Origin of the sequence: Brucella pseudogrignonensis (genome assembly GCF_002252525.1) — a bacterium.
GTDB classification, from domain to species: domain Bacteria; phylum Pseudomonadota; class Alphaproteobacteria; order Rhizobiales; family Rhizobiaceae; genus Brucella; species Brucella pseudogrignonensis.
In genome coordinates, this window is record NZ_NNRM01000022.1 from 1 (window position 1) to 112,410 (window position 112,410).

The following is a 112,410-nucleotide window of genomic DNA, read 5'->3' on the forward strand; positions in this document are numbered from 1 at the left end:
GCAGGCCCGCGCCACACGATAACGCATCATCACGTCATCAAACGCAGCATCCATGTCGGCAAAGGTGGCGCGCTTCTGTTCGATGATCTCGCGACACCACAAGACATCGCCGATCTCTTCCCATACCCAGATCACATGAAGGTCATTGCGTCGGCCGATATCGCGCCCGACATAGCAGGCGTTGCCCTGATATCCGTCCGGGCTTCCTGCATTGTCGTCTTCGACCGATGAAATCAATTCGTAGGAGAGCCAGGCGCTCGCCTCATCGAGATACTGCAGCTCATATTCCTGCGCCCAGGCATCTTCGTCGGCAATACCGGCGCGCAGCTCCTCGATGTTGCGCGGCAAGCCGTCCCTGACCGCCTGATAGATATCGACAACATGCCGTGACCAAGTATCGTCATTGGCGGTGTCCAGCTCGAAGAATTTCCCGCTCTTGCCATTCGGTGTCGATGTGACGCGCAGCTTCCAGTTGGCCGAGATTACCGGAAAGAGCGCTTTCCAGATCGCGCTACTATCTTTGTGGAACGCGAACTCATCGAGAAATACGTTGGCAGAAAAGCCGCGCGCCGTATCGGGATTTGCTGGAAGGGCTGTAATACGGGTGCCGTACGGCAATGTCACTTCCAGCGCCTTGTAGCTGCCGGTATCGCCCTGCCAATCAAACTCGTTGGCGTCAAATGCCATGCCGTAAGCCTTGGCATGAGGGTATATACCTTCCAACATGGCTTCACGGGCTTGTCGCTCGCCACGGCTCAATATCACCCACCGTGTACGCTGGCTCTTTACGGCATGCTCAAAACTGTCATCAACACATTCCAGTGTCGTGGTGAACGTCTTGCCGGTTTGGCGTGCAAACTTGCCAAATTTAAAGCGGCTTTTATCGGTGAGCCAGCGGCGCTGATAGCCGTAAAGCAAAGGCTGTGTCATCAAGATGTCCCATAAGCTTCACGGATCATGCGCAGGATTTCTTCGCCATCCACCTTGCGGCCTGCTTTCTCAACAGCGTCGGTCGCATCACCGACAGCCTTCGCCAGCTTGGCTGTGGCTTCTTCCTCGGCCTTGCGGCGATGTTCGGCAGAATGGCGTTGCGCAACCACGGTTTCCTTATAGGCGCGTGCCAGTTCCATGGCGTTTTTGGAATTGAGGCCATCGCCGTCGAGCAGCTCATCAATAAGCGTTTTGAGGAACTCGCCGAGAACAATATCGGACTTGCTGATTTCTTCAGGCGTAAGCTTCTCCGCGATGCCAGCATAGATGTAACGGCGTTCCTCCAGCTGAGAGGCGCGGCGGGACAGGCGCATCGCTTTACGGTTGAAAGCCGACTTCGATATCGGTCCGATGCCCTTGACTTCCAGACGATCGTTCAGCTCAAAAAGAATGTCCGCCTGACTGCGGCGGCGTTCATTCAGCTGACTGATTGCCCAGACGACGTCGTCCTGGGCATCTTCCGGTAGCAACTCCAGACTGTCCAGCCTGGAACGGCCGCGCCTATCTTCTGTCATGGCTCATCACTCCACGTCGCCCGGTCGCTGGACACCTTCGAGAACGATGCGGCGCTCGACATGATCGCGGCCTGTCCTGGTCAAGGTGGCGATAAGAGCTGTGCCTGCGGTGCTGATGCGAACAGCGCCAGCTTCGGTTTCAAGCCAGCGCATCTGATTGCGCAGATATTCGCGGGTGCGTTTGTAGCCGAACACCTCCAGCTCGCGTTCAAGCAGGCTGTCGTTCAGACTGGCATTCGTCTCCATCGCGAGCGCCTTCAGGATGATGAGGCGTACATTCTGATCGACAAAATCCTTGTAACCCGCCGTCATTCCTAACGTCCTTTCTGCATCAAAAATTCTTCAACACGGCGTGTCGTCCGTTCGGTCGCCTCTGACGACTTTGCCATTATGCCCATCTGGCCCTTGATCTCGGTGATCGCGAGCTGGAGCTGATGGACGGTTTCAGTGTTCGGCATGTGCGACAGATCATTCTCGACCTTCGACAGTCGGTGCTCGTGATCCGAAACCTTGGCCGATATCTCCTTGGCGCCCTTACCGATGTAACCGCTGACCACGCCGAGGAAGGCCGCAGCCGCCAGCAAGAAATTGATGAGCTGCCCGATCTGGGCGAGTGAGATATTCTCCAGCATTAACGACGCCCCCTGGACTGCTCGCGTTCAAGTTTGCTCTGACAGTCCACACACCGGCGCGCCGATGGCAGGGCTGCAAGCCGCTCCGGCTCGATCTCTTCGCCGCAGCGGACGCAGATGTCCGATCCGTCGCCAATCAATGCAGCTGACGCGGCAGCGATTCCCGCATCCCGCTCTTGCTCGGCGCGCAGATCGGCCAGCTCATGTGCCTTGTTGCCCGCTTCCATCACTTCGGCCGCTCAGCAGGAACTGGCACCGCGTCGATCGCGGCAATGGCTGCACCGCGCCGCTGCTCGCAGACGGCAAGTGCGGCTCGATCCTTACCCCACAGCGGCGTCAGCTCTTTTGCCGACAATGCGCGATCAGGCAGAGTGACAGGCGGATCGCATGGCTTGCGCGCCTCAGACGGCACTTGCCCCCTGACGAATTCAGTACGGAGGATTGGCTTTCCCTCCGAGGAACTGGTTGTTGAGCAGCCGTGAGCGATCGACATCGATGCCACTGCCAGGAGTGTCAGAAAGTGCCGCATTGGCATCCTCCAGTTCTAGGACCTTGTTGTTGAGACGGTTGATTTCGGCCTGGGCTTTTTCCTGTGCGGCCTGGGAGGCTTTCATCTGCTCGATGATGTTCTTGGCGGCAGCTTCATTGGCCTCGGCGATCTGTTGGGACCAATACGCATCACGGGATTTTTCGGCGGTTGCAACCGCATCGCTGATCGTATCGCGGAGCGCGCGGGCAGCACCGAAAGCCAACGTCGCCGCCGCCAGCAATATGATGGCGGCGACAACAATCTGGGAGGTCCACTTGGCGAACCATGCCGAGAACCATGCGATCATGGCCGGTCCTCCCGCCGATCGGTGAATAGCGTTTTTGCCTGCGCCCAATAATCGACAGACCCGAAGCCGCGATGGACGCCGAGAACGCCGACGATCAGCGCGACCATGGAAGGCACCACGATCGGAGCAATCGCAACGGCCTGTTCGGAGCCGACAGATGCAGCGCCGACAAGAATGATGATGACAGTCCAGGCGAGATAGAAACTGCCCCAGAGATAGCGGCGGCTGGAAGTATAGCCCGGTTCCTTGATCGGCTCGCTCATGTCAGATCCTCCGGCATGAAACGCTGAAGGCTCTTCATCGTCTTCGGTCCGACCAGGCCATCGGCGACCAGACGATGATCACGCTGGAAGGCCTTCACGGCTTGCTCAGTTCCGGGTCCAAAAATCCCGTCGATCGACAGATGGTAAAAACCAGCAGCACGAAGGCCGCGCTGGAGATCAGCAACGGAAAGCCCCCGCATGCCACGACGCAACACAGTGTCTCCCGGCTCGAAGGCGATAGCGTCGGCGCTGATCTCCGCAACGATGTCCTTGGCCTTGGCAAGATATGCTGCGCGGTCGCTCAAACCATTCGTGCCACCGTTGATGCGCTTGGTGATGGCGACAAGATCATCTCGGTCGGCAAGGTCGTTGAGATTGCGGGTAGACCAGAAATAGAAGACAGCCCATGCAGCCCACGGCCACGTCGCCACCAGTTCGGGCTTTGCCTCGAAACCCGGCGCATCGGCGACATATTGGCGTATCCACTTGGTGAAGGCGCGATAATTGGCGCGGCCGGTCAACTGGATCGGGCCACGGCCCTTGAAGCGTTTACCGTCACCGGGCTGTGTATTGCCGAGATCGGCGCGACCTTCATAGGCGGCACCGCTGGCGTATTCTTCCATCGCGCAAAAGCCATCGCTCTCGTGGGCGAGCTGTGCGAGGAAATGAACGATGCGAAGTGAGGTCGTCACTTGAAACCGCTTCAGCAGTTCCGGCAACAAAGGCCCAAACGATGAAATGATGGATTGCTGTTGTGCGATCTTTTTGACCGCGACGCGCGGAGCGAGCGCGGCCAGCACCGTGTGATTGATCTGGGATGCAAGGTCGGTCACATCACGCCCTCCGCGAAACTGTCTTCTTTGGCTGTTGCCGTGGCCAAGATTGGCCGGTTCAAGACAGTTTTACGTGGGTGCGCGGACGCTAATCATGCCGCACATGTCCGTGGGGCAGACTTAGAATTTATTCAGAGGGAAACATTTCTATCTGACGGTCGTCAGTTTTCTTGGTGCGGTATTTGACCGGCGAGCGGTTGAAGAGTTTTTCAACACCGCTTTCAGTGATGCCTAACCTACGTGCAATTTGCGAATTCGACAAGCCATCCTGATCCCGGTATCGGCGCGCACGAAGATCGCGAACCATGGGCACGCTGATATAGTCTCCGCCATAGCGGCGTGAGAGCTTGTTTGCAATATCGATCCCGACAGTATCGATAAGTTGAGAGCGATCAATATTCGATGGCACGTAAAGGCGAATACCTGCATGCTCTTCGGCAAGGCGGATGAGGCCGTCCTCACCCAGCAAACCAAGCAGCTCTGCTACAAGACGATGATCCTTCAATGCTGCCTCCCGATCTCTGCGGAGAGCGCCAGTTGTTGCGCGGTAATGAGGCGCAAGCGGGCTTCCAGCTCGACACGCTTATGGCAGTGTGGCCGGAGCGCATGGATACGTCGCTGCAGGGTATTGCGCTCAGTCTGAAGCCGCTCGATCTCGGCCAGTTCAGGCGCTATGAACAGAGGCAGATTAACCAGAGGCGCGGATTGCTGAACCATGATCATGCCCTCACCATTGCCAAAACGCGCACGGCGCGCTTTATTGGAGGAAATTTCAGGGGGTTGATATGAAACTGGCACTGGCTGGATTGGCACTTTTGGCGAGCAGCGCGATTGCCTCGTCCGCAAATTTTGACGAACAGAAAGTCGCTAACGACCTCGGTACTGTTCTTGCCGCCGAAGAGGCCTGCGGTCTGAGTTACGACCAAGATGCGATACAAAAGTACGTCACCGAAATTGTTCCAAGTGACGTGACTAGTTTTCCCGGAACTTTGGGACTGTGGACGCGCACCCGAAAAGATCAGATGCAAACGATGACAGGCTCCGAGAAGACTGCGCAATGTGCGTCCATCAAGAGCATCGCAAAGACCTACGGCTTCATTAAATAGCCGCGCCGCCCGCCCGGATTTCTCCCGGCGAATTGATATCGTTTTTGATATGGCGCGGATCGTGAAAATCATGGCCGCGCCGTTTTTCTGATCTCTGCGCCAAGCGCATTCATGACCGGTTGCCAGTGCTGCGGCTTCAGCTCTTCAAAATCGAACTGGTCATCAAGGCTGAGAACTGCCCGGACGTATCGGGTGAAGCTACCCGGCTCCGGCAGTCTGCCTTGCTGAGAAAGCACACTCCATTGCGCTGCCGCAACTTTCGCGCCGTCTGCGCGCCTCCAGCCCTGCATGAACATATCTTCCTGCCAGACCGGACCGACTTCGCGTTCGATCCACTTCTTGATGCTCTCGATCGCTACGCGCGCATCGGCCCAATCATGAACAAAACGAACATGATCGATTTTCGTCTGGCGCTTTACGAAGGCCAGCAAAGCTTCATCGGCGGGGTTATCAAAAACCCCAAGGTTCCAGCCTGCGATCCACAGAGCTTGGAGCTTTCCGGCGAACTTGCCTTCAAGGCGCTTTCGAGACCCTTTTGAAGCGGGCTTGAAGCCCTGGCGACGAAACTCATCAATCAGCTTCAGGCGCTCGCCTTCAGTCATGGCCGCAGACGAATGCTTGCCGGTGACGCGAATGCAGATCGCGCGATAGGTATCGTCGTCAAGGTCTAGCTGCTTTTTCGCAACGTGTATGGCGGCGGTGGATTTCATATCAATTTTCCCTCGGCGCGATGGGAACTGGACCGGACCCGAACGGATTAAAGGTGTCCGCTTCCCGAATATGCTCTACGGCCTTCAATGGGTCCGCGTGTCTCCAATCCGGCCACCGGCGAATGAAGTTGCATGCCTGTTTCGCGACGATGATTTTGATGATCTGTTCGGGCGACAAATCGAGCCGCGCCATGCCGTTAAGTGCCAACAGGACAATGTCAGCCCATTCCTTCGGATCAGTTGGATTTGTCTCGATCTCGATCAGTTCTTTGCGGATATGATCGATTGTGCCTTCCGTCCGCCGCCCAGGGCCGAAGGTGGCAAAATTCCATTTGATGAACTCTTCTAGCCAGACGGCATTAATTACGGGAATAGTCATGCTGCACCTGCCTTCGTTGGACGCACGAAGACACGGCGATGATGATGCTCGCAGAAGCTGGAGCCGATTTTCACCGGATGGCCGCAAAACAAATGCTGTTCGCCTTTGGCGGCGTTGTTGACCGCGAACCGGCATTGGCGAAGGTTTAGGTCCGCTAACGGCAGGCCGAGCGGATCGATCGGCGTTTCGATCGAGGCAACGTCCTCGCAAATGAACACCGGTTCCGGCTTTATAGCTGCGGCGACCGGCGCGGGCTGTGACTGCCGGGCTGGAGATCGTCGGGCAGCAGTTTTCATGCGGCCGGATTTATAAGGTGACGATTCCGCCTTTGGCTTTCGTGCGCCACCGACACCGGCTCGAAGCCCGATTTCACTCAGCATCTTGTCGCGGTGAATGACGCTGATGATCGCATTGCGGCTGATACCGAGGCGCTTGCTCATCTGACCGGCAGAGAGACCTTCGCGCAGCAGCTCGGCTACGACCTGCTTGCGATCGTCAGTCCAGGTCTTTTGAGAATGGTTGCTCATTTAAGAATTACCTTTCGGCGGAACAATGCCGTCACAGCGGCATGGAGCGTCATCACGAAGCGTGAGAAATTGAATCGGGCCGATTTCGGTGTGGGCCGCTCTGCGGTGTGAGGGTGAGCGTATCGATCAACCATGTTGCGGCAGAAGGTCGGGCCGTCGATGCCTTCAGGCACGGCATAGAAATCCGTGCCTGAAGGGCTAAACACCACACAAACACCAGACAGCAGAACACCTGATACGCGACCTTGCTGATGGCGAGTACGAGATTTCTGGGTGGTGCTCATGCCGCACCTGCCTTGGCCCGCTGGCGCTCATGATGTTCTTCGGCCGCAGCTATTATCGCGTCGAAACCGGCATCAATCTCGTCCGCGTACACCCAGATCGTGGCCCGGTAGCCGGGGCCGCTGACAAAGGAGCTGTCACTCAAATACCGGCGAATCTCCCAATCGCCGTAAAAGAGGTAACCCTTTTCATCGCCATACTGGATGGCATCAAGAAACTCTTCATCTGTGGGAAGTTCATCTTGTGCGACCATTTTCCCCAAAACAGGGAGCGCCTGAAAAAGCGGGAAATCGGCCTTGCGATCGATGATGAATTGAATGAATTCTTCCAACCATTCGGGAACCCGTTCCGTGCTGAGGCCCTTCAATGGATGAATAGAAAGGACGTTTGCCTGAGCATTGAAAAGGCGGTTCTGGCGTTCTGTAACCAACATGTCAGCACCTCACGCCTTGGCGATGTCTACGGTAACAGCCGTCCACTCATCCTGAACGGAAGCCCGCTCGTAGAACCGGACGTACTGTTTGGAATATTGAACATCGATGGCGTCCTCGATGGCGCGCATAGCGTCCTTCCAACGCTGATCGGAAATATCGAGCTTGGTCAGCTTCTTGATTTCCTTCAGGTTGATCTTGCCTTCCTTGTCCGTGTCAAATGCACGTGTGATGATGGCGCGGATTTCGGCGCGCGCCCCATCAGTCCATTCATTCAGGCATTCATCAATGAGGCTTTTCGCGACCTGAAGTTCGGGACCAGCAACCTCGAAATCATTGATGCTGACCTTGACCATCTTCAAGCCGTCAATGGTCTGATAGGTCCGGTTTCCCTTCACGCCGCCTGGGCGGGCGTTGTATTCCTGCTCCAACACTTCATCCAGGCTGTCGAGGTCCGTCATGCTGTGCTTGCGGAACCGGCTGATCTGTGCCGAGATGTCCTTCGCGTACCCCATCACCTTGCGGACCGTCTCATCACGAAGCTTGTCGGCTGGCTTCACCAGTTCCAGCGGTACGAGTGCTCCCTTGGCATTAGCCATATAGGGTTTACCGTTCACCATGGTGATGCCCTGTTCTGGCTGTTCTTCCAGGATGCAGGCTGCAAGTGCTTCGGTCATTGTCGTTTCCTTATGTTCAGGTGGATCAGGCGCGGTCGGCGCGTAGGGTGAAATCGGGTTTGAAGAGGACGATGTTGGAATCAGGCCGGAAGAGTTCATCCAGGAGGGCCTGCCGTGTCTTGTCACCGGTGCGGCCCATGCCGTTCCAGCGATGTCGGCTGATTTCATGCTCGCGGTTCATTGCGAGCGCGGCGCAGCCATAAAGAGTGGCGGTAACAGCACGAACATCAGCCGGAGTGAGGAACACCCCCTGATTTTCGTAGCGGAGGAACTCGCGACGCCATGCGAAAAGGGTGTCGCTGAGTTCGTAAAGATCGGCATCCATGGTTATGCTCCTTCCTTGATAAGGCTGTGTGGGCATCCACTCCGGCATGCCTGAAACATGCGGATGCGATGGGCGTTGGTTGTTGCGAATGGCTTGCGCTGCCAAAGCACACAGGTGTTCCGTGGCAGATCGCCGAGGACCGGGCAGTCAACGGTCTCAGCCATCAGGGCTCCGCGAACAGCTTGTTCAACGCGGCCGATATCGCCGTTCTGGTAGCTGTTGGAGAGAACCTGACTGACGGCTGAAGCCGAATAGCCAACCTTGCGAGAAATCGCAGACTGGCTTTCACGATCACAGGCTTCCGCCAGAATGACGATCCAGTCCGGGATGATGTCTCCCCAGGCGGTGCGCGCCTTGTCGATGTTGGAAAGCTTGGCGGCGATCATGGTTGCACCTCTTCGGTGACAACCGGGCCGACAATCTCATGCCGGTTCTGATCAAAGACGCCCTTGGCGCGCAGGATAATCGGCGGCAGCGGCCCAGTGTTCATGTCCGGCGAAAGCCGATAAATACCGAGGTTACCGGATTTCCCCTTCTGCATCTCAATCAGGTAGCCTGCTTTGGCCAGAAACTTGATGTAAGATTTCGCCGCCTCGATGCCGATGCGTGTTTCATCGGTCGAAGCCCAGATGGAAATATCCTGCGCAGTGAAACCTTGTGCACCTGCACTCATGCGCATGTGGTTCCACATGGCTTTCTGTTTGCTGACGCCTTCGATCACGGTGCCGTCGCGACGTACTTTCGGGGTCATCGACTGGCGGATGGCGACTTTGAATGTCTCACCATCCCGGTCAGAAACAACTGGCTCGATAAAGCCTGCCTTCACCAGACGCCGCATGAAATCGTTGATGTCGGATTGTGTCGCGTCTGAACGATTGAACACGTCGCGAGCTGTAAAGCTGCGGTCGGCTACTGCGTAGTCCATCATGACAGTCCAGTAGTGATCGAAGCCACGCTTGGGGCTTTTGCCTTTGACGGCGGTGACCTTGAGAACGATGCCCATCAAGCGGCCCTCCGGTTGCGGGAGGGAACCGCGCCGGTGCAGAAATAACCCGCGCCATGCTCCTGATACTGCGCAAGGCTGATTTCCTTCAGGCCGAGTTCGTCGGCGGTGTTGGCGATGGAATGGAGGGTGTTACAGATGCGGCGGACGCGGCCGTCACCTTCAATGCGCGCCTGATCGAGAAGATCATCCCTGACATCGATGTGACGGCAGAACGTTCGGGCAAGCGTGCGCGTGTCGTCCAGGTCGCAAGGCTGCGCATAACCCCATTCCAGAACGAGGTCGCGGAACCGATCGACACGCTCCAGCTTCTTCGGGAACAGCTCTTCACCGATCAGCAGCACCGGAACGTTGCTCTTCTTGGCGATCATGCGCACCAGTTCGATCATGTTCCGATCGACCAGCTTGTCAGATTCATCAATGATGAGCGGACGCTTCGGATCACGGGCCAGGATGCCGATGATGTCGTCCTCCAGATCGGAAAGCGTACCGCGCGCATCCGGATGGCCAAGCTCCGACAGGATGGCGGTGAGCAGCTTCTTTTTCGTCCAAGTGTCGGAAACCTCGACATAGGCCGCAGCCGTCTTGTTCATGGCATAGAGCGCAGCCACGCTCTTGCCATAGCCGGAGAACCCGGCAAAAACGCCGAGGTTGGGCTGCAGCGGGTGGCGGTTCTGCAACGACCGGACCAGAGTGAGGCATGCAGCCACATTCTTGATCGGTGCAGTATCGCCGCCATTGACAATCGGTTCGTTAGCAGTCATTTTTTCCTCATTGTCTTGGAATTTGCATTTGAAACCCCGCTCCAACGGGGTTTTATTTTTTAGCGAGCGATCTTCAGCGCTTGCTCCAGTCCAAAATCCTTTGCTGTGTCTTTGATGGTTCGGTATGCGGCCGTGGCCTGGAAGCGGACGAGCTGCGCGGCAGTGTCTGCATCCAGTTCGACGCCAGCGGCGATCTTGGTTTCGAGGTCCATGGCCCATTTGAAGCGGCGCGCATTGGCGCTTAGGCCCGCATCGGGATCGAGGTGGACAACCGTCGATACCTTCCGATCCTCAGCTTCGCGTTTGATCGCTTCATGCAACTCTGCCGCCTTTTCGTTGAGCGGCTTCGGCTGGATACCTGCCTGCGGAAGTGTGGCGGCATCGATGGCGGCGACGATGGCCGGTGTGGTGTGCTGCTCTTCGCGCTTCGGCAACTGGATGACGTTGGCGGTCTGCCCGGCCTTCTCAGCAGCCTTGCGCTTTGCAAGCCGGATTGTGCGCTCGATGCCCGACGGGCCTTTTTTCAGCTCGCGTATATCGGCCTTGATCTCGCGTTCACGCTGACGAACGATATCGGCGGCAATGTCCTTCTGCGCCTTGACGTATTCCTGCGGATTGACGCCTGCCAGCTCTGGGCAGATCGCTACATCGAGGAACTCACCGCCTTCAGCGGAGAATACGTACATCTTGCCCATGTCGAGCGGATCGCGTCGGCAGAACACTTCGGTTCCAACCATGATCGTACCGGAGACGTAATGCAGGCCGTTGTCCTTGATGCCCTGTTTGGTCATCTTGCGCAGTCCGTTCTTTCCAGCGACTGGCATCAGCAGGGTATCGAGCGCACGTTCGTCTATGCGGCGGATCGGCGTGGTGGAAGCCTGGGCGACTTCGTTAGGTGTCCGTCCTTTCAGGCCGCTATGGGCGCTTTCGTGGTAGACGAACTCCAGCCAGTCATCAATGTGCTGCTGGAGCTGCGCGGCCGTAAGTGAAACTTCGAACAGTTCGTGTTCGTCAGCACCAAGGCGCTGTGCAAAGCTCTTCCGGCCCTCGATTGCCTTACGATCGGCGACAGAGTGCCCGATATAACCCGGCAACTGCGGGCAGACGTTGTGCTGGAATGTCTTGATAACGCGCTCAACATGGCCTTTCTGCTCAGGGCTGTAGGCATCCGAAATGTCGGCGGTGATGTCGAGATTGCTGAAAAGGCGCTTGGTCGCGATGGCTACGAAATCGGAGCCATTGTCCGTCTTGATGACGGTGGCGGCACCCATCTGCAGAATGGCTTTGCGGATCAGCAGGGCAACAGCCGATGCGCGCGGCGTCTTCGAAAGCGTTATGACCAGACGGCGGGTCGCGATATCAATGCAGGCATACATCGAATAGCGCCCATCCACGCACAAGGCATCAACGGGCGATGCGTCGATCATCCAGAGCGCGTTCGGCTCATCAACATGGCGATACGTGCCGGTGCCAGACAGCTTCATCGTGGAGCGGAACTTGTCTGGGTCCGTGATCTTGGTCAGGACCACCTTTTCAGCCGCCTTCAGGTTTGCAATAAAATGCTGGAAGGTACGAACTGGCGGCAAAGGCTTCACCTCGCCGTTGCGGTCGGTTAGCTCGGGTCCGAAATGGTCCTCGCAATATCCACGGATGATATCGGCGGACAGGTGCGGATTGGACGCAAGCCACGCGAGTATGAATGCTCGAACCTCGCCGTTATTGGCGGTCTCCAGCAAACCTTTGCCCTTGCGGGCCTCAGAACGATCAACGGCAAGCGCATCTTTCGCACCTTTTGCCTTGGTTGCTCGCCAACGGAAAACTGAACGTTGCGAAATGCGCGGCAGGGTTTCCTTGACCCATGGGTCCACCTGGATCATGCCAACATTGTAGCGGTCGCAGAATACGAACAAAGCGCCTTGAACGCTCAGATTAAGGCCCTTCAAGAACAGTTCAAAAGCCGCAACTACAGCAAGGCGCGCATCACGCTCACGTTGGGCGCGGTCGCTCAAGGGTGCTGTTGTGTGGCTGACTGGTTCGACCTGCGGCAGCGCCTCGACACGACCCGTGACCATGTAGCGTTGGACATATGTGATCTGGGCGAGCGTTGGAAACAGACGATAGTTGTACTCCAGTCCACCGCCCCGACCTTTTCGGCGGCGAACGCAACCCGGATAGTTGGTCCAACCTTCACGCTCTGCATATATTTGTATTCCACGCTCACTGTCCGGTAAATCTGGAAGAGCTTCGACCGCGATTTCGCGCGCAGTTAGCCACTCCTTGGGCCGGGCAATTTCGTTTGGTGTGATGCGTATTAGCTCGTTCATCGACGCGCCTTTCGCTTCGCTGACAGCATCTGCCGCCGCGCCTGCAATTCTTCGATGTGATCTTCAAGCAACCTGTCTTCGATCAGGTCTGCGTATTCGTTTTCGATAACCGTCAGGCCGAACATGCCAGGCACAAACCCGAGCAGTTCCTTGGCGTCGGTCGCATGCACAAGGGCGATGAAAGCGTCGAGCGGAATACGATGTTCACCGCTGGCTTCGGACGCCCATTTGTCGAGCATCGTCGTTGAGATTGACCGATCGAGAAACCGCGTCATTGAAGCGGCGATTTCCGACCGTCCCTTGTTATCGTCACGCGCATCGCGAAGAGCGCGAGCTACAAGGCGCGCAATCTGGTTATCGAGCGAGCCGCGACCGGTCACACCTTCTTCGTAGCGGATTGCCACCTGGGGAGGCGTCCACTCGAACAAGTCTTTGGTGAGAGGGTCGCGGCGCTTGGTCATTAAAGTGCAGCCTGCCGCTCTGCGAACCAGCGCAGCACCGCCGCTTCATGCAGCGCAAAGAAATGATCCTGCTCAGCAGGCTTCAGCCGTGCGAAACGATCAGCAATCTTTTCCCAACGGGCCGGTACGTTCGGCTTCGGCGTACCGTCGATCTGGATAATTGCTTCAGTTACGGTCTGCACCTTGCCATCAAGCATCAGCTCAATGATTGCTGATGCGCGCTCATATGGTTCGTTTGCAATAGACAGTAGCGCCTGCTGGTTGTCGCAGAGCGGCACGAAGATCGCCATGCGATCCCGCAGGTCCGCCGGAATGCCAGCAATCTTGATGGAGCGGAAAACTTCGTTGCGACCGATCTTCAGGAAGCGCTGCGCTGCCTCGGAAAAGCTCAGCGCAAACGTCTCGCTTTCTTCCATGATTTCAGCGTCGGTCGAATTAAGTACCAAGTTGGTACTAAACTCCGTTTCCGGTTTCGCCTGTGTTTTAGGCCCGCGCTTTACGGGGTGAGCAGCCCGCCAGATCGCGCACCAGTCGGCAACATCTACACTGCGTTCCAGAACAGTTAGGCTATGGCGATAGAAATTCTCCGCAATACCGGTGAGCCGAATTTCAGCCTGATCGGCAAATTCGTCCGGCTGGCGTATCGCCGCGATTACGGTTGTATTTAGCAGCGCGGCAGCTGCAAGACGCTTCGCGCCAAAAACCAGCTGGTAGCGTCCGTTCTTCTGTTCGATCACTTCGATTGGTTGGCGTTGGCCGCGAACCTTGAAGTCTTCGGCAATGGCAAAGGAAGCGTCTGGCGACACCTTCTTGTGTTCGGCGGAAACGTCCACGAGCGACGGGTTAATGTCAGCAATAATCATGTTGGATGCTTTCGATTGTCAGGATGATGGAAAATGGCTGACGGATTAGTCAGGCAGCCGTCTGTGCACCGTCAGCATTCGCGTGACGTTTTGGCCTTCCGCCGCCAGACTTGTTGCTGCTACTATCCACCCCGTCATGACGACCGCGCGTGTACATGTCGGGAAACATCTCGCGGAACGGAACGCCAAGGGCAGCGGCAATCGCTTCCGCTCCAGGCCGACTGGCTCCAATGATCCCGGCCCGGCAAGCTGCGGGATACATGCCAGCATCGCGGGCTATTCCGGTCAGAGTTTTATTCTGCCGCAGTAGCTCGTCCTTGATCGCTGCACGGTCCCACTTTTTTGGGTTCGTCATGGTTGCTCCCTGTTTTCTGACCTGTGCAAGAGGTCGGTTGGCTTGGGTGTAGGTGTTGAAACAGTGTCGCAACGGATATTCGCAATATAGTGCTCATTAGTCAAGCCCTATACGGCGAATTTCGAGTTCGGAGTTGACTGATCAGGCACTATGGTGCGAAATGCAGTATTATTGTTGAATAACAATAATTTAGCGCCTTTACTGCCGTGACTTGTTAACTCCGAACCAATTTCGGAGTTCGTACTTTGGTGAACGATACGTTCGCAGAGCGCCTTAAAGTGCTTATCGGGAATCAGTCGGCAAATGCGTTCGCACGCGAGGTCGATATCGGTGAAAGCTTGATGCGCAAGTATTTGGCAGGCGCGACCCCTGGGATCGATAAGGTGGCGCAAATCGCCAAGGTGAAAGGCGTGGCGCTAGACTGGCTCATCAATGGCGAAGGCGAAATGAGCACCGTCGAACTCCCTCAGCTTCCGCAGAGGGTCCAAGCTACTGAACTGGAAGCGAAATCAGAGTTTACACTCGTCCCTCGGCTCGACGTTCAGGCTTCGGCTGGAGCGGGTCGGGTGACGATCGGTGAAGACCCATTGGAATATCTTGCGTTCCAGTCAACCTGGCTGCGCAGCCGTAATATCAATCCAGCTTTTGCACGGATTTTGACTGCGCGCGGCGACAGTATGGAGGAAACGATTCGAGACGGTGACGTCTTATTGGTCGACACCTCAGTCAATCGCATCAGAGACAATACTATCTACGTTATTGTTTATGGAGATATGGTTCTCGTTAAGCGCGTCCACGGGCGATTAAATGGCTCTTTACAGCTGATAAGTGACAATCCGCGATATCCGGCCGAAGAAGTTTCGGCTGGCGAGATCGAGCAATTGCATGTTGCCGGTCGTGTAATGTGGTTCGGGCGGTCGATTTAAATTTGATGTCAAAGGCTCGCCCTGCCATTTGATCTTGCGCAGCCGTTTTGCGATAGGCGGTTCGTCGATTTCTCGAAAGTCCCGGATTTTCGGGGTTTTTCCGTTATAAATCGCGAAATCCCACCTATTCCCGGATAATCCCGGTCACTGCCATATGATATTGCGGGTTACAGCACGCAAACTACCGGCGCAGGCCGCTTCGCACACTCGACGAACTTTGAGAGAAAAACTTTTTAGAGGATTGTTGGTCTACAGGGCCAGGCGAGGTTTATTGAACCTAAAGTAAACTTCATACTTTCGATCTAAGTGATTGGAAAATATGGTGGGCGATGAGAGACTCGAACTCCCGACATCTTCGGTGTAAACGAAGCGCTCTACCAACTGAGCTAATCGCCCGACTGACTTGTCAGCCGCTGTGAGAGCCGTTTAGGCTGTTCGTTTGGAGAGTGCAAGCGGAAAAATTAGAAAAATGCATTTTTTTAGTTCTCCGGCTAAAATCGATAGGCCCGCTGGGGATAACTCAAATCGGCGCTCTTATAAGAACTACGTGTGAGAGCCTGATTCATGCACTTGATCATGCAACGCGATTCTATTTTCCATTTAATTTGAATGCGTTCGGGCGATACATGCAGAGATGTGGATAAAAGCTCCCCTATAAGAAAGCCCGCAAAATGGGGGCTTTTAAAATAAAATCGAATTTCTTCTTTTTTCTTCAGACCACTCGCTTGACACTCGTGAGAGAACCCCTTAAACGACCGCTCACACCGAACGGAAACGCCGGTGACTACCCAGCCAAACGGCTGAAAATGAAATGCGCGGGTGTAGCTCAGTTGGTTAGAGTGCCGGCCTGTCACGCCGGAGGTCGCGGGTTCGAGCCCCGTCACTCGCGCCATTTTCTTTCAAGAATTCGATCATAAAATCTTGAAGAAAATGGCGCTTCTCGCGTTTTTATTCCCCATGATGAAACATTCAAATCTTATGCTCAGTCATGCCTGATAGAGAGCTTTATCTCGCCGCGTGCTTAGCCGCGCAAGCGAATTAGCGTCATCATTCATATTGTCAGGGTGGGGCTATTTCGCTTTACGCTTCCAGGAGAGATAGGCGACAGACAAAATCCCGGCCAGAATGACCAGAACGTCGCCACTTGTGAGCAGGTATGTGCTCAAATCTCTCTCCTTTTATTAAGCTCAGACTTTGATGTCGAAGCGATGAGGTGTTCGTACCTGCAGTTTCGTCAGCATTTGATTCTTATGCCAATGCGAAAGCGCTACGATCCTGAGGGGCAATTCTAAAAAATAGTGGCTGATTGCTGAAGGCACGCGAAACCACTCATTGAATCGCTGGCGCTAATTCATTTCAAGAATCGTGGACATGACGATGAGAATTTTCCGCCGGTAGCGACAGGTCGGCAGAAGTGAGGAGAGGGCTGTTTTGCACTTTATATATAAGTGTGATTTTCACTCTCTATATATAAAGAGTGCTCAGCGACTTTCCTGAAGCGAAGCTGCGCCTCAATTTATTCCGCATTCGAAAGCAAGCGAGTGAATCGCATCCCGGTTTGCGCTTCGCAATGAATGTGAGCAATAGAAATGAATCGGAGGCATTTGCGGTGAATGACAGGTGCGAACTTGATTGAAAATCCGCCGTCAGTTTTGTCGCTCGCATCTAAATCGATTGATTCTATTCGCCTCAAAATGGCGAAAGACGGTTTGTCTCTAAATACTCACGAAATTATGATGTTTTCGTGCTATACGAAAATAGGGTGGCATATATGGGCTTGATGTTGCCTCTTATTAAGCATCTTGACCGGACTATACCCGCCTGATCGCGTTGGAGGGCTTGCGCTTGCGCGCATGCTGCGCTAACCGTCCCCGCGAAATGAACTAAGTTCGCACGGCATGCCTTTTGAAGCTGCTTGAGGCGACGAGGTCGCAATAGATGCAATGTGTCGCATGGTGGTAAGCTTCAAAAAGCTTATGACAGGCGGCGCAGCCTCGTATTCAAGCCGGATAAGGATCATGAACGAGCTTTTAAGTTCCTATTTGCCGATTGTCATCTTTCTCGGCATCGCAATGGTAATCGGTGTAGCCCTTCTGGTTGCGCCGTTTCTAGTCGCGTACAGACAGCCCGACCCGGAAAAGCTTTCAGCTTACGAGTGCGGCTTCAATGCCTTTGATGACGCCCGTATGAAATTCGACATCCGTTTCTATCTGGTGTCGATTCTCTTTATCATCTTCGATCTCGAAGTCGCCTTCCTGTTCCCGTGGGCAGTGTCCTTCGGTGCAATCGGCTGGTTTGGTTTCCTGTCGATGATGTTGTTCCTTGGTGTTCTGACCATCGGCTTCATCTATGAATGGAAGAAGGGAGCGCTGGAATGGGATTGACCGGCACAAATCAGTCGTCGGGTTCGACGCTCATTGCTCCGCAGCCAAAGGGTATTCTCGACCCTCGCACGGGCAAGCCTGTTGGCTCCGACGATGCGTTTTTCAACGATCTGAACAGCGAACTGTCTGACAAGGGTTTCATCGTCACATCTGCTGACGCTCTGATCACCTGGGCACGTACTGGCTCGCTGATGTGGATGACCTTCGGTCTCGCATGTTGCGCTGTGGAAATGATGCACATTTCCATGCCGCGCTATGACGCCGAGCGTTTCGGTATCGCGCCGCGCGCATCTCCACGCCAGTCCGATGTTATGATCGTAGCAGGTACGCTGACCAACAAGATGGCTCCGGCTCTCCGCAAGGTCTACGACCAGATGCCTGAGCCACGTTACGTCATTTCGATGGGTTCATGCGCCAACGGCGGCGGCTATTACCACTACTCTTATTCTGTAGTGCGTGGCTGCGACCGCGTTGTTCCGGTCGATATTTATGTTCCAGGCTGCCCGCCAACGGCGGAAGCTCTGCTCTACGGCATTCTGATGCTGCAGAAGAAAATACGTCGTACAGGTACGATCGAGCGTTAATAGGGCTTTCGCAGTCCCGTTGGTGCAAGAGGGTTTATTAGAGTTCGATCCGTTTTCCCAAGGATGGGTCGAAATCTAAAAGAGGAAGTTAGAGATATGAGCGAAGAAGCTCTTGGTGAACTTTCCGGCTATGTAAAAGAACGTCTCGGCGATGCGATCGAAGAGGCGAAGCTGGCCTATGGCGAGCTTACTCTTAATGTTCCGGTTACGAGCCTGATCAGCGTTCTGACGTTTCTGCGCGATGACGTGCAGTGCCAGTTCGTGAACCTGACGGATATTTCCGGCGTAGACTATCCGCAGCGCGTTCAGCGCTTCGATGTTGTCTATCAGCTCATGTCTCCACGCCAGAACCTCCGCATTCGTGTGAAGGTTAAGGCCGATGAAGATACGCTGGTTCCTTCAGCTGTCGGCGTTTACGTCGGTGCTGAGTGGTTTGAACGTGAAACATACGACATGTATGGCGTTCTGTTCTCTGGCCACCCGGATCTGCGTCGCATTCTGACCGATTACGGTTTTGAAGGTCATCCGCTGCGCAAAGACTTCCCAACGACTGGTTTTGTTGAAGTTCGCTATAGCGATGAAGCAAAGCGTGTCGTTTATGAGCCTGTCATGCTGCGACAGGAATTCCGCAATTTTGATTTTCTCTCGCCATGGGAAGGGACGGATTACGTCCTGCCGGGCGATGAGAAAGCCAAGACGAACTGAGCGACAGGAAGCTGAACATGGCTGAGACTCAGGTCCGCAACTTTAATATCAACTTTGGTCCGCAGCATCCTGCTGCGCACGGCGTTTTGCGTCTTGTTCTTGAACTCGACGGCGAAGTCGTGGAACGCGTCGATCCGCATATCGGTCTGCTGCATCGCGGCACTGAAAAGCTGATGGAAACGAAGACCTATCTTCAGGCACTTCCTTATCTCGACCGCCTCGATTACGTAGCGCCGATGAACCAGGAACACGCCTACGCTTTGGCTGTTGAGCGTCTGCTCGGCATCACAGTGCCGAAACGTGGCCAGCTGATCCGCGTTCTTTTTTCGGAAATCGGCCGTATCCTGAACCACATTCTGAACGTGACCACGCAGGCCATGGACGTCGGCGCACTGACGCCGCCGCTCTGGGGCTTCGAAGAGCGTGAAAAGCTGATGGTGTTCTACGAGCGCGCTTGTGGCGCCCGTATGCACGCAGCTTACTTCCGTCCAGGTGGCGTTCATCAGGATCTGCCTGATCAGCTCATTGAAGATATCGGCAAATGGATTGATCCATTTTTGTCGACGACGCTTACGAACCTCGATGATCTGATTACGCCAAACCGCATTTTCAAGCAGCGTAACGTCGATATTGGCGTTGTTTCGCTCGAAGATGCATGGGCATGGGGCTTCTCGGGCGTCATGGTTCGCGGTTCGGGTGCAGCATGGGATCTGCGTAAGTCGCAGCCTTATGAATGCTACAACGAAATGGAATTCGATATTCCTATCGGCAAGAACGGTGACTGCTATGACCGTTACCTGATCCGTATGGAAGAAATGCGCCAGTCGGCTCGCATCATGCGCCAGTGCGTAGATCTTCTGCTTGGCAAGGAACGCGTCGGTCCTGTTTCGAACACCGACAACAAGATCGTGCCGCCGAAGCGCGGCGAGATGAAGCGCTCGATGGAAGCGCTCATCCATCACTTCAAACTTTACACGGAAGGCTACCATGTGCCTGCAGGTGAAGTTTACGCAGCAGTTGAAGCACCAAAGGGTGAATTTGGCGTCTTCCTCGTATCGGATGGCTCCAACAAGCCTTACCGCTGCAAGCTGCGCGCACCGGGCTTTGCCCATCTTCAGGCTATGGATTTCCTGTGCCGCGGCCACATGTTGGCTGACGTGTCGGCAATTCTTGGCTCGCTCGATATCGTGTTTGGTGAGGTTGACCGCTGATGTCCGTTCGCCGTCTCGCAGATGATGCCGTCCAGCCGGCTGGTTTCGCTTTCAACGCGGAAAACCAGGCCTGGGCGCACAAGACGATCGCAAAATATCCGGAAGGCCGTCAGCAGTCGGCTGTTATTCCGCTGCTCATGCGTGCGCAGGAACAGGATGGCTGGGTCACGAAAGCCGCTATTGAACATGTCGCTGATATGCTCGATATGCCGCTGATCCGCGTTCTAGAAGTTGCGACTTTCTATACGCAGTTCCAGCTCAAGCCAGTTGGCACTCGCGCGCACATTCAGGTTTGCGGCACCACGCCATGCATGTTGCGTGGTTCGGAAGCCCTGATGGATGTTTGCCGTCATAAAATCCACCACGATCCTTTCGAGCTTAATGCCGAAGGCACGCTGTCGTGGGAAGAAGTCGAATGCCAGGGCGCTTGCGTCAATGCACCGATGGTCATGATCTTCAAGGACGCTTATGAAGATCTGACGCCAGAACGCCTGGCTGAAATCATCGATACGTTCGAAGCAGGCAAGGGCGACACTGTTAAGCCAGGTCCACAGGATGGCCGCATCACGTCTGAGCCTATGGGCGGACTGACGGCTTTGACCGAAGATCTGGACTACAGAAAAGTTGGTCTGGAAACCCGTAAGGCATCGGATGCCGCAGTTGCCAAAGCCAAGGCGGAAGCCGAAGCAAAGGCAAAGGCGGAAGCTGAAGCCGCAACCAAAGACGGAAGCAGGTGAGACATGCTGGCTGATAAAGATCGCATCTTCACCAATATTTATGGCTTTAAAGACCAGTCGCTGAAAGGCGCTATGTCGCGTGGCCATTGGGATAACACCAAGGGCTTCATCGAAAAGGGCCGCGACTGGATCATCAACGAAATGAAGGCTTCCAACCTTCGTGGACGTGGTGGTGCAGGCTTCCCGACTGGCCTCAAATGGTCATTCATGCCGAAGGAAGTGACGGATCGTCCGCATTACCTCGTCGTGAATGCCGATGAATCAGAGCCGGGCACTTGTAAGGACCGCGAAATTCTGCGCCACGATCCGCATACGCTGATCGAAGGCTGCGTGATCGCCGGTTGTGCCATGAGCGCCCATACCGCTTACATCTATCTGCGCGGCGAATTCATGCGTGAGCGTGAAGCGCTGCAGGCAGCAATTGATGAGTGCTATGACGCTGGCCTTCTGGGCAAGAACAATAAGTGCGGCTGGGATATGGATATTTTCCTCCATCACGGCGCTGGCGCTTATATCTGCGGTGAAGAAACAGCTCTTCTCGAAAGCCTTGAAGGCAAGAAGGGCCAGCCACGTCTGAAGCCTCCGTTCCCTGCGAACATGGGCCTTTATGGCTGCCCAACGACTGTTAACAACGTTGAATCGATTGCTGTTGCTCCGACAATCTTGCGTCGCGGCGGTGCATGGTTCTCGTCTATTGGTCGTCCGAACAACGTCGGCACCAAGCTGTTCCAGATTTCTGGTCATGTGAACACGCCTTGCACCGTTGAAGAAAGCCTCGGCATTACTTTCCGCGAGCTGATCGAAAAGCACGCTGGCGGTATCCGTGGTGGCTGGGACAATCTGCTCGGTGTTATTCCTGGCGGTGCTTCCTGCCCGATTATCAAGGGCGAAGACATGATGGATGCCATCATGGACTTTGACGGTATGCGCGAAAAGAAATCTTCGTTCGGTACGGGCGGCGTGATCGTCATGGACAAGTCCACTGACGTGATTAAGGCAATTGCCCGTCTTTCAGCTTTCTTCAAGCATGAAAGCTGCGGCCAGTGCACGCCTTGCCGTGAAGGCACGGGCTGGATGTGGCGCGTCATGGAACGCATGGTCAAGGGTAACGCGCAGAAGCGCGAAATCGACATGCTTCTCGACGTAACCAAGCAGATTGAAGGTCACACGATCTGCGCGCTTGGTGATGCTGCTGCATGGCCTATTCAGGGCTTGATCCGCAATTTCCGTCCGGAAATTGAAAAGCGCATTGACGATTATACACGCAACGCTGTTCAGAGCCGCAACATCCGCCTCGAAGCGGCTGAGTAAGCGGAAGAATACGTTGTATGTCCGCCCGGGAAGGGCGGACTTTAGAGTTTGACATCTGGAAGATGCGGCAAGAGCCGCAGGTTTGGATAAGCGATGGCAAATATTAAGGTTGACGGCACAGAGATCGAAGTACCCGATCACTATACGCTCCTTCAGGCTGCCGAAGCCGCGGGGGCTGAAGTCCCGCGTTTTTGTTTCCACGAACGGCTTTCCATCGCTGGAAACTGCCGCATGTGCCTTGTTGAAGTGAAGGGTGGACCGCCAAAGCCGGCAGCATCCTGCGCTATGGGTGTTCGCGATCTGCGTCCTGGCCCGAACGGCGAAGCACCTGAAATTTTCACCAACACGCCTATGGTCAAGAAGGCCCGCGAAGGCGTGATGGAATTCCTGCTCATCAACCATCCGCTCGATTGCCCGATTTGCGATCAGGCAGGTGAGTGCGATCTGCAGGATCAGGCAATGGCATTTGGTACCGATGGCTCGCGCTATCGTGAAAACAAGCGTGCTGTTGAGAACAAGTATATTGGTCCACTCGTCAAGACCGTGATGACACGCTGCATTCACTGCACGCGCTGCGTCCGCTTCACGACTGAAGTGGCTGGCATTTCTGAGCTCGGCCTTATCGGTCGCGGTGAAGATGCTGAAATCACCACCTATCTTGAACGCGCAATGACCTCGGAACTGCAGGGCAATGTTATCGACCTTTGCCCGGTTGGTGCTCTGACTTCGCGTCCATATGAATTCCAGGCTCGTCCGTGGGAACTGAACAAGACTGAAACCATCGACGTGATGGATGCTGTCGGTTCGAACATCCGCGTTGATACCCGTGGCCGTGAAGTGATGCGCATCATGCCGCGCGTCAATGAAGCGGTGAACGAAGAGTGGATTTCCGACAAGACCCGCTTCATCTGGGATGGTCTGCGCACCCAGCGCCTTGATCGCCCATATGTTCGCAAGGATGGTCGTCTTGTTGCAGCATCGTGGCCAGAAGCTTTCGCAGCAATCGCTGCCAAGGTTTCCGCTACTTCCGCTGACAAGATTGGTGCAGTCGCTGGCGATCTGGCTTCGGTTGAAGAACTCTATGCTCTGAAAAGCCTCATTGCATCGCTCGGCTCGAAGAATATCGATAGCCGTCAGGATGGCGTAGCACTTGATCCAGCTTTGGGTCGTTCAAGCTATCTCTTTAACACAACGATCGAAGGCATTGAAAATGCTGACGCTCTTCTGATCATCGGCTCCAACCCACGCGTTGAAGCCGCTGTTCTGAACGCTCGTATTCGCAAGCGTCAGCGCATGGGCCATTTCCCGATCGCTCTGATCGGCGAACAGGCTGAACTGCGTTACGACTACGAATATCTGGGTGCAGGCGCAGACACACTCGCAGCAGTTGCTTCGGGTAAGAACGCATTCCGCGACGTGCTGGCAAAGGCTGAACGCCCACTGATCATCATTGGTCAGGGCGCACTCACCGGCGAAAACGGTGCAGCAGTTCTCGCATCCGCTGCAAAACTTGCTCAGGATGTTGGTGCAATCAACGGTGAGTGGAACGGTTTCTCGGTTCTTCACACAGCTGCTTCCCGGGTCGGTGCTCTTGATCTCGGCGTTGTTCCGGGTGAGGGCGGCAAGGCTGCTCGCGATATGTTGGGCAATCTCGATGTTGTGTTCCTGCTCGGTGCAGACGAACTCGACATGACGACCAAGGGTTCGAGCTTTGTTGTTTATATCGGTACGCATGGCGATGCCGGTGCACATGCCGCTGACGTTATCCTCCCAGGTGCAGCTTATACCGAAAAGTCGGGTACATGGCTCAACACTGAAGGTCGCGTACAGCTCGGCAACCGTGCTGGTTTCGCACCGGGCGAAGCAAAGGAAGATTGGGCAATCCTGCGCGCTCTTTCCGACACGCTCGGCAAGCGTCTGCCATTTGACAGCCTCGCACAGCTTCGCGCCAAGCTCTATGCAGACTTCCCGCATATGATGGCGATCGACACTATTGCGCCTGCTTCGGCCGACGACATCGTCGCGCTGGCTGCAAAGGCATCCAACATTTCCGGCGGCGCTGCGTTCGTTTCGCCGGTCAAGGATTTCTACCTGACGAACCCAATCGCGCGTGCTTCCGCTGTCATGGCCGAGTGCTCGGCGCTTGCGGCCGGCAGCTTCCAACAGGCAGCTGAGTAAGCGAGAGAGAGACGGAATAATGGACGGAATTTTTGCAGCTTACGTCTTGCCCGCGCTAATCATGGCGCTGAAGTCGGTCGTTCTGCTTGTCGTATTGCTGATCGTCGTGGCTTACCTGCTGTATGCGGATCGTAAGATCTGGGCAGCTGTTCAGCTTCGCCGCGGACCAAACGTTGTTGGTCCATGGGGTCTCTTTCAGGCTTTCGCCGATCTTTTGAAGTTCGTCTTCAAGGAACCAATCATTCCTTCGGGCGCAAACAAGGGCGTGTTCCTTCTTGCACCGTTTGTTTCAGCGGTTCTGGCAATGGCAACCTGGGCAGTCATCCCGGTCAATGAAGGCTGGGCGATTGCTAATATTAATGTCGGCATTCTCTATATCTTCGCCATTTCTTCGCTTGAAGTTTACGGCGTGATCATGGGCGGCTGGGCCTCGAACTCGAAGTACCCATTCCTCGGGGCACTTCGTTCGGCAGCACAGATGGTCTCTTATGAAGTGTCGATCGGTTTCGTGATTGTCACGGTTCTTCTGACGGTTGGCTCGCTCAACCTGACTGATATCGTGCTGTCGCAGAATACGGGTCTCGGTACATCGCTCGGCCTGCCTGCTTCGTTCCTCGACTGGAACTGGCTGGTACTGTTCCCGATGTTCGTGATCTTCTTCATTTCGGCGCTTGCTGAAACGAACCGTCCGCCATTCGATCTTGTCGAAGCTGAATCTGAACTCGTGGCCGGTCACATGATCGAATATTCGTCCACGCCGTTCCTTCTGTTCTTCCTCGGCGAGTATGTGGCGATCACGCTGATGTGCGCCCTGATGACCACACTCTTCCTTGGCGGCTGGTTGCCTCCGGTTGACGTATGGTTCCTCAACTGGGTTCCGGGCATCATCTGGTTCATGCTCAAGCTCTGCTTCTGCTTCTTCATGTTCGCCATGGTGAAGGCTTTCGTACCGCGTTACCGTTACGACCAGCTGATGCGTCTGGGTTGGAAAGTGTTCCTGCCGATTTCGCTGGCAATGGTTGTTCTGACCGCGACCGTCATCAAAGTCTTCGATCTGGTGTAAGGAGAAAGACAAATGGCTTCATTCGCACAAGCCGCGAAATCCCTCCTTCTCAAGGAATTCGTCGGTGCTTTCTTCCTCTCCATGCGTCAGTTCTTTGCGCCCAAGGCGACACTGAATTACCCGCATGAAAAAGGTCCCGTTTCGCCACGTTTCCGTGGCGAGCACGCGCTGCGCCGTTATCCCAACGGTGAAGAACGCTGCATTGCCTGCAAGCTCTGCGAAGCGATCTGCCCGGCGCAGGCAATCACCATTGAGGCGGGTCCACGCCGCAATGACGGCACGCGCCGCACTGTGCGTTACGACATCGATATGGTGAAGTGCATCTATTGCGGTTTCTGTCAGGAAGCCTGTCCGGTGGATGCAATCGTTGAAGGTCCGAACTTCGAGTTTGCGACCGAAACCCGCGAAGAGCTGTACTATGACAAGGACAAACTCCTTGCCAATGGCGATCGCTGGGAACGCGAAATTGCGCGCAACATCGCGATGGATGCGCCATATCGCTGATTGGTTTTGCTGAAACTTTGTTTCGGCATCCGGTTTGAAAAGCGGCAACAAGAAGGGGCGGCCCGTCTTGTTGCTGGAATTTAAGTTTCGCGATTATTCGCGGCAAACAAAGACTAAAGCGGATGAAGCAATCAGGCTTTGTCCACGGAAAGGTGTTGGGGGATCCCCATGCTGACAGGTATTGCGGCAGCGTTCTTCTATCTGTTCGCCTTTATCATGATCGCAAGCGCGTTCATGGTGATTGCGGCACGCAACCCCGTGCATTCGGTGCTGTTTCTGATCCTCGCTTTCTTCAATGCAGCGGCGCTGTTCCTGCTGACGGGGGCCGAGTTCCTCGCCATGATCCTGCTCGTCGTTTATGTCGGTGCTGTGGCGGTTCTCTTCCTCTTCGTTGTCATGATGCTGGATGTTGACTTCTCCGAATTGAAGCGCGGTGCGCTGCAATATGCGCCGGTTGGCGCTCTGGTCGGTCTCATTCTTTTGGGCGAGCTGATTGTTGTTTTTGCGGGTTCGATGTTCACGCCTAAGCTGGGGCAGGGCGCCGTTCCGATACCTGATCTTGCTGAACGCACCAACACCGCAGCCCTCGGTGATATTCTTTACACCGACTTCGTCTTCCACTTCCAGATTGCAGGATTGGTCCTTCTCGTAGCCATGATTGGCGCGATCGTTCTGACGCTGCGGCACAAGCCGAATGTTAAGCGCCAGTCGATCCCGGATCAGGTCGCTCGTACGCCTGAGACGGCGATCGAGATCAAGAAGGTCGAACCGGGCAAGGGCATCTGAGGATAAGAATATGGAAATCGGTATTTCTCATTATCTGACCGTTTCGGCCATCCTGTTCACCCTTGGCGTTTTCGGTATCTTCTTAAACCGTAAGAACGTCATCGTTATCCTGATGTCTGTCGAATTGATCCTTCTCTCGGTCAATCTCAATTTCGTGGCGTTTTCTTCTGTGCTTGGCGATATGGTCGGACAGGTTTTCGCGCTCTTCGTTCTGACTGTTGCGGCTGCTGAAGCAGCTATCGGTCTGGCAATCCTCGTTGTTTTCTTCCGTAATCGCGGCTCCATCGCGGTGGAAGACGTCAATGTTATGAAAGGTTGACGGGCAAATGCTCTACTACGCGATCGTCTTCCTTCCGCTTATCGGCTTTCTTGTTGCTGGCCTGTTCGGCAACAAGATCGGAGCCAAAGCGAGTGAATACATCACTTCCGGCCTGATGGTGATCGTCGCGATCCTGTCATGGGTCGTGTTCTTCAAGATCCCACTTGGCCACGATGCCGAAACAATTCGTATCCCTGTTCTTCACTGGGTTACGTCCGGTTCGCTGTCGTTTGATTGGGCTCTGCGTGTTGATACGCTGACTGGCGTTATGCTCGTCGTGATCAACTCGGTGTCGGCATTGGTGCATATTTATTCGATCGGATACATGCACCACGATCCACATCGTCCGCGCTTCTTTGCTTATCTTTCGCTCTTCACCTTTGCCATGCTCATGCTGGTAACGTCGGACAATCTGATCCAGATGTTCTTCGGCTGGGAAGGCGTTGGTCTCGCATCCTACCTTCTGATCGGTTTCTGGTTCCAGAAGCCATCGGCAAATGCTGCTGCAATGAAGGCATTCGTGGTCAACCGCGTTGGTGACTTCGGCTTCCTGCTCGGCATCTTCGGTCTGTTCGCGCTGTTCCAGTCGGTTGATTACAACACGATCTTCTCAGCTGCAGCGACCTATCTGCCAGCTGAAGGTGCGAGCGATGCCGGTTCGGTTGTTCTTAACTTCCTCGGCTATGAGCTGCACAAGGAAACCGCTCTGACGGTTGTCTGCCTTCTGCTCTTCATGGGTGCTATGGGTAAGTCCGCGCAGTTCCTGCTGCACACCTGGCTTCCTGACGCGATGGAAGGCCCGACACCTGTTTCCGCGCTTATTCACGCGGCAACGATGGTGACCGCGGGTGTGTTCATGGTTGCGCGCCTGTCGCCGATCTTCGAACTCTCGCACACTGCTCTGCTGATCGTGACGATCATCGGTGCAACAACAGCTTTCTTCGCTGCAACAGTTGCTCTGGTTCAGAACGACATCAAGCGCGTTATCGCTTACTCGACCTGTTCGCAGCTTGGTTACATGTTTGCGGCTCTGGGTGTTGGCGCTTACGGTGCTGCTGTATTCCACCTGTTCACGCACGCTTTCTTCAAGGCTCTTCTGTTCCTTTGCGCAGGCTCGGTTATCCATGCCGTGTCTGAAGAACAGGACATGCGTCGCATGGGTGGTCTGCGTAAGCTGATCCCGATCACCTACTGGATGATGATGATTGGTACTGTTGCGATTACGGGTCTGGGTGTACCAGGCACGATCATCGGTACCGCTGGCTTCTTCTCGAAGGATGCCATCATCGAGTCGGTCTTTGCATCGCACAGCCTCGCATCGGGCTACGCTTTCACGCTCCTCGTGATCGCGGCAATGTTCACCAGCTTCTACTCATGGCGTCTGATTTTCATGACCTTCTATGGCAAGCCACGCGCTTCCGCTGAAGTCATGCATCACGTCCATGAATCGCCTCCGGTGATGCTGGTACCGTTGCTGATCCTCGCTGTTGGCGCTCTGCTTGCAGGTGTCGTATTCAAGGAATTCTTCTTCGGTCACGAATATGCCGAGTTCTGGAAGGGTGCGCTCTTCACGTTGCCAAGCAACGAAATCCTGGAGCATTATCACCATGTTCCACTGTGGGTTAAGTTGTCGCCGTTCATCGCTATGCTGATCGGTCTGGTAACGGCTTGGATTTTCTATATCCGTGCGCCGCACATTCCAAAGGCACTCGCAGAACGTCATCGTGGTCTGTACCAGTTCCTTCTCAACAAGTGGTACTTCGACGAATTGTATGACTTTATCTTCGTGCGTCCTGCTCGTTTCCTCGGCCGCTTCTTCTGGAAGGTCGGTGATGGCAAGATTATCGATGGATACGGTCCTAATGGTGTCGCCGCACGCGTTCTTGATGTTACGGGTCGCGTTGTGAAGATGCAGTCGGGTTACCTTTATCACTACGCATTCGCGATGCTTATCGGCGTCGCCGCGCTCGTCACCTGGATGATGCTCGGGAGCTCTTTCTGATGACCGATTGGCCAATTCTTTCTACGGTCACATTCCTGCCGCTCGTCGGCGCCTTGTTGATCCTTCTCATCAAGGATGACAGCGAAGCCTCGCGTCGCAACATCAAGAATGTTGCGCTGCTGACCACGGTTTTCGTCTTCATTCTATCCCTGGTTATCTGGGCCGGATTTGATAATTCAAATCCAGGCTTCCAGATGGTCGAGCAGATTGACTGGCTCGGTGGTGGCATTTCCTACCACATGGGCGTTGACGGCATTTCCATGCTGTTTGTCGTGCTCTCCGCTTTCCTCATGCCGTTCTGCATCTTGGCAAGCTGGTTGGCTATCGACAAGCGCGTCAAGGAATACATGATCGCTTTCCTTATTCTGGAAACGCTCATGATCGGCGTGTTCTGCGCGCTCGATCTGTTCCTGTTCTACGTGTTCTTTGAAGCAAGCCTTATCCCGATGTTCATCATCATCGGTGTTTGGGGTGGCAAGCGCCGCGTTTATGCAAGCTTCAAGTTCTTCCTCTACACGTTGCTCGGCTCCGTGCTGATGCTGATCGCGATCATGGCAATGTACTGGCAGGCCGGTACGCTCAATATCGTCGAACTGCTGAAGTACGACTTCCCGGCAGGTATGCAGACGTGGCTGTGGCTGGCGTTCTTCGCGTCCTTCGCGGTCAAGATGCCAATGTGGCCGGTTCATACCTGGTTGCCTGATGCGCACGTTGAAGCGCCGACGGCAGGCTCGGTCATTCTGGCTGGTATTCTTCTGAAGCTCGGCGGCTACGGCTTCCTGCGCTTCTCGCTGCCGATGTTCCCGCTTGCATCTGCCGATTTTGCACCATTCGTCTTTGCATTATCTGCAATTGCTATCGTCTACACCTCGCTCGTGGCGTTGGTGCAGGAAGATATCAAGAAGTTGATTGCTTACTCGTCGGTTGCGCACATGGGATATGTGACCATGGGTATCTTTGCCGCCAACGAGCAGGGCGTGCAGGGTGCAATCTTCCAGATGCTCTCGCATGGTATTGTTTCGGGCGCGCTCTTCCTTTGCGTAGGCGTCATCTATGACCGTATGCATACCCGTGAGATTTCGGCCTTTGGCGGTCTCGTCAACAACATGCCGAAATATGCGGTTGCCTTCCTCATCTTGACAATGGCGAATGTGGGTCTTCCGGGTACTTCGGGCTTTGTGGGTGAATTCCTCACGCTGTTCGGTGTCTTCCGCGTCAATACGTGGGTTGCACTGTTCGCGACATCGGGTGTGATCCTGTCGGCAGCTTATGCGCTGTGGCTCTATCGCAACGTGGTGTTTGGTGCGCTGACCAAGGAAAGCCTCAAGGGCCTTCTCGACCTCAGCCCGCGTGAAAAGCTGATCCTGTATCCGCTTGTGATCCTCACTATCTTCTTCGGTGTGTATCCGGTTCCGGTCTTTGATGCGACCGCAAGCGCCGTGCATGCACTGGTTACTAATTACGACGCAGCGCTGGCAAATGCCGCTAGCGCTACGCTGGCGCAGTAAGTAAAGGCGTAGGCTTGATGCAAACCGACCTGATTGCTTCCCTGTCTCTCGCAGCTCCCGAGGTTCTCCTCGCGCTGAGCGGACTGGCATTGCTCATGATCGGCGTGTTCTCCGGAGAGCGCGCCTCAACCCTCGTCAATGGACTTGCAGTCGCTGTTTTGATTGCAGCACTGGCTCTTGTCGTGATCTTCCCGCACAACGGCACTGCTTTCGGCGGTGGCTTTGTAAGCGATGGCTTCGCACGTTTCATGAAGGCGCTGACACTGATTGGCTCCATCGTGACACTCGTTATGTCCGTTGGCTTTGCGCGTGAAGAGAAGTTCGACAAGTTCGAATTCCCAGTGCTGATCGTGCTTTCGACGCTCGGCATGCTCATCATGGTGTCGGCATCGAACATGCTGACGCTTTATATGGGGCTCGAACTGCAGTCGCTTGCACTCTATGTGCTTGCTGCCTTCAACCGTGACAGCGTTCGTTCGACAGAAGCTGGCCTCAAGTACTTCGTACTGGGTGCGCTTTCGTCGGGTATGCTGCTCTACGGTATCAGCCTTGTTTACGGTTACACCGGCCATATCGGCTTTGCCGAAATCGCAACCGCAATCAGCGGCGGCGAGCGTCAGCTTGGTCTGGTCTTCGGTCTGGTGTTCATTCTGGCAGGTCTCTGCTTCAAGATTTCCGCTGTTCCATTCCATATGTGGACGCCGGACGTTTATGAAGGTTCGCCAACGCCTGTAACCGCATTCTTTGCAGCCGCTCCAAAGATGGCAGCGATGGCTCTGATCGTTCGTGTTGTTGAAGGCGCATTTGCTCCTGTGACTCACGACTGGCAGCAGGTTATCACTTTCGTCGCGATCGCTTCGATGGTGCTGGGTGCTTTTGCCGCTATCGGTCAGCGCAACATCAAGCGCCTGATGGCCTACTCGTCGATCAGCCACATGGGCTATGCTCTCGTTGGTCTGGCTGCCGGTACGGTTGTTGGTGTTAAGGGTGTCGCTCTTTACATGGCGATCTATCTCGTCATGACGCTGGGTAGCTTTGCCTTCATCCTGTCCATGCGGACCAAGGACGGCAATGTTGAGCAGATCGAAGATCTTGCTGGTCTGTCGCGCACCAATCCGGTGATGGCAACCATCATGACCATGATGCTGTTCTCGCTTGCTGGTATTCCGCCGCTCGCTGGCTTCTTCGGTAAGTGGTACACCTTCGTTGCGGCCGTTGAAGTGGGTCTTTATCCGCTGGCAATCATCGGTATCGTCGCTTCGGTTGTTGGTGCATTCTACTACCTGCGCATGATCAAGATCATGTGGTTCGATGAGCCAACAACGACTTTCGTTCCAGCAGCAATTGAGCTGCGTCTGGTACTGCTCGTTTCGGGTGCTTTCGTTCTGTTCTATGGACTGATCGGTGGCTGGCTCGGCGGCTTGGCTGAAACTGCAGCGAAGACGTTCTTCTGAGCATGACAATGAATAAGGCCGCAGGTGATGGCATGGGTTTCACGCTGGCACCTGCGGCTTTAGCAGACGAATACCGACTGGAGTTTTTTCCGGTCGTTGGTTCTACCAATGCAGAGGCGCTTGCACAGGCTAATGCCGGGGATGCTGGGCGCCTCTGGTTCGTTTCTCCCAAACAGGAGAGCGGACGAGGGCGTCGTGGCCGTACGTGGACCGCGCCCGAAGGCAATCTTGCCGCCACTCTGCTTCTCGTTGAACGTTTTGATCCCAAAACTGCCGCCACACTCGGTTTTGTCGCAGGTCTCGCCTTGGCGGATGCTGTTGACGCCGTTTTGCCAGAAGCTGTAGCTGCCCGCGTCAATGTCGCGCTCAAATGGCCGAATGATGTGCTGGTTGATGGCGCAAAGCTTTCCGGGATTCTGCTTGAATCAACCATGCTCTCGGATGGACGTTTCGGAATAGCGATTGGCATGGGCACGAATGTCGTTGCAGCGCCTGAGGGCTTGCCTTACGCCGCAACCTCGATCAACGGATTGGGCGGCAATACGGATGCTGCTACGCTGTTTCTGGCACTTTCCGATGCATGGTGCCAATATTACCGCATCTGGGATCAAGGGCGGGGATTGAACAATATTCGCGAACTTTGGCTCAAGCGCGCGCATGGTCTCGGCCAGCCTGTTGCTATGCAGCTCAATGGCCGGATTGTTGAAGGCGTTTTTGAAACTATCGATTCGGAGTGTCGGCTGGTCATCCGTGAGGACGATGGAACACGCGTGCCTGTGACCGCTGGCGATGTCTATTTTGGAACGGCAGCATCTGTTAAAGCCGTTTCCTGAAGCAATATATGTGCACAATAGGCCTCAGTTTGCGCCGTTCCGGGCTTGCAAACTATCGGTAGTCGGTTCAACAGAGGCATAATCAGAGCATCTTCGGTGAAGAATTGTTTTCTCTTCCGGAACAGGATGCGCATTATATCAAAAAGTTAGAGTGTTAAGCTGAATCAATTTGCTAAGAAGACACTCTAAAACGAAGTTAGAACAGGGAGGCATTATGCCCCGCTCACCATCGACGCAATTTGTCTTCCTGCCGCTCGGCGGTGTCGGCGAAATCGGCATGAACCTCGCCATGTATGGCTTTGGTCCTGAAGACAATCGTGAATGGATCGTGGTTGACATGGGCGTAAGCTTTGCCGGACCGGAACATCCGGGCGCGGACCTTATTCTCCCTGACATTCGTTTTCTCGAAGCTGAAAAGCACAATCTGCGCGGCATCGTCATCACGCATGCGCACGAAGACCACTACGGCGCATTGCTTGATCTGTGGCCGCGCCTGAAGGCACCCGTCTATGCAACGCCATTCACGGCTGGCCTGCTCGAAGCCAAGCGCCAGTCTGAATTCGGTGCGCCGGAAATCCCGATGAATATTTTCAAGGCGGGTGAAAGCTTTGAAATCGGCCCGTTCAAGTTGGAAGCGATTGCAGTTACGCACTCGATCCCTGAACCTGTTTCGCTGGCGATTACCACGCCACTTGGCACGGTCGTTCATACCGGCGACTGGAAGATGGATCCGGACCCTTCAATGGGGCCGTTGATTGATGAAGCACGTTTCCGTGCGCTTGGTGATCAGGGTGTTCTGGCGCTCGTCTGCGACTCCACCAATGCGATGCGCGAAGGGGAATCTCCATCCGAGCGTCAAGTCGGCGAAAGCCTGCGCGAACTCATTGAAAACGCGCGTGGACGCGTTGCCATTACGACTTTCTCGTCGAATGTTGGGCGTATTCGCTCGATCACCGAAGCCGCACGCGATGCGGGTCGTCAGGTGCTGGTGGTTGGTCGTTCCATGAAACGCACAATCGCTGTGGCGACCGAGCTTGGCTATATGGAAGGCCTGCCTGAGTTCCTCAGCGAAGACGATTATGGCTATATCCCGCGTGAAAACGTCGTGATGATCCTCACGGGCAGTCAGGGCGAGCCGCGTGCAGCGCTTGCGAAGCTGGCACGTGATGAAATGCGCAGCATTGCGCTTTCGGCTGGCGATACAGTTATTTTCTCGTCGCGTCCAATTCCGGGCAATGAAAAGGCCATTCTAGACATCAAGAACAAGCTTATCGATCAGGGTATCAAGCTGATCAGCGATGATGATGCGCTTGTGCATGTTTCAGGCCATCCGCGAAGAGCTGAGTTGAAGCGCATGTATTCATGGGTGCGCCCGAAGATTCTTGTGCCTGTTCATGGAGAAGCCGCGCATCTGGTTGCTCAGGGTTCGCTTGGTGCAATGGAAGGCATCGAAGAGATTGCGCAGGTGCGCGACGGCGATATGCTGCGCCTTGCTCCCGGCAAGGCTGAAATCATCGATGAAGCCCCGATTGGTCGTATATACAAGGACGGCAAGCTGATCGGTGACGAAGACGAAATCGGTATGGTTGAGCGTCGCAAGCTTGCCTATGTCGGTCATGTTGCTGTTTCCGTGCTGCTTGATCGCGATTTCAAGATCATGGACGAGCCTGATCTCGTGGCTTTCGGTCTGCCGGAAGAAGATGCGCAGGGCGATCTGATGGAAGATATTCTGCTCGATTCCGCAATCGAAGCTATCGACAGCATTCCGCGCGCCCGCCGCAAGGATCTGGAAGTCGTCCGTGAATCTGTTCGCCGCGCTGTTCGCGCTGCGACAAATGAGGCATGGGGCAAAAAGCCGGTAGTGACGGTGTTTATCAACCGGATAAAGTAGGCTTCAGTTTTCGGGAGGAGGACACTGATGCTTGAACGCCTGAACCATGTCGCAATCGCGGTTCCGGATATAAAGACCGCGTCTGCGCTCTATAGCGGGCAGCTGGGCGCGAAAGTTACCGCGCCACAGGCTTTGCCTGAACATGGTGTGACTGTGGTTTTCATCGACGTCGGCAATACCAAGATCGAGTTGCTTGAGCCTTTGGGCGAGAGATCGCCCATCGCAAGCTTCTTGGAAAAGAACCCTTCCGGCGGTATGCATCATCTTTGCTATGAAGTTGCAGATATTATCGCCGCTCGTGACCATCTTAAAGCGGAAGGCGCACGCATTCTCGGTAACGGCGAGCCAAAGATCGGTGCTCACGGAAAGCCCGTACTATTTTTGCATCCCAAGGACTTCAATGGGACACTGATCGAGCTTGAGGAGGCATGAAATGACCATCGTTTCCGGCGTCGCAATGTATTTTATCTTCTGGTGGATAACGTTGTTTGCCCTTCTACCAGTTGGTTTGCGCACACAGGCTGAAGAAAAAGAAGTCACATTGGGCACCGTTGCCAGTGCTCCTGCAAAGCCACGCATCGGTCTCGCCTTTCTGCGTACGACATTTGTCGCGACCGCTATCTTCTGCCTCTATTATTACATGACGCAGGTCCAGGGTTTTGGGCTTGATGATATTCCGCACTTCTTTCCCGATCTGAAGTAAAAGCGGACACTCTATTTTCAGAGATTTGTAAGATGAAAAAACCAAATGCCTATTTTTTAGGCATTTGGTTCACGCTAGGCATTTTCGCGGCTGTTGCTGCCTACAGGCTATGAATCTAAAACTCATCAATTCTTTATAACTGTTTGAATCGATAGAAAATTAGCGCTTAGAGAAACTCGCTCTACGATGAAAATCGGCTGTCGATATCATGGTGTTCAAGTCAATAAAAAAGAGCACCCGACGCTGCGTTTTGCAGTCAGAGAAATAATAAAACTATCAATGGGTTAATTCTGCGGGAGTTGGCTTTTTGTATTGTGAGTTAAGTAAAGCCAAAAAAAAAGCAAGGCTTTCGCCTTGCTAGTCGAATACGCGTTCGACCCGTTTCCATTTTACTGGCGGCAGCGAGTAATCGCGCCTGGATCCATCCTCCCAAGACTTTGACCGCGTGAACCAACGGTTAATTCCGTTGTTAGGCTTATTGATGAAAAAAATAGCGGACTGCACAGCTTTTGTCACCAAAAATCTTTCACAATGTCATATTTCGTTCGTAATTTTTCCCAGAAGGATGTGCAGTTTAATTAATGTATTGAAATTGAATATAAATCTCGCTGTGTATAGTTTCTTGCGATCTACTTTCATGTTTAGGTGATGTTTGTGGATGGCAAAAACCCATATCAGCAAAGCGGAGGCGGGCGGGTTTTCAACAGCGGCATAACCCGTTATGAAACCGGCAAGTTTGCTTAATTTTTGCCTGATTCTACACGCACTCAGTTGATATTCAGGCAATCTCTCTCTTGATCGGTGGTCACGATGCGTCTGTCGCAGTATTTTTTGCCCATTCTGAAGGAAAACCCAAAAGAGGCAGAAATTGTCTCTCATAGGTTGATGCTGCGCGCGGGTATGATCCGTCAGCAGTCGGCAGGCATTTATTCATGGCTTCCGCTTGGTCTGAAAGTGCTCAACAAGGTTTGCAACATCATTCGTGAAGAGCAGAACCGTGCTGGCGCGAATGAAATTCTTATGCCGACGATCCAGTCCGCCGACCTTTGGCGTGAAAGCGGTCGTTATGATGCATACGGCAAAGAAATGCTGCGCATTCAGGACCGTCAGGAGCGTGAAATGCTCTTCGGACCGACGAATGAGGAAATGGTCACGGATATTTTCCGTTCCTACGTGCGTTCCTATAAGGATCTGCCGCTTAACCTCTACCACATTCAGTGGAAATTCCGCGACGAAGTGCGCCCGCGTTTCGGCGTGATGCGCTCGCGTGAGTTCCTTATGAAAGACGCCTATTCGTTCGACCTCGATTATGAGGGCGCGAAGATGGCTTACTACCGCATGTTCGTCTCATATCTGCGCACCTTTGCTCGCGTTGGTCTGCAGGCAATTCCGATGCGTGCCGATACCGGCCCGATCGGTGGTGATCTCAGCCACGAATTCATCATTCTGGCTGAAACCGGCGAAAGCCAGGTTTATTGCGATAAAGCCTATCTCGATCTCGCCGTTCCGGGCGCAGATACGGATTTCCGAAATGACGAACAGCTGACGGATATCGTCACTCGCTGGACGACGCCTTACGCGGCAACTGACGAAATGCATGATGAAGCGGAATGGTCAGCGGTGAAAGCCGGCGATCAGGTTTCCGCGCGTGGCATTGAAGTCGGCCATATCTTCCATTTTGGCACCAAGTATTCCGAGCCAATGGGCGCAAAAGTGCAGGGCCCAGATGGCAAGGAACACCTTGTTTCGATGGGCTCTTACGGTATCGGTCCTTCGCGTCTGGTGGCGGCTGCTATTGAAGCGTCCCACGACGAAGCAGGCATCATCTGGCCAAAGGCGATTGCGCCTTTCGGTGTTGGCATTGTCAACATGAAGCCGGGCGATGAAGGCTGCGATGGCGTGAGCGAAAAGCTTTATGAAGCATTCACCAATGCTGGGATCGATCCGCTTCTCGACGACACGGATAACCGTCCGGGTTCCAAGTTTGCGACAATGGATCTGATCGGCTTGCCTTATCAGGTTATCGTCGGCCCGCGTGGCGTTGCGGCTGGCGAAGTCGAGGTCAAGGACCGTAAGACCGGTGAGCGTCAGAATCTCACCGTCGAAGCAGCAATCAACCTTTTGACGGCTTAAACATGAGCAGTGCGGCGGCAGCAAAATCTGATGGTAAGCAGAAGGCGTCTGATAAGGCACCTTCTTCTGGCCCATTCTCAGCCTTTGAGCGGATGATCGCATGGCGCTATCTGCGAGCGCGCCGCCGCGAAACGTTTATTTCGGTGATTGCCGGTTTCTCGTTCACCGGTATCATGCTCGGCGTCGCTACACTCATCATCGTTATGGCGGTGATGAATGGTTTCCGCGCTGAGCTTCTGAATAGAATTCTGGGCATCAACGGACATCTCATCATGCAGCCGATAGATCGGCCACTTGATGATTATGCCAGCCTGATTACCCGCATTGACGGCATTTCCGGTGTGAAATTTGCTATTCCTGTCGTCGAAGGACAGGCTTTGGTGCAGGGCAATATCGGCGCAGGCACTGGTGCTCTGGTTCGTGGTCTTCGTGAGGAAGATCTTGCCAAGCTCAAGCTCGTTTCTGACAATATCAAGCAAGGCACTTTGCAGGGCTTTGATCAGGGCGGCGGCGTGGCAATTGGCACACGTATGGCTGAAAACCTTGGCCTTTCTATTGGCGATACGCTGCGCGTTATCTCACCCGATGGCGATGTGACGCCATTTGGCGTCAACCCGCGCGTCAAAGCCTACCCGATTGTCGCGATTTTTGAGATCGGTATGTCGGAATATGATGCGTCCATCGTCATGATGCCGCTATCGGAAGCGCAGCTTTTCTTCAATCAGGAAGGCAAAGTTCAGTCGCTGGAAATCTTTGTCGATAATCCTGATAAAGTAGACGCCATGCGCGCACCTGTTGAGGAAGTTGCAGCGCGTCAAATCTCCATGGTCGATTGGCGTCAGCGCAACCAGACGTTCTTCTCTGCCTTGCAGGTTGAGCGTAACGTCATGTTCATGATCCTGACGCTGATCGTGCTTGTGGCCGCACTCAATATCATTTCCGGCCTTATCATGCTGGTGAAGGATAAAGGGCGCGACATTGCTATCCTTCGAACCATGGGGGCAACGCGTGGCGCGGTCATGCGAATATTCCTGATGACGGGTGCCGCGATTGGCGTGACGGGTACGCTTGCAGGCGTGGTTCTCGGTGTCGTCGTATGTCTCAATGTAGAGCGGATTCGCCAGTTTTTCTCGTGGCTTTCGGGCACGACCCTGTTTAATCCGGAGCTTTATTTCCTGAGCACGCTGCCCGCGAAGATGGATGTTGGTGAAACATTCTCCGTTATAGCAATGGCTTTGGTCCTTTCTTTTATTGCCACCATTTTGCCGGCATGGCGCGCTGCCAAGCTCGATCCGGTCGAAGCCCTGAGGTATGAATAATGGCGGCTGAAGTCATTCTGCGTCTGGAAAATGTCAGCCGTGCCTATAAGGAAGCTGATCGCGAACTCGTTATTCTGAAGGACGCGAACTTTACACTGCGTCGCGGAGAGATGGTGGCACTTGTTGCGCCGTCTGGCGCTGGCAAGTCGACCCTGCTGCACACGGCGGGTCTGCTTGAGCGTCCGGATGCAGGCGACGTCATTCTTGATGGCCGTTCATGTGGCGGCCTGTCGGAAGACGAGCGAACTGCTGTTCGTCGCAACGATGTCGGCTTTGTTTATCAGTTTCATCACCTGCTGCCGGAGTTCTCGGCTCTGGAAAACGTGATGATGCCACAGATGATCCGCGGCCTTCCACCGAAGGCTGCAACTGTGCGTGCGCAACAGTTGCTCGACTATATGAAGATCGGCAAACGTGCGTCGCATCGTCCTGCCGAGCTTTCTGGTGGTGAGCAGCAACGTGTTGCAATTGCGCGTGCGGTGGCTAACGCACCGCTGGTTCTGCTGGCGGATGAACCGACAGGCAACCTTGACCCGACCACGTCGTCCTACGTCTTTGGGGCGCTTGAGGCGCTCGTGCGGCAGTCGGGACTGGCAGCTCTGATCGCGACCCATAACCATGAGCTCGCTCGTCGTATGGATCGTCGCGTCACCCTTAAAGAGGGCAAGGTCGTCGATGTCTGATGTCCAAAGGGAAGTTTAAAAGTATTTCCAGCAAAAGTGCGAAGCGCCTCTGCATGGAAATCAGTTCGTCGGACTGATTTCTTTTCCTGCTGCGATGCGTCGGATAATACATAAAGCCAAATAGTTGCAGCGGTTCCAACGTTCATTCTCAACTGGAACCGCTGTAAAAGCAGCTATAGATCGCATTTCCAATGGTTCAGTTTAAACCGTGGATGCTTTAGCATTCTGCGTCAGCTGTTCTCCGCATGACATCTCATATTGTTGATCATTGAACGCCGGTGGCCATGCTGCCGGCGATTGCATGTTTATTTTTCATAAACCTTAAATACATGACTGCAGCAGAACGGGTGTTGACTTTAGAACAAAAATGGAACAAAAAATAAACATACGTGAACAAAGAGGAGTTATTCCAATGACCGATCTCGTCTACGACGTTTTGTCTTTCGTCTCCGTCAGCCTGTTCGTTGCTACCTTTGCTATCTGGGTAAGCGTAATCTGAAAGCGTAATGCGGGTTCTTCTGTGAACCCCGATGATAGTAGCGACCGTCACGCTGGACATCGTTGCGGTATTCCCCGAAACTGCCTAAATGGGCGATAAGAGTCGCCCGTTAGAGTGTGCAAATCCATATAGTGATTGGCACGCGGATGGCGCTGAAGGCATGATGTCGTTGTCATGATATTGCAGTGCGTTTAGCTCTGCAAAGATCGGGGAAATAGTATGAATGATAAAGCAAGCATTTTAGCGGGCGGGGGCAAGTCGTCACCTCGTTTCGTTCATCTGCGAGTTCATTCTGCTTACTCCTTGTTGGAAGGCGCGCTGCCTGTCGGCAAGATCATCAAACAGGCGATTGCCGATCAAGCACCGGCCATCGCGATAACTGACAGCAACAACCTTTTCGGCGCTCTCGAGTTTGCACAAAAGGCGTCAAAGGATGGTTTGCAGCCAATCATAGGCTGCCAGCTGGATGTTGCTTTTGGCGATCACAACGATAACAGCCGCAGTGCAAACCGGCGATTGGTTCTCGATCTTGCACCTCTGGTTTTCCTCGCTTCGACTGAGGAAGGTTATGCGAACGTTGTAAGGCTCGTCAGCCGTGCGTTTCTTGATACGCAATCGGGAGACCCAGTGCATGTCGATGCAAGCTGGTTATCTGATCTGTCAGAAGACGTGATTGTTCTTTCAGGCGGCCCTCTGGGGCCAATCGGACGCGCATTTGCTGCTGATCGTCCCGATCGCGCTGAAAGCCGTTTGGCCTTTTTGAAAGAAGCATTCGGTGATCGGCTTTATGTCGAGTTGCAGCGGCAGGCGGGCTATGATCGCGCGCTTGAGGCAAAGACCGTCGAGTTAGCATATGCGATGGAACTGCCGCTCGTCGCGACCAATGAAGCTTTCTTTTTGAAAGCCGAGGATTTTGAAGCGCACGACGCGCTTCTTGCCATCGCTGAAGGTCAAATTCTATCCAATGATGATCGGCGTCGTTTGACGCCGGATCATCATTTGAAAAGCCGTTCGGAAATGGCTGCCCTGTTTGCAGACCTGCCCGAAGCGCTCGAAAACACGATTGAAATCGCCGAGCGGTGCAGCTGGTTCACGCAGACACGTCAGCCGATCCTACCGCGTTTCACCGGCGAATCTGACGATCCTGAAGCAGCCATTCAGGCGGAAGCTGACGAGCTGGCACGTCAGGCGCGTGAAGGCCTGCAGATGCGGTTGGAAACAGCAGGTCTTGCTGAAGGCTATACAGAAGAACAATATGCCGAACGTCTCGATTACGAGATCGGCATTATTACCCGCATGAAATTCCCGGGTTACTTCCTGATCGTTGCGGACTTTATCAAATGGGCCAAACAACAGGGTATTCCTGTAGGACCGGGGCGTGGTTCTGGTGCGGGTTCGCTCGTCGCTTATGCTTTGACGATTACAGACGTTGATCCGCTGCGCTTCTCGCTTCTGTTCGAACGCTTCCTCAATCCAGATCGCGTATCGATGCCCGACTTCGATATCGACTTCTGTCAGGATCGCCGCGAAGAAGTTATTCGCTACGTTCAGGAGAAATACGGGCGCGATCAGGTCGCGCAGATCATCACCTTCGGTACTTTGCAGGCGCGTGCTGTGCTACGCGACGTGGGCCGTGTTCTCGAAATGCCATACGGTCAGGTTGATCGTCTCTGTAAGCTTGTACCGCAGAACCCGGCCAATCCGGTGTCTCTGGCACAAGCCATCGAGACTGAGCCAAAGATCAATGAAGAGCGCGAGAAGGAGCCCGTTGTTGGCCGTCTTCTTGATATGGCGCTGAAGCTTGAAGGACTGTATCGCCACGCCTCGACCCACGCCGCCGGTATCGTCATCGGCGATCGTCCGCTTTCTGAACTCGTGCCGATGTATCGCGATCCACGTTCCGATATGCCGGTCACTCAGTTCAATATGAAATGGGTCGAGCAAGCCGGGTTGGTCAAGTTCGACTTTCTGGGTCTGAAAACACTGACGGTTCTCGAAACAGCCGTAAAGCTCGTTGCACGCAAGGGCATCGATATAGACCTGTCGCGCCTGCCGCTCGATGATGAACTCACCTATGAAATGCTGTCGCGCGGCGAAACGGTCGGCGTGTTCCAGGTGGAAAGTGCCGGTATGCGTAAGGCGTTGCTTGGTATGCGTCCCGACCGTATCGAAGATATTATTGCGCTTGTTGCGCTTTATCGCCCTGGTCCGATGGAAAACATCCCGACCTATAATGCGCGCAAGAACGGTGAGGAGGAAATCGCCTCCATTCATCCAAAAATCGACGACCTGATCAAGGAAACGCAAGGCGTTATCGTTTATCAGGAACAGGTGATGCAGATCGCACAGGTGCTTTCCGGCTATTCGCTCGGTGAAGCTGATCTTCTGCGCCGCGCGATGGGTAAAAAAATCCGCGAAGAAATGGACAAGCAGCGTGTCCGTTTTGTTGATGGTGCGATCGAAGGTGGTGTTGATAAGGCTCAGGCGAATATGATTTTCGACCTGTTGGCTAAGTTCGCTGACTACGGCTTCAACAAGTCGCACGCTGCCGCCTATGCGATTGTCTCCTACCAAACTGCCTATATGAAGGCGCATTATCCAGTTGAGTTTCTAGCGGCATCGATGACCTATGATATGTCGAACGCAGATAAGCTCAATGATTTCCGTCGTGATGCAAATCGTTTGGCAATCGATGTTGTGACACCTTCCGTCATGACATCGTTCCGTCCTTTCGAGGTGGGCGAGAAGAAGATTTTCTATTCTTTGGCAGCAATCAAGGGCGTGGGCGAAGCTGCCGTTGATCATATCGTCAGTGTGCGGTCCGAAAAGCCGTTTGAAAGCCTTGAGGATTTCTGTGAGCGGATCGATCCGAAAATCGTCAATCGCCGCGTAACGGAAAGCCTGATCAATGCAGGCGCACTTGATTGCTTTGGTCGCGACCGTGCTGCAATGAGCGCGGGTATGGACCGCATTATGGGCTTCGCGCAGCGCACGCAGGAAAATGCGGCCAGCGGCCAGTCCGATATTTTTGGGCTTTCAGGCGCTCCGAAAGAAACACTGATTCTTCCGCAGGCAGCGCCATGGCTCCCTTCGGAAAAGTTGCATCGCGAGTTTCAGGCAGTTGGCTTTTATTTGTCCGCCCATCCGCTCGATGAATATCGTCAGGTCCTTGACCGGATGCGTGTGCAGAGCTGGGCCGATTTCTCGGCGGCGGTGAAGCGTGGTGCAAATGCAGGTCGTCTTGCCGGAACAATAACCACCAGACAGGAGCGTAAGACGCGCACAGGCAACAAAATGGGCATTGTGCAGCTGTCGGATGCCACCGGCCAGTTTGAAGCGGTACTTTTCTCGGAAGGTCTCGCGCAGTACCGCGATCTGCTTGAAAGCGGTAAATCGGTGGTGATCACAGTTGCCGCGGAAAACCGTCCAGAAGGGATTGGCCTCAGAATTCAGACGGTGCAGTCGCTCGAGGACGAAGCCTGCCGGATGCAGAAGGCACTCCGGCTCTATCTTCGTTCAGCGGAAGCGGTGAAGCATATTGTTCCGCATTTCAACACGCGCGGCGACGGTCAGGTGAGCCTGATTGTCATTAAGGAAGAAGGTCAGCGCGAAGTCGAGATTGAGCTTCCCCATCGCTATCGTGTCAGTCCGCAAATTGCGAGCGCGATGAAGGCAATTCCAGGTGTCGTTGAAGTTGAACTGGTCTAATAAAAAAAAGCCGGCTGGGAATATCCCGCCGGCTTTTGTTTTAAGCGGGTGTTCGCATGCTCAAGGCCTTGCGGACTTCCGGCGCAACCTTGGTCCCGAACAGCTCAATTGATTTCATCGTATTTTTGTGCGGCAGATTGCCGAGGGCTGTCTGCAGCAAGAACCGGTCATGCTTGAAATAGCTATGCTGGCTCAAGATTTTGTCGACGATCTGTTGCGGGCTTCCGACGAGCAATGATCCTCGTGGTTGGCACATTGCATCAAATTGCTCACGGGTGGTCGGCGGCCAGCCACGCTCACGCCCGAGTTTGCTCATGACATAGGCGTATGAACTGTAGAATTCGTCGCCAGCTTGTTGAGAGTTTTCCGCAATATAGCCGTGAGAGTTGATTCCAACTTTGAGCTTTTCTGGTGCGTGTCCGGCTTTAAGACCTGCTTCGCGATAGAAATCGGTCAATTGTGCGAAACGCTCCGGATACCCTCCGATAATCGCGATGGCGAGAGGCAGGCCAAGAAGTGCTGCTCGCCCCACTGAGGCGGGCGTACCACCCACTGCGAGCCAGATGGGTAAGGAATCCGGTAGTGCGCGCGGATAGACACCACGTCCGTCAATTGCTGCGCGCATGGTGCCAGTCCAACTAACCCGCTCATTCTCGCGAATATTAAGCAACAGGTCGAGTTTTTCGGCAAAAAGCGTGTCGTAATCGTCGAGATTATAACCAAAAAGGGGGAAGGACTCGATGAACGAGCCGCGACCTGCCATGATTTCAGCACGCCCGTTGGAGATGAGATCAAGCGTTGAAAATTGCTGATACACCCGCACCGGATCGTCAGACGAAAGAACCGTCACCGCACTGGTCAGCTTAATGTTTTTCGTGCGTGATGCTGCCGCTGCCAGCACGACAGGCGGTGCAGAAATCGCGTAATCCGGGCGATGATGCTCGCCTACGCCGAATACATCGAGGCCGACCTGATCGGCGAGTTCAATCTCTTCTATGAGATTGCTGAGCCGTTGTTGCGGCGAAAGGGGGCGACTGGTTTCGGGATCAGGCCCGATATCGCCGAAAGTATAAATACCGAGTTCCATGGCGTTCCATCGATCTGTTGGCTGTTGCGCTTTAATTAAGGCGCTTCATGCCGCTTGTTAAGAACGCACTGAAAGGTGATCGGATTACCTTGAGGAAACCGGGCGGTTGCCCGCCCGGCAATCGATTGCCTTAGTATGCAGCGGTGAAACGCTTGCCGATGTGCTTGCCCTGTTCTGCTTCATCAACAATCGCAACAGCCAAATCTTCGACGGAGATTTTGCTTTCGCCATTGTCATCAAACACAGGCTCGTCAGCACCAAGACGATATTTTCCGGTGCGTTCGCCCGGCTGAAGAATGATCGCAGGCGAAACGAACGTCCAATCGAGGTCTTTTTCATCACGCAATTCGTGCAATGCCTGACGTGCGCCAAGTGCGCCTTCTTTCCACTCGGCCGGAAATTCGGGTGAATCCACCAGCTGATGGCCATTGATAGCAAGGCTGCCTGCACCGCCGACTGCGATGAGACGCTTAACGCCAGCCTTTTTGGCAGCTTCGTTGATGGAGCGGCTGCCCTTGATATGGTTTTCGCGAATGTTGGCATCGGTCCAGCCGGGGTTGAAGGCTGAAATAACGATGTCGTGGCCTGCAAGTTGTTTGGCGAGCGCGTCAGTGTCGAATACGTCTGTCTTCACTGCTGTAACATTATCAAGTTTCTCAACCTTGTCCGTGTTGCGGACGAGGGCCGTTACGGTATGGCCGCGAGATACGGCTTCCTTGAGGACAGCTGCGCCTACAAAGCCGGTAGCGCCGATCAGTGCAATTTTAGCCATGACATTTTCCTTTTCAGTTAAACCTAGAGAAGTGATGTTTAATAATCAGGTTCTTTATGGTAACTAGGTAGTCGAGATGAGAAGCCTTGTGAAGAACGCACTTTTTCATGTTTAAGGTACATGGAAGTAACCGCGTTGCTGGCAAGAGCAGAAATCGCCGATAAAAACTGTAGGCTTTGGCGCGCGTACGACTTCCCCAAGTGCAAAACGTCTTTGGGGAAAGAGGTGTCTGGAAGCGATGATTTAAAGCGTGCCGCCTGAACTCGATTAAGCGCGATGCGCTTTAAGGAGTAAGAATGAAAAATACGACCGAGCCAAATGCGAGCTCGCCCTTATTGTCTTCAACACCCGCTTTTCAGGCCGATCCCGAAGGTGAGGGCTCATGCCCTATTCGCGAGGTGCTGGATCGCGTCGGTGATACCTGGAGCATTCTCGTGGTTTTCAATCTGCAAACGGGTTCATTGCGTTTCAACGCTTTACGTCGCGCGATTGAGGGCATTTCCCAGCGAATGCTGACCGTTACCCTGCGATCTCTCGAACGCGATGGATTGGTCGCGCGTCATGTACGTCCAACATCTCCACCGGAAGTGACTTATTCACTTACCGAGCTTGGTCATTCGCTGGCCGTGCCGATTGATGTGTTGGGCCAGTGGGCGGTTAAAAATCGCGAGGAAATGCGTAGCGCCCGTTCACGCTTTGATGCAGCTACGGAAGATTAAGGAACCTGATATCGGCGCGCTCGTTGTTCTCTTGAAAAAGGGAGTAAGGATCATGCCAGCAAAATCACAGGCGCAGCAAAAAGCTGCCGGTGCAGCACTCGCTGCCAAGCGCGGTGAAATCAAAAAGAGTGAGCTGATCGGTGCATCGAAAGAAATGTATGAGTCGATGACCGAGAAGGAACTGGAAGAATTTGCGGAAACCAAACGCAAGGGCTTGCCGGAGCATGTTTCAGACAAGAAGAGCAGCTGACTTTTAATCAGCTGCTCTCCAAGATTACAAAACTATAGCCTATTTTGCGCCTTTTCCGGGCGCAAGCTCAATAGCTTTCAGCTTGCCGCCGGTAATTCCACAGCGCAAAGTGATTGTATCCCACTGCGCACCGCTTCTATTGCGCGCTTCTCCCGGAACGGAAATCACCGCAGAAACCTTGCTTGCGTCTTTCGCGCTGAATTTCGATGATTTGTCATTCGTAGTGGCTGCTGCAATGTCCGCTTTGGTGAAGCCAAGGCGGTCGTATTTCTTGCTTTTCTTCACATAGTCATAGGCGCTTGCAATGCAGTCGGCCACCTGCGGCGATGCCTGCTGATCTTTTGCGAGCGTTTGGTAGTTTCCGGTAAAATCTTGCGAGCGCTTAGGTACCGCATCTGCATGGGCTGCGCCCGCAATTCCAAGTGTAAAAATTGCAGAAAGTATAAGTTGGGTCGATTTCATGGATCGCTTCCTTTGAACAGCTACCGCGCAAAGTGCGGTAAGCAAATCGATAATGACGATGCTATTAGAAACGCAGATTGGATTTTTTTGTGTTTTCCCCGTCACCTAGAGCGCATCCCGAAAAGTGCGAAGCGGTTTTCGGAAAAAGATGCGCGTAGAAACAAATGGATAGAGCATTTCCAATAATTCAATCAAAACAGGAAATGCTCTAGCAGAATATCTTACTGGCAGATTCGAGCAAGGCAGGATTTGCCGTGACAGCCCTGATCCAGATGCATGTTTGTGCGATGCGCAGCATCGCCGTCGGGCCCGATCACAGTCATGAAAAGCTTGCAGCTCGCACCATGCACCGCGCGCCAGAAAGTTTTCTCTTTTTCAGACCCATTCCAACCGCTTTCGAGCTCCGTCTTCGAGCCATCTGAAAACTTAAATGACATGATATCAAGCGCATTGGCGAAAGCGTGTTCTGACACTCGCCCCGTCGAAGCACCATTGACCTTGCGGCACTGGTAATCCGAACCGGTGCCGATTTCAGTGATCTTGATGCTGTCGCCGTACACTTTCTTCGCGGCGTCACTGACATCTTTCGACCACTCAGCAAGCGTCACAGCCATGGCGCAATTTGTCGTGACTGCGGTGGCGAATTTCAGCGGCTCGGTTTTTCCTATAGCTGTGAGCGATAGAGGCGAACGAGCGCTGCATTGCGGGCCGTCTTCAATCGGTGACAACAGTTTGCCCTCTACGTCTCCAGCCATCAGCGCAGGACATGACACTTGATAGACACGTTCGGGCTTTGCAGGGGGTGCTGGTGCGGGGGGTGGTTCAGCGCTTTCTACCGGTTGTTCTGGTTTTTTATCGGGAAGTGGAGCCTTTTCAGTAGGAGGTGTTTGAGTGGGCTCCGATTGTTCAGGCTGCTTTGCTGTTTCCTCTTCGCGGCGAGGTGATGGCGTCGGTAACGGAATAACCACGGGTGCGGGGGTAGCTGATGGGCTAGGCGCAGCAGGCAATGCTTTTGATTGCTTTTGTTTGGCTATACGCTTTTTCTTCGGTCGCTTGTGGGAAGATGTGTGTCTGGCGTTACCGTTTAACATCCTTTCGATAAGGTTCTGCGCGTTAGCGCTCGAAAGACTGCCCCAGTTCTCTTGCGGAAACACCACAATCGCGAAAGTAGCGAAGGCGATAATCATCGGCCTTTGAAGGAAAGCGAAGGAAACGGCCATATTCACCTCTTTTGATATCGGGCGCTAACGAGTAATGTTGAAAGGTGATATGTCGTTCCTTCACGCTTGATGGCAGAACGTTGCAATTGGCCTCGATCAGACCCAGTTCGACGTGCTTCTTCTATAAATGATGCCTTGTGCCATTTAAGATCCGCTTTGAACTAGCCAAATGGCTTAAAATCAGGGCTTCAGCCTTGACAAGATGACACTCCAATGACTAAAAGCCGCCATCGCTGGAGCCTAAACGCTCCGGCGTTTCATTTGACGTGTCCCGTGGATGAGGATCGCAGCTGCGCGCTTCATTCTGTCAGTCCTTGAAACCCAAGGGCAGAGGAGGGCGCGTTTCCTGTCTGCGCCGTAAGGTGCACTAACTTTTTAAAGGAAATGCGATGAGCAAGCGCGAATCCGCTAAGTACAAAATTGATCGCCGCCTTGGCGAAAACATCTGGGGCCGTCCGAAGTCCCCTGTAAACCGTCGTGAATATGGCCCAGGCCAGCACGGTCAGCGCCGTAAGGGCAAGCTGTCCGACTTCGGTGTACAGCTCCGCGCAAAGCAGAAGCTCAAGGGCTTCTACGGCGATATCTCGGAAAAGCAGTTCCGCAAGACCTATGACGAAGCAGCTCGCCGCAAGGGCGATACCGGTGAAAACCTCATCGGCCTGCTCGAATCGCGTCTGGACGCTGTTGTGTACCGCGCAAAGTTCGTTCCAACGATCTTCGCTGCACGCCAGTTCATCAACCACGGTCACGTCAACGTAAACGGCCGCCGCGTCAACATTCAGTCCTACCGCCTGAAGGCTGGTGACGTTGTTGAAGTTCGCGAAAAGTCGAAGCAGCTCGTTGTTGTTCTCGAAGCTGTTGCGCTCGCAGAACGCGATGTTCCTGACTACGTTGAAGTCGATCACAACAAGATGGTTGCGACCTTCGCACGCGTTCCAGTTCTCGGCGACGTTCCATACGCCGTTCAGATGGAACCAAACCTCGTCGTCGAATTCTATTCGCGTTAATTTTGAGCCTCTGGCTCATTTAGCTGAAATAAATGGCCGCCCTCGGTTTTCCCGAGGGCGGCTTTTCTGTATGTAAACATAATCTCTCTTATTCGCAGGAAGCATCATGAACGCTTTTGATCCTAACATCGGGTCAGATATCGCAGACGAAAACGGAGGCGATGGCTGCCACCCACTTTTCCGCGATGTGCCAGCCTCGGTTGAGTTCAACAAGCTGCGTAAACGTCTCCTGCGTCATACGCGCCAGGCTATCGAAGACTTTGCCATGGTAAAGCCCGGTGAGCGTTGGATGGTTTGCCTTTCCGGAGGTAAGGATTCCTACGGTCTGTTGGCGCTTCTGCTCGATCTCAAATGGCGCGGTGTGCTGCCGGTGGAATTGCTGGCGGTCAATCTCGATCAGGGCCAGCCAAATTTTCCGAAGCACATTCTGCCGGATTTCCTGAACAGCTACGGTATTAAGCATCGCATCGAGTATCAGGACACCTATTCCATTGTTACTGAAAAGCTGCCTGAAAACAGCACCTATTGCTCCCTTTGCTCGCGTTTGCGCCGCGGCAATCTATATCGCATAGCGCGAGAAGAAGGCTGCTCGGCCGTTGTTCTCGGCCATCATCGCGAAGACATTCTCGAAACCTTCTTCATGAATCTTTTCCATGGTGGCCGTCTTGCCGCCATGCCGCCGAAGCTTCTCAATGACGAAGGTGATCTCATGGTTTTCCGTCCGCTCGCCTATGCGGCGGAAGAGGATATGGAAAAGTTTGCGACTGCGATGCAGTTTCCGATCATTCCTTGCGATCTCTGCGGTAGCCAGGAAGGTCTGCAGCGCAATGCAATGAAGGCGATGCTGACCGATATCGAAAAGCGTATGCCGGGCCGTAAGGACACGATGATCCGCGCCATGACCAATGTGCGCCCGAGCCATCTTCTCGACCGCAAACTGTTCGATTTCGCAGGCCTGATGGCAAATTCCGACGTGGAGAATGATAGTGCAGTTTGATGAAAAGCAGATTGATTGGCTGGCCGATCTTCTGGCAGACGCAGCCAACGAAGAAATCATGCCTCGCTTTCGCCAGCTGGGGCAGGGCGATATTCGCCAAAAGACCTCTGCTGCCGATCTCGTCACAGAAGCCGATGTGAATGCCGAGCGCTATATCACGGCGCGCCTCAATGAACGCTTTCCCAACGCGCTGATCGTGGGGGAAGAGGCTTGTTCTGATGATGAGGCTTTGCTTGATGGGCTCGGTGATGCGGATCTTGCATTCACGATCGATCCAGTCGATGGCACCTTCAATTTTGCTTCAGGTGTTCCCCTTTTCGGCGTAATGCTGGCGGTTGTTGCCAAAGGCGAGACAGTTGCCGGCATTATCTACGACCCAGTCGGCAAGGACTGGATTCTTGCTTCAAAGGGTAGTGGCGCGCATATTCGCCATGCCAATGGTTCAACGAGCCGCGTGAGTGTGGCTGAGCCTGTTGATATTTCGCAGATGACCGGTGCGGTTTCCTGGCAATATACTGTCGATCCGATCCGTTCGCGCCTTGCACGCAACCAGACGAAGTTTCTCTCCAAGATCGGCTATCGCTGTGCGGCACATGAATATCGTATTATCGCGACGGGTGGCGCGCATTTCGCAGTCTATAACAAGCTGATGCCGTGGGATCATTTGCCCGGTGCGCTTATCCATCAGGAAGCGGGTGGGTATCTCGCACGCTGGGATGAAAGCGACTATCTGCCGTCGCACACCGGCGGTGGGCTGCTGATTGCACCTGACAAGGAAAGCTGGAAAGCCATTCAGGCCGCTCTTTGGGAAGAATAAGAAAAGCCCGCCATTTGGCGGGCTTTTCAGTTTCTACTCAGATTGGCTTGTTGTGCGGCTTGAACATCTTGCCGCGCTCTGCAATCAAAACGCAGATGAATGCGATGAAGCCCAGCACACAATAGCCTGCGGCGACCGGTGTTGTCGTTCCATCGAATGCCTGACCGATGACTGCGCCGAGTGCTGCGCCGATGACTGTCTGTGCAAAGCCCAAAACGGAAGATGCCGTACCGGCGACTTCGCCCAGAGGCTCCATAGCCAGCGCATTGAAGTTAGCCGTTACAAGGCTGAACGAGAACATGATGGTCATATAGATCGTCATCAGCATCCAGAATGGCACGGGACCGCTGAACGTCACAGAAAGCACGACCCAAAGCAGGCTGAAGCCGACAAATACCAGCAGCATCGTCTGTGAAATGCGGCGCATACCGTAGCGACCGACAAGGCGGGAGTTGAGGAACGATGCGAGAGCAAGCGTCATGGCGACGGCAGCAAAGGCCAGCGGAAACAGCGATCCAAGCTTGTAGATATCAACAAAGATCTGCTGCGCCGAGTTGATGTAGCCGAACAGCGCTCCAAGAATGAACGAGGTGCCGAGCATGTAGAAGAGCGCCACGCGGTTGGACAGAACGATGCCAAAACCACCGATTACACTCTTGACTGTCAAAGGACGACGATGGCTGACGGGCAGCGTTTCGGGCAGGCGCAAATATGCCCATACACCGATTATAACAGCCATAAGCGCCATAGACAGAAAGATCAGATGCCATTCACCGAACAGCATAATCAGCTGACCGGTTGCTGGAGCGACCACTGGCAGGATCATGAAGACCATCATGACGAGCGACATGACTTCAGCCATCTGGCGCCCGGCAAACTTATCGCGAACAACTGAAACGGCAATTACACGCGTTGCTGCGGCACCCAGTCCCTGCAATACGCGCAGAACAATAAGTGTTGTGAAATCCGTTGCAACGGCTGCACCAAGTGCTGCGAGTATATAGATCAGCAAACCGCCAAAGAGAGGTAATCTTCTGCCGAAACGGTCGCTCAGCGGACCATAGAACAGTTGCGATACGCCAAAGCCGAGCAGATAGGCCGTAATGACAAACTGTGCGTGATTTTCTGAGAGCACGCCAAGGCTGGCACCAATTTGCGGCAGACCAGGCAGCATAATATCCACTGCCAACGCATTGATTGCCATGATCGCTGCAATGAGAGCGATGAACTCGCCGCGCCCGCGCATGGAAGTCTTCTGGTCCGGAGAACCATTTTGAATGTCGATTGGCATTTGGGTAGTCCTCGATAAACGGCACACCGGTCAGGGGAGTGCCGGTGTAGTAGTCAGAATTTAGAAAACAGCGGCCCGGCAGCAGATGCTGCCTATGATGGCTATGCATCGGGCAATAGAAAAGGCGCCATGAAACGGCGCCTTTTAGAAAAGGTGAGCTTTAAAAGCCGTATGAGGGGTAATTAATCCTCAAGCGGCCTTGGTTGCAATACCCTTATCGGTAAAAAGTGCCTGTAGTTCGCTGGACTGGAACATTTCGCGGATGATGTCGCAACCGCCAACAAATTCGCCCTTTACATAGAGCTGAGGAATGGTTGGCCAGTTGGAGTAATCCTTGATGCCCTGACGGATTTCGTCGGAAGCAAGAACGTTCACGCCCTTATAATCGACGCCGATATAGTCGAGAATCTGAACGACCTGACCGGAGAAACCGCACTGTGGGAAACCTGGTGTGCCCTTCATGAACAGCACGACGTCGTTGGTCTTCACTTCATTGTCGATGAAATCGTTGATTCCGGTCATTTTAGTTCCTTTCAGGATGCCGGTTCAAATCCCGGCCCGCGTAGGGAGAGGTTCTACCCCAATATAGTAAGCTGAGCTTTGGTAATCACCCTCTAAAGGTGAAAGCAAGTCAAATTAGCGCGAAATCAGGCTGTTTTGGGGGCAACATCTTGCCGCAGGAAGAAAATCACCGCCCGGATTGTCGTTTCCAAGTGCCAATGCGTGTATTTCAACACTTGGCTAAAGGCTGGAAAGCTCAACCGAGGGCGGTGTTGGATTAGTTTATTCTGGTACGCTGGTCTGGAGGGCAAGGGCGTGAAGCACGCCGCCCATGTTGCCCTTGAGGGCGTCATAGACCATCTGGTGCTGCTGCACGCGTGACTTGCCACGGAAACTTTCCGCAACAACTTCCGCCGCATAATGATCTCCGTCTCCGGCAAGGTCGCGGATCGTAACCTTTGCGCCGGGAATACCTTCGCGTATCAGTTTTTCGATCTCATGAGCGTCCATAGCCATGCAAAATCTCCTGCCTTTTAGGGCTTCTTCTTGTTCGTTTCGAATCGTAACGCATCATCGTGATACGTCAATATTCAACTGTCTAACGTTTAAATTGCCGACAAGCAAACGCCCGGCGCGGTGTTCCCGGCCGGGCGTCAATTGGTAACAGTTCTAACCAATAACGATTAGTTGTCGACTGCAGCTTCTCCACTCATGAAGCCTGGGAACCAGCCTTCAAAAGCATTGTTAAGCTCTGCAACTGCGACATCAACCGTTGCACCGAACTTCAGGCGGTCGCCGCCGACCGTGCCGAGTACACGGAACGGAACGCCAGCACCTTCTGCATTGAGCGCAATGAGTTTCGCCATTTCAGGTGTTGCTGCAACAACATAACGCGACTGATCTTCGCCAAACAGCGCGGCATGTGGCAGGCCGTCGCCCGCATCAAGAACCGCACCCTTGCCGGATTTGATTGCCATTTCAGCAACAGCAACGGCAAGACCACCATCGGAGAGGTCGTGACAGGCTGTCACCTGGCCATTGCGGATCGCCGAACGGACGAACTCGCCGTTACGCTTTTCAAGCGCAAGATCAACCGTTGGAGCAGGGCCATCAGCACGATCAAAAAGATCGCGCAGATAGACTGACTGACCCAAATGGGTGCCGTCGCCGCCCAGCAGAACCAGCGTGTCGCCATCCTGCATTCCGCCGATCTTGGCCATCTGCGACCAGTCAGGAATGAGGCCGACGCCGGCAATGGTCGGAGTTGGCAGGATCGCCTGACCGTTGGTTTCGTTGTAGAGCGATACGTTGCCCGAAACGATTGGGAAATCGAGCGCACGGCAAGCTTCGCCGATACCTTCAATTGCCTTGACCAGCTGGCCCATGATTTCCGGCTTTTCAGGATTGCCGAAGTTGAGGTTGTCGGTCGATGCAAGCGGCTCAGCACCGGTTGCGGTAATGTTGCGCCAGCATTCGGCAACAGCCTGCTTGCCGCCTTCAAACGGATCAGCTTCGCAATAGCGTGGCGTTACGTCAGACGAGAAAGCGAGTGCCTTGGTGGCGTGACCTTCAACGCGGATCACACCAGCATCGCCACCCGGGAGCTGCAGCGAGTTGCCCTGAATGAGTGTGTCATACTGTTCGTAAACCCAGCGGCGCGATGAACCATCCGGCGAGCCAACGAGCTTGAGCAGCGCATCCGAATAGTCTTCAACCTGTGGCACATTGCTGGCAGGCAGCGGTGCATGCTTGCCCGGTTCCATCCATGGACGATCATACTCAGGAGCTTCGTCACCGAGTTCCTTGATCGGAAGGTTTGCAACTTCTTCGCCCTGATGGATGACGCGGAAGCGCAGATCATCAGTAGTCTTGCCGACGATTGCGAAATCAAGACCCCACTTACGGAAGATCGCCTGTGCTTCTTCTTCCATTTCTGGCTTGAGAACCATGAGCATACGCTCCTGGCTTTCCGACAGCATCATTTCGTAAGCTGTCATGTTTACTTCGCGAACCGGAACATGGTCGAGAATGAGCTCGATACCGAGATCGCCCTTCGCACCCATTTCAACGGCAGAACAGGTGAGACCTGCAGCACCCATATCCTGAATGGCGATAACCGCACCCGAAGCCATCAGCTCAAGGCAGGCTTCCAGAAGGCACTTCTCAGTGAATGGATCGCCAACCTGAACGGTTGGGCGCTTTTCTTCAATCGATTCGTCAAATTCAGCCGATGCCATCGTTGCACCGCCAACGCCATCACGGCCCGTCTTGGCACCGAGATAGACAACCGGGAGGCCAACGCCCTTGGCTTCGGACAGGAAGATGCCGTCATGCTTGGCAAGGCCAGCCGCGAATGCATTGACGAGGATATTGCCGTTATAGCGCTTGTCGAAGTTCACTTCGCCGCCAACGGTCGGAACGCCGAAAGCATTGCCATAACCGCCAACGCCAGACACGACGCCCGATACGAGGTGGCGGGTCTTTGGATGGTCAGGCTCACCGAAACGCAGGGCATTCATGGCTGCAATTGGACGAGCACCCATTGTGAAAACGTCGCGCAGAATGCCACCAACGCCTGTCGCCGCGCCCTGATAAGGCTCGATATACGACGGGTGGTTATGGCTTTCCATCTTGAAGACGACGCAGTCGCCATCGCCAATGTCAACAACGCCAGCGTTTTCACCCGGACCCTGGATAACGCGTGAGCCGGTTGTCGGGAGAGTACGCAGCCACTTCTTCGACGATTTGTAGGAACAATGTTCATTCCACATGGCCGAGAAAATGCCGAGCTCCGTGAAGCTCGGTTCGCGTCCGATCAGATCGAGAATACGCTGATATTCGTCCGGCTTGAGGCCGTGAGCAGAGATAAGTTCCGGCGTGATGTCGCGCTTATTGGAAATAGTCATGGAGATGAGGGACCCCGTCGCAGGCTGCGGTACCCGGAAACTTCTGCCGAAGGGCGGACACCTAAGGTTTCAAGGGGCCTCTTTAACCTAACTCTGTTGGAAGCGCGACAGGAAAATGCCGATTTCCCGGCTCAAATGCTGCCTTCATAGCCTACTTGTTCATTTTCCAGCAATTGCCGCAAAGTTGCGAAGCCATTTTCGACCAGATTCCGATCCGTCGGTGAGGAAAAAGCAATGCGAACCCGGTGGTACGTTCGATCAATGCGACCGGCTTTGAACTCGTCTTCATCGTCGATCAGTAGTCCGTTTTCATAGGCGGCTGCTTTGAATGTACTGGCAAGCCATGGTTCCGGCAGTTTCAGCCAGAGGATCGGAACATGCGGTGAAGAAACAAAGTCGTAACCGGCGAAGACCTTGCGCGCCAATTGCTCGCGCCATTCGATTTCAGCCGAGCACTTGTCCAGCAGGGCATTCGCCTGACCTGAAAGTACCATCTGTGCGGTAGTTTCAGCGAGCAGAAACGAAACGCCGCCCGTCATCAGCTTGTGGGTCACGCGTAAACGTTGCGCGCAATGCGGCGGGCAGGCCACCCAACCGCAGCGCAGGCCAGCCGTTACGGCCTTTGAAAGACTGCCGAGAAGAAATGTGCGTTCCGGTGCAATATCGGCAATCTTCGGGATATTTGACCGGGTCATAACCCCGTATGTGTCATCTTCAATGAGCCAGACATTGTGTCGAGCCGCGATATTGGCAATCGCCACTCGGCGCTCATAGGGCATGGTCGCAAGCGTCGGATTGTGGATGCTTGGCATGAGAAACGCCATTGTCGGGTGCTGCTGGTTGCAGACCCGCTCGAATTCTTCCGGGATCATGCCATATTCATCGCTCGCGGCAATCGCGACGCGGCGTCCGGCAATTTTCACGGACCGGCTCACTTGTGTGTAAGTGAGATCTTCAAAAACAATCCTGTCGCCGGGCGAGGTGAAAGCCGTAATCGCCGCAATTGCACCAGCATGTGCGCCGTTGGTGATAACAATATTGCTCGCATCGGCAGGAGCGTTTTCCTGATTGAGCCATTGACGTCCGGCTTCAAGCCAGTGTTGCGGGAAATGTCGCGTGTAGTTGACAACTTCATGCGGGAAATTGCGTATGACAGACGCAATCAGAGGCTCAAGTATCGTATTTTGTCCGACGTCAGGAGCTGCCGTCGTATCGAAGCGTCCCTTGTCGAGTGGTGCGTCCTGAATACGTGTGCCAGCAATGCCATCGCTCGAATAGGCAGGTGGCGCATTCTTGCCGTCGGCCCTGCCAAGCACATAAGTTCCGCGACCAACTTCGCCGGTTACAAGTCCACGCTCATGCGCGAGAGCATAGGCGCGCCCGATTGTACCGATTGTCACCTTCAGATCATAAGCCAGATTGCGTTGCGGCGGTAGCTTCTGTCCCGCAGGCAAAGTTCCAAGGGCGATCGCTTCTTCAATTGCGTCAGCGAGTTGAAGATAGAGTGGGCCGGATTTTCCGGTGAGGTCGGGAAGCCAATTTGTCATGGTCACAATATAAGCATTGTACCGATATTTGAGTCAATTGTATTTACGTTTCACGCATCAGATTGATGCATAATATCGGCTAAGCCCAGTTTAAAAGGCTCTTTGCTATGACATATACGTCAGTTAAGCACGATGAGATAGATACAATTGATACAATCCAGACAAGGGAAAGCGATTTTTGTTACGCTTCTCGTTCTGTCTGGCAGCGTTTCATTGAATGGTGCTCTCTGCGTCTCATGCTGCGCCGCAGCCGCATTGAATTGATTGATCTGACGGACGAGCAGCTTCGCGATATAGGTATTACACGGAACGAGGCAGATGTGGAATCGCGCAAGGTCCGTTTCCACATCCGTTAAATTTGAACGTCAGCAGCCTTTTTGGCCCGATGCCCAACGATTAATGTCAGCACTTATACGGCTGCTATGACCCTGCTGCATCATCGGGCCAAAGGCTTCAATGCGTGCTGGATTGCCTTCTGCCTGCACAACCAGGAGCGGGCGTCCCGCCAGATTTCGAGCAGGAACCACCAACATACGTGGACGCCCTGAAAAAGAATTAAGTTCCGGCGCAAATGCATAGCCGCGAAAATCCTTATCATTGGATTTGAACCAACAGCTATTCGCTCCCACAGCGATCCGCTCCATGGTTGCCAAGGCTGCTTTGCTAACACTTGTGGGAGTAGGAGGCGTCGGTTTCGGCGTGCAGGCTGCAAAGAGTGCCAGAGCAGGCAGTGCAACGAGCGCAATGGTCTTGTTCTTCAAGGAAGGCTCCATAAGAACGTTTTCGGCAAGACCAACAAAAGAGTGGCTTGCCGATAAACGCATAGAAACAATGTGTTAAAGCGCATTTTCAGAAATGCGCTTTCTATTGGACGGGATAATTCAGGCAAGCTGCGGCATGAAAGCCTTTAACCCGTCACTCATCTCATTCCATATGAGTTCGAACGCAGGGTCCTGCTTTGCTTTCACCGCATATGTGTCGAATTTTGGGTAAGCAGCCAGCAAATCGTCTTTCCCCGAAAGCTTCTTGAGCGGCTCCATGAGGAAGCGTACTGGCAGCAGCCATGCATCAGCAAGTGTCGGCGCATCGTTGAGTGCAAAATCGTGATCGGTGAGACGTGATTCAACCACGCTCAAGCCTTTGTGGAGCTTGGTAAACAGCCGCTCGATAGTGGCCTCGTCCCTTTCAGGTTTGCTCTGAAGAATGAAGAGTTTCATCGCAGGGCCGAGAACTTCCAGCTCCGTCACACGCGCCAGAAGGCGGATCAGAGCACGCTCGCGCGGGCTGCCGGGCAGAACGGGAGTGTCCGGAAAATGGTCTTCCAGATATTCCGCAATGACAGCTGCTTCAAACAATGTCTCGCCAGAGCCGGTAATCAGCACCGGGACACGCTTTAAAGGTGTCACATGAATGAAGTCTTCGGGAAATGGATAGGGGAGGTTAATAGGTTTGAACGGCAGTTCCTTGAGATAAAGAACACCGCGCACAAAAGCGGAATAGGGGGAGAGTGGGCGTGAATATAACTGCATCGATATCGTTCCCCGATTCGGTTTACTCAGGAAGTATCTATCGATCAAGCTGCCACGATTTTGTGCGTGGCGCTAGAGCGCATTCCGAAAAGTGGGATCGGTTTTCGAAACCAGATGCGCGTAGAAACAAAAATATCGAGAGGTTTCAACGCTTCGATATCAACTGGAACTGCTCCAGAGTGTCGTGTGCCTTATTGGATCAGAAAGATCGCTCTAAAACTCTGTTTTTACAGCATAATTTATCTTAGATCGAGTCGATTTTAAGGAACTATGCTCTAGGTCCTGAAAGGACTGTTCTCTTTTGCGGCCCCAATTGTGCATCTCGTTTGTGCAATAAAAAATGGCCTCCGTTATTCAACGAAGGCCATTTAATCTGCTTGGTCGAGCTTTAAAGCTTTAAGCTGCGATACCCAATGCGCCTGCAAAAAGTGCACGGCCGTCATCGCCGCCATGTGCACCTTCGATCAGGTTTTCAGGATGTGGCATCATGCCGAGAACATTGCCGCGCGCATTGACGATGCCGGCAATGTCATTGACCGAACCGTTCGGATTGGTGCTGTCTGCATAACGGAACACAACTTGGCCTTCGCCTTCGACGCGCTTCAGTGTTTCTGCATCAGCAAAATAGTTGCCGTCATGATGGGCAACCGGGCAACGGATGATCTGGCCTGGCTGATAACCGCGTGTGAACGAGGTATTCGCATTGCTGACTTCGAGCTTCACTTCGCGGCAGACGAACTTCAGCGACGTGTTGCGCATCAGCGCACCTGGCAGCATTCCTGCTTCGACGAGAATCTGGAAGCCGTTGCAGACGCCAATAACCATGACACCCTTGTCGGCCTTCTCGCGAATGGCCTGCATTACCGGCATACGCGCTGCAATTGCACCGCAACGCAGGTAATCGCCATAAGAGAAACCGCCGGGAATCAGGATCAGATCAACATCATCGGGGATGCTCGTGTCTGTCTGCCATACGGTGATTGGTGCCTGACCGGAAATCTTAGTGATGGCCGCAATCATGTCGCGGTCACGGTTGAGGCCCGGAAGAAGAACGACTGCTGCTTTCATGGCGTTTTACGTCTCTTTGAATTTGAGTGCCCTTCAAACCCGCTGTGAAGCGGTGTGAAGGCGCGCAAAAAACTATACTTAAGCCGCAGCGCGTCAGGCGATGACGATTGCGTAATCTTCAATAACCGTGTTGGCGAGCAGCTTCTCGCACATGGCCTTGATTTCGGCTTCAGCTTTCGCCTTGTCCGAGCCTCCGAGTTCGAGATCGAAGACCTTGCCCTGACGGGCGGAATTGATGCCTTCGAAGCCCAGGCTGCCGAGCGCGCCGACAATAGCTTTGCCCTGCGGGTCGAGAACGCCGTTTTTCAGTGTAACGGTGACGCGTGCCTTGATCACTCTGTAGTTCCTGCTGATTTAATTTAACAACAATGAAAACAGCCCGGAACGCGAGTTACCGGGCTGTGCGGATCTTTACTTCACAAGCGTAGGGCCGGAAGGACGGGGCGTGTCGTTCTCGTTCATGATGCCGAGACGGCGCGCTACTTCCTGATAGGCCTCAACCAGCCCGCCCATATCGCGGCGGAAACGGTCCTTATCGAGCTTGTCATTTGTGTTGACATCCCAAAGGCGCGCCGAGTCTGGCGAAATTTCGTCGGCAACGACGATGCGCATCATGTCGCCTTCAAACAGACGTCCGCATTCCATCTTGAAATCAACAAGCTGGATGCCGATGCCCAGGAACAGACCGGTGAGGAAGTCGTTGACGCGGATGGCGAGAGCCATGATGTCGTCGATTTCCTGCGGGCTGGCCCAGCCGAAAGCGGTGATGTGTTCTTCGGTGACCATTGGGTCATCGAGGGCGTCTGCCTTGTAATAGAACTCGATGATCGAGCGGGGCAGAACCGTGCCTTCTTCGAGGCCCAGACGCTTGGACATCGAGCCTGCGGCGACGTTGCGAACAACGACTTCAAGCGGGATGATCTCAACTTCCTTGATCAGCTGCTCACGCATGTTGAGGCGGCGGATGAAGTGGGTTGGAATACCAATGCGGTTCAGCTGGGTGAAAATGTGCTCGGAGATGCGGTTGTTCAACACGCCTTTTCCGTCAACAACTTCATGCTTCTTCGCGTTGAACGCGGTTGCGTCATCTTTGAAGAACTGGACAAGAGTACCGGGTTCAGGGCCTTCATAAAGAATCTTGGCCTTGCCCTCGTAAATACGGCGGCGACGGTTCATGGCTTTTCTCGGATTTCCAAAAATGTGATGATCGGCTTTTGCCGCTATTCTCGCGGGCTACGTATAGCAATTGTGGGCTTTTAACAATCCTGCTTTGTACCCGTTCCCCCGTTTTAAGCGTTTCAGAGCCAGATAAATCAATAAAGTGACTTTTGGCTCTTGTATAATCTTGCGCCCCTTGCCAGCTTTAGGCAAGAGAACGGTTGACGATCTCACATAACTTAAAGTCTTGGGAGTTGTATGAATGGCCACTGGCATGGATGATCGCCGCAACGCATTTGAAAGCAAATTCGCACTGGATGCAGAACTTCGCTTCAAGGCAGAGGCCCGCCGTAACAAGATCCTCGGCCTCTGGGCTGCACAGCTTCTTGGCAAGCACGATGCAGACGCTGATGCCTATGCTCGTGAAGTTGTTGCTGCTGACTTTGAAGAAGCTGGCGATGAAGACGTTTTCCGCAAACTACGCGCCGATTTTGATGCGGCAGATGTGAAGGTAACGGACGAAACTATTCGCGAGAAAATGTTTGCTTTCCTTGAGGAAGCGATCCAGCAGGTTCAGAAAGACTAACTCGTAGTATAAAGGGCGGAAATGCAAAATGCGTTTCCGCCCTTAGTTTTTTGTAATGCAGGGGAATAAGCATGTCTTTGTCTTCGCGTCTTCGTGCCGGAGAAACAGTTCTTTCCGCGTGGTCATCTCTACCGGAAGCACTGACAGTTGAAGTTCTGGCGCACAGCTCCTTTGAAGCAGTTACGCTTGATATGCAGCATGGCGGCCATGATGAGCAGAGCGTGTTGCGCAGTCTCGGATTGATCCTCAATGCTGGTAAGCCGCCAGTCGTTCGTATTCCGGTTGGTCGCTTCGATATGGCAAGCCGCGCACTCGATTTTGGCGCGCAGGCCGTGATTGCGCCAATGATCAACTCGGTTGAAGACGCGCGTAAGTTTGCAGCCGCAATGAAGTACCCGCCGATTGGCGAGCGTTCATGGGGTGTTTTCCGCGCCAATGCTGATTACGGAGCGCCGGGCTCGAACGATTATCTCGTAACTGCCAATCAGGATACGCTGGCTTTCGCCATGATCGAAACACGCGATGCCTATGATGCGCTGGATGCGATTCTTGACGTGCGCGGTATCGATGGCGTTTTCGTGGGTCCTGCCGACTTCTCGATTGCCTGGAGCAATGGCCGTGAAGCCAATCCGGATTCCGAAGTGATCATCGAGCCAGTGAGCACCATCGCTCGTAAGGCCGCAGCTGCTGGAAAATTCGCTGGCATTTATTCGCCGTCAGCAGAGTTCGCACGGCGCTACATCCCGCTTGGCTTCCAGTTCCTGACACTTGGAAACGATAGCGGCTATCTGCGCCTCGGCGCAAAAACGCTCGTTGACGCTGTCCGGGCTTAAATAAATAAGCGGCAGATCATTCAATCTGCCGCTTTCAAAACTGTTCTGAATCTATTTAATCAGAAAATTAGATAACTCTTTGATTCAATGCATTTTTGGCGGCTGAAGATTGGTCATAAATTCAGCAAAAACCATAGAGCCTTCCGGCCACGGACCATGTCCGGATTCCGAATTGATATGCCCTGCATCGCCTGCATCGATGAGCAGCGCACCCCAGTCCTTCACGATATCTTCTGCGGCTTCAAAGCTTGAGAAGGGATCATTGCGGCTGACGACGGTAATCGTCGGAAATGGCAGGCGCTCACGCGGATAAGGGCCGAATGTCATCAGGTGCTTTGGCCGGATCTTTTCGTTCGACACATCGGGAGGCGCTACAAAGAAAGCACCGGCTACCTTGTGCTGAATTTGCGGAAGAGCGTGAAGCGCAGTTGCAACGCCAAGCGAATGAGCAACAAGCACGATCGGCTTCGTCGTCTCATTGGCTGCTTTGACCAGCTGTGCCACCCAATCGTCTTTGACTGGCTTCGACCATTCGGCCTGTTCGACACGTCGTGCCGTCGAGAGTTTATTCTCCCAGCGCGTCTGCCAATGATCAGGTCCGGAATTGGTGTAGCCGGGGATGATAAGAATATCTGCGTCTTTGACTTTCATGCCCCCTATTTAGAGCCGTTTCAACGCATCTTCAAGCTCAGCTATAGCGCGTCAAAAAGAACTTAGATGTCGCAAATGATGAACAGCTTGTTCGCTGATCGCTATCTTGTGAAACACTCGCTAAATTGTGATCTTTAGCGGGAAGATAATTACGGAGAGGATTTGACGGCCATGACGATAAGCAGAAGAACGATACTTGGTTCTGCAGGTGCTGCCGTCATGAGCAATATTCTTTCCGCGCGCGCAGAAATGCCGCCGAAGGAGAATGAAATGACTGAAACACTGAAGATGGCCGCTGCTGATAAGGGTGGTTCGACCGCTGCCACTGTAAAGAGCGCTCCTTTGCCTTTTGCTATGACGACACCGGTACGTGTGGCGCGCATTGGCTTAAAGGCGCGCGATGCAGAAACTCTGGCTGAGTATTATCGTGATGTCGTAGGCTTGCGTGAAATGACGCGTCGTGGCGCTTCCATTGTATTGGGTGCGGGCGACCGTGAACTGATGGAAATCGAGCAGTTTTCGGCTGCTAAGCCTGATGATCCACGCAGCGCTGGTCTCTACCACACGGCTTTCTTGCTGCCGACTCGTGGCGATCTCGCCCGCTGGTCGCGCCGCGCCATCGACAAGCAGCTGCCTGTTGCCGGTGCGTCGGATCATAATGTCAGCGAAGCGATCTACCTGACAGATCCTGAAGGCAACGGCATTGAGATCTATTCCGACCGTCCACACAATACGTGGCAGTGGAATGGTGATCGCGTGAAGATGGGCACCGAGGCGCTCGACGTGAAGAACCTTCTCGACCTTATTGATCGTGAAGGTGGTGAATGGAACGGCGCACCGCAAAACACGGTTGTTGGTCACGTTCACTTGCGCGTTGGCAACGCGAAGGATGCTGAATCCTTTTGGCATCAGCAGTTGGGCTTTGACACCGTTCAGACCTATGGCGACAAGGCCGTGTTTCTGTCCACTGGCGGCTATCACCACCACATTGGTGCTAATGCCTGGCAGAGTTCAGGTGCCGGCTTGCGCGATAAGGATCGCACAGGTCTTGCATGGGTCGAAATGGAAGATACGCGTGGCGGTAATAACCACGTCTTTGAAGACCCATGGGGCAATGTGATCAATACGATCAAAAAGAGCGCCTAATCCGAATTAATAAAAAGCCCCATGTTTACAGAAACATGGGGCTTTTTGCAGATTCAATTTATCAGCGTTAGTGATTTTGGTTATGGCGTCCGAAAATCGTGGCTTTCGAGAACCGGAGCGCAGCGTACTCAAGGTACGTGATCACCGGAGGCGCTCCGCATAATCCCGAAAAGTTGCAGACTTTTCGGAGAAAATTATGCGGTTTTAAAAAATTCACGCGATTTGCAGGCCGCCAGAGCCTAAATCTCAGCCGAAAACGCGCTTGAAGATCGTATCAACATGTTTGGTGTGATAGCCAAGATCGAACTTTTCGCGGATTTGTTCTTCGGAAAGTGCTGCACGCACTTCCGCGTCACCGAGCAGTTCTTCGAGGAAGTCCGCACCCTGTTCCCAGACCTTCATGGCATTGCGCTGCACGAGGCGGTAGGAATCTTCACGCGAAACGCCAGCCTGTGTGAGTGCGAGCAGAACGCGCTGCGAATGCACAAGACCACGGAACTTGTTCATGTTTTTCAGCATGTTTTCCGGGTAGATCACCAGCTTTTCGACAACGCCAGCCAGACGGTTCAGCGCAAAGTCGAGTGTGATGGTGGTGTCTGGGCCAATTGCGCGTTCAACGCTCGAATGCGAAATATCGCGTTCATGCCAGAGGGCAACATTTTCCATTGCAGGCACAACCGACATACGTACCAGACGGGCGAGGCCGGTCAGGTTTTCGGTCAGGACAGGGTTGCGCTTGTGCGGCATCGCCGACGAGCCTTTCTGGCCGGGCGAGAAGAACTCTTCCGCTTCCAGAACTTCCGTACGCTGCATGTGACGGATTTCGATGGCTACGTTCTCAATCGACGAAGCGATGACGCCGAGCGTTGCAAAGAACATGGCGTGACGGTCGCGCGGAATAACCTGCGTTGAAACTGGCTCTGCTTCGAGACCGAGCTTTTCGCAGACATATTCTTCAACGCGTGGATCGATATTGGCGAAGGTGCCAACAGCGCCCGATACGGCACCGGTCGCGATTTCTGCGCGTGCTGCAACGAGACGCGCGCGGTTCCGTTCCATTTCGGCGTAGAAACGTGCGAAAGTCAGACCCATTGTGGTTGGTTCGGCATGAATGCCATGGCTACGGCCGATACGAACGGTATCCTTGTGTTCAAATGCGCGCTTCTTAAGCGCTGCAAGCACACGATCCATGTCTGCGAGAAGCAGATCAGCTGCGCGAACGAGCTGCACATTGAGCGTGGTGTCGAGTACGTCCGACGAGGTCATGCCCTGATGCACGAAGCGGCTGTCTGGGCCGATGAATTCTGCCAGATGCGTGAGGAACGCGATGACGTCATGTTTGGTGACGGCTTCGATTTCGTCGATGCGCGCGACGTCGAACTTGGCGGCATCACCCTTTTCCCAGATGGTCTTTGCGGCTTCTTTAGGGATTACGCCGAGTTCGGCAAGCGCCTCACATGCATAGGCCTCAATTTCGAACCAGATGCGGAATTTGGTTTCGGGAGACCAGATGGCGACCATTTCTGGTCGGGAATAGCGCGGGATCATGGGCATATCCTGTTTTGGCGGCCCGTCTGCCGGGCTGCAGGTCTTGGGTAAAGGGAATGCGCGGTGTTTAGCAGAGCCTGATGCTCAGCTCAACGCACTCCCCCGGAAAAGTGGCTTCAGTTTATCGTCCAGCTTCTGCTGCTTCGCGAATGGCTTTGATGTTAGCGGCATAACTCTCAACTGAGTTGCCTTTGTAAACGGCAGAACCCGCAACGAGAATATTTGCACCGGCTGCAACAACCGATCCGGCAGTCTCAGGCGTGATACCGCCATCCACTTCGATATCGATCGGGCGGTCGCCAATCATCTCACGCACTTGGCTGATCTTGTCGAGCATCGGCGCAATGAACTTCTGGCCGCCGAAACCCGGATTGACCGTCATGACGAGAACGAGATCAACGTCATCAATGACGTTGGTCAATGCTTCAACAGGGGTTGCTGGATTGAGCGCCAGACCAGACTTTTTGCCCAAAGCGCGGATGCTCTGGAGCGAGCGGTGCGTATGTGCGCCAGCTTCTGCGTGGATTGTAATGAGATCGCAGCCCGCATCCGCAAATGGTTCAAGATATGGATCGCAAGGGGCGATCATCAGATGCGTGTCGAAGAAAGCCTTGGTGCGTGGACGAATTGCTTTCACCACCTGCGGACCGAACGTGATGTTCGGCACGAAATGACCATCCATGACATCGATGTGAATCCAGTCGGCACCGGCTTCAAGCACGGCATCAACTTCTTCTCCCAGACGCGCAAAGTCGGCCGAAAGGATGGATGGGGCGATAGCGATAGGACGCATGGTTGTCTCCCTTGCAGGATGTTTTCACATCATAAAATAAAAATGCGTCCGGCCAGTTTTGACCGAACGCAGATATTGAGTCTCTAGCCCCAGCGCTTGTGGAACCACATCCACTGGCCAGGATATTCGCGCACCCATTCCTCAACGGTATCGTTGAGAAGCTGCGCGGTCGCGGCGATATCGATTTCGCCTTTTTCGTCGCGTGGCAGCTCCATGCGCTCTTTCAGCTCAAGCCGGTATCGACCGCCAGGCAGGCGTATGCAGCGCGCCGGATAGACATCGCAATCATACTGTCGCGCGAGCTTTGCGAGCAACGGATTGGTTTTTACCGGGCGATCAAAGAAGGTGGAGGGAACGCCACGCTGGAACTTCTGGTCCACCAGCATCCCGACATTACCGCCAGCATCCAGAACACGCGCCAGCGACCATGCGGCACCGGCCTTTGATGGCACCAGATGACCCATATTGGTTTTGCGCGCTTTGAGAACGGTCTTCGCGATATAGGGATTGTTCGGTGGGCGGAAGAGGGCCGTCACATCAAGGCCGAACGTACCGGCACAGATCGGCAGAAGCTCGAAATTGCCGGTATGCGCGGTGAAGAAAATATGCGGCTTGGTCTCGTTGCGGAGACGTTCGAAAATCGGAATGCCGTCAACTTCGATAAGACCGGGTTCGGTCGCATTGGGATCAAAATCGAAGATCGCATCAAGGAAGATGTATTCCGCGAAAAGACGCGCCATAGAATCCCACATTTCGACGGCGATCTTTTCAATTTCAGCATCGCTCTTCTCAGGATAGGCAAGGCGCAGATTGTTGGTTGCAACCTTGTGCCGTGGCGTCAGCGGTCCCACCTTGCGCGCAAACCATGCGGAAAAGCGGATTGCGCTTTTCGCAGGCAGGAGACGGAGAAGTGCGAGCGCGATAAACACAGCCTGCGCCCAAAGCCAGTAGTTGAACTGCTTGAGCTTACGCGACCATTTAAAGAGAAGAAGCTTAATCTTGAACATAAAGGCTTAGTCGATCTGCAACACGATCTTGCCGAACACGTCGCGGCCTTCCATGCGCTTGAGAGCCGTACCGATGTCGTCAAAGCCGACAATGGTGTCGATCACTGGATGAACAACGCCCTGCGCCATTTTCTGCATCGCATCAGCCATGTTTTCCATGCGGCAACCGAACGAGCCGAGGATTTTAAGCTGCTGCTGGAAGAGCTGCATCAGGTTCATGTTCGTTGAAACACCAGAGGTCGAACCACAGGTGACGAGACGCGCGCCGCGCTTCATGCAGAGCATCGAGCCTGCCCATGTGTCGGCACCAACGTGTTCGAACACGACATCGACGCCCTTCTTCTTGGTGAGCTTGCGTACAACACCTTCAAAGCGATCGACACGGTAGTTGATGACGTGATCGGCACCGAGCGCCTTAGCCTTTTCGATCTTATCGTCAGAGCCAACCGTTGTGATGACGGTGCAGCCCATTTTCTTGGCAAGCTGGATCGCAGCCGAACCAATGCCGGAACCGCCAGCCTGAACCAGAACGGTTTCGCCCGGCTGGAGTTTCGCATTGTCAAACAGCATATGCTCGACCGTCCCAAAGGTAACAGGAGCGACCGCAGCACCGATTGCGTCAACGCCGGGAGGTGCTGGAACGAGCAGACGTGCTGGCAGATTAACGGCTTCACAGGCAAAGCCATCGAGATGGAAGCCATGAACGCCGCCAACGTGTTCACAGAGATTATCGCGACCTTCGCGGCAGGCCTTGCACAGACCACATGTGCGTGCGCCATAGATCGACACGAGCTGGCCTGGCAGAACATTTGATACGCCCGGGCCGATTGCATCGACAACGCCGGAAGCTTCCGCACCGATGACCAGTGGCATCTTACGCTTGGCAAATGCCATGCCGCGCCAGCCCCATACGTCGATATGGTTGAGTGCTACAGCCTTGATCCGGACTGTCACTTCGCCATTGCCGGGTGCCGGTGGCGGAGCGATATCGGTCATTTCGAGACGACGATCGTCGAGAAGCTGCAAGGCGCGCATGAATTTATCCTTTTCAAGACATAATCCCGGAAAGCATTTTGCTGACCGGGATTACCGAGAATATATAACTGCAGATCCGATTAATTCGGATTTGCCGTCAAAACAAGGCTCGTGTTCTGTCCACCAAAGCCAAATGAGTTGGAAAGCACGGCAGAAACCTGTCCATCACGCTTAACATTTGGCACGACATCCAGCGGAATTGCCGGATCTGGATTGTCGTAATTGATGGTCGGAGGCAATGTGCCGGTTTCAATCGTCAGCAGCGAGAATACGGCTTCAATCGCACCAGCGGCGGTCAGTGTGTGACCGATCATCGACTTGTTGGACGAAACAGGAATCGAAGAAAGCCGCTCACCAAACACGGTTGAAAGGGCAAGATATTCCATCTTGTCATTTTCAGGTGTCGAAGTGCCGTGAGCATTGACATAGGAAAGCTGATCTTCGGTCAGTCCCGCATCTGCAAGTGCTGCGCGTACCGTGCCGATTGCAGGTGAGGCATCCGGCTTGGAGCGGGTGCGATGGAAATCATCAGCCTTTTCACCGCAACCAGCGAGAATGCCGAGCACCTTTGCACCGCGTGCGATGGCGCTTTCAAGCGATTCCATAACCAGAGCGCCGGAGCCTTCAGCCATGGCAAAGCCGTCACGATCCTTGGAGAATGGCTTGGATGCCTTTTCCGGCTTGTCATTCTGCGTGGACAGCGCCGATAGCAGCGAGAAACGGATCAGAGCTTCAGCCGAGACCGATCCGTCGGTGCCGATTGAGAGAACACGATCACTTTCGCCGCGACGAATGGCTTCAACGCCAAGCTGAATCGCGGTTGCGCCCGAAGCACATGCGGTCGACAGCGTCACCGGCAGGCCGCGTGTTCCAAAAGCCTCAGACAGACGTTCGGCGATGTAGCCAAACTGCGTCGTATTGAAGAGGGCATCCTGACGGGCACGGCGGCAGGCTTCAAGCAGAAGCTGATAGCTTGCGGGGCCTTCATCCTTGATGCTGGCATCAAGTGCAAAGCGGCTTTTCCAGTCGAGTTCAACCGGAGGAGCTGCGAGGAAAAGCGGTCCGCCAAAATTGGTCACTGAAAGACCGGACTGGGCGAGGGCTTCTTCACCGGCAAGCCGTGCAAGCGCTTCCGAAAGAGGCGATGCACCAACTTCGCTTTCAGGCAGAAAATCAACAGTACCCGCAAAGCGCGTGTTGAGATTATCGGACGGGAAGCGTGTGATTTTATGAATTCCGGAACGCCCACCGGTCAGTGCAGCCCAGTTGTCTTCCTTGCCCTGTCCAAGGGAGGAAACAACGCCTGCACCGGTAATTGCAACAATGGGACGGCCGAGATGGTCTGTATATTTGGTCATCTTATGCTCTCACCAGCTTTGCAGCACCTTCGGCGCGTGTTGCGCCAATGGTGGTGACGATGGCTTCACTGACGGCTCCGTCTACGGCCTTCTCAGATGGGCCCGATGGAGCAAAGGCTTCGCCCTTCCAGACCGAAATGGCTGCAAGTGCCAAGGCCAGCGGGAACTGCGCTTCGCGCAGGTGGCCGGTCAGGCTAGCAACGCCGCGATATGCGGCTGAAACGCCTTCAAGAGCTGCTTTTTCAGCGGCCGTTGCTTCATGTGCGCCGGAAGCGCCGGAGACAACATAGCCAGGCTCTGCGCCGCCATTGGCTGCGAGCACCAGTTCATGCACGGTTTTGGCAAGATCAGCCGCATCACGGCGGATCTGCGCGCTTTCGATGCTGGCAATCTCTGCATAGGCGCGTGCGCCGCGTTTTTGCGCATGGTCTGCGCTTTCGAGCACGAGGAAAACACCCCCAGAGCCGGAAATCATGCCGCCACCGGCACTGCCTTCACGTTCCCAGAGCGATGCCCAGCCGTCGTGCTTGAGCAAGCCGCCAAGCTCGTGACCGAGAATCATGTCGAAATGTTCGGAATTGTAAGAGCCGCCGACCAGCGCATGGGTGCTCTGGCCTGAACGAATACGTGCAGCAGCTGTTTCAATCGCCGCGATGCCGGAACCTTCTTCGCCCATGAAGGTACGGGAAGAACCAGTCACTTTATGGACGATGGAAATGTTGCCTGCCAGCAGATTGGAAAGCTGGGCAAGAAACAGGGTAGGGCGCAGCTCCGTCGACAGCTTTTCATTGAGCATCACACCGCGATTGTTGCTGGTGCGACCTTCTTCGAGGATCTGCATATCGACAGTAATGTCGCGCTCGCCGCCACCGGCACCCACGATCATATCCATGCTTGCGCAAAGCGCTTCGTCGTCCTTGATACCTGCATCGTCAAGCGCCAGGCCTGCCGCATAGGTTCCAAGTCGCTGCCATGTCTCCATCTGGCGCTGGTCGCCACGCTTGGGGATTTGCAAACCCCAGTCGACTTCGCCAAGGGGATGAACTGTGTAAGGCGCAAAGTTTTCTCTTTCGAGGCGAGGTTCAGTACCTGCCTTGGAGAAAGCGTTCCAATGCGCATCCAGTCCTTCGCCTAGCGAGGAGATGATGCCAATGCCGGTTATGACGACTTTATTGCTCTGCATGGTTCGGTCTGCCCGTAAATGCTGTGCTCAAGAATGCTTGCTTGTTCCAGAAACGGAATCAGGGCGAACACGGATGTTCACCCTTCAATACCGTCAGCTTGCGTGGCTGTTCAGCCCTTCTTGGCTGCGACCAGCTCGTCAATCTTGGCGCAGAGGTTCTTCAGAACGAAGTATTCTTCGGTCGGAGCCTTGCCTTCGTTAACTTCCTGCGTCCACTGTTCCAGCGGAATCTTGATGCCGAAAGCTTTGTCGATAGCGAATACGATGTCGAGGAAGTCGAGGCTGTCAATGCCAAGATCGTCGATGGTATGGCTATCCGGCGTGATGGTGTCACGGTCGATTTCGCTGGTTTCGGCGATGATGTCGGCGACTTTGTCAAAAGTAGAGGACAAGTTTCGATTCCTTTATTCTTGGCGATGCCTCAACAGGCATGCGTCTGAGTATCTGCGCGTGTCTAGCGTGTTTCCGGCGATAGGGAAAGTCATATTGCTTTCACAATAGCCAGAGCGTTAATTGCGCATATAAGGTGCCTGCTAGGCTAAGCGCAACATAAAGCGAATTACAAATTTTTGAAATATTGTTGGAAAAGAGTTGTTCACGGTTCGCTTCTTACGCGCTTTATGAAGTACCAAAGCCCGACCGCAGTACAGGCAAGCATCACAATCGCGAGCGCATATTGTACCGGTCCATTGCCGGAAGCGATGGCTGCGAGACCTGATGCCGCACTTCCCAGAGTTCCCAGTGCTTCAGGGTGTTTAAGCACAGTCTTAACCGCCGTATCGCATTGCTTTGCTTTGGGTGAAGCATTGGCATTCGGTTTGGCAAGTTCTGTCACAGTTGGTTTCGCTGCCAGCATCAATGCGCGTGACCGAACCCGTTCAACCCGGGCCAGCCAGCCTGCGCCAAATGTCGAAGCTGTGGACAATCCTTTAAGCCAGGCGGCGCGAGCATCGCAAAGCGCATTGATAACCGCCTCGGGAGAGCGGCCGGAAAGGGCGGAAATCGTTTTGACGCCGATGACCCCATCCTGGGGCATGTTGAGGGTGGCCTGCAATGTTTTGGCAGCTCTTCCGGGGCCGGAGTTCACAGCAAAGTCGAACACAGCATAATCAATACCTGACGGAAGACTGTCACCGTCGATCTTGTTCCAGAATTGCTGTTGGTAGATTTTCGTTGCGGTTGAGCTTGAAAGGCTCTTCACGTCGGCAGCCGAAACTGTATGGCCTTCCCATGCGGAAAGTGTAGACAGAGTAATTCCCATATTCGTGGCGCCGCCGGGATCGCGAGGATTGTCAACATAGCCACCTTCTTCACTAAAAATATAGGGTATAACTTTTTGGAAATTTTCCTTCATTGCTAAAATTCCTAATTTATATTATGAAGATAAAGTAAGTATTGTTAATATGGTTAGTTTAAACTATCATGTGACGGAATAATATTTATTTGTTTCTGTATTACCGAATAAAATTGGATCCTAGTTTGGTTCGAGCTAAGCGGGTATCGATAAGATTATTCTTCAAATAGAGATGGTTAAGCCGGAGTGGCGATTGAATTTTTTCAAGGCGTGGATAGCGCCAGCATCTTGAGACGCCCTTGGTATAACGCGCTGATTTGATGCACTCAGATCAAAATGCATTCCAAGGGGCAGTGTTGCTGCGAATGCCTCTTGCGCAGGTTCAAATGATACGGCTTGATGCGGCTCTCATAAATGCATCAAAACGGGCGAACAAAGTGACATCGGAAATTTTCGGATATGCACCGGACGGGCAGGCGGTTCATCGGCTTACGATCGCAAACGGTCCACTTGAAGCAAAAATCATTACATGGGGCGCATCCATACAGGATCTCCGCATGGAAGGGCATGATGCTCCTTTGGTCATAGGTTATCGTGACTTTGCGGATTACCCGGCGCATTCGCCCCATTTAGGCTCGATTGCCGGCCGTTTTTCCAACCGCATCCGCAATGCGCGCTTTGTGCTCGACGGAAAGGTCTATGAGGTAGAGCCGAATTTTCAGGGAATCCACAATCTGCATGGCGGCAGCAAAGGTCTCGGAAATCGTGTCTGGAAAATCACCGGCTCAGGTGCTGATTTCGTGACACTTGCGACGCTTGCGGCCGATGGAGAGATGGGTTTTCCGGGTAATCTCAACGTGAGCTGCACTTATATGCTCAACGCAAAAGGCACATTGATTGTGCGTTTGGAAGCAGTGACCGATAAGCCAACAGTCTGCAATCTATTGCATCATAGCTATTTCAACCTCGACGACGGCGGCGAAGGCGATATTCTCGATCACCAGCTCAAGATTGAGGCTGATGCCTATATGCCGGTCGATGAGGCACTGATTCCTGATGGGCGTGTTTTGCCAGTCAAAGGAACGGCTTATGATTTCCGGGATTTCCGCCCTATCCGTTTCGAAGAGGACGGCAAACAGGTCGAGTATGACAGCAATTTCTGCATGACGGCTGCGCGCGGCCCGTTACGGCCATGCGCTTCCGTTAAAGGAGCTCGCTCAGGGATTAGGCTTGATATCGAGACGACAGAACCCGGTGTTCAGTTCTACGCGGGCAATACGATGGCGAATGATTGCATTGGCCTGACCGGAAAGCCTTACGGCAAACATGCAGGTTTTTGCCTTGAGCCGCAGGTCTGGCCCGGTTCTCTCGAATATCCATACGTGCCGCAGGCAATTCTCCGTCCGGGCGAAGTTTACGCCCAGACAAGCCATTTCACTTTTTCGCGGGATTAAATCACGCTGAATAAGCGGCGCGCGCTGTTTCCATGGGAGCAAGCGCGCCGCGGATTTCAACGACCCGAGCCGCAACTGCGTGGGCTTTGTGGGCAGCATCGACAGGTGACAGGCCTTCGAGGCGTGCAGCAAGATAACCGCCGTTAAAGCTGTCGCCAGCGCCTGTCGTATCAACGGCATTGGCTTTCACCGACGGAACAAGCGTTTGTCTGCCATCGGCAATGATGAGCGCAGGTTCGGTGCCGTCTTTGACCACGATTTCCTTCACACCCAATCCGATCAACCGATCAGCGCAGGCTTGAGCGGTTTCATCGCCAAATAGTGCCTGTTCGTCGGGGAAGGTCGGCAGGGCAATATCCGCGATCTTCATTGCTTCGCTGATGATCTTTTTTGCTTCTTCCCGATCCGGCCAAAGCTGGTGGCGGAAATTGGGATCGAAAGCAATAAGCGCGCCTTCCGCGCGGCATTCGCGCAGGGTCTCAAAAAGCGTTTCCCGGTGTTCTGCAAACACAATTGCTACCGAAATGCCGGAGAAATAAATCATGTCGCGCCCGGCAAGGCTGGCCTTCAGCGCCTGACGGTCGCTTGCAAGGCGCTTTGCAGCGGCATCGCTACGCCAATAGGTAAATGAGCGCTCCGCACCATTGAGTGTGATCGCATAAAGCCCGGGGTGTACGCCCTGAATGACCGGGCTTTGCGCAATGCCAATGCCATTGGAAGCAAGGAATGCCCGTTGCTTCTGCGAGAAATCGTCCTCACCGAAGGCACTGACTTAGTCCACGGGGTATGATTGCTCGGTCAGAGCGCGCATGTACCAGGCCGTATTCAGCGTGTCGCCGGCATATCCCATGCGCCATTGATCGCCATCATTGCCTGAAAGCTCGATCATGCACTCACCGATCGACGCAAAACCACCCATAGTCATCTCCTCATTTTTAACCGGACGTAGGCCTATACCAATTTGCCGTGATGTAAAATCCCGATGTCATCTACCCTTTATCGACTTGCCACATTCCGCGTGTAAGCATCGCGCCAAAAGAGGAATCACTATGCGTTACGCGATTTATTTCACGCCGCCGTCGGGCGATGCGCTTCTTAAAGTGGCTGCAAACTGGCTTGGGCGCAGCGCGTTTAGCGGTGAGGCGGTAAAGGTTCCGGCGATTCGCACTCTCGCCGCAGAAGATGTCGCAGCATTGACCGAAGAGCCGCGTCGTTATGGTTTTCATGGGACGCTGAAAGCGCCTTTCCGGCTGGATGAGGCATATCAGGAGAGCGATCTGCTTTCGGCGCTGATGTATTTTGCGTCATCAAGCGCACCGTTTGTTATCCCGCGTTTGAAACTGCAGGGCATTGGCCCGTTCTTCGCACTTGTGCCTGAAGAACCGGTTGCAGAGCTCAATCAGCTCGCCAATGACATCGTAGTGTCATTTGATCGTTTTCGTGCGCCTTTGCGTGACGCGGAAATCGCCAAGCGCCGTCCAGAGCGTCTCAGCGAAGCGCAGCTGCAGAATCTTGACCGTTGGGGCTACCCTTATGTGTTCGACGAGTTCCGCTTTCATATGACGCTCACCGGTCCGGTGGATGAGAAGCAGCGCTCACAGGTGGAGCGCACGCTCGACGATTTTTTTGCACCCGTGCTGGAGGATCAGGTCGAGGTAGCCAATGTGGCTTTGTTCGTTGAACCAGAAAAAGGTGCACCGTTTGAGATTCATTCGCTGCATCCGCTGACGGGTGGTAATAAGGTGTCGAAACGGTCTTCACGGGCCGTGGGGAGGCCTTGAAGAATGACGACGGAAACAGTTCTTAAAAATGCAAATATCGTGTTGCCTGATGAAGTTATCAGCGGCACCGTTAAAATCGTTGATGGCATTATTGTCGACATCACGTCTGGTTCGTCCGTATCTGGCGAAGATATGGAAGGCGATTATCTGACACCCGGTCTGGTGGAATTGCACACCGACCATTTGGAAGGCCATTATGCACCGCGCCCGAAGGTGCGTTGGAACCCGATTGCAGCAGTTCAGGCCCACGATGCTCAGATTGCAGCTTCCGGTATTACGACCGTGTTCGATGCATTACGGATCGGCTTTGATCAGGAAGCGCAGACGGGCATCGATGATATGCGCAAGCTATCTTCGGCAATTGCTGAAGGTCGGGAAGCGGGGCGCTTGCGTGCGGATCATTTTCTGCATTTGCGCTGCGAGGTTTCAGCGCCTGATTGTTTGAGCGCATTCGAGCGCTTTGGCGTTCACCCGCTGGTAAAGCTTGTGTCGCTGATGGATCATGCACCCGGACAACGCCAGTTCACGGATATCGAGACCTACAAATCTTACTATATGAGCAAGCTCAAGGTCTCGGAAGAAGAGTTCATTCGCTATTGCGAAAAGCGCATGGGGCTATCGCAGCAATATTCGGCTTCGACGCGCAAAGCGATTGCCAATGCCTGCACGGAACGTGGCATTGTCCTTGCCAGCCATGACGATGCAACAGTGGATCATGTTGCAGAAGCAACGGAGCAGGGCATTCGCGTGGCCGAGTTTCCGACCACGCATCTGGCCGCAAAGGCATCGAAAGAATCCGGGATGTCTGTTCTGATGGGCGCGCCAAACGTGGTGCGTGGCGGCTCGCATTCCGGCAATGTTTCGGCGCGAGAACTGGCCGAAGCGGGGCATCTCGACATCATTTCTTCGGATTATATCCCGGCAAGCATGATGCAATCGGCGTTTTTCATGGCTGACGTGATGGATGCAATCACGCTCCCACAAGCAATCAAATTCGTTTCAAGCAACCCTGCGAAGGCTGTTGGTCTTCAGGACCGAGGCGAAATTGCTATTGGTAAGCGTGGCGATCTGGTGCGTGTGCAGATTGCCGAACATGTGCCGATCATCCGTACTGTTTGGCGTGAAGGACGGCGCGTGATCTAGAGCGCATCCCGAAACGTGCGAAGCGGTTTTCGGAACAAGATGCGCGTAAGAACAAATGGATAGAGCATTTCCAATGGTTCAATCAAAACAGGAAATGCTCTAGAGAGCCGTGCGCCCTGTTGGGCGCACAAAGGTCGCTCTTAAAGTGCCGTTCTCATCATATCAAATAGTGGCGTCTGCCAGCGAAAGTATTCCTGTTTCAGCATCTACTGACAGCTTCAACTCTTTATAGCTGTTGATGCTCTTATGCGATGTTTCTGGTGAATGCGGATGTGTGGCAGTCACAACAACGACGCGTGCGCCAGCAGTTTCGCCGGCAACAATGCCCGCAGGCGCATCTTCAAACACAAGACAATTGTGCGGATCGAAGCCAAGCCGCTTTGCGCCCAGCTGGAAGCATTCAGGGCTTGGCTTTCCGCGCTGAACATCTTCAGCGGAGACGATTGTTTTTGGCATTGGAAGGCCAGCAGCCTGAAGACGACGGCGAGCCAGCTCGATTGGCGCAGAGGTTACGATTGCCCAGCGGTCTTCGGGTAGCGAGTTCAGGAAGTCCAGCACGCCTTCAATCGCGACGATACCATCAAGATCTGCCATTTCCGCATCAAGCAGGATTTTAGCTTCCGTATCTGGATCAAGATGTGGCAAGCCGAGCCGACGGACAGTATCGACCGCACGCACGCCATGAATTGTTGGAACAAATGTTACCGGATCAATGCCATGACGGATGGCCCATTGGCCCCAGACGCGCTCGGTTGCAGCAATAGAGCTAAGCACAGTGCCGTCCATATCAAACAGAAAGGCGTCGAACGGCTTATCGAAGGGGGACAGATCGGTCAAAATAAGGTCCTCGGAATTTCATGCCAATTGTGGGCCAAGAATCGGGTGGGTTTGTTCGTCAGAGATCATAATGCGGAAATGCGAGCAAAGTCACAGTATTCGACGGATGAATCGCGTTTGTCATAGCGTGAGTATGAAAAATCAGATGCGCCACCTATATTGAGAGTGCTGGATCTGGCGACAAAACTTGATCATTTGCCATCTTTGTGGCTTTTTGCGCCACCTGACACCACCTCTAAAAGACGAGAACGAATAGCGGCGTGAATCGCATTCTCAGGATTGTTGTTTAAATGACTGAAATAACAGATAAAAATCGCAATTATCCGGACTATCGGTTTTCGGTCGCGCCCATGCTCGACTGGTCGGACAGGCATTGTCGCTATTTTCATCGCCTGTTTTCCAAACATGCGCTGCTTTATACGGAAATGGTTGTGGCTGACGCCGCGATCCACGGCCCGCGCGACCGTCTCATGGGGTTTGACAATACAGAACATCCTATTGCTTTGCAGCTCGGTGGCTCTGATCCCGTAAAATTGCAGGAAGCGGCACGCATCGGCGAAGGTTTCGGTTACGATGAAATCAATCTGAATGTCGGATGTCCGTCTGATCGCGTTCAATCGGGAACGTTCGGCGCCTGCCTGATGCAGACACCTGATGTCGTTGCGCGTTGCGTTGCGGCGATGAAAGAGGTTGTTTCTGTGCCGGTCACAGTGAAATGCCGGATTGGCGTTGATGACCAGGATCCAGAATCTGCACTTGATGCCGTTGCAGATCAGGTGCTTCAAGCGGGCGCAGATGCGCTTTGGGTTCATGCCCGCAAAGCATGGCTGAAAGGCCTGTCACCGAAAGAAAACCGCGATATTCCGCCACTTGATTATGACCGTGTTTATCGCCTCAAGCAGCGTCTCAATACGCCGTTTGTGGGCATCAATGGCGGTATAGGCACGCTGGAAGAAGCTGCTTTGCATCTCAACCATGTAGATGGCGTCATGTTGGGGCGTGCCGCTTATCATAATCCGGCGCTTCTGGCTGACGTTGACCAGCTCATCTATGGTAGCGCCGAAAAGCCGAAAGACATCGCGGAAGTTATTGAAGCCATGTGCGAATATGTCGACCGGCATATTGCCGATGGAGGCAGGCTTTCACATATAGGTCGCCATATGGTTGGCCTGTTCATGGGGCAACCCGGTGCACGTCGTTGGCGCCAAATATTATCGACCGATGCGACCAAACCCGGTGCAAACAGCGATGTGTTGCGTCAGGCTTATGCGTCCGTCATCGAAGCGTGCAACGAAGCAGCCTGATTAGAGCGCTGATTTGCTTCATTCAGATCGAAACGCGCTCTAATCCATCATGATCAGCTGGTCGCCGCGAACGCTGAAACCACCAAGGGTCTGAAGGAAGTTCATGCCGAGCAGGCTGCCGGTCATTAGACCTTCCTGTGTCACCATCGCTCGAATATCGTGCCGCTGAATGTCGCCGATCTGTAGGGTCGCGATTGTGATGCTGGCTGCAGTCGCTCTGCCGTTAGCCGTATTGATCGGCACATTATAGGCAAGGGACGATGTGTCGATACCTGCCCGCTCGGCATCTTCCTTGGAAAGCACCACTGACGATGCGCCCGTATCGACAAGGAAATGCACACGGGCATCGTTGACGCGACCATTGACTTCAAAATGACCGCTAGCCGATTTTGCCAGCGTGACTGTCAGTGATCCATCAGATGCACGACCAGAAATCGGGCTGCCTGGAATAAGGCCAGCTGTTATGCGACTTCCAACGTCCTGAAGCTCATAGCGATATTGATAGGCTGCAACGAGACCGAGAATAATGACAGCCCAAACAGCCATGTTGCGCACGAAGTCGGTAAGTTTGATACCGGAGCCGAGCAGACCAGCTGCAAGCACAACGCCCCATATGCCCATATAGGCGGCTTGACCGAAGGCGTCATTGGCAATGCCAAGCGTTGTGCCGCTGTCATTATTGGCCATCAGTAGCAAAATAACGACTGCAATGGCTGCAATCACAATCCAGAACAAACGCCCCATCAGCCTTCCTTCTTTTCCAGTCTTTCATGTCGCGTCGGTAAAAGCGCCATGATTGCTCGCCGTTCGTCTTGGCCCATGGAGGACCAATCGGCAATTTCATCGAGTGTGCGGGCGCAGCCAAGACAGAATCCTGTCCGACTGTCGATTACGCATACCAGAATACATGGCGATTCGATTGTTGCCGTGTTCATGAAATGAATGTGGTTGCCTCAAAGCGCGCTGACAAGGCCAAGCAGCACTGCAGCAACGCCAATCTGTTGAGCGGCACCCAGTGTATCACCTGTTTGCCCGCCAATTTTCGCAGTGCAGAGCTTTGCAAAGCCGAAGATCAATACAATGCTGAAGAGCAGAGCTTTGATAAAACCTGCAAGACCGGCGACCGGAATAGTCGTCACAATAAGGATGCCAAGTCCCAGCGAGCAGGCGCAGACGAGGGTTTCCCAGCTTGGTTGCCCAAGGTTATCGGCGAGTCCACCGGGGCGTGCGGATGGCAGCCCATACCAAAGCGAGAGCATGGCAGCGCGGCTTGCAGCTTCTGCACCGATAAGCGCAAGTGCTGCATAGCACGGACCTGCGCGATCAATGATAGCGGCCAGCAGTGCCACCTTGAGGCCTGTCCAGATGATGAGTGTCAGTGCTGCAAAGGTCCCAATGCGTGAGTCCTTCATGATGTCGAGGCGACGTTCTGGGTTGGATGAGCCAAAAAAACCGTCCGCTGTATCACCCAGCCCGTCTTCGTGCAGTGCGCCGGTCATGGCGGCCAGTGCGCCAACGGCGATTAGGCCCGAAACAACCGAAGGCAGGCCGAGATGATCTGAAACCAGAAGGGCGATACTTGCCAAAAGGCCAAGAACAGCGCCAGCCAAAGGAAACGCACGCAAGCTTTTCCGGAGCGAATCGCCCATGCTATCGTCAGTTGTGGTCAGCCAGTTTTGAGGCAATGGCAAACGGCTAAGAAAGCCCAGAGAACGAAATGTGTCTCTTATAAAGCTATTTCGCTGCAACGATTTGCTCCGCTTTAAAACTACAACGTCGACTGGGTCGAATATTTGCGGCCAATAAGGCTTGGCGCAAAGAGGTGATTTGAAAATTTGATTAAGTGCTTATAGGACGAGCACAACAGTTTTGCATCCTCCATTGATTGATTGGACTAGACGATATGAGCGCCAGTGGCCTTCCTTTTGACGATTTTCGCGAACTCATCCGCAATCTGCCGGGGCCTGATCTTGGTGCCGAAGCAGCTGTACGAGCACGAGACGCCACTCTGACCAAGCCTGCTGGCTCGCTCGGGCAGCTTGAAGAAATTGTTGCTTGGCTGGCTGCATGGACCGGCAAGTCCATACCGCAGATCAATCGTCCGCTGGTCGCAGTTTTTGCTGGCAACCACGGCGTAACTGCCAAGAACATCACGCCATTCCCATCAAGCGTTACTGCGCAGATGGTGGAGAATTTTGCGGCAGGCGGTGCAGCAATCAATCAGATCTGCATTGCACATGATCTTGGCCTAAAGGTTTTCGATCTCGCACTGGAGCATCCGACGGGCGATATCACTGAAGAAGCTGCAATGGACGAACGCACCTGTGCAGCTACCATGGCATTTGGCATGGAAGGCATCGCGGGCGGTACGGATCTTCTTTGCATCGGTGAAATGGGAATCGGCAACACCACGATTGCCGCTGCAATTTCTTTGGCGCTTTTCGGTGGCACTGCTGAGGATTGGGTCGGGCCAGGCACAGGTTCAACCGGTGAGCTTCTGCAACGCAAGCTTGCTGCTGTTCGTGCTGCGGTCAATCTTCATCAGGATCACCTCAAAGACCCGCTGGAAGTGCTGCGCCGTCTGGGTGGCCGAGAAATCGCTGCTATGGCAGGCGCAATCCTCGCTGCACGCATGGAAAAAATTCCGGTTATCGTCGATGGTTTTGTCGCAAGTGCCGCAGCAGCAGTACTTTATGCAGCAAACCCAACGGCTGTCGACCATTGCCTGTTCGGCCATGTATCTGCTGAACCGGGCCACAGGCTGCTTCTGGAGAAGATGGGCAAAAAGCCACTTCTCGATCTTGGGATGCGTCTTGGCGAAGGTACGGGTGCTGCTTTGGCTGCAGGGATCGTCAAAGCCGCAGCGCTTTGCCATAGTGGAATGGCAACATTTGAACAAGCTGGTGTCACAAGTTCCACAAAATGAACACAAAAAAGCCCGGAGTTTTCCGGGCTTTTATGTGGCTATAAGCGCTTAATTGCTCTCTTTATCGAGCACCATGTAGTCGAGCGGAAGCTCGGTCGTGTACTTGATTTGCTCCATCGCGAACGACGAAGAGACGTCACGAATTTCGATCTTACCGATCAGACGCTTGTAGAATGCATCATATGCAGCAATGTCCGGTACCGCCACGCGCAGAAGATAATCAACGTCACCGCTCATGCGGTAAAACTCGATAACTTCAGGAAATTCCTGAACCACTTCCGAGAAGCGCTTGAGCCATTCATTGCTGTGCGAGCTGGTGCGGACAGAGACGAAGACCGTTACGCGCGTGTTGACACGCACTGGGTCGAGAATGGCGACACGGCGTTTAATGACGCCGTCTTCCTCAAGTTTCTGGATGCGGCGCCAGCAAGGGGTCGTGGATAGGCCAACCTTTTTGGCGACATCAGCGACCGCCAAAGTTGCGTCTTCCTGCAGCAAGCGCAGTATTTTTCTATCGAGCCTGTCCATACGTTTTTAATCCCGGTATTAGAAATCGTTTCCCGAAGTGTCCGGATGAGTGAAACTTCATACCTTATCGTTTGCATTCGCTCGAATTTACAGGAAAAAAATTCCATTGAGAACTGAAGTTCTAAAAATTATTTTCCGGGATTAATCAGTTTGCGTATTTTCTGCTGAAGAGCTGGTACGGTTTCCGCATCAAACCACGGATTTCGTTTAAGCCAGCCACTGTTGCGCCACGACGGATGCGGCAGAGGTAAAACCGTTCGACCATCGGCATTTGGCGATTCCATGAAGCTGCGCCAGTTCTGAACCGTTTGGGTGAGACTGGTTTTGCGCCATTCAGGCAAATGATAGGCAAGGGCGTATTGCCCGACGACGAGAATGAACTCCAGTTGCGGCATGGTGGCAAATACGCGGTCATGCCACGTCTGCCGACACTCTCGCCGTGGAGGAAGATCTCCGCCATGTTTGTCATAGCCTGGAAAGCAAAAGCCCATGGGCACAATTGCAAAACGTGCGGGATCGTAAAACTCTTCTCGCGTGGTACCGAGCCATTGCCGCAGACGGTCACCTGATGGGTCGTTGAAGGGCAGGGAGCTGTTATGCACGCGAATACCCGGCGCCTGCCCGCAAATGGCGATGCGTGCAGTATCCGATATGATGCAGACGGGATTGGGTTCGTGCGGCAAAGGCGGCAGATATTGAGGCGTGTCACGACAAATACGACACGCCTGGATCGAGTGTCTGAGCTCGTCCAGATTTTTCATTATCGCAGTGCCGCTCCGCATCAGAGTGAATTAATAAACGAAAATAGCCGATCTTTGATATAGTTGATGGTGCCGCTGATTACATCGGTTGATGGTGCCTTATGGCCTGTTTCGGGTTCAGCATTCGGCTTTTGGTGTTCCCTGCGCCATTGAAAGGGCATTTCAAAGCTGCCAGCCCATATACCGCGTTTCTCGCGACGGGCGGAAGCTTCTGCGCTGCGATAGTCGCCATAAGATACCGCCCAGCCTTGTTCCACCATCCACTGGTTGAGATCCGTATCGCCCAGATAGCAACGCCCGAGATCTCGACCATATTTATCAAAGCCTTCTTTTTCACACCGAATCGCGGCTTTGCCGATTCTGATTTTCAGCGCATCGCGGGCATCTCGACCGCAGGCATAGTCACTGCCTTCGATCCGACAGGTCTGCTCCATCTCAGGTGCGTCGATACCGAGAAGGCGGATATGTACCTTATTCAGTATGACTGTATCGCCATCAATGACATAGACTGATCCTGTCGCAGATTCCCGCGGCTGTCGGTTAACAGGTAGGGAAACAATGACGGCCCCAAGAATTAAAAAGATTAGTAAAGTTAAGAGGATGCCGCCAAATCCTCCACCCTTTTTTCGGCTTCTTGTTTGATATGGCCGCTTATAATAGCGCCGCCTTTTGTTCATTGTTTCATGCCCCCAATCGCGCCCCACACTTAACGCATCTGCAGCTTTTTGCGAAGTTCAGCGTATTTTGGATTGAAGATGCACGGCAACTTATTGGGATCAACTCAGAGCGGTTTTGTGTTGATTCAGCAACAGTCTTTACCATTGCTTTAGTCTAAAAAGACGGGACGCACATTTTGCCCATTTCCCGCCACAAAGGCACGTCACCGGATAGGAAAGGCAAAAGCTATTAAACACTTCTGGGAAACTTTGGTTCCCTCAGGACAGGCGAAAAATGAAGCAAGGCGCATTGTTATATAACGATCCGTTTTCGAGCAGTGGAAAGACTGCCTCAGCTTCTTTTTCTTATGCGCACAATAGCCGAGCTTTTTTCCGTCAAAATCGGGTCTCAGTGTTGACGAAAAGACAATGCATTCTGTCGTTTATGTCATCAACTTCCACCCAATGTGAAAGACCAGCGTTGTGATGCGTATCCGCAGTTTTTCATATCCCCTTATCGCTGCGGCACTTGGCTTGGCCATTGTCTGCAACAGCGCTTCGGCTTTTGATTTAAACGATGACTCGGAAAAATCACGCAGTCCGTTCGAGCTCTTCAAATTCGGTTTCTCCGCTTACAAAAGCGGCCATAAGGACGAAGCCATCAAAGCTCTTCGTTATGCTGCTGAACGCGGTCATCAGGGCGCTAAGTGGAAACTGGCTCGCATGTATGCCGACGGTGACGGTGTTGCCGAGAATGACTACGAAGCTTACCAGATTTTTGAAAAGATCGTCCGTGACGGTGCAGAACCAGGTTCCGAGAACGAGCCCTATGTTGCTGACGCGCTGGTCGCGCTTGCTGGTTACGTGAAAGTAGGCATCCCGGGTTCCCCGGTGAAGTCCAATCCAAAGTTTGCTCGCGATCTTTATGTGCAGGCAGCGTCGAATTTTGGCGATTCGGCTGCCCAGTATGAGCTCGGCAAGATGCTCCTGGATGGCGAAGGCGGTGAACGCAACTCTGTTCAGGCTGCTGGTTGGTTCCAGTTGGCTGCCAAAAAGGGCAATGCCAGTGCCCAGGCAATGCTTGGAAACATGCTCTTTCAGGCTGGCAAGACCGTTCGTGGTCTGGCTATGCTGACCGCAGCATTTGAACGCTGCCCCACGGAAGATTGCACATGGATCCGCGATATGCAGGAACAGGCATTCTCAATTGCAGGTGAAGCAGATCGCCGTAATGCCATTGCTCTCGCAGGCGACTATGCCGTCAAGGGCGACTACTAATCATGCTTTATTCCTTGAACTGATCCAAGTTTAAGGAATTATGCTCTATACATTTGTTTTTACGCGCATCTTGTTCCGATAACCGCTTCGCCCTTTTCGGGATTCACTCTAGCGGTGTGATTACACCGCCAATGTGACTGTGACCGGAACATGGTCGGACGGCTTTTCCCACGCTCTGACGTGCTTCTCTATATCCGCAGCAACAAAATGGTTGGCCGCTTCTGGTGAGAGCATCAGATGGTCGATGCGAATGCCATTATTTTTCTGCCAGGCTCCCGCCTGATAATCCCAGAACGTATAGACGCCATCTTCATCAGTTGAAGCGCGCACAGCTTCCGTGAAACCCAGATTTTCAAGTCGGCGAAACGCCTGACGTGATTGAGGTTGAAACAGCGCATCGCCCAGCCACTGCTGCGGGTTCTTCGCATCGTTTGGCTCTGGTATGACGTTATAGTCACCGGCAAGTACTAGCGGTTCTTCGAGCTCAAGCCTGTCTTTGGCCCATGCTTCAAGGCGCTGCATCCAAGAAAGCTTGTATGGAAATTTTTCTGTGTCGATCGGATTGCCGTTTGGCAAATAGAGCGAGACCACACGGAGAACGCCCTTATCTGTCGAGAATACCGCCTCGATAAAGCGCGCTTGTTCATCGCTATCGTCGCCCGGCAAGCCACGATTAACCTCATCAGGCGACTTCTTGGACAGAATCGCAACGCCGTTGAAGCCTTTCTGGCCGTGCGTTTCCACATGATAGCCGAGCGCTTCAATCTCCAGCCGTGGGAACAGTTCGTCCACCGACTTGATTTCCTGAAGGCAAGCAATGTCAGGCGACGATTCCTTCAGCCAATGCTGGAGGTTTTCGATACGCGCCTTGACGCCATTAATGTTCCATGTCGCGATTTTCATCTGCAAATGATTAGGCGGAAGACGAGGCGAGGGCAAGCGCCGCTCACTCTCCATCACAGAATTTCGCCTCTGTCTGATAATTATTCAAATGCCATTTGTATTGCCGCTTTTGCGTTCCTATCTCCATGAAACCGTAGCCAAACAGGAGATTTTAATGTTCGACGCCAAAAAGCTTCTCGATCAGTTTCTGGGATCGCAAATACCGGGCATGTCAGGAAGCGTTCGTGACAAGGCAGGGCAGGCCACTGATCTCGCGAAGAAAAACCCATTGGCTACGGGGGCGATTGCGGCTGCAATCTTGGGCACAAAAACCGGACGTAAGCTTGCAGGTAATGTGGCAACTGCGGGCGGTATCGCTGCAATCGCGGGCCTTGGTTATCTCGCCTACAAAAATTATAAGTCCGGCCAGTCGCCACAGACCGCTGAACAGCCTGTAGCAAAAGAGCCAGAGCTGCTGCCGCCACCGCCAGCGGATTCTCCATTTCATCCGCAGTCCCCGACGATGAGCAATAGCTTCGCGCTTACACTCATTCAGGCAATGATTGCCGCTGCAAAGGCTGATGGCCATATCGATGACGCTGAACGCGCACATATCATGGAGAAGGTGCAGATTTCGGGTCTCGACAATGAGGCTGAAGCCTTCTTCGAGAAAGAATTGGCTGATCCGATTGATATTGATGCGCTGGTCGCTGCAGCACAGACCGAAGAACAGAAGGTCGAGCTTTATACTGCTTCCCGTCTGACGATTGATCCGGACACCCGTGCGGAGCGCGGTTATCTCGATATGCTGGCCGGTCGTCTTGGCCTTCCGGATGCGCTGGTCGATCATATTGATGCGACCGTTTCATCGGTAAAAGCCTGATAAAATAAAGCGGCTCCAGTCCAACTGGAGCCGCTTTATACAGCTGAATCTTACTTAGGAATTAGAGCGCATCCCGAAAAGTGTGTAACGGTTTTCGGATAAAGATGCGCGTTACAGCGGTTCCAGTTAAGAAAGAATCGTTGGAACCGCTGTAACTATTTGTTTTTACGCATTATCCGACGCAAAACCGCTTCGCACTTTTGCTGGAAATGCTATAAAACAAGGATTTAGAGCGACAATCTGATTCAATCAGATCGAAATGCGCTCTAAAGTCTGATCAGATCGCGAAGCTTGTGCCGCAACCGCACGATGCAGTCGCGTTAGGATTGCGTATCTGGAACGATTGCCCCATCAGATCATCAACGAAGTCGATTTCCGATCCATCCATGTACGGCACAGAGATTGAATCAATCAGCACCTTGGCGCCGAGCTTTTCAATAACAATGTCATCGTCGGATTGATCGTCTACGAGGTCGTACTTGTAAGAAAATCCGGAGCAGCCGCCGCCTTCGACCGAAACGCGAAGTGCAGTTTTGCCCGGTTCAGAACCGATAATTTTTGCAATCCGCTTGGCTGCGGATTCGGAAACGGTAATGTCTGTCATCTGCCTTGTTCCGCTTGCAATTGCGAGTGCCGAATTGGAATTGTCTGGATTTACGACAAACGCATACTTGCCTTCATGTTTAGCTGATAGCTATGAACGCAACGTGTGGAAGTCAATGTCCGCACGATATTTGCGTAATCATATTACAGTGAGGAATGCATCGCAATGTCCGCTGAAGAAATAGGGCAACTGGAAGGAATTGGCTTCGGCTATCGCGAAAGAGCGCCCTATGCCAGTAATCCTGCGCTGAGCCGAGGTCGGCTGGTGCCGGAGCCTGAAAGCGCTACACGAACGCCTTTCCAGCGGGATCGCGATAGAATCATCCATTCCACCGCTTTTCGCCGTCTCAAGCATAAGACACAGGTGTTCATCGCCCATGAGGGGGATCATTATCGAACCCGCCTGACCCACACGATTGAAGTGGCGCAGATTGCCCGTGCTTTGGCGCGCGCTCTGAGGCTTGATGAAGATCTCGCTGAAGCCGTAGCACTCGTGCATGACTTTGGTCACACGCCTTTTGGGCATACCGGCGAAGATGCGCTGAATGAGCGGATGAAAGCCTATTGCGGCTTCGATCATAATGCGCAGTCTTTGCGTATCGTGACCAAGCTTGAACATCGCTATGCAGATTTTGACGGATTAAACCTTTCTTGGGAAACGCTTGAGGGACTGGTCAAACATAACGGCCCCCTTGTTGGTCCATTCGCCACGCATTCAGATGAGCTGGTCCCGCAACCGATCCTTGATTTCAACGAACGTTATGATCTCGAATTATCGCGATTTGCGAGCCTTGAAGCGCAATGTGCCGCGATTGCCGACGATATTGCCTATAACGCCCATGACATTGACGATGGTCTTCGGTCGGGTCTGCTTAAGCTGGAGGGGCTTGATGAGGTGCCGCTCACAAAACGCCTTCTGGATATCGTGAGGACGCGCTATCCGGCGCTTGATGCGGTGCGCACCGGTCACGAACTGGTCCGCCGCCAGATTACCATCATGGTCGAGGATGTGATCGCTGAATCGCAGCGCCGTATTGCGGCAGCCAATCCGCAGAGCGTTGAGGATGTACAGGCACAACCGCGTGCGCTTGTTGGCTTTTCAGATCAGATGCGGGATGAAGAAAAAGTCCTGAAACGCTTTTTGTTCAAGAACCTGTATTTTCATGACAGCGTCGTTGTTCGCAGGCACGCTGCAGACAAGATCGTTCAGGACCTGTTCGATATCTGCTTCAGTGATCCATCAATCATGCCGTCAGAATGGCAATCAGGCTGCGAAACGCTTGATGATGCGGGGCGCGCGCGCCGCGTCGCCGACTATCTTGCGGGGATGACTGACAATTATGCAGTGCGAGAACACCGACGATTGTTTGACCATACACCCGATTTAGCTTAATCGGGGCGGGACGAAGCGGGTCTCGAAGCGCAAATGCCTCCGGGATCGCCGCTATTTTTATGACGAACAGAAGCCGGACAGCAGAAATTAACCGGACGGAAGCCTCACAGGACGAACCATGAATATCTTTGCAGATTTCGACGCGCGTATCAAAAAAACGTTGCAAGATATTGATCTTAAAGCAAAGGACGGTGGCGATCTCGATTTATCTCGTATCACCGTTGAGCCTCCGCGCGATGCAACGCATGGTGACATCGCCACCAATGCCGCGATGGTGCTTTCCAAGGCTGTCGGTCAGAACCCGCGTGAGCTTGCGACAATTATTGCTGATGCGCTGAAGGCTGATGCCGATGTTGCAACGGTCGATGTGGCTGGCCCTGGCTTCATTAATCTCCGTCTGAAAGATGCTTATTGGCAGCGCGAACTGTTTGCGATGCTCAATGAAGCAACCGACTTCGGCCGCTCCAAGCTTGGTGCTGGTACGAAGGTCAATGTCGAGTATGTTTCCGCCAACCCGACAGGACCGATGCATGTTGGTCATTGCCGCGGTGCAGTGGTTGGTGACGTGCTGGCAAATCTGCTGAAATTCGCAGGCTTCGACGTTACTAAAGAATATTACATCAATGATGCTGGTGCGCAGATTGATGTTCTTGCCCGTTCGGCGATCCTTCGCTACCGCGAAGCGCTTGGGGAGAACATTGGCGAGATCCCAGCGGGTCTTTATCCGGGCGATTATCTGGTGCCGGTTGGTGAGGCGCTTGCCAAAGAGTTTGGCAACAAGCTTCTTGAAATGCCGGAAGATGAAGTGCTCGTTATCGTTAAAGATCGCACGATTGATGCCATGATGGGCATGATCCGTGCCGATCTGGAAGCGCTGAACGTTCATCATGACGTTTTCTACTCCGAGCGCACGCTCCATGTTGATCATGCACGCGTCATTCGCGCCGCAATCAACGATCTGACGCTCAAGGGCCATGTTTACAAGGGCAAGCTGCCGCCGCCAAAGGGGCAACTGCCTGAAGAATGGGAAGACCGCGAGCAGACCTTGTTCCGTTCGACAGAAGTCGGTGACGATATTGATCGCCCGCTGATGAAGTCTGATGGCACTTTCACTTATTTTGCGGCTGACGTTGCTTATTTCAAAGACAAGTATGACCGCGGCTTCAACGAGATGATCTATGTGCTGGGCGCCGACCACGGTGGCTATGTCAAGCGTCTGGAAGCTGTCGCTCGAGCCGTTTCCGACGGTAAGGCCAAGCTGACAGTTCTGCTGTGCCAGCTCGTCAAGCTGTTCCGTGACGGCGAACCAGTTCGTATGTCCAAGCGCTCTGGCGAATTCATCACTCTGCGTGATGTGGTCGATGAGGTTGGTCGTGATCCGGTCCGCTTCATGATGCTTTACCGGAAGAACGATGCGCCGCTCGACTTCGATTTTGCGAAAGTGACTGAGCAGTCGAAAGACAATCCGGTGTTCTACGTGCAGTATGCGTCCGCGCGTTGCCACTCGGTTTTCCGTCAGGCAGTCGACCAGCTTGGTCTGTCGGGTCTTGATCGCGTTTCTATGGCTGAACATTTCGGCAAACTGACCGACGAAAGCGAAATCGCACTCGTGCGTAAGCTTGCAGAATATCCGCGTCTGATCGAATCTGCAGCCACGCATCAGGAGCCACATCGCCTGGCTTTTTACCTCTATGACCTAGCCAGCGCGTTCCATTCGCAATGGAATAAGGGCACTGAGAACCCAGACTTACGTTTTATTAAGGTTAACGATCCAGAATTGTCTCTAGCAAGGCTAGGGCTAGTACAGGTCGTTTCCGATGTGCTGACTTCCGGTTTGACTATAATCGGTGCGGATGCTCCAACGGAAATGCGCTAGGACGGTTTCTATACGCGCAAGTTCAACCAGAGTGTTGAGCGGGTATAGATAAGTCAAAATGATGGAAGATCAGCGAGTATCCAAGTCGTCGATCTTCCTTCAGGCGCAGGAAACTTCCGTCAACTTTTGCCCACATTGCCTCGCTACAACGTAATGTATCGAGACGTCTTGCGGCGTCCAGGGTTTGAGTTAGGAACACACCATGACGGACAGCAGTGCTAATCCCCGTAGTTACGGCGAGCGTCCGCTGCACGAAGACGATCCGCTGATGGAACTTTCACGGATCATGGATTTCGGCGCGTCTGCAGATAATAACGTTGCTCGAAGCGAATATAGACCCGAACCAAATTTTGATTCTGGCGACAATGACCTTTCGTTCGATCTCGAGCGAGAGTTGCTTGGTGATTTCGGTAATTCAATCGAACCGGAACAGCATTCGGCTCCATATGTGACGCCAGCTTACGAGCCGCATTCCTATCAAGACGCAGAACCTGCGATGCAGGAAGACGCGCTGGTGTCTGCACTTGAAGAAGAGTTCGATCTTCATCTCGATGCAAACGAGCCGCTTGCTCCTGCTGAATCTTTTGAATTTGTTGAAGCTGATCGTTCCGAGCCTGTGCCTCAGTTCGATTACAACGACTATTCAGAAGCCCGCACGGCTTATGAAGAAACTCATCCGGATGCCTATGCTGCACAAGCGCCTGTAGAGCCGCTGGAACAGAACTATTCGAACTATAATCCGTCTGCCTATCAGCCGTCGGAAGATCCTTACGACAATACCTATGCGACGGAACCTGCACCGCTGCCGTCCGATGGCAATGATTGGGAATTCCAATCCGCCAAGCCATTCGAGGCCAGCTACGCCGCAGAGCCATCGCATCAGCCGCTTTCGTTAGAAGACGAGCTGGAAAACCTGCTGTTCAGCGACGAGCCTCAGTCTGCTCCAGTAGCCGAGACGGCTTACGATGAACAACCTGAGCCGTTTTCGGCGTATACGCCACGTTATGCTGAACCTGCAGCAGAAGCCCCAACTTCGGCTTATGCAGAGCCTGCTTATCGCGAAGAATCTGACCCTGTGTTTGATGACTTCCAGCTGGATGAGCCAGAGGCTTATGAACCAGTCGAAGCCGCTGCAAACTATGCGCCGGAATCAGTAGAAGAGCCACAGGCTGCTTCACAATCTGCACAGACACCGATCTATCCGCATTACGCACTCAGCAACTTCGCGGCGGGTGCCGCAACGGCTGGCGTCTTGTCGCCAGAACCTACGCAGGCTGCTGCAGAATACGAATCAGAACAAGTCGAACTCGACGATGATTTCTCTTTCGACGACTTCACGCTTGAGACCGAACAGTCATTTGCTCCTGTCGCGGTTGAAGCAACCGGCGATGAACTTTCCGGCCTTGATGAAATCTCGTTCAATGAAGACGATTTCGGTTTCGAAGCCTCGGGCGATGCATCTTCGCCAGTTGCGACTGACGATGCGAACCTCTTCACTGAAGAAGACTTCTTCACAGCCGATGATCTTGATCTGAGCGTGGAAGCCGAGAGTGAACAGGTGGAAACACCTTACGCTCACGCTACCTATTCCGAGGAAGAGCAGCATCCTGCCGCTCCGTCCTTCACGAACTACGCCGACCCGCGTTCTTCGTTTGCAGCACCAGCACCCGAAATCGAAACGCTGAGTGTTGCTGACAGCAAGGTGGAGCAGACCCATTCGCTCGATTTGCCGGAAGTCAGCTATGGCGAAGAAGAAAATAATGCAGGTCTGACTGATCTTGAGACTGAGTTTGCAGAAGTTTTCAACACGATTGGAGTTGATGAGACCGCTGCAAAAACAGATGCTCAGAGCGAAGCTGACAAGGCGTTTGAAGATATTTTCCGCGAAAGCGCTTCGTCCTACATGCCAAACGCAGGTGTTGCAGCTGGTACCGCGCTAGGAGTTGGAGCGGCTGCAGCTGCTGCAACAATGGCTTATGGACGAGCCAATCCTACGGCACAACCAGCATCACCGCAGAACCCAAGCGGTAGCAGCGATGATTTCTATAATCACTGGGCCGCGCAGGGTGCGCAGACTATGGAAAGTGGCGAGTTCGGCACTCGTGCTGCAATGCAGCCCGAAGATGATCTCGGTAGCGCTGCGGAAGCCTATCGCAATCGTCCGGTGCGCGGCCGCCGTGGTCTTATCCTCGCAAGTGTTGCTGGTATCGCTGTCCTTATCGGCGGTATTGGCTACCATTTCCTCGGCGGTAGCGGATCCGGTGAGCCGGTTGTGATTCGCGCTGATAATCAGCCAATCAAGGTTCAGCCGGAAAATCCGGGTGGCGCTACGGTTCCTAATCAGGACAAGGCTGTCTATGACCGTGTCGCTGGTACATTGCCAAACAATCCTGAGCAGAAGTCATTGATTTCTGCCGGCGAAGAGCCTGTTGATCTTGGTGCAACACAGGACAATGAAGTCGGCACGGATGATGCACCTGAGCCTAATCAGGCTGCCGGAAACTCCGCTGAATCCGGTCAGGAATCACCGTTGATCCAGCCTCGTGAAGTTGAAACGATGATCGTTCGTCCTGATGGCACCATTGTTCAGGCCCAGCAGCCTGCGCAGACACCTCCACAGGCCGCTCCAGTCAATACTGCAAACAATTCAGCACCAATCGCGCCTCCAGCGGAAACTGATGAGATTGCAGCTCTTGCTGCAGGTAATGCGCCTCAGGAACCAGTTGCAAACACGCCTGTAACGCAGCCGACACCTGCAACTCAGGCTCCAGCGCCTCAGGTGCGGGCACCTGTCGTGCCTTCACGCCCGGCTGAACAGCCAACCACTATCGTGGGTAATGTTCCGCAGCGTACTCAGGCACAGGCTCCTGCTGCAGCACCTCAGGTTGCTTCTGCAGCCGGTGCAGGCGGTTACTTCATTCAGATCGCTTCGCAGCCGTCTGCTGAACTGGCACAGAAGTCTTACGCCAACATGGCGCAGCGTTATGGCAGCGTGATTGGTGGCCGTGCAGTCGATATCAAGCGCGCTGACATTCCGAACAAGGGCACTTATTACCGTGTTCGAGTTCAGGCTGGTTCGAAGGATGATGCATCCGCACTATGTGGTCGTCTCAAGACTGCTGGCGGTAGCTGCTTCGTGACGCAGTAAACGCTTCAAGATTGTGAATTGAGAGAAGGGCGACACCAGTCGCCCTTTTTCGTGTGACTACCATGCTCACTGTTTTTGGGTTAAACCGTTACCGCTGATTTGAAGGCGACGAACAGATCGAAGGAATGCTGCATGAAAGAGTGCAAGGCGTGGATTGCTGGTGTAGCCGGAACGAAGTTGACGCCGGACGAGGTGGCCTTTTTCCGGGATGAAAAGCCTTGGGGTTTTATTCTCTTTGCGCGCAATGTTGAAAGCCTTGAACAGGTTGCCGAGCTCACTGCGCAGTTGCGCGAAGTGACAGACAGGCCTCAGACGCCTGTTTTCATTGATCAGGAAGGTGGTCGTGTTCAGCGTCTTCGTCCGCCACTGGTTCCTAACTATCCAGCCGCAGCTCAAATTGGTGCGATCTATGATCGTGATCCCGAAGCAGGGCTTCGTGCTGCTTGGCTTCATGCACGCCTTCATGCTTTCGATCTTTTGAAGGTCGGCGTGAATGCCGATTGCCTGCCGGTTCTCGATGTTCCAATCGAGGGCGCTCATGACGTGATCGGCGCGCGCGCTTATTCCAAGAATCCGCACAATGTTGCGGCCATGGGAAGGGCTGCCGCAGAAGGTCTTCTCGCTGGTGGCGTGTTGCCTGTGGTGAAACATATGCCGGGGCATGGCCGCGCATTCAGCGATACGCACAAGGAGCTGGCGCGCGTTAGTGTGCCGTTGAGCGAGCTGGTAGCCCACGACTTTGTGCCGTTTAAGGCATTGAATGACTTGCCAATGGCAATGACGGCGCATGTGATCTTTGACAGTCTCGATCCAGAACGCCCTTCGACTATGTCGCCTACGGTCATTAACACGGTTATCCGTGACGTTATCCAGTTCGATGGTCTGGTGATTAGCGACGACATTTCGATGAAGGCGCTTTCAGGTGATCTGGGCGATATCGCTGAAGGCATCACAAATGCCGGTTGCGACATCGTTCTTTATTGCGCGGGCGTTATGGAAGAGCTGGTGAAAGTTGCTGCTCGCGTTCCCGTCCTTGACGGAAAGTCGCGCAAACGTGCCGATCTTGCAGAAGTTTATGCAGGCGACCCTGATCTTTCCGATGAAGCGGAATTGCGCGAAGAGTTTGGACAAATGTTCGAACTGATGGCGTAACCGCCAAAACTTGGTAGACTATAAACGCCGGCGCTGTTCACGCGCCGGACAGAATCTACAAACAGGACGAGCGGGTGGCTGAATCTGAAGCGAACACAGGCGGAAAAGACGGTGCTAACGTGCCGATGGATGCTTTGTGGCAAGGTGAAGCCGAGCGTGCAGAGAGCGAACCATCGCTGCTGATCGACGTGCAGGGGTTTGAAGGCCCGCTTGATCTTCTGCTGCATCTGGCCCGCAATCAGCGTGTCGATCTTTCACGTATTTCTGTTCTCGCACTTGCCGAGCAGTATCTCGGTTTTGTGGAACAGGCACAGGCGCTTCGGCTCGAGCTGGCAGCAGACTATCTGGTTATGGCCGCATGGCTGGCTTACCTTAAATCCAGATTGCTTATTCCCAAGCAACAGGATGATGATGGTGCCACAGGCGAAGAACTGGTTGCTTCGCTGCAATTTCGTCTCAAGCGCCTCGAAGCGATGCGGGATGCTTCCGCAAAGCTTGTAAATCGCAACCGCTTGGGCAGTGACGTTTTCGCCCGCGGTATGCCTGAACTGGTCGTCGTCGATCGATCAAGCCAGTTTGCTGCTTCACTTTATGATCTGTTGACGGCTTATACATCGCAACGCCAGCGACAAGCCGTATCTCATGTGCAGATTGAAAAGCGCGCGGTATGGTCGTTGAGAGAGGCGCGTGTTGCTCTTGTAAGATTGATGGGAGTGAGCGGGGACTGGGTTTCCCTCGATCGCTTTCTTATTGATTATACGTTGTCTCCACAGGAGAGAGCGTCAGCCTTGGCAAGCTCATTTGCCGCAAGTCTGGAGCTTGTTCGTGAGGGTAAGCTGGAGGTGCGACAGAACGCGCCTTTCGCGCCAATCTATATGCGGGCGTCGGGCGAACTGAATGAACTGGATGAGGGCGACAATGTCTGAAGCGGAAGCGGCAATGGATGAATATGAAGACGATGCTCAGCATCCGGCTTCGTCGCTAACTTTGGCCGAGCTGGCTCGCATGGTTGAAGCAATAATCTTTGCATCATCCGAGCCCGTATCCGAGCGTGCTTTAGCCGAGAGACTGCCGAATGCGACTGATCTTTCTGCAGCACTTACTCATCTGCAGAAGGTGTATGAGGGACGTGGTGTGCATCTCGTTCAGGTTGGCACGGCATGGGCTTTTCGCACCGCTCCTGATCTCGGCTTTCTTATGAGCCGCGAGAGGGTGCAGCAGCGCAAACTTTCGCGCGCTGCCATGGAAGTGCTTGCAATCATTGCATATCATCAGCCGGTGACGCGCGCGGAACTTGAAGATATTCGCGGTGTGGAAACCTCCAAAGGGACGCTTGATGTGCTGATGGAGACGGGCTGGATCAAATTGCGCGGACGTCGGCGCACGCCTGGCCGCCCTGTGACTTACGGCACGACGGACACGTTTCTGGATCATTTCGGTCTGCCGGAAATCCGTGATCTGCCTGGATTGGAAGAACTGCGTGGGGCAGGGCTGTTGTCTGCCCGCATCCCATCCAGTTTCTCGGTTCCGGTTCCAAATGTTGATCCGGATGAATTGACGGATGAGGAAGAGCCACTCGAAGATATCGATCTTGAAGGGCTCGGACTGTTAGCACCACGCGGAGATTGATAAGAAAATTGAGCTACAACAAATAAATTCGTTGTATCTTGGTTCACAGTCATACTTCTGTTTGAAAGATTTGTTGAAAGCGCTTAAATCGTAATCAGCAATACAGGAATAGGCCGTGCTCTAACGGCGATGAGAGGAATGAAATGGGTAGCTTTTCTATTTGGCACTGGCTGATCGTTCTCGCGGTTGTGCTGCTTCTTTTTGGCCGTGGCAAAATTCCAGAACTGATGGGCGACGTCGCCAAGGGCATCAAGAACTTCAAGCAGGGCATGTCTGAAGAAGACGCTGCTAAGGAAGACGCCAAGGCAGATGCACGTACAATTGATGCGCGGGCGGATGAAACCGTCAACGATGTCAAGAAGACGACAAAGTCCTGATGTGATCTAGATGCTGCTGCGTGCAATATGGTGCGCAGCATGTTTTGTCATGACAGCATGATCCCGTGAGTTGAACGCCGGTTTTCGGGACCCATCATGCGCAATAATAACAGGTTGATTGCAGGGCTTTCTCACCAGAGATGCATTTGTAATCTGGATTGCGGTTTTCCGCCGAAAGACGGGACGCGCGCGTCAGAAGCGCGGAGTATCAAATTATGTTCGATATCGGTTGGTCTGAACTGCTGATAATCGCAATCGTGATGATTGTGGTCGTTGGTCCCAAGGATTTGCCGAAGATGCTCAGAGCTTTCGGTAAGGCGACAGCGCGTATGCGCAGCACCGCCAACGAGTTCCGGCATCAGTTCAACGAAGCTTTGAAGGAAGCTGAACTTGAAGATGTGAAAAACATCGTTGATGAAGCTCGCAAGCTTGATCCGCGTTCGAAGCTTACTCAGGTTTTTGATCCGATTCGCAGCGCCGGTGAAGATATTCGTTCCGGTCTCCAGTCTACGACATCAATGTCTCCTGCTGAGCCTGCAAAGGTTGCCGAGGTGACGACACCTGTCGAAGCGAATGGTACGACGGTCCCTGTCGAAGCTCCTGCAGAAAAGCCTGCGCCAAAAGCACAGGCAGCCAAGCCTAAAGCCCCGCGCAAGAAGGCTGCTCCAGCTGTTGAAGTAGAGGTTCCGGCTGCATCCAAGCCTGTCAAAGCTAAGGCAGTGGCTGCAAAACCTAGAGCTGCCGCCAAGGTTGAGCCTGTTGCAAAGGCAGTGGCTCCGAAGAAAACTGCTTCGGCAAAGCCCGCAACGCCAAAAGCAGCAGTGCCTGCTGCTAAAAAGACCACCAAAAAGACGACTGAAAAGACAGGAACCAAAGCGTGAAACGGGACGAGGACGAAATTGAACAGAGCGCCGCTCCTCTGCTCGAACACCTGATCGAACTGCGCCGCCGCCTGATTTGGGCGATTCTGGCGTTTTTTGTCGCTTTTGTTATCTGCTTCGCCTTTGCAAAGCATCTCTTCAATATGCTCGTGGTGCCTTACCAGTGGGCTATCGACTGGGCTGGTATGGATCGCTCGAAGGCTGAGCTGATTTATACCGCGCCGCAGGAATTCTTCTTCACGCAGGTCAAGGTCGCGATGTTTGGCGGTCTTGTGCTGGCTTTCCCGATCATCGCCGCACAGATCTACAAGTTTGTGGCGCCGGGCCTGTATAAGCACGAGCGTATGGCATTTTTGCCGTTCCTTATTGCTTCGCCGATCCTGTTTCTGATTGGTGGCGCGCTCGTCTATTTCTTCTTCACGCCGATGGTGATGTGGTTCTTCCTGGCCATGCAGCAAAGTGGCGGCAATGGTGAAGTGCAGATTTCGCTGCTGCCGAAGGTTTCCGAATATCTGAGCCTCATCATGACGCTCATTTTCGCTTTCGGTCTCGTTTTCCAGCTTCCGGTCGTTACAAGCCTTATGGCACGCGTTGGCTTGATTACGTCAGCGGGCCTGAAAGACAAACGCAAGTATGCAATCGTCATTGCCTTTGTGGTGGCAGCGGTTCTGACACCGCCGGATCCGGCAAGCCAGATCGGTCTTGCCATACCGACGATCCTTCTCTACGAGATTTCCATCATATTGGCTCGAATGATTGAGAAGCAGCGCGAAGAAGCTAAGGATGAAGCCGAAGGCGATCCTGATGCTGAAGATAGCGCTCCGACTTCCTGATCCGGACATATGTTAAACAGAGGCTGCGGGATCGCAGCCTCTCTTCTTGTTAAATTTCATGAAACGGCTTTTCCCATGCTCGATATCAAATGGATTCGCGAAAACCCTGAAGCTCTCGACAAGGCGCTTGCAAAGCGCGGAGCAGGGGCACTCTCGTCCGAACTGATCGCGCTGGACGAGAAGCGTCGTGAGCACGTCGGTAAGGTTCAGGCCGCGCAGGAACGCCGCAACGCGGCTTCCAAGGAAATTGGCAAAGCCATGGCCGAGAAGGACGCGGCAACTGCTGAAAAGCTCAAGGCTGAAGTTGGTGAGCTGAAGACCTTTCTGGCCGAAGCTGAGGAAGCAGAACGCCGTCTGGTCAAGGAACTGAACGACGCGCTTTCGAGCCTGCCAAATGTGCCAGCAGATGATGTGCCGCTTGGTAAGGACGAGGCAGATAATGTCGAAGTCCGCCGCATTGGCAATCAGCGTAATTTCTCGTTCCAACCAAAAGAACATTATGAGCTGGGCGAAGCACTTGGCTACATGGATTTCGAGCGCGCGGCAAAGATCGCCGGTGCGCGGTTTACGATTCTCAAAGGCCCGCTCGCCCGTCTTGAACGTGCGCTTGGCCAGTTCATGCTTGATCTGCACACCACCGAAAACGGCTATACTGAAACCATGCCGCCACTGATGGTGCGCGACGAAGCCGTTTATGGCACAGGCCAGCTGCCGAAATTTTCGGAAGACCTGTTCCGCACCACGGATGGTCGTTGGTTGATTCCAACGGCGGAAGTACCGTTGACCAATCTGGTTGCGGACGAGATTGTCGATCTCAAGTCGCTGCCTCAGCGTTATACCGCGCTGACACCTTGCTTCCGTTCGGAAGCGGGTTCTGCAGGCCGAGACACCCGCGGAATGCTGCGCCAGCATCAATTCATGAAGGTCGAGATGGTTTCTGTCACTGACGCAGACAGCTCGGCTGCTGAACATGAACGCATGACAGCCTGTGCGGAAGAAGTTCTCAAGCGCCTTGGTCTTCCGTTCCGTACTGTTGTTTTGTGTACGGGTGATATGGGCTTTGGCGCGCAGAAGACTTACGACATCGAAGTATGGATGCCTGGACAGAACGCTTATCGCGAAATTTCCAGCTGCTCGGTCTGCGGCGACTTCCAGGGCCGCCGTATGAACGCGCGCTATCGCCCGGAAGGTGAGAAAGCCACGCGTTTTGTTCATACCCTCAACGGTTCGGGTGTTGCTGTTGGTCGCGCTCTGATTGCTGTGATGGAAAATTATCAGCAGGAAGACGGCAGCATTCATATTCCTGAAGTATTGCAGCCATACATGGGCGGCCTCACGCGCATTGAGAAAGCCGCGTGAACTAAAACATTAATGATGTGAATGAAGGAGAGACGACGTGCGAATTCTGCTGACGAACGATGATGGTATCCACGCTGAAGGCCTCGCAGTTCTGGAGCGTATCGCACGCCAGCTCTCCGATGATGTCTGGGTCGTCGCTCCTGAAACTGACCAGAGCGGTCTTGCACACTCGTTGACGCTGTCAGAGCCTCTGCGCCTGCGCAAGATTGACGATCGTCATTTTGCACTGCGCGGCACGCCGACTGATTGCGTTATCATGGGCGTTCGCCATGTTCTGCCAGAAGCGCCGGACCTCATCCTGTCGGGTGTAAATTCGGGTGCCAATATGGCTGATGACGTAACCTATTCAGGCACGGTCGCCGGTGCGATGGAAGGCACGCTTCTCGGTGTAAAGGCAATCGCGCTGTCGCAGGAATACGACTACGAAGATGGTCGCCGTATTCTGCCATGGGAAACAGCGGAGGCTCACGCACCTGGGCTTATCAAGAAGCTGGTTGAAGCTGGTTGGCCAGAAGGCGTCCTGCTCAATCTGAATTTCCCGAATTGCGCACCGGATAAAGTCAAAGGCACACGCGTCACTGCACAGGGCAAGCTGAGCCACGATGCACGGCTCGATGAGCGTCGCGACGGTCGTGGTTTCCCATATTTCTGGCTGCAGTTCGGTCGCACCAAGGCAGAAGTCGCCAGCGATAGCGACATTGCCGCAATCCGCGCTGATTACATCTCGGTGACGCCGCTGCATCTCGACCTGACAGCTCAGAAGGTTCGCGCTGAATTGAGCAAGACTCTTGGGGTTGAAGCATGAATCAGGCTGTGTCTGAACGCCCGCAGCTTTCGGACAGGGAAGGATTTGCATCCTTCGTAATGCGTATGAGAGCGCGTGGCATCAATGATGCCCGCCTCTTTGCGGCAATTGAAGCGACCCCGCGACAGAGCTTCATGGGCTCTTCATGGGCCCATCTTGCTTTCAGCCAGCGCACCGCACCGCTTGATTGCGGTGAGTATATTGAAGGTATCGACGATCAGGCGCGGGTTATCTCTGCGCTCAATCTGGAAGCGGGACACCGTGTTCTGGAAATCGGTACAGGTTCGGGCTTTACAGCCGCCGTTATGTCTATGCTTTCTGGCCGCGTGACGACGGTTGAACGTTATCGTAAGCTCTGCGACCGAGCCTTGCAGCAATTCGTGACGCTCAAGCGCGAAAATATCATGGTGAAGCACGCGGATGGTCGCCACGGAATGCCGGGTGGACCATTTGATCGTATCGTGATCTGGCTGGCCTGTGAGGATATACCGCGCCATTTTGTGGAGCTTCTGGCAACGCATGGTGTTCTCGTTGCGCCAGTGGGGCCGGGCGATGGTATGCAGATAGTAACGCGCATCGCAAAAGTGGGTAGCCGTTTCGAGCAGGAAAACATTATGCCTGTTCGTTATCAGCCGTTTATCGAGGGCATTTCCTCCGTTTTGTGAGGAAGTGGCCCGCGTATTTATCCTTTATAAGCTCAGGGTTTGTGGAGCATTGCGGGCAATGCCGTGGCACTTTTGTGTGCTTATGGTGTTTAATTGGTGAATATTTTTTCGAAGAAATCTCGATTCTTAACCAGCGAGTAACATTAACGCGTTTTAATGAGTCCAAGTGAGTTTTAGAGTTGGGCGAGTTGAACATGCGTTTTCCAATATTGCAGCATACGTCCGAACGTCTTCTGCGGAATGCAGCGATCGTTCTCATTGCCGGTTTTGGTGCAGGGTGTAGCGCCGATACAATGCGCTTCACGGATGGTCTTTACACAGGCTCCACGTCTAATCAGCGTGTTGTGCAACAACAGCCTGCTGGCGATGTTTACGCATCTGCGCCAGTGGCGGCGGCTCAGCCGGTTTCGAGTGGGTCCGTACAGCGTAACAGCCTGCCTCCTGTGTCGTCTGCACCGGTCGCGGCTGCTGCAACGCAGGCACAGAATCAGGTTTATCAGGCACAAAATAATGCCGCCAATCACGTGAATGGCGCCGTTAACAATGCCGGAACTCAGGTCGCCAGTGCTGCCGGTGCTGCAAATAATGCAGCTGCCAATGCGAAGTCGCAGGTTCTGGGTCAGCTGCCAGCCACCGCAAATGGCGTCCCTCTGCCTGCCGCAAATCATACTGTTTCTCCTGCTCCAGTCGCGAACGCTGCTCCACAGCCAGCTGCAGCTGGTGGTGGTTACACGGTTAAGTCAGGTGATTCGCTCTTCTCGATTGCACAGAAGCACAACGTACCGGTTGAACAGTTGAAGCAGGCAAATGGCCTGACAAACGGAGCAATCCGTGTCGGTCAGAATCTGGCTATCCCATCGGCAGCAGGCGCGGCAACGCAGGTTGCAGCCGCTGCACCTCAGCCAGTGAAACCTGCAGCTCCTGCACCTGTGCAGACCGCTTCGGTTGCACCTGACGCAGCATCGAACGTCAAGCCTTACACGCCGCCTCAGGCGAGCAACAAGGTCATTGAAGATGCAGAAAAGGATCAGTCCGCTGCACCATCTTCAACCGGTATCTCGCAGATGCGGTGGCCAGTTCGCGGTCGCGTTCTCGCAAGCTTCGGTCAGCGTGACGGCACTTCCGTGAATGATGGCATCGACATTATGGTGCCGGAAGGTACCGCTGTTAAGGCTGCTGAAAACGGCGTCGTTATTTATGCAGGTGACGGTCTGAAAGAATTCGGCCAGACAGTTCTTATCCGCCACGACAATGGTCTGGTTACGGTTTACGGCCACAACAGCCAGATTCTCGTGCAGCGCGGTCAGAAGGTTCGTCGCGGTGAAGATATCGCCAAGTCTGGCATGAGCGGCAACGCAAAGTCGCCAAAGCTGCACTTTGAAGTGCGCAAGAACTCTTCGCCGGTCAACCCGTCCAAGTATCTGGAATCCTGATCGGAATTGCATCGCGTAAATAAAAAAGGCGGGTCTCGGACCCGCCTTTTCTTTATGCTTCCAGTTACAGTGGTTCCAGTTAAGAATGAATCGTTGGACCGGCTATAACTGCCTGTTTTTACGCATCATCCGACACACAGCCGCTTCGCAATTTTGCTGGAAATGCTTTAAATCGCTTTGCCGATCCGACCAGCGAGATCCTGAATATACTGCCAGGCAACACGGCCTGAGCGATTGCCACGCGTGGTTGACCAGGTCAGCGCCTCTGCGTGCATCGCCTGCGGATCGTAATCCAGCTTGTAATGCGCGGCATAGCCGTCAACCATCGCCAGATAGTCATCCTGACTGCATTTATGGAAACCAAGCCACAGACCAAAACGGTCAGACAGCGAAACCTTTTCTTCAATCGCTTCCGATGGATTAACGGCAGTCGAGCGCTCGTTATCGATCATATCGCGCGGCATTAGATGACGACGATTGGACGTCGCATAGAAAATTACGTTGTCTGGACGGCCTTCAACGCCACCTTCAAGTGCAGCTTTCAGCGACTTATAGGACGTATCATCGTGATCGAACGAAAGATCATCGCAGAACAGAATGAAGCGATAGTCCGTTTCCTTGATGATATTCATCAGGGCAGGCAGGCTGTCGATATCTTCGCGGTGGATTTCAACGAGCTTGAGCGGCAGTTTGTCGGCCTGTTCGGCGTTGACGCTGGCTTGAGCAGCCTTGACGAGCGATGATTTGCCCATGCCGCGCGCGCCCCAGAGCAGGACATTGTTTGCCGGATAACCTTTGGCAAAACGGCGGGTATTGTCGACAAGCTGGTCACGCACCAAATCAACGCCACGAATGAGCGCTATATCGACGCGATTAACACGTTTGACCGGATCAAGTGTCAGTCGCTCCGGTGTCCAGACGAAGCAGTCAGCGGCTTCAAGATCAGGTATGCCTGGTTGTGGTGGTGCGATGCGCTCCAAAGCAGCAATCAGGCGGTCTAGTTTCTGGCTGAGTATATTTTCGGTGGTCATTCCAAGCCCTCAAATAGTGAGGATCAGGGCTTAACATGCCACAGCAGGCGGGAAAAGTGTGTGACCTTGGCGCAGTAGGGCCTTCGCCGGTTGCAATTGTCGCGCTAACCATTGTAATGCCGTAAAGAATTTGTCTTCGAGACTTCAGAGGAGTTCCTAATGTTCGTAACACCGGCTTTTGCACAAGCCTCCGGCGGCGCCGCTGGACCAGACATGCTCATGAGCATCCTGCCTTTCGTCCTGATTTTCGTAATCATGTATTTCCTCATCATCCGCCCTCAGCGTACCCAGATGAAGAAGCGTCAGGAAATGCTGGCAGCAGTTCGTCGCGGCGACACGGTTGTGACCGGTGGCGGCATCGTCGGTAAGGTCCAGAAGGTCCATGACGACGGCGAACTCGATGTGGAAATCGCTGAAGGCGTTAAGATCCGCGTTCTGCGCAGCGCTCTTTCTGAAGTGCGCGTTAAGGGCGAACCAGTCGCCGACAACAAGAACAAGTAATTTTTACCAGACTAATCGAGCCCCGGTAAGGTTTCCATAACCGGGGCTCGATCATTATCGTGCATGTGCCTTGTCTTTGGATATGGCGCGTTCACAAAGCCGGAGGGCAGTTCGCGAATGCACTCCTCCAGCACGATCTACCCAAGCCGAAACGGATTTGCTGCTCGATGCTTTATTTTTCACGTTGGAAATCGGCTCTGATCTGGTTGGCAATCATTGCCAGCTTCATCATTGCGTCGCCCAATTTTTTCTCGCGTGAAACACTGGCAAATCTGCCCGGATTTTTGCCCACAAAGCAGGTCGCACTCGGCCTTGATCTTTCGGGTGGTTCTCGACTCGTCCTTCAGGTGCAGAATGCTGCCAGTGGCGATCTTGATCGCACTAAAGACATTATGCGGCAGCGTCTGGAAGAACTTGGCTACGGCAGCCCTATCGTCGAGGAAGAGGGCCGTAATCGGATTCGCGTTGAAGTCCCGGGCCTTTATGACGCCCAGCTTCTGAAAGATATTCTCAGTATTCGTGGCAATCTCTCGTTCCGTTCGGTTGATGACAGCATGTCTCCCGACGATGCGATCCGCGGAGAACCACCAGCTGACAGCGCGGTGGTCTATTCCTATGACGATCCACCAGTCGGCTATCTCGTCAAGAACGAGCCAATTTTTACCGGTGAAGATGTCACCGATGCAAAAGCAACCCTTGCCGAAGACGATAATGAACCAGTCATTACGCTGACGCTGGACGAGAAGGGGCGCAGCAGTCTCGCTGCTGCGACCGCTCAGGCCGCTGGCAAGAGCTTCGCAATTGTCATCGATAATCAGGTTGTTTCAGCGCCTGTCGTAGACGGACAGCTAGACACGAATGAGCTTGAAATTTCTGGCGGCTTTGATCTGCAGGCAGCCAATAACATGGCCGTCGTTCTGCGTTCGGGCGCATTGCCAAAGGCTGTTTCGGTTCTTGAAGAACGTACCATCGCTTCGGCTCTGGGTGACGATTATGCAAGTGCAGCGGTATCCGCAGCACTTCTGGCGGCGCTGCTAGTCGGCCTCTTCATGATCCTGTCCTATGGCATCCTCGGCGTGATCGCCATGGTGGCGCTTGTCGTCAACATGATCATTCTGATAGCGATCATATCACTGATTGGAGCATCGATAACGCTTGCCAGCGTTGCGGGTCTGGTGCTGATCATCGGTATGGCCGTTGATGCCAATATTCTGATTTACGAACGTGTGCGAGAAGATCGCCGCAAAGGCTATTCCGTTGTTCAGGCAATGGAATCTGGCTTCTATCGCGCGCTTTCGACCATCGTTGACGCCAACCTCACTACGATGATTGCAGCTCTCGTTCTGTTCCTGCTTGGCTCAGGTCCGGTACATGGCTTTGCGCTCACCGTGACAATCGGTATCCTTACAACACTATTCACGACGCTGACCTTCACGCGTTTGCTGATCGCCCAGTGGGTGCGCACGGCAAAGCCAAAAGAAATCCCGAAGCGTCGACTGAAGCTCGTTCCGACCGTTACGCATATTCCGTTCATGCGTCTTCAGTTCGTGACCCTCGGCATTTCCGTTCTGGCTTCAGCAATCGTTGTCGCTCTCTTCGTCAATATCGGCATCAATTACGGCATCGATTTCCGTGGTGGTTCGATGGTCGAATTGCAGGCGCGCAGCGGTGACGCCAATCTGGCTGACATTGAAGAACGCATGAGCGAACTCAATATTGAGAGCGCGCGCGTGCTGCCTGTCAAATCCCCACGTTCTGCGCTTGTCCTTATTGGTAGCCAGGAAGTGGGCGACGATGCGGAACAGACCGTTGCGGTGAAGCTGCGCGGTGAATTCGAGCAGGACTACTCGTTCCAGCGTGTCGAGGTTGTCGGGCCAACCGTTTCGGAGCAGCTGTCACAGGCAGGTCTTCTTGCGCTGTTCCTGTCGCTTGCCGGTATCTTCGTCTATGTCTGGATCAGGTTCCGTTGGCAGCTGGCGCTTGGCGCTGTTCTTTCGACGCTGCACGACGTCATCATTCTGGCGGGTGTCTTCATTGTCTTCCGTATGGAATTCAATCTTTGGAGTGTTGCGGCGGTTCTGACAATCATCGGTTACTCGCTGAATGATACCATCGTGATTTATGACCGCGTGCGTGAAAACTTGAAGCGCTATAACAGTGCGCCGCTGCCCGCAATTATTGATGCCTCCATCAATCAGACCTTGTCGCGTACATTGCCGACAGCCTTTGTGACTTTCATTGCGCATATTCCGCTCTATATGTTTGGTGGAGCAGATATCCGCATGTTTGCACTGGCATTGAGCGTGGGCATCATCGTGGCAACCTATTCTTCGATCTTTATCGCAGCACCTTTGCTGGTACAGTTCGGCCTCAAGCCGCGCGCTGCTGATGGTGACGATGCAATGGGCGATGATCTTGCACAGTCGCTCAATCTGGATAATTAGACATGGCTAAGGGTATAGAAATTCGTGAGGCCCACTTTCCGGGCCGCGCACCAATTGATGCATATGGCAATGGCGGTTTCCGCTTCGCCGATATGTCGCATATTGGCTCTATTCTGTGCCTGCCATCCGGCATTCATGGCTGGGAACCGCAGACGCCGCCAATCCTGTCACGCCGTGATCTGGGCGCCATTCTTGAACAGGCGAGTGACATTGAAATCCTGTTGGTGGGAACGGGAATGGATCTTCGCCGCATTCCGGAAGATGTGCGCGCTATGCTGCGTGAGCATCGTATTTCCTCTGATCCAATGAGTACGGGCGCTGCGGTGCGCACATATAATGTGCTGCTCGCCGAAGATCGTGCAGTAGCAGCGGCGCTGATTGCGGTAGACTGATTTCCATGAACCAGAATGAGGCACATTGCCTGGCGCTTCTGCGCGAAGCTGACCGGGATCGTTATCTTTCGGTGCTCTATGCGCCGGAAGAAAAACGCGGCGCGCTTGCGGCGCTTTATGCGTTTAATGCAGAAATTGCTCGGATTCGCGATCTGGTACACGAGCCACTACCCGGTGAAGTCCGTCTTCAATGGTGGCGCGATCTCATCAATGGTGAGGAACGGGGCAGTGCAGATGCCCACCCTGTTGCTGCAGCGCTGATCGATACGATTACCAAATATGATCTGCCGCGCGTGGCTTTCGACAATTATTGCGATGCCCGCATTTTCGATCTCTATGACGACCCAATGCCAAGCCGGAACGATCTGGAAGGCTATTGCGGCGAAACCGCGTCGGCACTTATCCAGCTAGCCGGTTTCATTCTTGATCGTGATGCGGCGCAGGCCCATACCGAGACAGTCGGCCATGCCGGAGTTGCACAGGCCGTGACTGGCCTCTTGCGCCTTATGCCGATTCATCGTCGTCGCGGGCAGCTTTATGTGCCTGCCGATATGCTGCAGGCGGTTGGCGTGACGCGCGAAGCCTTCCTCGGCAACGACGACAAATCCGCTCATGAGCGCGTCATCACTGTGATGATGGCTCTCGCGCGTGAACATCTGGCAATCTTTGATAAGGCCAAGAAAGATCTGCCCAAAAGCCTCAGCCCTGCATTTCTGCCGCTGGCGCTTGTTCCGGCCTATCTCAGCTCTGTTGAACGGCTTGGTAGTAAAGCTGCTGATCAGGTGGCTGACCTGTCAGCCATACGCAAACAATGGCTGATGTTTCGCTCTAATTTTTAAAACAGATAAGGCGGTTTTCCTGAATAAGAAAACCGCCTTATCTTTTTGAATTAAAACTGTAAATTTCTTTCGAAACTTACGCGTTGTTGCCGAGCCATTCCTGGAAATCGGCGAGTGCGCGTGCAGATAGCGCACGCTTTTTTGCAAGCGTCTTTTCCTTGCCGCGCAGCCGCTTGCCTTCTGGTTTAGGCACGTCGATTGGTGGGAACAGACCAAAATTCACGTTCATTGGCTGGAATGAGCGTTTACCCGGTTCATCGTCGTCAGCAACAATGTGGCCGCCAGTGATATGGCCGAGCAGCGCACCAAAAGCTGTGGTCTGCGGCGGTGCCACCGGTGTCTTGCCAAGCTTTTCAGCAGCGGTGAAACGTCCGGCCAGCAGTCCGATTGCCGATGATTCGACGTAACCTTCACAGCCGGTAATCTGGCCAGCGAAGCGCAGGTTTTCGCGAGACTTCAACCGCAGCACATTATCGAGCAGCACTGGCGAATTGAGATAGGTGTTGCGGTGCAGGCCGCCAAGACGCGCAAATTCTGCATTCTCAAGGCCGGGGATCATTTTGAAGATGCCGGTCTGCGAGCCGTATTTCAATTTCGTCTGGAAACCGACCATATTGTAGAGTGTGCCAAGCGCATTATCCTGACGCAACTGCACGACCGCATAGGCCTTGACCGTCGGATTGTGCTCATTGGTGAGGCCCATTGGCTTCATCGGGCCATGGCGCAAGGTTTCCGGGCCGCGTTCGGCCATCACTTCGATAGGCAGACAGCCATCGAAATAGGGCGTGCCTTCCCATTCCTTGAAATCGGTCGTGTCGCCTTCGATGAGGGCAGCAACGAAAGCCTCATACTGCTCCTTGTCCATAGGGCAGTTGATGTAGTCCTTACCGGTGCCGCCCGGCCCAACCTTGTCATAGCGCGACTGGAACCAGCACACATCCATATTGATCGAATCAAAATGAATGATCGGCGCGATGGCATCAAAGAAAGCGAGCGCATCAGCACCTGTTTGTGCTTGAATCGCTTCTGCAAGAGTCGGCGCAGTCAGTGGGCCGGTCGCAACAATCGTCGTGCCCCAGTCTTCGGGCGGTAGGCCGGTGACTTCTTCGCGCTCGATTGTAATCAGCGGGTGCGCTTCTAGTTTTGCAGTCACTGCCTGCGAAAAGCCTTCGCGATCGACCGCGAGTGCGCCACCAGCTGGGACCTGATGTGCGTCGGCACAAGCCATAATCAGCGAGCCTGCAAGGCGCATTTCGGCATGAAGTACGCCGACGGCATTGGTCTCAGCGTCGTCCGAGCGGAAAGAATTCGAGCAGACCAGCTCTGCAAGCTGCTCCGTCTTATGCGCGTCTGTGCCGCGAACGGGGCGCATTTCATGCAAAACCACAGGAACGCCAGCCTGCGCAATTTGCCACGCGGCTTCGGAGCCTGCGAGGCCGCCGCCGACGACATGTACGGGGGAGAGATTGGTATCTTTTGACATGGCAAATCCCTTACCTCCTTTGAATGTCGCCTTCAATGGGAGAAGCGCATCAGAGCAGGGAACCTATACCACAAAAACAAATGGCATCCGGCGCGGGAGGAGGTGCGACGGATGCCATTATTGTCAGACCGGAATTGGGAGGAGGAGAGACCGGTCTAGGTATCGCAAAGCATGGGAGGAGGAGTGCTTTGCGACGAACCGGGCCTGATGGGAGGAGGATTCAGGCCCAGCAAAGTCAAATCTGATTAGCGTCCCTTGGACTGACGTGCGACAAACGGAATGTCTGCGCGGGAAATGCCAAGATCGTTAAGTTCGCGAGTCGAAAGCTGGTTAAGCTCGTTGACAGTATCGCGGTAACGGCGCCAGTTGTTGTATGAGCGAAGCAGGTTCATCGTTTTATTCCTTCATCTTTGAGGAACTGTGGTTCAATTCATCTCGTTGTGTTGCCCATTATATAACTCATTGTTTTCGCTACTTGCAGACCCGAGTTTGCATAGCTGCTCTGCGGGTTCTGCACGACGGACTAAATCGATTAGACTGTTCAGGCACAAAATTGCCGTAAAGGACCTCGACCTAACTATTTGCCGGCTGGCGAGTTTCTTATATGTTTCCTAGTGGATTGAATTTGACGTTTGGACACGGACCGACATACATGCTGCTCCAAACGTCAAATTCGAAAAATCCACTAGATTCATAATATTGCTGGTGGTTTTTAGGTTCCGATATTTGTTCAACGCGAGTCTCATCCGGTTGCAAATATCGGAATCTAACCACCAGCCACTTGGATTAAACTTCGTATCAACGGATAGATTGTTCGGGAGTTGTTTTGTCGTTTTCAGTTTCAGTAGAGCGCCTGATCGAGCGATGGCAGCATGATGGCCTTATCGATGCCGACACGGCTTCGCGGCTGAATGCCGATCTTGAAAAACGTGGCCCCCGGTTCAGTCTCGGCTCGGTTCTCGCAACACTTGGCGGGCTGTTGCTTGGCGCTGCGGTCATCATGCTGGTTGCAGCCAACTGGCAGGATATGCCGCGCATCATGCGTATCGGTCTTATCTTCGCATTGATCTGGGTGTGCTATATTGGCGGCGCATGGCGTGAGCTGCGCGGCGACAAGCTGTTACCGCAGGTGCTCTATATAATAGCTGCAGCATCATTCGGCGCAGGCATCGCACTTGTTGGTCAGATGTATCACCTGTCAGGCGATGTTCATTCGGCGGCTGTGGTCTGGGCGGGCGGTGTTCTTGTAGCAGCGTTTCTGCTGCGCTCTCCGGTTCTGACTGTGTTTGGTGCAGCCGTCGCCTGCTTTTATTTGGGGACCTATGCGTTCAGCAACGAATATGGCGACCTGAATTACCGATGGGTAGGCCCGTTGCTGGTTCTGGTTGGAGCAGTTGCTGCGCGTTTCACGCAATCCCGCCACGCAGCCCATTTATGGTGCCTGTTCGTTCTCGGCTGGGCGGTGCTTCTTTATTCTGAAAACGAAAGCCGGGCGATTCTCGGCATGATGCTGGTTATCGGTATTGCTTTCATGCTCGCCGACGCCTTTGCCCATGATGCGCTTCAGAAGCTCACACGCTTTGCGCATCCGCTGGCATCTTATGGCCTGCTGCTTGCGCTGTTGGCGCTTGGCATTCTGCAAGTCGACAAGATGCTTTCCATCATCTTTGATAAGAACATCACGCAGGATGTCGTCTATGGCATTCTCATTCTGGCGCTATCGATCGGTTCGTTAGCTGTATGCGGGCGAGACAATGGCAGCTTGCGTTCCATTGCCTATGCAGCTTTCTCGTTTGAAGTGCTTTATCTGGCCTTCTCGACGGTGGGTTCGATGATCGGTACATCAGGTTTCTTCCTCACGGCAGGTGTGCTGGTGCTGCTCCTTGCAGCCTTCGTGCGACGTATGGAGAGCCGGTTCGGGCGAAAGCGCCAAGTGGAGGCAAAACCATGAGCTTATTCAAGAGTAAGTGGCTTTATGCCGGTGCCGTTGTCGCTGCAGTGCTCCAGACAGGCATTCTTTATGCAAGTATTGAGAAACGCGCCTCAGTGCTTCGGGCTGGCAATGAGATCGTGCTGCAGACACGACCGATTGATCCGCGTGATCTGATGCGTGGTGATTACGTTATCCTCGGCTATGACATCACATCGATCAACCGCAACATCATTCAGGGCAAGCCTGAGGACGGTGCCCGCACAGTCTATGTAGCGCTGAAGCCCGACGCTCAGGGCTTGTGGCATCTTTCGCGTGCGTCCTTTGAATCGTTTACTGATCTCGCTTTTGACGAGAAGCAGATTCGCGGCCATTCGGTCTATGCTATTTCTGATTATCCTGATGCGACAATCAGTATGCGTTACGGCATAGAACGCTATTACGTGCCGGAGGGTGAGGGGCGTGCAATTGAGGATAGCCAGCGTGATTTACAGATCACTGCCGTGGTTGCCGTTGACGATACAGGCACGGCTGTCATGAAAGGTTTACGTGATAATGGCGAGCAACTTTATCAGGAGCCGCTCTATTAATCAGCTTCTGAACGAAAAGGGCTTGGCTAAGGCGACAAGATCGCTATATAGGGGCGGAAAGCACGAAAGCGCTTCGGCTTGAAAGAGCTGGCAAATCTATGCCGGTAAAACGGCTTTTTTCCTTTGAACCG

The 112,410-nt window shown here is 53.7% G+C and carries 120 protein-coding genes, 2 tRNA genes and 1 pseudogene; 61 read left to right on the forward strand and 62 right to left on the reverse strand.

Annotated features, from left to right (window positions below; translation table 11 throughout):
- From CEV34_RS12940 to CEV34_RS12985, 10 genes are all read right to left on the reverse strand, one after another.
- Positions 1–930 (reverse strand): terminase large subunit domain-containing protein (locus tag CEV34_RS12940; RefSeq protein WP_094543745.1); only part of this gene is annotated, 930 nt, incomplete at its 3' end.
- A complete protein-coding gene (locus tag CEV34_RS12945) occupies positions 930–1,505 on the reverse strand; it encodes a phage protein Gp27 family protein (RefSeq protein WP_094543746.1) in 576 nt (191 codons plus the stop codon). The genes CEV34_RS12940 and CEV34_RS12945, both read right to left, overlap by 1 nt.
- A 6-nt stretch (positions 1,506–1,511) precedes the next feature.
- Positions 1,512–1,817, reverse strand: coding sequence for a VpaChn25_0724 family phage protein (locus CEV34_RS12950; RefSeq protein ID WP_094543747.1), 306 nt, complete (start codon positions 1,815–1,817; stop codon positions 1,512–1,514).
- 2 nt (positions 1,818–1,819) lie between these two features.
- Positions 1,820–2,137, reverse strand: a complete 318-nt coding sequence (locus CEV34_RS12955; RefSeq protein ID WP_083699691.1) for a DUF2730 family protein — start codon at positions 2,135–2,137, stop codon at positions 1,820–1,822.
- On the reverse strand, positions 2,137–2,364 hold the full coding sequence (locus CEV34_RS12960; protein ID WP_076773857.1) for a TraR/DksA C4-type zinc finger protein: 228 nt from the start codon (positions 2,362–2,364) through the stop codon (positions 2,137–2,139). Before CEV34_RS12960 ends, CEV34_RS12955 begins: the two co-directional genes overlap by 1 nt.
- Positions 2,364–2,549 (reverse strand): hypothetical protein, encoded by a 186-nt coding sequence (locus CEV34_RS12965; RefSeq protein WP_235819048.1) that lies wholly within the window; start codon positions 2,547–2,549, stop codon positions 2,364–2,366. The genes CEV34_RS12960 and CEV34_RS12965 overlap by 1 nt, the downstream gene beginning before the upstream one ends.
- 16 nt (positions 2,550–2,565) lie before the next feature.
- Positions 2,566–2,973, reverse strand: a complete 408-nt coding sequence (locus CEV34_RS12970) for a hypothetical protein (protein WP_094543749.1) — start codon at positions 2,971–2,973, stop codon at positions 2,566–2,568.
- A complete protein-coding gene (locus tag CEV34_RS12975) occupies positions 2,970–3,236 on the reverse strand; it encodes an NAD(P)+ transhydrogenase beta chain (RefSeq protein WP_094543750.1) in 267 nt (88 codons plus the stop codon). Before CEV34_RS12975 ends, CEV34_RS12970 begins: the two co-directional genes overlap by 4 nt.
- On the reverse strand, positions 3,233–4,069 hold the full coding sequence (locus CEV34_RS12980; protein ID WP_094543751.1) for a peptidoglycan-binding protein: 837 nt from the start codon (positions 4,067–4,069) through the stop codon (positions 3,233–3,235). The genes CEV34_RS12975 and CEV34_RS12980 overlap by 4 nt, the downstream gene beginning before the upstream one ends.
- 127 nt (positions 4,070–4,196) lie before the next feature.
- Positions 4,197–4,574, reverse strand: coding sequence for a Mor transcription activator family protein (locus tag CEV34_RS12985; RefSeq protein ID WP_094543752.1), 378 nt, complete (start codon positions 4,572–4,574; stop codon positions 4,197–4,199).
- On the opposite strand from CEV34_RS12985, the gene CEV34_RS12990 reads away from it, so the two are divergent.
- Together CEV34_RS12990 and CEV34_RS12995 are read left to right on the forward strand one after the other, a co-directional pair.
- Positions 4,574–4,858, forward strand: coding sequence for a hypothetical protein (locus CEV34_RS12990; protein ID WP_094543753.1), 285 nt, complete (start codon positions 4,574–4,576; stop codon positions 4,856–4,858). The two genes, CEV34_RS12985 and CEV34_RS12990, sit on opposite strands and share 1 nt — an antisense overlap.
- Complete coding sequence (locus CEV34_RS12995; protein WP_094543754.1) at positions 4,855–5,175, forward strand: hypothetical protein; 321 nt, start codon at positions 4,855–4,857, stop codon at positions 5,173–5,175. The genes CEV34_RS12990 and CEV34_RS12995 overlap by 4 nt, the downstream gene beginning before the upstream one ends.
- Before the next feature lie 68 nt (positions 5,176–5,243).
- Here CEV34_RS12995 and CEV34_RS13000 read toward each other — a convergent pair whose 3' ends face one another.
- The 14 genes from CEV34_RS13000 to CEV34_RS13065 are packed head-to-tail and all read right to left on the reverse strand — an operon-like array spanning position 5,244 to position 14,276.
- Positions 5,244–5,885, reverse strand: coding sequence for a regulatory protein GemA (locus CEV34_RS13000; RefSeq protein ID WP_094543755.1), 642 nt, complete (start codon positions 5,883–5,885; stop codon positions 5,244–5,246).
- Position 5,886: 1 nt separating this feature from the next.
- Positions 5,887–6,264, reverse strand: coding sequence for a dATP/dGTP pyrophosphohydrolase domain-containing protein (locus CEV34_RS13005; protein ID WP_094543756.1), 378 nt, complete (start codon positions 6,262–6,264; stop codon positions 5,887–5,889).
- Positions 6,261–6,791 carry a GcrA family cell cycle regulator gene (locus CEV34_RS13010; RefSeq protein ID WP_094543757.1) on the reverse strand — a complete coding sequence of 177 codons (531 nt, stop codon included), beginning with the start codon at positions 6,789–6,791 and terminating at the stop codon, positions 6,261–6,263. Before CEV34_RS13010 ends, CEV34_RS13005 begins: the two co-directional genes overlap by 4 nt.
- Positions 6,788–7,075 carry a hypothetical protein gene (locus tag CEV34_RS13015; protein ID WP_094543758.1) on the reverse strand — a complete coding sequence of 96 codons (288 nt, stop codon included), beginning with the start codon at positions 7,073–7,075 and terminating at the stop codon, positions 6,788–6,790. The genes CEV34_RS13010 and CEV34_RS13015 overlap by 4 nt, the downstream gene beginning before the upstream one ends.
- The gene (locus tag CEV34_RS13020; RefSeq protein ID WP_094543759.1) at positions 7,072–7,506 is read right to left on the reverse strand and encodes a hypothetical protein; all 435 of its coding nucleotides are present in this window, start codon (positions 7,504–7,506) and stop codon (positions 7,072–7,074) included. Before CEV34_RS13020 ends, CEV34_RS13015 begins: the two co-directional genes overlap by 4 nt.
- A 9-nt stretch (positions 7,507–7,515) precedes the next feature.
- Positions 7,516–8,181 (reverse strand): DUF3164 family protein, encoded by a 666-nt coding sequence (locus tag CEV34_RS13025; RefSeq protein WP_179253519.1) that lies wholly within the window; start codon positions 8,179–8,181, stop codon positions 7,516–7,518.
- Between the two features lie 25 nt (positions 8,182–8,206).
- On the reverse strand, positions 8,207–8,506 hold the full coding sequence (locus CEV34_RS13030) for a hypothetical protein (RefSeq protein WP_094543760.1): 300 nt from the start codon (positions 8,504–8,506) through the stop codon (positions 8,207–8,209).
- A gap of 2 nt (positions 8,507–8,508) precedes the next feature.
- On the reverse strand, positions 8,509–8,892 hold the full coding sequence (locus tag CEV34_RS13035) for a transcriptional regulator (RefSeq protein WP_094543761.1): 384 nt from the start codon (positions 8,890–8,892) through the stop codon (positions 8,509–8,511).
- Entirely contained in the window at positions 8,889–9,509 is a 621-nt protein-coding gene (locus CEV34_RS13040; protein ID WP_094543762.1) for a hypothetical protein, read from the reverse strand. The genes CEV34_RS13035 and CEV34_RS13040 overlap by 4 nt, the downstream gene beginning before the upstream one ends.
- Positions 9,509–10,273 carry an AAA family ATPase gene (locus CEV34_RS13045; protein WP_179253521.1) on the reverse strand — a complete coding sequence of 255 codons (765 nt, stop codon included), beginning with the start codon at positions 10,271–10,273 and terminating at the stop codon, positions 9,509–9,511. The genes CEV34_RS13040 and CEV34_RS13045 overlap by 1 nt, the downstream gene beginning before the upstream one ends.
- A gap of 59 nt (positions 10,274–10,332) precedes the next feature.
- Positions 10,333–12,597: a DDE-type integrase/transposase/recombinase gene (locus tag CEV34_RS13050; protein WP_094543764.1), complete on the reverse strand. Its 2,265-nt coding sequence runs from the start codon at positions 12,595–12,597 to the stop codon at positions 10,333–10,335.
- Positions 12,594–13,058 (reverse strand): hypothetical protein, encoded by a 465-nt coding sequence (locus tag CEV34_RS13055; protein ID WP_235819049.1) that lies wholly within the window; start codon positions 13,056–13,058, stop codon positions 12,594–12,596. Before CEV34_RS13055 ends, CEV34_RS13050 begins: the two co-directional genes overlap by 4 nt.
- Entirely contained in the window at positions 13,058–13,921 is an 864-nt protein-coding gene (locus tag CEV34_RS13060) for a ParB N-terminal domain-containing protein (protein WP_094543765.1), read from the reverse strand. The genes CEV34_RS13055 and CEV34_RS13060 overlap by 1 nt, the downstream gene beginning before the upstream one ends.
- A gap of 49 nt (positions 13,922–13,970) precedes the next feature.
- Positions 13,971–14,276, reverse strand: a complete 306-nt coding sequence (locus CEV34_RS13065) for a helix-turn-helix domain-containing protein (protein ID WP_094543766.1) — start codon at positions 14,274–14,276, stop codon at positions 13,971–13,973.
- Between the two features lie 248 nt (positions 14,277–14,524).
- Here CEV34_RS13065 and CEV34_RS26735 point away from each other — a divergent pair, with 248 nt between their 5' ends.
- Positions 14,525–15,202 carry a LexA family transcriptional regulator gene (locus tag CEV34_RS26735; RefSeq protein WP_179253523.1) on the forward strand — a complete coding sequence of 226 codons (678 nt, stop codon included), beginning with the start codon at positions 14,525–14,527 and terminating at the stop codon, positions 15,200–15,202.
- Between the two features lie 320 nt (positions 15,203–15,522).
- Here CEV34_RS26735 and CEV34_RS13075 read toward each other — a convergent pair.
- Positions 15,523–15,598: transfer RNA gene (locus CEV34_RS13075), tRNA-Val, on the reverse strand.
- A 419-nt stretch (positions 15,599–16,017) separates the two neighbouring features.
- On the opposite strand from CEV34_RS13075, the gene CEV34_RS13080 reads away from it, so the two are divergent.
- From CEV34_RS13080 to CEV34_RS13190, 22 genes are all read left to right on the forward strand, one after another.
- Positions 16,018–16,094 (forward strand) — tRNA-Asp (locus CEV34_RS13080).
- A gap of 1,126 nt (positions 16,095–17,220) precedes the next feature.
- The gene (locus CEV34_RS13085) at positions 17,221–17,586 is read left to right on the forward strand and encodes an NADH-quinone oxidoreductase subunit A (RefSeq protein WP_007874537.1); all 366 of its coding nucleotides are present in this window, start codon (positions 17,221–17,223) and stop codon (positions 17,584–17,586) included.
- Positions 17,577–18,170: a NuoB/complex I 20 kDa subunit family protein gene (locus tag CEV34_RS13090; RefSeq protein ID WP_007874538.1), complete on the forward strand. Its 594-nt coding sequence runs from the start codon at positions 17,577–17,579 to the stop codon at positions 18,168–18,170. Before CEV34_RS13085 ends, CEV34_RS13090 begins: the two co-directional genes overlap by 10 nt.
- 96 nt (positions 18,171–18,266) lie before the next feature.
- Positions 18,267–18,875: an NADH-quinone oxidoreductase subunit C gene (locus tag CEV34_RS13095; RefSeq protein WP_007874539.1), complete on the forward strand. Its 609-nt coding sequence runs from the start codon at positions 18,267–18,269 to the stop codon at positions 18,873–18,875.
- Positions 18,876–18,892: 17 nt separating this feature from the next.
- On the forward strand, positions 18,893–20,086 hold the full coding sequence (locus CEV34_RS13100) for an NADH-quinone oxidoreductase subunit D (RefSeq protein ID WP_007874540.1): 1,194 nt from the start codon (positions 18,893–18,895) through the stop codon (positions 20,084–20,086).
- Positions 20,086–20,823 (forward strand): NADH-quinone oxidoreductase subunit NuoE, encoded by a 738-nt coding sequence (nuoE, locus tag CEV34_RS13105; protein ID WP_007874541.1) that lies wholly within the window; start codon positions 20,086–20,088, stop codon positions 20,821–20,823. Before CEV34_RS13100 ends, nuoE begins: the two co-directional genes overlap by 1 nt.
- A 3-nt stretch (positions 20,824–20,826) precedes the next feature.
- Positions 20,827–22,134, forward strand: a complete 1,308-nt coding sequence (gene nuoF, locus CEV34_RS13110; RefSeq protein WP_007874542.1) for an NADH-quinone oxidoreductase subunit NuoF — start codon at positions 20,827–20,829, stop codon at positions 22,132–22,134.
- A gap of 93 nt (positions 22,135–22,227) precedes the next feature.
- Positions 22,228–24,312 carry an NADH-quinone oxidoreductase subunit NuoG gene (nuoG, locus tag CEV34_RS13115; protein WP_007874543.1) on the forward strand — a complete coding sequence of 695 codons (2,085 nt, stop codon included), beginning with the start codon at positions 22,228–22,230 and terminating at the stop codon, positions 24,310–24,312.
- Positions 24,313–24,331: 19 nt separating this feature from the next.
- Complete coding sequence (nuoH, locus tag CEV34_RS13120; RefSeq protein WP_007874545.1) at positions 24,332–25,375, forward strand: NADH-quinone oxidoreductase subunit NuoH; 1,044 nt, start codon at positions 24,332–24,334, stop codon at positions 25,373–25,375.
- Between the two features lie 12 nt (positions 25,376–25,387).
- Complete coding sequence (gene nuoI, locus CEV34_RS13125) at positions 25,388–25,879, forward strand: NADH-quinone oxidoreductase subunit NuoI (protein ID WP_007874549.1); 492 nt, start codon at positions 25,388–25,390, stop codon at positions 25,877–25,879.
- Between the two features lie 168 nt (positions 25,880–26,047).
- The gene (locus tag CEV34_RS13130) at positions 26,048–26,665 is read left to right on the forward strand and encodes an NADH-quinone oxidoreductase subunit J (RefSeq protein WP_007874551.1); all 618 of its coding nucleotides are present in this window, start codon (positions 26,048–26,050) and stop codon (positions 26,663–26,665) included.
- A gap of 10 nt (positions 26,666–26,675) precedes the next feature.
- Positions 26,676–26,984: an NADH-quinone oxidoreductase subunit NuoK gene (nuoK, locus tag CEV34_RS13135; RefSeq protein WP_007874552.1), complete on the forward strand. Its 309-nt coding sequence runs from the start codon at positions 26,676–26,678 to the stop codon at positions 26,982–26,984.
- 7 nt (positions 26,985–26,991) lie between these two features.
- Positions 26,992–28,986 (forward strand): NADH-quinone oxidoreductase subunit L, encoded by a 1,995-nt coding sequence (nuoL, locus tag CEV34_RS13140; RefSeq protein ID WP_007874553.1) that lies wholly within the window; start codon positions 26,992–26,994, stop codon positions 28,984–28,986.
- Positions 28,986–30,494, forward strand: coding sequence for an NADH-quinone oxidoreductase subunit M (locus CEV34_RS13145; protein WP_007874554.1), 1,509 nt, complete (start codon positions 28,986–28,988; stop codon positions 30,492–30,494). Before nuoL ends, CEV34_RS13145 begins: the two co-directional genes overlap by 1 nt.
- Before the next feature lie 17 nt (positions 30,495–30,511).
- Positions 30,512–31,948: an NADH-quinone oxidoreductase subunit NuoN gene (gene nuoN, locus CEV34_RS13150; protein WP_007874555.1), complete on the forward strand. Its 1,437-nt coding sequence runs from the start codon at positions 30,512–30,514 to the stop codon at positions 31,946–31,948.
- Between the two features lie 32 nt (positions 31,949–31,980).
- Positions 31,981–32,781: a biotin--[acetyl-CoA-carboxylase] ligase gene (locus CEV34_RS13155; protein ID WP_007874556.1), complete on the forward strand. Its 801-nt coding sequence runs from the start codon at positions 31,981–31,983 to the stop codon at positions 32,779–32,781.
- A gap of 214 nt (positions 32,782–32,995) precedes the next feature.
- Positions 32,996–34,672 carry a ribonuclease J gene (locus CEV34_RS13160; protein ID WP_007874557.1) on the forward strand — a complete coding sequence of 559 codons (1,677 nt, stop codon included), beginning with the start codon at positions 32,996–32,998 and terminating at the stop codon, positions 34,670–34,672.
- Positions 34,673–34,699: 27 nt separating this feature from the next.
- The gene (mce, locus tag CEV34_RS13165; RefSeq protein ID WP_007874564.1) at positions 34,700–35,104 is read left to right on the forward strand and encodes a methylmalonyl-CoA epimerase; all 405 of its coding nucleotides are present in this window, start codon (positions 34,700–34,702) and stop codon (positions 35,102–35,104) included.
- Position 35,105: 1 nt separating this feature from the next.
- Complete coding sequence (locus CEV34_RS13170) at positions 35,106–35,375, forward strand: DUF1467 family protein (RefSeq protein ID WP_007874566.1); 270 nt, start codon at positions 35,106–35,108, stop codon at positions 35,373–35,375.
- 810 nt (positions 35,376–36,185) lie between these two features.
- The gene (gene proS, locus CEV34_RS13180) at positions 36,186–37,508 is read left to right on the forward strand and encodes a proline--tRNA ligase (RefSeq protein WP_007874570.1); all 1,323 of its coding nucleotides are present in this window, start codon (positions 36,186–36,188) and stop codon (positions 37,506–37,508) included.
- 2 nt (positions 37,509–37,510) lie between these two features.
- Positions 37,511–38,827, forward strand: a complete 1,317-nt coding sequence (locus tag CEV34_RS13185; RefSeq protein ID WP_007874571.1) for a lipoprotein-releasing ABC transporter permease subunit — start codon at positions 37,511–37,513, stop codon at positions 38,825–38,827.
- The gene (locus CEV34_RS13190; protein ID WP_007874573.1) at positions 38,827–39,510 is read left to right on the forward strand and encodes an ABC transporter ATP-binding protein; all 684 of its coding nucleotides are present in this window, start codon (positions 38,827–38,829) and stop codon (positions 39,508–39,510) included. The genes CEV34_RS13185 and CEV34_RS13190 overlap by 1 nt, the downstream gene beginning before the upstream one ends.
- Positions 39,511–39,775: 265 nt before the next feature.
- On the opposite strand, the gene CEV34_RS13195 is transcribed toward CEV34_RS13190, so the two are convergent.
- Entirely contained in the window at positions 39,776–40,069 is a 294-nt protein-coding gene (locus CEV34_RS13195) for a hypothetical protein (protein ID WP_094543767.1), read from the reverse strand.
- Between the two features lie 159 nt (positions 40,070–40,228).
- On the opposite strand from CEV34_RS13195, the gene dnaE reads away from it, so the two are divergent.
- Complete coding sequence (dnaE, locus tag CEV34_RS13200; RefSeq protein WP_007874574.1) at positions 40,229–43,717, forward strand: DNA polymerase III subunit alpha; 3,489 nt, start codon at positions 40,229–40,231, stop codon at positions 43,715–43,717.
- 40 nt (positions 43,718–43,757) lie between these two features.
- On the opposite strand, the gene CEV34_RS13205 is transcribed toward dnaE, so the two are convergent.
- The gene (locus CEV34_RS13205; protein ID WP_007874576.1) at positions 43,758–44,804 is read right to left on the reverse strand and encodes an LLM class flavin-dependent oxidoreductase; all 1,047 of its coding nucleotides are present in this window, start codon (positions 44,802–44,804) and stop codon (positions 43,758–43,760) included.
- A gap of 130 nt (positions 44,805–44,934) precedes the next feature.
- Positions 44,935–45,576, reverse strand: coding sequence for an NAD(P)-dependent oxidoreductase (locus tag CEV34_RS13210; RefSeq protein WP_007874577.1), 642 nt, complete (start codon positions 45,574–45,576; stop codon positions 44,935–44,937).
- 296 nt (positions 45,577–45,872) lie between these two features.
- Between CEV34_RS13210 and CEV34_RS13215 the strand changes: the two genes are divergently transcribed.
- Positions 45,873–46,295, forward strand: coding sequence for a winged helix-turn-helix transcriptional regulator (locus tag CEV34_RS13215; protein ID WP_007874578.1), 423 nt, complete (start codon positions 45,873–45,875; stop codon positions 46,293–46,295).
- Between the two features lie 52 nt (positions 46,296–46,347).
- Positions 46,348–46,545 (forward strand): DUF3008 family protein, encoded by a 198-nt coding sequence (locus tag CEV34_RS13220; RefSeq protein WP_007874579.1) that lies wholly within the window; start codon positions 46,348–46,350, stop codon positions 46,543–46,545.
- A gap of 39 nt (positions 46,546–46,584) precedes the next feature.
- Here CEV34_RS13220 and bspC read toward each other — a convergent pair whose 3' ends face one another.
- Together bspC and CEV34_RS13230 are read right to left on the reverse strand one after the other, a co-directional pair.
- Entirely contained in the window at positions 46,585–47,007 is a 423-nt protein-coding gene (gene bspC / locus CEV34_RS13225) for a type IV secretion system effector BspC (protein ID WP_007874580.1), read from the reverse strand.
- 221 nt (positions 47,008–47,228) lie between these two features.
- A complete protein-coding gene (locus CEV34_RS13230; RefSeq protein ID WP_039859682.1) occupies positions 47,229–48,227 on the reverse strand; it encodes an extensin-like domain-containing protein in 999 nt (332 codons plus the stop codon).
- Positions 48,228–48,616: 389 nt separating this feature from the next.
- Here CEV34_RS13230 and rpsD point away from each other — a divergent pair, with 389 nt between their 5' ends.
- The 3 genes from rpsD (at position 48,617) to CEV34_RS13245 (ending at position 51,048) form a co-directional block, all read left to right on the forward strand.
- Positions 48,617–49,234, forward strand: a complete 618-nt coding sequence (rpsD, locus tag CEV34_RS13235; protein ID WP_007874584.1) for a 30S ribosomal protein S4 — start codon at positions 48,617–48,619, stop codon at positions 49,232–49,234.
- Positions 49,235–49,340: 106 nt separating this feature from the next.
- Positions 49,341–50,231: a tRNA 2-thiocytidine(32) synthetase TtcA gene (ttcA, locus tag CEV34_RS13240; RefSeq protein ID WP_007874586.1), complete on the forward strand. Its 891-nt coding sequence runs from the start codon at positions 49,341–49,343 to the stop codon at positions 50,229–50,231.
- Positions 50,215–51,048, forward strand: a complete 834-nt coding sequence (locus tag CEV34_RS13245; protein WP_210326208.1) for an inositol monophosphatase family protein — start codon at positions 50,215–50,217, stop codon at positions 51,046–51,048. Before ttcA ends, CEV34_RS13245 begins: the two co-directional genes overlap by 17 nt.
- A 37-nt stretch (positions 51,049–51,085) precedes the next feature.
- Here CEV34_RS13245 and CEV34_RS13250 read toward each other — a convergent pair whose 3' ends face one another.
- From CEV34_RS13250 to CEV34_RS13270, 5 genes are all read right to left on the reverse strand, one after another.
- The gene (locus CEV34_RS13250; protein ID WP_007874590.1) at positions 51,086–52,339 is read right to left on the reverse strand and encodes a multidrug effflux MFS transporter; all 1,254 of its coding nucleotides are present in this window, start codon (positions 52,337–52,339) and stop codon (positions 51,086–51,088) included.
- A 189-nt stretch (positions 52,340–52,528) separates the two neighbouring features.
- Complete coding sequence (gene grxD / locus CEV34_RS13255; RefSeq protein ID WP_007874592.1) at positions 52,529–52,861, reverse strand: Grx4 family monothiol glutaredoxin; 333 nt, start codon at positions 52,859–52,861, stop codon at positions 52,529–52,531.
- Positions 52,862–53,122: 261 nt separating this feature from the next.
- The gene (locus CEV34_RS13260) at positions 53,123–53,356 is read right to left on the reverse strand and encodes a BolA/IbaG family iron-sulfur metabolism protein (RefSeq protein WP_007874594.1); all 234 of its coding nucleotides are present in this window, start codon (positions 53,354–53,356) and stop codon (positions 53,123–53,125) included.
- A 167-nt stretch (positions 53,357–53,523) separates the two neighbouring features.
- Positions 53,524–55,746 (reverse strand): phosphoribosylformylglycinamidine synthase subunit PurL, encoded by a 2,223-nt coding sequence (gene purL, locus CEV34_RS13265; protein WP_007874596.1) that lies wholly within the window; start codon positions 55,744–55,746, stop codon positions 53,524–53,526.
- Positions 55,747–55,877: 131 nt separating this feature from the next.
- Positions 55,878–57,293: an aminotransferase-like domain-containing protein gene (locus CEV34_RS13270; RefSeq protein ID WP_094543768.1), complete on the reverse strand. Its 1,416-nt coding sequence runs from the start codon at positions 57,291–57,293 to the stop codon at positions 55,878–55,880.
- Positions 57,294–57,529: 236 nt separating this feature from the next.
- On the opposite strand from CEV34_RS13270, the gene CEV34_RS27715 reads away from it, so the two are divergent.
- Complete coding sequence (locus CEV34_RS27715) at positions 57,530–57,649, forward strand: DUF1127 domain-containing protein (RefSeq protein WP_231194110.1); 120 nt, start codon at positions 57,530–57,532, stop codon at positions 57,647–57,649.
- Between the two features lie 9 nt (positions 57,650–57,658).
- On the opposite strand, the gene CEV34_RS13280 is transcribed toward CEV34_RS27715, so the two are convergent.
- The 5 genes from CEV34_RS13280 to purC all read right to left on the reverse strand — a co-directional run bounded on the left by CEV34_RS13280 (position 57,659) and on the right by purC (position 61,066).
- On the reverse strand, positions 57,659–58,054 hold the full coding sequence (locus CEV34_RS13280; protein WP_007874615.1) for a hypothetical protein: 396 nt from the start codon (positions 58,052–58,054) through the stop codon (positions 57,659–57,661).
- Positions 58,055–58,174: 120 nt separating this feature from the next.
- Positions 58,175–58,822: a glutathione S-transferase family protein gene (locus CEV34_RS13285; protein WP_007874617.1), complete on the reverse strand. Its 648-nt coding sequence runs from the start codon at positions 58,820–58,822 to the stop codon at positions 58,175–58,177.
- Positions 58,823–59,218: 396 nt separating this feature from the next.
- On the reverse strand, positions 59,219–59,890 hold the full coding sequence (gene purQ / locus CEV34_RS13290; protein WP_007874619.1) for a phosphoribosylformylglycinamidine synthase subunit PurQ: 672 nt from the start codon (positions 59,888–59,890) through the stop codon (positions 59,219–59,221).
- Between the two features lie 93 nt (positions 59,891–59,983).
- Positions 59,984–60,226: a phosphoribosylformylglycinamidine synthase subunit PurS gene (gene purS, locus CEV34_RS13295; protein WP_007874625.1), complete on the reverse strand. Its 243-nt coding sequence runs from the start codon at positions 60,224–60,226 to the stop codon at positions 59,984–59,986.
- A 75-nt stretch (positions 60,227–60,301) separates the two neighbouring features.
- Positions 60,302–61,066, reverse strand: coding sequence for a phosphoribosylaminoimidazolesuccinocarboxamide synthase (gene purC / locus CEV34_RS13300; RefSeq protein ID WP_007874627.1), 765 nt, complete (start codon positions 61,064–61,066; stop codon positions 60,302–60,304).
- Positions 61,067–61,310: 244 nt separating this feature from the next.
- On the opposite strand from purC, the gene CEV34_RS13305 reads away from it, so the two are divergent.
- Both CEV34_RS13305 and CEV34_RS13310 read left to right on the forward strand, forming a co-directional pair.
- Positions 61,311–61,634, forward strand: coding sequence for a DUF1476 domain-containing protein (locus CEV34_RS13305; protein ID WP_007874628.1), 324 nt, complete (start codon positions 61,311–61,313; stop codon positions 61,632–61,634).
- 65 nt (positions 61,635–61,699) lie between these two features.
- Complete coding sequence (locus tag CEV34_RS13310; RefSeq protein WP_171380650.1) at positions 61,700–62,467, forward strand: HpcH/HpaI aldolase family protein; 768 nt, start codon at positions 61,700–61,702, stop codon at positions 62,465–62,467.
- 84 nt (positions 62,468–62,551) lie between these two features.
- Here the strand turns inward: CEV34_RS13310 and CEV34_RS13315 are convergent, their stop codons facing one another.
- The gene (locus tag CEV34_RS13315; protein ID WP_007874630.1) at positions 62,552–63,118 is read right to left on the reverse strand and encodes an alpha/beta hydrolase; all 567 of its coding nucleotides are present in this window, start codon (positions 63,116–63,118) and stop codon (positions 62,552–62,554) included.
- Positions 63,119–63,406: 288 nt separating this feature from the next.
- On the opposite strand from CEV34_RS13315, the gene CEV34_RS13320 reads away from it, so the two are divergent.
- The gene (locus tag CEV34_RS13320; RefSeq protein ID WP_231194111.1) at positions 63,407–64,264 is read left to right on the forward strand and encodes a VOC family protein; all 858 of its coding nucleotides are present in this window, start codon (positions 63,407–63,409) and stop codon (positions 64,262–64,264) included.
- 246 nt (positions 64,265–64,510) lie between these two features.
- Here the strand turns inward: CEV34_RS13320 and purB are convergent, their stop codons facing one another.
- The 8 genes from purB to CEV34_RS13360 all read right to left on the reverse strand — a co-directional run bounded on the left by purB (position 64,511) and on the right by CEV34_RS13360 (position 72,542).
- A complete protein-coding gene (gene purB / locus CEV34_RS13325; protein WP_007874633.1) occupies positions 64,511–65,812 on the reverse strand; it encodes an adenylosuccinate lyase in 1,302 nt (433 codons plus the stop codon).
- Between the two features lie 121 nt (positions 65,813–65,933).
- Positions 65,934–66,605: a ribulose-phosphate 3-epimerase gene (gene rpe / locus CEV34_RS13330; RefSeq protein WP_007874635.1), complete on the reverse strand. Its 672-nt coding sequence runs from the start codon at positions 66,603–66,605 to the stop codon at positions 65,934–65,936.
- Positions 66,606–66,688: 83 nt separating this feature from the next.
- Positions 66,689–67,612, reverse strand: coding sequence for a lipid A biosynthesis lauroyl acyltransferase (locus tag CEV34_RS13335; protein ID WP_007874637.1), 924 nt, complete (start codon positions 67,610–67,612; stop codon positions 66,689–66,691).
- 6 nt (positions 67,613–67,618) lie between these two features.
- Positions 67,619–68,647, reverse strand: a complete 1,029-nt coding sequence (locus tag CEV34_RS13340) for a zinc-binding dehydrogenase (protein ID WP_007874640.1) — start codon at positions 68,645–68,647, stop codon at positions 67,619–67,621.
- Between the two features lie 80 nt (positions 68,648–68,727).
- Positions 68,728–70,005, reverse strand: a complete 1,278-nt coding sequence (locus tag CEV34_RS13345; RefSeq protein WP_079211782.1) for a beta-ketoacyl-ACP synthase — start codon at positions 70,003–70,005, stop codon at positions 68,728–68,730.
- 1 nt (position 70,006) lies between these two features.
- On the reverse strand, positions 70,007–71,188 hold the full coding sequence (locus CEV34_RS13350; protein WP_007874645.1) for a beta-ketoacyl-ACP synthase: 1,182 nt from the start codon (positions 71,186–71,188) through the stop codon (positions 70,007–70,009).
- A 110-nt stretch (positions 71,189–71,298) separates the two neighbouring features.
- Positions 71,299–71,580, reverse strand: coding sequence for an acyl carrier protein (locus CEV34_RS13355; protein WP_007874646.1), 282 nt, complete (start codon positions 71,578–71,580; stop codon positions 71,299–71,301).
- A gap of 203 nt (positions 71,581–71,783) precedes the next feature.
- Complete coding sequence (locus CEV34_RS13360) at positions 71,784–72,542, reverse strand: glycoside hydrolase family 108 protein (RefSeq protein WP_007874647.1); 759 nt, start codon at positions 72,540–72,542, stop codon at positions 71,784–71,786.
- A gap of 377 nt (positions 72,543–72,919) precedes the next feature.
- Between CEV34_RS13360 and CEV34_RS13365 the strand changes: the two genes are divergently transcribed.
- On the forward strand, positions 72,920–73,936 hold the full coding sequence (locus CEV34_RS13365; protein WP_007874648.1) for an aldose epimerase family protein: 1,017 nt from the start codon (positions 72,920–72,922) through the stop codon (positions 73,934–73,936).
- A gap of 1 nt (position 73,937) precedes the next feature.
- Here the strand turns inward: CEV34_RS13365 and CEV34_RS13370 are convergent.
- Positions 73,938–74,855: pseudogene (locus tag CEV34_RS13370) on the reverse strand (sugar kinase).
- Positions 74,856–74,985: 130 nt separating this feature from the next.
- On the opposite strand from CEV34_RS13370, the gene CEV34_RS13375 reads away from it, so the two are divergent.
- Together CEV34_RS13375 and CEV34_RS13380 are read left to right on the forward strand one after the other, a co-directional pair.
- A complete protein-coding gene (locus CEV34_RS13375) occupies positions 74,986–75,717 on the forward strand; it encodes a DUF1045 domain-containing protein (protein ID WP_007874650.1) in 732 nt (243 codons plus the stop codon).
- A 3-nt stretch (positions 75,718–75,720) separates the two neighbouring features.
- On the forward strand, positions 75,721–76,860 hold the full coding sequence (locus CEV34_RS13380; protein WP_094543769.1) for an alpha-D-ribose 1-methylphosphonate 5-triphosphate diphosphatase: 1,140 nt from the start codon (positions 75,721–75,723) through the stop codon (positions 76,858–76,860).
- A 162-nt stretch (positions 76,861–77,022) separates the two neighbouring features.
- Here the strand turns inward: CEV34_RS13380 and CEV34_RS13385 are convergent, their stop codons facing one another.
- Complete coding sequence (locus CEV34_RS13385; protein WP_007874652.1) at positions 77,023–77,697, reverse strand: HAD family hydrolase; 675 nt, start codon at positions 77,695–77,697, stop codon at positions 77,023–77,025.
- Positions 77,698–77,987: 290 nt separating this feature from the next.
- On the opposite strand from CEV34_RS13385, the gene dusA reads away from it, so the two are divergent.
- Positions 77,988–79,001 carry a tRNA dihydrouridine(20/20a) synthase DusA gene (gene dusA / locus CEV34_RS13390; protein WP_007874654.1) on the forward strand — a complete coding sequence of 338 codons (1,014 nt, stop codon included), beginning with the start codon at positions 77,988–77,990 and terminating at the stop codon, positions 78,999–79,001.
- Positions 79,002–79,040: 39 nt separating this feature from the next.
- Here the strand turns inward: dusA and CEV34_RS13395 are convergent, their stop codons facing one another.
- From CEV34_RS13395 to CEV34_RS13405, 3 genes are read right to left on the reverse strand one after another with little or no spacing between them, the layout of a single operon-like run.
- Positions 79,041–79,745 carry a TIGR02281 family clan AA aspartic protease gene (locus CEV34_RS13395; protein ID WP_007874656.1) on the reverse strand — a complete coding sequence of 235 codons (705 nt, stop codon included), beginning with the start codon at positions 79,743–79,745 and terminating at the stop codon, positions 79,041–79,043.
- A complete protein-coding gene (locus CEV34_RS13400; protein WP_007874657.1) occupies positions 79,745–79,936 on the reverse strand; it encodes a DUF1289 domain-containing protein in 192 nt (63 codons plus the stop codon). Before CEV34_RS13400 ends, CEV34_RS13395 begins: the two co-directional genes overlap by 1 nt.
- Positions 79,937–79,954: 18 nt before the next feature.
- Positions 79,955–80,749 (reverse strand): adenosylcobinamide-GDP ribazoletransferase, encoded by a 795-nt coding sequence (locus tag CEV34_RS13405; protein ID WP_039859691.1) that lies wholly within the window; start codon positions 80,747–80,749, stop codon positions 79,955–79,957.
- Positions 80,750–80,904: 155 nt separating this feature from the next.
- Here CEV34_RS13405 and cobT point away from each other — a divergent pair, with 155 nt between their 5' ends.
- Positions 80,905–81,927, forward strand: a complete 1,023-nt coding sequence (gene cobT / locus CEV34_RS13410) for a nicotinate-nucleotide--dimethylbenzimidazole phosphoribosyltransferase (protein WP_007874662.1) — start codon at positions 80,905–80,907, stop codon at positions 81,925–81,927.
- 48 nt (positions 81,928–81,975) lie between these two features.
- Here the strand turns inward: cobT and CEV34_RS13415 are convergent, their stop codons facing one another.
- From CEV34_RS13415 to CEV34_RS13425, 3 genes are all read right to left on the reverse strand, one after another.
- On the reverse strand, positions 81,976–82,455 hold the full coding sequence (locus tag CEV34_RS13415; protein ID WP_007874663.1) for an Lrp/AsnC family transcriptional regulator: 480 nt from the start codon (positions 82,453–82,455) through the stop codon (positions 81,976–81,978).
- Positions 82,456–82,583: 128 nt separating this feature from the next.
- A complete protein-coding gene (locus tag CEV34_RS13420) occupies positions 82,584–83,216 on the reverse strand; it encodes a uracil-DNA glycosylase family protein (RefSeq protein WP_007874664.1) in 633 nt (210 codons plus the stop codon).
- Positions 83,217–83,236: 20 nt separating this feature from the next.
- A complete protein-coding gene (locus CEV34_RS13425; protein WP_007874665.1) occupies positions 83,237–83,893 on the reverse strand; it encodes a thermonuclease family protein in 657 nt (218 codons plus the stop codon).
- A 465-nt stretch (positions 83,894–84,358) separates the two neighbouring features.
- Here CEV34_RS13425 and CEV34_RS13430 point away from each other — a divergent pair, with 465 nt between their 5' ends.
- Positions 84,359–85,150, forward strand: coding sequence for a tetratricopeptide repeat protein (locus tag CEV34_RS13430; protein WP_007874666.1), 792 nt, complete (start codon positions 84,359–84,361; stop codon positions 85,148–85,150).
- A 120-nt stretch (positions 85,151–85,270) separates the two neighbouring features.
- Here the strand turns inward: CEV34_RS13430 and xth are convergent, their stop codons facing one another.
- Complete coding sequence (xth, locus tag CEV34_RS13435; RefSeq protein WP_007874667.1) at positions 85,271–86,053, reverse strand: exodeoxyribonuclease III; 783 nt, start codon at positions 86,051–86,053, stop codon at positions 85,271–85,273.
- Between the two features lie 154 nt (positions 86,054–86,207).
- Between xth and CEV34_RS13440 the strand changes: the two genes are divergently transcribed.
- Positions 86,208–86,915 (forward strand): tellurite resistance TerB family protein, encoded by a 708-nt coding sequence (locus tag CEV34_RS13440; RefSeq protein WP_007874669.1) that lies wholly within the window; start codon positions 86,208–86,210, stop codon positions 86,913–86,915.
- Between the two features lie 277 nt (positions 86,916–87,192).
- Here CEV34_RS13440 and erpA read toward each other — a convergent pair whose 3' ends face one another.
- Positions 87,193–87,519: an iron-sulfur cluster insertion protein ErpA gene (erpA, locus tag CEV34_RS13445; RefSeq protein ID WP_007874671.1), complete on the reverse strand. Its 327-nt coding sequence runs from the start codon at positions 87,517–87,519 to the stop codon at positions 87,193–87,195.
- A 165-nt stretch (positions 87,520–87,684) separates the two neighbouring features.
- Between erpA and CEV34_RS13450 the strand changes: the two genes are divergently transcribed.
- The 13 genes from CEV34_RS13450 to dipM all read left to right on the forward strand — a co-directional run bounded on the left by CEV34_RS13450 (position 87,685) and on the right by dipM (position 103,069).
- The gene (locus CEV34_RS13450) at positions 87,685–88,911 is read left to right on the forward strand and encodes a deoxyguanosinetriphosphate triphosphohydrolase (RefSeq protein ID WP_007874672.1); all 1,227 of its coding nucleotides are present in this window, start codon (positions 87,685–87,687) and stop codon (positions 88,909–88,911) included.
- Between the two features lie 118 nt (positions 88,912–89,029).
- Complete coding sequence (argS, locus tag CEV34_RS13455; protein WP_007874673.1) at positions 89,030–90,787, forward strand: arginine--tRNA ligase; 1,758 nt, start codon at positions 89,030–89,032, stop codon at positions 90,785–90,787.
- Positions 90,788–90,989: 202 nt separating this feature from the next.
- A complete protein-coding gene (locus CEV34_RS13460) occupies positions 90,990–93,935 on the forward strand; it encodes an SPOR domain-containing protein (RefSeq protein ID WP_007874674.1) in 2,946 nt (981 codons plus the stop codon).
- A gap of 132 nt (positions 93,936–94,067) precedes the next feature.
- A complete protein-coding gene (nagZ, locus tag CEV34_RS13465; protein ID WP_007874675.1) occupies positions 94,068–95,087 on the forward strand; it encodes a beta-N-acetylhexosaminidase in 1,020 nt (339 codons plus the stop codon).
- A gap of 74 nt (positions 95,088–95,161) precedes the next feature.
- On the forward strand, positions 95,162–96,013 hold the full coding sequence (locus CEV34_RS13470; protein WP_007874676.1) for a segregation and condensation protein A: 852 nt from the start codon (positions 95,162–95,164) through the stop codon (positions 96,011–96,013).
- On the forward strand, positions 96,006–96,716 hold the full coding sequence (scpB, locus tag CEV34_RS13475) for an SMC-Scp complex subunit ScpB (protein ID WP_007874677.1): 711 nt from the start codon (positions 96,006–96,008) through the stop codon (positions 96,714–96,716). Before CEV34_RS13470 ends, scpB begins: the two co-directional genes overlap by 8 nt.
- A gap of 143 nt (positions 96,717–96,859) precedes the next feature.
- Positions 96,860–97,093: a twin-arginine translocase TatA/TatE family subunit gene (locus tag CEV34_RS13480; protein ID WP_064320511.1), complete on the forward strand. Its 234-nt coding sequence runs from the start codon at positions 96,860–96,862 to the stop codon at positions 97,091–97,093.
- Positions 97,094–97,308: 215 nt separating this feature from the next.
- The gene (gene tatB, locus CEV34_RS13485) at positions 97,309–97,974 is read left to right on the forward strand and encodes a Sec-independent protein translocase protein TatB (RefSeq protein ID WP_007874679.1); all 666 of its coding nucleotides are present in this window, start codon (positions 97,309–97,311) and stop codon (positions 97,972–97,974) included.
- Positions 97,971–98,807 carry a twin-arginine translocase subunit TatC gene (tatC, locus tag CEV34_RS13490; RefSeq protein ID WP_007874680.1) on the forward strand — a complete coding sequence of 279 codons (837 nt, stop codon included), beginning with the start codon at positions 97,971–97,973 and terminating at the stop codon, positions 98,805–98,807. Before tatB ends, tatC begins: the two co-directional genes overlap by 4 nt.
- A 75-nt stretch (positions 98,808–98,882) precedes the next feature.
- Entirely contained in the window at positions 98,883–100,166 is a 1,284-nt protein-coding gene (gene serS, locus CEV34_RS13495; protein WP_007874682.1) for a serine--tRNA ligase, read from the forward strand.
- Between the two features lie 37 nt (positions 100,167–100,203).
- Positions 100,204–100,971, forward strand: coding sequence for a 5'/3'-nucleotidase SurE (gene surE, locus CEV34_RS13500; protein ID WP_007874687.1), 768 nt, complete (start codon positions 100,204–100,206; stop codon positions 100,969–100,971).
- A complete protein-coding gene (locus CEV34_RS13505; RefSeq protein ID WP_007874689.1) occupies positions 100,968–101,636 on the forward strand; it encodes a protein-L-isoaspartate(D-aspartate) O-methyltransferase in 669 nt (222 codons plus the stop codon). The genes surE and CEV34_RS13505 overlap by 4 nt, the downstream gene beginning before the upstream one ends.
- Before the next feature lie 179 nt (positions 101,637–101,815).
- A complete protein-coding gene (gene dipM / locus CEV34_RS13510) occupies positions 101,816–103,069 on the forward strand; it encodes a cell division endopeptidase DipM (RefSeq protein WP_039859693.1) in 1,254 nt (417 codons plus the stop codon).
- 167 nt (positions 103,070–103,236) lie between these two features.
- Here dipM and CEV34_RS13515 read toward each other — a convergent pair whose 3' ends face one another.
- Complete coding sequence (locus tag CEV34_RS13515; RefSeq protein ID WP_007874692.1) at positions 103,237–104,100, reverse strand: ATP-binding protein; 864 nt, start codon at positions 104,098–104,100, stop codon at positions 103,237–103,239.
- Between the two features lie 159 nt (positions 104,101–104,259).
- Between CEV34_RS13515 and yajC the strand changes: the two genes are divergently transcribed.
- The 4 genes from yajC (at position 104,260) to CEV34_RS13535 (ending at position 108,276) form a co-directional block, all read left to right on the forward strand.
- Positions 104,260–104,601 carry a preprotein translocase subunit YajC gene (yajC, locus tag CEV34_RS13520; protein ID WP_007874694.1) on the forward strand — a complete coding sequence of 114 codons (342 nt, stop codon included), beginning with the start codon at positions 104,260–104,262 and terminating at the stop codon, positions 104,599–104,601.
- Between the two features lie 167 nt (positions 104,602–104,768).
- Positions 104,769–107,045, forward strand: a complete 2,277-nt coding sequence (gene secDF, locus CEV34_RS13525) for a protein translocase subunit SecDF (RefSeq protein WP_007874696.1) — start codon at positions 104,769–104,771, stop codon at positions 107,043–107,045.
- Positions 107,046–107,047: 2 nt separating this feature from the next.
- Positions 107,048–107,437: an Mth938-like domain-containing protein gene (locus CEV34_RS13530; RefSeq protein WP_007874704.1), complete on the forward strand. Its 390-nt coding sequence runs from the start codon at positions 107,048–107,050 to the stop codon at positions 107,435–107,437.
- A 5-nt stretch (positions 107,438–107,442) separates the two neighbouring features.
- A complete protein-coding gene (locus tag CEV34_RS13535) occupies positions 107,443–108,276 on the forward strand; it encodes a phytoene/squalene synthase family protein (RefSeq protein ID WP_007874705.1) in 834 nt (277 codons plus the stop codon).
- Positions 108,277–108,352: 76 nt separating this feature from the next.
- Here the strand turns inward: CEV34_RS13535 and trmFO are convergent, their stop codons facing one another.
- Positions 108,353–109,759 (reverse strand): methylenetetrahydrofolate--tRNA-(uracil(54)-C(5))-methyltransferase (FADH(2)-oxidizing) TrmFO, encoded by a 1,407-nt coding sequence (gene trmFO / locus CEV34_RS13540; protein WP_007874706.1) that lies wholly within the window; start codon positions 109,757–109,759, stop codon positions 108,353–108,355.
- Positions 109,760–110,004: 245 nt separating this feature from the next.
- On the reverse strand, positions 110,005–110,151 hold the full coding sequence (locus tag CEV34_RS13550; RefSeq protein ID WP_007874707.1) for a DUF1127 domain-containing protein: 147 nt from the start codon (positions 110,149–110,151) through the stop codon (positions 110,005–110,007).
- A gap of 434 nt (positions 110,152–110,585) precedes the next feature.
- On the opposite strand from CEV34_RS13550, the gene CEV34_RS13555 reads away from it, so the two are divergent.
- Both CEV34_RS13555 and CEV34_RS13560 read left to right on the forward strand, forming a co-directional pair.
- The gene (locus tag CEV34_RS13555; protein ID WP_007874709.1) at positions 110,586–111,710 is read left to right on the forward strand and encodes a DUF2157 domain-containing protein; all 1,125 of its coding nucleotides are present in this window, start codon (positions 110,586–110,588) and stop codon (positions 111,708–111,710) included.
- Positions 111,707–112,279, forward strand: coding sequence for a GDYXXLXY domain-containing protein (locus CEV34_RS13560; protein WP_007874710.1), 573 nt, complete (start codon positions 111,707–111,709; stop codon positions 112,277–112,279). The genes CEV34_RS13555 and CEV34_RS13560 overlap by 4 nt, the downstream gene beginning before the upstream one ends.
- Positions 112,280–112,410 lie beyond the last annotated feature (131 nt).

Bases quoted from the DNA above. Each gene is read 5' to 3' on its own strand.
- ttcA (WP_007874586.1), top strand. From the start codon at position 49,341: ATGAACGCTTTTGATCCTAACATCGGGTCAGATATCGCAGACGAAAAC.
- CEV34_RS12955 (WP_083699691.1), bottom strand. From the start codon at position 2,137: ATGCTGGAGAATATCTCACTCGCCCAGATCGGGCAGCTCATCAATTTC.
- argS (WP_007874673.1), top strand. From the start codon at position 89,030: ATGAATATCTTTGCAGATTTCGACGCGCGTATCAAAAAAACGTTGCAA.
- cobT (WP_007874662.1), top strand. From the start codon at position 80,905: ATGAGCGCCAGTGGCCTTCCTTTTGACGATTTTCGCGAACTCATCCGC.
- CEV34_RS13480 (WP_064320511.1), top strand. From the start codon at position 96,860: ATGGGTAGCTTTTCTATTTGGCACTGGCTGATCGTTCTCGCGGTTGTG.
- CEV34_RS13440 (WP_007874669.1), top strand. From the start codon at position 86,208: ATGTTCGACGCCAAAAAGCTTCTCGATCAGTTTCTGGGATCGCAAATA.
- CEV34_RS13185 (WP_007874571.1), top strand. From the start codon at position 37,511: ATGAGCAGTGCGGCGGCAGCAAAATCTGATGGTAAGCAGAAGGCGTCT.
- CEV34_RS13090 (WP_007874538.1), top strand. From the start codon at position 17,577: ATGGGATTGACCGGCACAAATCAGTCGTCGGGTTCGACGCTCATTGCT.
- xth (WP_007874667.1), bottom strand. From the start codon at position 86,053: ATGAAAATCGCGACATGGAACATTAATGGCGTCAAGGCGCGTATCGAA.
- CEV34_RS13335 (WP_007874637.1), bottom strand. From the start codon at position 67,612: ATGTTCAAGATTAAGCTTCTTCTCTTTAAATGGTCGCGTAAGCTCAAG.
- CEV34_RS13065 (WP_094543766.1), bottom strand. From the start codon at position 14,276: ATGACGAACCCAAAAAAGTGGGACCGTGCAGCGATCAAGGACGAGCTA.
- purQ (WP_007874619.1), bottom strand. From the start codon at position 59,890: ATGAAAGCAGCAGTCGTTCTTCTTCCGGGCCTCAACCGTGACCGCGAC.
- CEV34_RS13010 (WP_094543757.1), bottom strand. From the start codon at position 6,791: ATGAGCAACCATTCTCAAAAGACCTGGACTGACGATCGCAAGCAGGTC.
- CEV34_RS13060 (WP_094543765.1), bottom strand. From the start codon at position 13,921: ATGATTATTGCTGACATTAACCCGTCGCTCGTGGACGTTTCCGCCGAA.
- CEV34_RS13055 (WP_235819049.1), bottom strand. From the start codon at position 13,058: ATGACCAAGCGCCGCGACCCTCTCACCAAAGACTTGTTCGAGTGGACG.
- nuoE (WP_007874541.1), top strand. From the start codon at position 20,086: ATGTCCGTTCGCCGTCTCGCAGATGATGCCGTCCAGCCGGCTGGTTTC.
- CEV34_RS13190 (WP_007874573.1), top strand. From the start codon at position 38,827: ATGGCGGCTGAAGTCATTCTGCGTCTGGAAAATGTCAGCCGTGCCTAT.
- CEV34_RS13400 (WP_007874657.1), bottom strand. From the start codon at position 79,936: ATGAACACGGCAACAATCGAATCGCCATGTATTCTGGTATGCGTAATC.
- CEV34_RS13360 (WP_007874647.1), bottom strand. From the start codon at position 72,542: ATGAAGGAAAATTTCCAAAAAGTTATACCCTATATTTTTAGTGAAGAA.
- CEV34_RS13215 (WP_007874578.1), top strand. From the start codon at position 45,873: ATGAAAAATACGACCGAGCCAAATGCGAGCTCGCCCTTATTGTCTTCA.
- dusA (WP_007874654.1), top strand. From the start codon at position 77,988: ATGACTGAAATAACAGATAAAAATCGCAATTATCCGGACTATCGGTTT.
- CEV34_RS13155 (WP_007874556.1), top strand. From the start codon at position 31,981: ATGGGTTTCACGCTGGCACCTGCGGCTTTAGCAGACGAATACCGACTG.
- CEV34_RS13250 (WP_007874590.1), bottom strand. From the start codon at position 52,339: ATGCCAATCGACATTCAAAATGGTTCTCCGGACCAGAAGACTTCCATG.
- CEV34_RS13515 (WP_007874692.1), bottom strand. From the start codon at position 104,100: ATGACCACCGAAAATATACTCAGCCAGAAACTAGACCGCCTGATTGCT.
- CEV34_RS13505 (WP_007874689.1), top strand. From the start codon at position 100,968: ATGAATCAGGCTGTGTCTGAACGCCCGCAGCTTTCGGACAGGGAAGGA.
- dnaE (WP_007874574.1), top strand. From the start codon at position 40,229: ATGAATGATAAAGCAAGCATTTTAGCGGGCGGGGGCAAGTCGTCACCT.
- purB (WP_007874633.1), bottom strand. From the start codon at position 65,812: ATGATCCCGCGCTATTCCCGACCAGAAATGGTCGCCATCTGGTCTCCC.
- nuoI (WP_007874549.1), top strand. From the start codon at position 25,388: ATGGCTTCATTCGCACAAGCCGCGAAATCCCTCCTTCTCAAGGAATTC.
- CEV34_RS13220 (WP_007874579.1), top strand. From the start codon at position 46,348: ATGCCAGCAAAATCACAGGCGCAGCAAAAAGCTGCCGGTGCAGCACTC.
- CEV34_RS12990 (WP_094543753.1), top strand. From the start codon at position 4,574: ATGCTGCCTCCCGATCTCTGCGGAGAGCGCCAGTTGTTGCGCGGTAAT.
- nagZ (WP_007874675.1), top strand. From the start codon at position 94,068: ATGAAAGAGTGCAAGGCGTGGATTGCTGGTGTAGCCGGAACGAAGTTG.
- CEV34_RS13230 (WP_039859682.1), bottom strand. From the start codon at position 48,227: ATGGCCGTTTCCTTCGCTTTCCTTCAAAGGCCGATGATTATCGCCTTC.
- CEV34_RS13530 (WP_007874704.1), top strand. From the start codon at position 107,048: ATGGCTAAGGGTATAGAAATTCGTGAGGCCCACTTTCCGGGCCGCGCA.
- CEV34_RS13380 (WP_094543769.1), top strand. From the start codon at position 75,721: ATGACGACGGAAACAGTTCTTAAAAATGCAAATATCGTGTTGCCTGAT.
- CEV34_RS13035 (WP_094543761.1), bottom strand. From the start codon at position 8,892: ATGATCGCCGCCAAGCTTTCCAACATCGACAAGGCGCGCACCGCCTGG.
- serS (WP_007874682.1), top strand. From the start codon at position 98,883: ATGCTCGATATCAAATGGATTCGCGAAAACCCTGAAGCTCTCGACAAG.
- CEV34_RS13100 (WP_007874540.1), top strand. From the start codon at position 18,893: ATGGCTGAGACTCAGGTCCGCAACTTTAATATCAACTTTGGTCCGCAG.
- CEV34_RS13195 (WP_094543767.1), bottom strand. From the start codon at position 40,069: ATGTCCAGCGTGACGGTCGCTACTATCATCGGGGTTCACAGAAGAACC.
- CEV34_RS13340 (WP_007874640.1), bottom strand. From the start codon at position 68,647: ATGCGCGCCTTGCAGCTTCTCGACGATCGTCGTCTCGAAATGACCGAT.
- CEV34_RS13270 (WP_094543768.1), bottom strand. From the start codon at position 57,293: ATGACAAATTGGCTTCCCGACCTCACCGGAAAATCCGGCCCACTCTAT.
- CEV34_RS13260 (WP_007874594.1), bottom strand. From the start codon at position 53,356: ATGGCTATGGACGCTCATGAGATCGAAAAACTGATACGCGAAGGTATT.
- nuoL (WP_007874553.1), top strand. From the start codon at position 26,992: ATGCTCTACTACGCGATCGTCTTCCTTCCGCTTATCGGCTTTCTTGTT.
- CEV34_RS13420 (WP_007874664.1), bottom strand. From the start codon at position 83,216: ATGAAAAATCTGGACGAGCTCAGACACTCGATCCAGGCGTGTCGTATT.
- CEV34_RS12960 (WP_076773857.1), bottom strand. From the start codon at position 2,364: ATGGAAGCGGGCAACAAGGCACATGAGCTGGCCGATCTGCGCGCCGAG.
- yajC (WP_007874694.1), top strand. From the start codon at position 104,260: ATGTTCGTAACACCGGCTTTTGCACAAGCCTCCGGCGGCGCCGCTGGA.
- CEV34_RS13020 (WP_094543759.1), bottom strand. From the start codon at position 7,506: ATGTTGGTTACAGAACGCCAGAACCGCCTTTTCAATGCTCAGGCAAAC.
- CEV34_RS12950 (WP_094543747.1), bottom strand. From the start codon at position 1,817: ATGACGGCGGGTTACAAGGATTTTGTCGATCAGAATGTACGCCTCATC.
- purC (WP_007874627.1), bottom strand. From the start codon at position 61,066: ATGAACCGTCGCCGCCGTATTTACGAGGGCAAGGCCAAGATTCTTTAT.
- CEV34_RS13000 (WP_094543755.1), bottom strand. From the start codon at position 5,885: ATGAAATCCACCGCCGCCATACACGTTGCGAAAAAGCAGCTAGACCTT.
- CEV34_RS13040 (WP_094543762.1), bottom strand. From the start codon at position 9,509: ATGGGCATCGTTCTCAAGGTCACCGCCGTCAAAGGCAAAAGCCCCAAG.
- CEV34_RS13245 (WP_210326208.1), top strand. From the start codon at position 50,215: ATGATAGTGCAGTTTGATGAAAAGCAGATTGATTGGCTGGCCGATCTT.
- rpe (WP_007874635.1), bottom strand. From the start codon at position 66,605: ATGCGTCCTATCGCTATCGCCCCATCCATCCTTTCGGCCGACTTTGCG.
- CEV34_RS13315 (WP_007874630.1), bottom strand. From the start codon at position 63,118: ATGAAAGTCAAAGACGCAGATATTCTTATCATCCCCGGCTACACCAAT.
- rpsD (WP_007874584.1), top strand. From the start codon at position 48,617: ATGAGCAAGCGCGAATCCGCTAAGTACAAAATTGATCGCCGCCTTGGC.
- erpA (WP_007874671.1), bottom strand. From the start codon at position 87,519: ATGACAGACATTACCGTTTCCGAATCCGCAGCCAAGCGGATTGCAAAA.
- CEV34_RS13145 (WP_007874554.1), top strand. From the start codon at position 28,986: ATGACCGATTGGCCAATTCTTTCTACGGTCACATTCCTGCCGCTCGTC.
- tatB (WP_007874679.1), top strand. From the start codon at position 97,309: ATGTTCGATATCGGTTGGTCTGAACTGCTGATAATCGCAATCGTGATG.
- CEV34_RS13430 (WP_007874666.1), top strand. From the start codon at position 84,359: ATGCGTATCCGCAGTTTTTCATATCCCCTTATCGCTGCGGCACTTGGC.
- CEV34_RS13550 (WP_007874707.1), bottom strand. From the start codon at position 110,151: ATGAACCTGCTTCGCTCATACAACAACTGGCGCCGTTACCGCGATACT.
- scpB (WP_007874677.1), top strand. From the start codon at position 96,006: ATGTCTGAAGCGGAAGCGGCAATGGATGAATATGAAGACGATGCTCAG.
- CEV34_RS13305 (WP_007874628.1), top strand. From the start codon at position 61,311: ATGGCCACTGGCATGGATGATCGCCGCAACGCATTTGAAAGCAAATTC.
- CEV34_RS13375 (WP_007874650.1), top strand. From the start codon at position 74,986: ATGCGTTACGCGATTTATTTCACGCCGCCGTCGGGCGATGCGCTTCTT.
- CEV34_RS13450 (WP_007874672.1), top strand. From the start codon at position 87,685: ATGTCCGCTGAAGAAATAGGGCAACTGGAAGGAATTGGCTTCGGCTAT.
- mce (WP_007874564.1), top strand. From the start codon at position 34,700: ATGCTTGAACGCCTGAACCATGTCGCAATCGCGGTTCCGGATATAAAG.
- bspC (WP_007874580.1), bottom strand. From the start codon at position 47,007: ATGAAATCGACCCAACTTATACTTTCTGCAATTTTTACACTTGGAATT.
- nuoF (WP_007874542.1), top strand. From the start codon at position 20,827: ATGCTGGCTGATAAAGATCGCATCTTCACCAATATTTATGGCTTTAAA.
- CEV34_RS13005 (WP_094543756.1), bottom strand. From the start codon at position 6,264: ATGACTATTCCCGTAATTAATGCCGTCTGGCTAGAAGAGTTCATCAAA.
- nuoG (WP_007874543.1), top strand. From the start codon at position 22,228: ATGGCAAATATTAAGGTTGACGGCACAGAGATCGAAGTACCCGATCAC.
- CEV34_RS13205 (WP_007874576.1), bottom strand. From the start codon at position 44,804: ATGGAACTCGGTATTTATACTTTCGGCGATATCGGGCCTGATCCCGAA.
- purL (WP_007874596.1), bottom strand. From the start codon at position 55,746: ATGACTATTTCCAATAAGCGCGACATCACGCCGGAACTTATCTCTGCT.
- CEV34_RS13460 (WP_007874674.1), top strand. From the start codon at position 90,990: ATGACGGACAGCAGTGCTAATCCCCGTAGTTACGGCGAGCGTCCGCTG.
- trmFO (WP_007874706.1), bottom strand. From the start codon at position 109,759: ATGTCAAAAGATACCAATCTCTCCCCCGTACATGTCGTCGGCGGCGGC.
- CEV34_RS13015 (WP_094543758.1), bottom strand. From the start codon at position 7,075: ATGAGCACCACCCAGAAATCTCGTACTCGCCATCAGCAAGGTCGCGTA.
- CEV34_RS13170 (WP_007874566.1), top strand. From the start codon at position 35,106: ATGACCATCGTTTCCGGCGTCGCAATGTATTTTATCTTCTGGTGGATA.
- CEV34_RS27715 (WP_231194110.1), top strand. From the start codon at position 57,530: ATGCTGCGCCGCAGCCGCATTGAATTGATTGATCTGACGGACGAGCAG.
- proS (WP_007874570.1), top strand. From the start codon at position 36,186: ATGCGTCTGTCGCAGTATTTTTTGCCCATTCTGAAGGAAAACCCAAAA.
- CEV34_RS13350 (WP_007874645.1), bottom strand. From the start codon at position 71,188: ATGCAGAGCAATAAAGTCGTCATAACCGGCATTGGCATCATCTCCTCG.
- CEV34_RS13395 (WP_007874656.1), bottom strand. From the start codon at position 79,745: ATGGGGCGTTTGTTCTGGATTGTGATTGCAGCCATTGCAGTCGTTATT.
- CEV34_RS13045 (WP_179253521.1), bottom strand. From the start codon at position 10,273: ATGACTGCTAACGAACCGATTGTCAATGGCGGCGATACTGCACCGATC.
- grxD (WP_007874592.1), bottom strand. From the start codon at position 52,861: ATGACCGGAATCAACGATTTCATCGACAATGAAGTGAAGACCAACGAC.
- CEV34_RS13425 (WP_007874665.1), bottom strand. From the start codon at position 83,893: ATGAACAAAAGGCGGCGCTATTATAAGCGGCCATATCAAACAAGAAGC.
- CEV34_RS13095 (WP_007874539.1), top strand. From the start codon at position 18,267: ATGAGCGAAGAAGCTCTTGGTGAACTTTCCGGCTATGTAAAAGAACGT.
- CEV34_RS12995 (WP_094543754.1), top strand. From the start codon at position 4,855: ATGAAACTGGCACTGGCTGGATTGGCACTTTTGGCGAGCAGCGCGATT.
- CEV34_RS13130 (WP_007874551.1), top strand. From the start codon at position 26,048: ATGCTGACAGGTATTGCGGCAGCGTTCTTCTATCTGTTCGCCTTTATC.
- CEV34_RS13320 (WP_231194111.1), top strand. From the start codon at position 63,407: ATGGCCGCTGCTGATAAGGGTGGTTCGACCGCTGCCACTGTAAAGAGC.
- CEV34_RS13415 (WP_007874663.1), bottom strand. From the start codon at position 82,455: ATGGACAGGCTCGATAGAAAAATACTGCGCTTGCTGCAGGAAGACGCA.
- CEV34_RS13160 (WP_007874557.1), top strand. From the start codon at position 32,996: ATGCCCCGCTCACCATCGACGCAATTTGTCTTCCTGCCGCTCGGCGGT.
- secDF (WP_007874696.1), top strand. From the start codon at position 104,769: ATGCTTTATTTTTCACGTTGGAAATCGGCTCTGATCTGGTTGGCAATC.
- CEV34_RS13210 (WP_007874577.1), bottom strand. From the start codon at position 45,576: ATGGCTAAAATTGCACTGATCGGCGCTACCGGCTTTGTAGGCGCAGCT.
- CEV34_RS13345 (WP_079211782.1), bottom strand. From the start codon at position 70,005: ATGACCAAATATACAGACCATCTCGGCCGTCCCATTGTTGCAATTACC.
- CEV34_RS13030 (WP_094543760.1), bottom strand. From the start codon at position 8,506: ATGGATGCCGATCTTTACGAACTCAGCGACACCCTTTTCGCATGGCGT.
- CEV34_RS13560 (WP_007874710.1), top strand. From the start codon at position 111,707: ATGAGCTTATTCAAGAGTAAGTGGCTTTATGCCGGTGCCGTTGTCGCT.
- nuoH (WP_007874545.1), top strand. From the start codon at position 24,332: ATGGACGGAATTTTTGCAGCTTACGTCTTGCCCGCGCTAATCATGGCG.
- CEV34_RS13085 (WP_007874537.1), top strand. From the start codon at position 17,221: ATGAACGAGCTTTTAAGTTCCTATTTGCCGATTGTCATCTTTCTCGGC.
- nuoK (WP_007874552.1), top strand. From the start codon at position 26,676: ATGGAAATCGGTATTTCTCATTATCTGACCGTTTCGGCCATCCTGTTC.
- CEV34_RS12970 (WP_094543749.1), bottom strand. From the start codon at position 2,973: ATGATCGCATGGTTCTCGGCATGGTTCGCCAAGTGGACCTCCCAGATT.
- CEV34_RS12945 (WP_094543746.1), bottom strand. From the start codon at position 1,505: ATGACAGAAGATAGGCGCGGCCGTTCCAGGCTGGACAGTCTGGAGTTG.
- CEV34_RS13050 (WP_094543764.1), bottom strand. From the start codon at position 12,597: ATGAACGAGCTAATACGCATCACACCAAACGAAATTGCCCGGCCCAAG.
- CEV34_RS13285 (WP_007874617.1), bottom strand. From the start codon at position 58,822: ATGCAGTTATATTCACGCCCACTCTCCCCCTATTCCGCTTTTGTGCGC.
- CEV34_RS12975 (WP_094543750.1), bottom strand. From the start codon at position 3,236: ATGAGCGAGCCGATCAAGGAACCGGGCTATACTTCCAGCCGCCGCTAT.
- CEV34_RS13535 (WP_007874705.1), top strand. From the start codon at position 107,443: ATGAACCAGAATGAGGCACATTGCCTGGCGCTTCTGCGCGAAGCTGAC.
- CEV34_RS13025 (WP_179253519.1), bottom strand. From the start codon at position 8,181: ATGACCGAAGCACTTGCAGCCTGCATCCTGGAAGAACAGCCAGAACAG.
- nuoN (WP_007874555.1), top strand. From the start codon at position 30,512: ATGCAAACCGACCTGATTGCTTCCCTGTCTCTCGCAGCTCCCGAGGTT.